The organism is Mycobacterium simiae (genome assembly GCF_010727605.1).
Classification (GTDB): domain Bacteria; phylum Actinomycetota; class Actinomycetes; order Mycobacteriales; family Mycobacteriaceae; genus Mycobacterium; species Mycobacterium simiae.
In genome coordinates this window covers 2,753,936-2,868,294 of the sequence record NZ_AP022568.1, presented here as the reverse complement: position 1 = coordinate 2,868,294, position 114,359 = coordinate 2,753,936, and the positions used below count along the sequence as shown (strand labels likewise).

105 protein-coding genes and 4 tRNA genes (2 of these 109 running past the window's edge) are annotated in these 114,359 nt (G+C 66.7%); 56 read left to right on the top strand and 53 right to left on the bottom strand.

The annotated features are described in order from the left end of the window. Positions 1 to 160, bottom strand: partial view of a CDGP domain-containing protein gene (locus tag G6N33_RS13345; RefSeq protein WP_408632778.1) — the 5' portion only. It extends 140 nt beyond the left edge of the window; 160 of the gene's 300 nt are visible here — the first part of the coding sequence; it begins with the start codon at positions 158 to 160; the stop codon falls past the left edge of the window. Positions 161 to 348: 188 nt separating this feature from the next. On the opposite strand from G6N33_RS13345, the gene G6N33_RS13340 reads away from it, so the two are divergent. Beyond that, positions 349 to 681 (top strand): DUF732 domain-containing protein, encoded by a 333-nt coding sequence (locus G6N33_RS13340; RefSeq protein ID WP_044508931.1) that lies wholly within the window; start codon positions 349 to 351, stop codon positions 679 to 681. Positions 682 to 706: 25 nt separating this feature from the next. On the opposite strand, the gene G6N33_RS13335 is transcribed toward G6N33_RS13340, so the two are convergent. Further along, positions 707 to 1,987: a cytochrome P450 gene (locus G6N33_RS13335; RefSeq protein WP_101528127.1), complete on the bottom strand. Its 1,281-nt coding sequence runs from the start codon at positions 1,985 to 1,987 to the stop codon at positions 707 to 709. Between the two features lie 80 nt (positions 1,988 to 2,067). On the opposite strand from G6N33_RS13335, the gene G6N33_RS13330 reads away from it, so the two are divergent. Continuing rightward, entirely contained in the window at positions 2,068 to 3,126 is a 1,059-nt protein-coding gene (locus G6N33_RS13330) for a DUF2330 domain-containing protein (protein WP_044508933.1), read from the top strand. On the opposite strand, the gene G6N33_RS13325 is transcribed toward G6N33_RS13330, so the two are convergent. The 4 genes from G6N33_RS13325 to G6N33_RS13310 form a co-directional block, all read right to left on the bottom strand. Further along, the gene (locus G6N33_RS13325; RefSeq protein WP_044508934.1) at positions 3,123 to 4,028 is read right to left on the bottom strand and encodes a haloalkane dehalogenase; all 906 of its coding nucleotides are present in this window, start codon (positions 4,026 to 4,028) and stop codon (positions 3,123 to 3,125) included. The two genes, G6N33_RS13330 and G6N33_RS13325, sit on opposite strands and share 4 nt — an antisense overlap. A 21-nt stretch (positions 4,029 to 4,049) precedes the next feature. Then, positions 4,050 to 4,535, bottom strand: coding sequence for an NUDIX domain-containing protein (locus tag G6N33_RS13320; RefSeq protein WP_044508935.1), 486 nt, complete (start codon positions 4,533 to 4,535; stop codon positions 4,050 to 4,052). A 5-nt stretch (positions 4,536 to 4,540) separates the two neighbouring features. Next, complete coding sequence (locus G6N33_RS13315; protein WP_044508936.1) at positions 4,541 to 5,902, bottom strand: WS/DGAT/MGAT family O-acyltransferase; 1,362 nt, start codon at positions 5,900 to 5,902, stop codon at positions 4,541 to 4,543. A 209-nt stretch (positions 5,903 to 6,111) separates the two neighbouring features. Then, positions 6,112 to 6,969, bottom strand: a complete 858-nt coding sequence (locus G6N33_RS13310; RefSeq protein ID WP_044508937.1) for an SDR family NAD(P)-dependent oxidoreductase — start codon at positions 6,967 to 6,969, stop codon at positions 6,112 to 6,114. 108 nt (positions 6,970 to 7,077) lie between these two features. Between G6N33_RS13310 and G6N33_RS13305 the strand changes: the two genes are divergently transcribed. From G6N33_RS13305 to G6N33_RS13290, 4 genes are read left to right on the top strand one after another with little or no spacing between them, the layout of a single operon-like run. Then, positions 7,078 to 8,160: an NAD(P)H-dependent amine dehydrogenase family protein gene (locus tag G6N33_RS13305; RefSeq protein WP_044508938.1), complete on the top strand. Its 1,083-nt coding sequence runs from the start codon at positions 7,078 to 7,080 to the stop codon at positions 8,158 to 8,160. Positions 8,161 to 8,219: 59 nt separating this feature from the next. Further along, the gene (locus G6N33_RS13300) at positions 8,220 to 8,663 is read left to right on the top strand and encodes a VOC family protein (RefSeq protein WP_044512535.1); all 444 of its coding nucleotides are present in this window, start codon (positions 8,220 to 8,222) and stop codon (positions 8,661 to 8,663) included. After that, the gene (locus G6N33_RS13295; protein ID WP_044508939.1) at positions 8,660 to 9,433 is read left to right on the top strand and encodes an SDR family NAD(P)-dependent oxidoreductase; all 774 of its coding nucleotides are present in this window, start codon (positions 8,660 to 8,662) and stop codon (positions 9,431 to 9,433) included. The genes G6N33_RS13300 and G6N33_RS13295 overlap by 4 nt, the downstream gene beginning before the upstream one ends. Beyond that, positions 9,430 to 10,020 carry a TetR family transcriptional regulator gene (locus G6N33_RS13290; protein WP_101528129.1) on the top strand — a complete coding sequence of 197 codons (591 nt, stop codon included), beginning with the start codon at positions 9,430 to 9,432 and terminating at the stop codon, positions 10,018 to 10,020. The genes G6N33_RS13295 and G6N33_RS13290 overlap by 4 nt, the downstream gene beginning before the upstream one ends. A gap of 127 nt (positions 10,021 to 10,147) precedes the next feature. Here G6N33_RS13290 and G6N33_RS13285 read toward each other — a convergent pair whose 3' ends face one another. Beyond that, positions 10,148 to 11,056 carry a quinone oxidoreductase family protein gene (locus G6N33_RS13285; RefSeq protein ID WP_044508942.1) on the bottom strand — a complete coding sequence of 303 codons (909 nt, stop codon included), beginning with the start codon at positions 11,054 to 11,056 and terminating at the stop codon, positions 10,148 to 10,150. A 172-nt stretch (positions 11,057 to 11,228) separates the two neighbouring features. On the opposite strand from G6N33_RS13285, the gene G6N33_RS13280 reads away from it, so the two are divergent. Next, the gene (locus G6N33_RS13280; RefSeq protein ID WP_044508943.1) at positions 11,229 to 12,107 is read left to right on the top strand and encodes a PfkB family carbohydrate kinase; all 879 of its coding nucleotides are present in this window, start codon (positions 11,229 to 11,231) and stop codon (positions 12,105 to 12,107) included. Between the two features lie 33 nt (positions 12,108 to 12,140). Here the strand turns inward: G6N33_RS13280 and G6N33_RS13275 are convergent, their stop codons facing one another. The 5 genes from G6N33_RS13275 to G6N33_RS13260 form a co-directional block, all read right to left on the bottom strand. Further along, positions 12,141 to 12,833: a type 1 glutamine amidotransferase domain-containing protein gene (locus G6N33_RS13275; protein WP_179962688.1), complete on the bottom strand. Its 693-nt coding sequence runs from the start codon at positions 12,831 to 12,833 to the stop codon at positions 12,141 to 12,143. A gap of 142 nt (positions 12,834 to 12,975) precedes the next feature. Continuing rightward, the gene (locus tag G6N33_RS27080; RefSeq protein WP_101528130.1) at positions 12,976 to 13,131 is read right to left on the bottom strand and encodes a hypothetical protein; all 156 of its coding nucleotides are present in this window, start codon (positions 13,129 to 13,131) and stop codon (positions 12,976 to 12,978) included. An 83-nt stretch (positions 13,132 to 13,214) separates the two neighbouring features. After that, a complete protein-coding gene (locus tag G6N33_RS13270; protein WP_044508945.1) occupies positions 13,215 to 14,123 on the bottom strand; it encodes an HpcH/HpaI aldolase/citrate lyase family protein in 909 nt (302 codons plus the stop codon). Positions 14,124 to 14,136: 13 nt separating this feature from the next. Then, entirely contained in the window at positions 14,137 to 15,321 is a 1,185-nt protein-coding gene (locus G6N33_RS13265) for a CaiB/BaiF CoA transferase family protein (RefSeq protein WP_044512537.1), read from the bottom strand. Then, positions 15,314 to 16,699 (bottom strand): LLM class flavin-dependent oxidoreductase, encoded by a 1,386-nt coding sequence (locus G6N33_RS13260; protein ID WP_044508946.1) that lies wholly within the window; start codon positions 16,697 to 16,699, stop codon positions 15,314 to 15,316. The genes G6N33_RS13265 and G6N33_RS13260 overlap by 8 nt, the downstream gene beginning before the upstream one ends. A 67-nt stretch (positions 16,700 to 16,766) precedes the next feature. Between G6N33_RS13260 and G6N33_RS13255 the strand changes: the two genes are divergently transcribed. The 3 genes from G6N33_RS13255 (at position 16,767) to G6N33_RS13245 (ending at position 22,865) form a co-directional block, all read left to right on the top strand. Beyond that, positions 16,767 to 17,420: a GntR family transcriptional regulator gene (locus G6N33_RS13255; RefSeq protein WP_044508947.1), complete on the top strand. Its 654-nt coding sequence runs from the start codon at positions 16,767 to 16,769 to the stop codon at positions 17,418 to 17,420. 184 nt (positions 17,421 to 17,604) lie between these two features. Continuing rightward, positions 17,605 to 21,546, top strand: a complete 3,942-nt coding sequence (locus G6N33_RS13250; protein ID WP_101528131.1) for a Pls/PosA family non-ribosomal peptide synthetase — start codon at positions 17,605 to 17,607, stop codon at positions 21,544 to 21,546. Continuing rightward, a complete protein-coding gene (locus tag G6N33_RS13245) occupies positions 21,543 to 22,865 on the top strand; it encodes a M1 family metallopeptidase (RefSeq protein WP_044512541.1) in 1,323 nt (440 codons plus the stop codon). Before G6N33_RS13250 ends, G6N33_RS13245 begins: the two co-directional genes overlap by 4 nt. A 2-nt stretch (positions 22,866 to 22,867) precedes the next feature. On the opposite strand, the gene G6N33_RS13240 is transcribed toward G6N33_RS13245, so the two are convergent. The 6 genes from G6N33_RS13240 to G6N33_RS13215 form a co-directional block, all read right to left on the bottom strand. Continuing rightward, positions 22,868 to 23,095: a hypothetical protein gene (locus G6N33_RS13240; RefSeq protein ID WP_163771525.1), complete on the bottom strand. Its 228-nt coding sequence runs from the start codon at positions 23,093 to 23,095 to the stop codon at positions 22,868 to 22,870. 93 nt (positions 23,096 to 23,188) lie between these two features. After that, positions 23,189 to 24,172, bottom strand: a complete 984-nt coding sequence (locus tag G6N33_RS13235) for an LLM class flavin-dependent oxidoreductase (protein WP_231382509.1) — start codon at positions 24,170 to 24,172, stop codon at positions 23,189 to 23,191. Further along, on the bottom strand, positions 24,156 to 24,635 hold the full coding sequence (locus G6N33_RS13230; protein WP_044508948.1) for a VOC family protein: 480 nt from the start codon (positions 24,633 to 24,635) through the stop codon (positions 24,156 to 24,158). Before G6N33_RS13230 ends, G6N33_RS13235 begins: the two co-directional genes overlap by 17 nt. Beyond that, the gene (locus G6N33_RS13225; protein ID WP_044508949.1) at positions 24,632 to 25,891 is read right to left on the bottom strand and encodes an MBL fold metallo-hydrolase; all 1,260 of its coding nucleotides are present in this window, start codon (positions 25,889 to 25,891) and stop codon (positions 24,632 to 24,634) included. Before G6N33_RS13225 ends, G6N33_RS13230 begins: the two co-directional genes overlap by 4 nt. 14 nt (positions 25,892 to 25,905) lie before the next feature. Further along, positions 25,906 to 27,174, bottom strand: a complete 1,269-nt coding sequence (locus tag G6N33_RS13220; RefSeq protein WP_044508950.1) for a sulfotransferase family protein — start codon at positions 27,172 to 27,174, stop codon at positions 25,906 to 25,908. A 51-nt stretch (positions 27,175 to 27,225) separates the two neighbouring features. After that, the gene (locus G6N33_RS13215; protein ID WP_044508951.1) at positions 27,226 to 27,612 is read right to left on the bottom strand and encodes a DUF2237 family protein; all 387 of its coding nucleotides are present in this window, start codon (positions 27,610 to 27,612) and stop codon (positions 27,226 to 27,228) included. A 144-nt stretch (positions 27,613 to 27,756) separates the two neighbouring features. Here G6N33_RS13215 and G6N33_RS13210 point away from each other — a divergent pair, with 144 nt between their 5' ends. Together G6N33_RS13210 and G6N33_RS13205 are read left to right on the top strand one after the other, a co-directional pair. Continuing rightward, positions 27,757 to 28,242, top strand: coding sequence for a TM2 domain-containing protein (locus tag G6N33_RS13210; RefSeq protein ID WP_044508952.1), 486 nt, complete (start codon positions 27,757 to 27,759; stop codon positions 28,240 to 28,242). A 95-nt stretch (positions 28,243 to 28,337) separates the two neighbouring features. Continuing rightward, the gene (locus G6N33_RS13205) at positions 28,338 to 29,468 is read left to right on the top strand and encodes a cellulase family glycosylhydrolase (protein ID WP_044508953.1); all 1,131 of its coding nucleotides are present in this window, start codon (positions 28,338 to 28,340) and stop codon (positions 29,466 to 29,468) included. 89 nt (positions 29,469 to 29,557) lie between these two features. Here the strand turns inward: G6N33_RS13205 and G6N33_RS13200 are convergent, their stop codons facing one another. Then, entirely contained in the window at positions 29,558 to 30,631 is a 1,074-nt protein-coding gene (locus G6N33_RS13200; protein WP_044508954.1) for a GGDEF domain-containing protein, read from the bottom strand. Positions 30,632 to 30,802: 171 nt separating this feature from the next. Next, a complete protein-coding gene (locus tag G6N33_RS13195) occupies positions 30,803 to 31,405 on the bottom strand; it encodes a DUF2255 family protein (RefSeq protein ID WP_049919059.1) in 603 nt (200 codons plus the stop codon). A gap of 381 nt (positions 31,406 to 31,786) precedes the next feature. Between G6N33_RS13195 and G6N33_RS13190 the strand changes: the two genes are divergently transcribed. Continuing rightward, positions 31,787 to 32,146, top strand: coding sequence for a TetR/AcrR family transcriptional regulator (locus G6N33_RS13190; protein WP_231382510.1), 360 nt, complete (start codon positions 31,787 to 31,789; stop codon positions 32,144 to 32,146). A gap of 16 nt (positions 32,147 to 32,162) precedes the next feature. Here G6N33_RS13190 and G6N33_RS13185 read toward each other — a convergent pair. The 3 genes from G6N33_RS13185 to G6N33_RS13175 form a co-directional block, all read right to left on the bottom strand. Beyond that, positions 32,163 to 32,252: transfer RNA gene (locus G6N33_RS13185), tRNA-Ser, on the bottom strand. 29 nt (positions 32,253 to 32,281) lie between these two features. Next, entirely contained in the window at positions 32,282 to 32,740 is a 459-nt protein-coding gene (locus tag G6N33_RS13180) for a nucleoside deaminase (protein WP_044508956.1), read from the bottom strand. After that, on the bottom strand, positions 32,737 to 33,258 hold the full coding sequence (locus tag G6N33_RS13175) for a tRNA adenosine deaminase-associated protein (RefSeq protein ID WP_044508957.1): 522 nt from the start codon (positions 33,256 to 33,258) through the stop codon (positions 32,737 to 32,739). Before G6N33_RS13175 ends, G6N33_RS13180 begins: the two co-directional genes overlap by 4 nt. Positions 33,259 to 33,359: 101 nt before the next feature. On the opposite strand from G6N33_RS13175, the gene G6N33_RS13170 reads away from it, so the two are divergent. Continuing rightward, positions 33,360 to 34,346 (top strand): prephenate dehydrogenase, encoded by a 987-nt coding sequence (locus tag G6N33_RS13170; protein WP_101528132.1) that lies wholly within the window; start codon positions 33,360 to 33,362, stop codon positions 34,344 to 34,346. On the opposite strand, the gene G6N33_RS13165 is transcribed toward G6N33_RS13170, so the two are convergent. The 5 genes from G6N33_RS13165 to G6N33_RS13145 are packed head-to-tail and all read right to left on the bottom strand — an operon-like array spanning position 34,309 to position 38,407. After that, positions 34,309 to 34,863, bottom strand: a complete 555-nt coding sequence (locus G6N33_RS13165; RefSeq protein WP_081662116.1) for a putative glycolipid-binding domain-containing protein — start codon at positions 34,861 to 34,863, stop codon at positions 34,309 to 34,311. The two genes, G6N33_RS13170 and G6N33_RS13165, sit on opposite strands and share 38 nt — an antisense overlap. A gap of 47 nt (positions 34,864 to 34,910) precedes the next feature. Further along, positions 34,911 to 35,654, bottom strand: a complete 744-nt coding sequence (locus G6N33_RS13160; RefSeq protein ID WP_101528133.1) for an ABC transporter permease — start codon at positions 35,652 to 35,654, stop codon at positions 34,911 to 34,913. After that, entirely contained in the window at positions 35,651 to 36,337 is a 687-nt protein-coding gene (locus tag G6N33_RS13155) for an ABC transporter permease (RefSeq protein ID WP_044508960.1), read from the bottom strand. Before G6N33_RS13155 ends, G6N33_RS13160 begins: the two co-directional genes overlap by 4 nt. Before the next feature lie 2 nt (positions 36,338 to 36,339). Beyond that, positions 36,340 to 37,437 carry an ABC transporter ATP-binding protein gene (locus tag G6N33_RS13150; protein ID WP_044508961.1) on the bottom strand — a complete coding sequence of 366 codons (1,098 nt, stop codon included), beginning with the start codon at positions 37,435 to 37,437 and terminating at the stop codon, positions 36,340 to 36,342. Between the two features lie 22 nt (positions 37,438 to 37,459). Next, positions 37,460 to 38,407 (bottom strand): ABC transporter substrate-binding protein, encoded by a 948-nt coding sequence (locus G6N33_RS13145; protein WP_044508962.1) that lies wholly within the window; start codon positions 38,405 to 38,407, stop codon positions 37,460 to 37,462. A gap of 103 nt (positions 38,408 to 38,510) precedes the next feature. On the opposite strand from G6N33_RS13145, the gene G6N33_RS13140 reads away from it, so the two are divergent. Further along, the gene (locus G6N33_RS13140; RefSeq protein WP_101528134.1) at positions 38,511 to 38,885 is read left to right on the top strand and encodes a LapA family protein; all 375 of its coding nucleotides are present in this window, start codon (positions 38,511 to 38,513) and stop codon (positions 38,883 to 38,885) included. On the opposite strand, the gene G6N33_RS13135 is transcribed toward G6N33_RS13140, so the two are convergent. Both G6N33_RS13135 and G6N33_RS13130 read right to left on the bottom strand, forming a co-directional pair. After that, on the bottom strand, positions 38,882 to 39,928 hold the full coding sequence (locus G6N33_RS13135) for a phosphotransferase family protein (RefSeq protein WP_044508964.1): 1,047 nt from the start codon (positions 39,926 to 39,928) through the stop codon (positions 38,882 to 38,884). The genes G6N33_RS13140 and G6N33_RS13135 overlap by 4 nt on opposite strands. Positions 39,929 to 39,937: 9 nt before the next feature. Then, positions 39,938 to 40,546 (bottom strand): histidine phosphatase family protein, encoded by a 609-nt coding sequence (locus tag G6N33_RS13130; RefSeq protein WP_044508965.1) that lies wholly within the window; start codon positions 40,544 to 40,546, stop codon positions 39,938 to 39,940. A gap of 116 nt (positions 40,547 to 40,662) precedes the next feature. On the opposite strand from G6N33_RS13130, the gene G6N33_RS13125 reads away from it, so the two are divergent. The 6 genes from G6N33_RS13125 to G6N33_RS13100 are packed head-to-tail and all read left to right on the top strand — an operon-like array spanning position 40,663 to position 46,101. Next, positions 40,663 to 41,334 (top strand): class I SAM-dependent methyltransferase, encoded by a 672-nt coding sequence (locus G6N33_RS13125; protein WP_044508966.1) that lies wholly within the window; start codon positions 40,663 to 40,665, stop codon positions 41,332 to 41,334. A 52-nt stretch (positions 41,335 to 41,386) separates the two neighbouring features. Beyond that, positions 41,387 to 42,430 carry a phosphotransferase family protein gene (locus G6N33_RS13120; protein ID WP_101528136.1) on the top strand — a complete coding sequence of 348 codons (1,044 nt, stop codon included), beginning with the start codon at positions 41,387 to 41,389 and terminating at the stop codon, positions 42,428 to 42,430. A gap of 5 nt (positions 42,431 to 42,435) precedes the next feature. Beyond that, positions 42,436 to 43,200 (top strand): SDR family NAD(P)-dependent oxidoreductase, encoded by a 765-nt coding sequence (locus G6N33_RS13115; protein WP_044508967.1) that lies wholly within the window; start codon positions 42,436 to 42,438, stop codon positions 43,198 to 43,200. Positions 43,201 to 43,217: 17 nt separating this feature from the next. Continuing rightward, a complete protein-coding gene (locus tag G6N33_RS13110) occupies positions 43,218 to 44,525 on the top strand; it encodes an acyl-CoA dehydrogenase family protein (RefSeq protein WP_044508968.1) in 1,308 nt (435 codons plus the stop codon). Then, on the top strand, positions 44,522 to 45,133 hold the full coding sequence (locus G6N33_RS13105; protein ID WP_044508969.1) for a TetR/AcrR family transcriptional regulator: 612 nt from the start codon (positions 44,522 to 44,524) through the stop codon (positions 45,131 to 45,133). The genes G6N33_RS13110 and G6N33_RS13105 overlap by 4 nt, the downstream gene beginning before the upstream one ends. Then, positions 45,133 to 46,101 (top strand): NADPH:quinone oxidoreductase family protein, encoded by a 969-nt coding sequence (locus G6N33_RS13100; RefSeq protein WP_044508970.1) that lies wholly within the window; start codon positions 45,133 to 45,135, stop codon positions 46,099 to 46,101. The genes G6N33_RS13105 and G6N33_RS13100 overlap by 1 nt, the downstream gene beginning before the upstream one ends. 57 nt (positions 46,102 to 46,158) lie before the next feature. Here G6N33_RS13100 and G6N33_RS13095 read toward each other — a convergent pair whose 3' ends face one another. Then, a complete protein-coding gene (locus G6N33_RS13095; RefSeq protein WP_163771787.1) occupies positions 46,159 to 48,039 on the bottom strand; it encodes an alkyl/aryl-sulfatase in 1,881 nt (626 codons plus the stop codon). A gap of 165 nt (positions 48,040 to 48,204) precedes the next feature. Here G6N33_RS13095 and G6N33_RS13090 point away from each other — a divergent pair, with 165 nt between their 5' ends. Further along, a complete protein-coding gene (locus G6N33_RS13090) occupies positions 48,205 to 48,678 on the top strand; it encodes a lipoprotein LpqH (RefSeq protein WP_101528138.1) in 474 nt (157 codons plus the stop codon). Here the strand turns inward: G6N33_RS13090 and G6N33_RS13085 are convergent. The 5 genes from G6N33_RS13085 to G6N33_RS13070 all read right to left on the bottom strand — a co-directional run bounded on the left by G6N33_RS13085 (position 48,671) and on the right by G6N33_RS13070 (position 52,624). Then, entirely contained in the window at positions 48,671 to 50,194 is a 1,524-nt protein-coding gene (locus tag G6N33_RS13085) for a sensor histidine kinase (protein WP_044512545.1), read from the bottom strand. The two genes, G6N33_RS13090 and G6N33_RS13085, sit on opposite strands and share 8 nt — an antisense overlap. Next, a complete protein-coding gene (locus G6N33_RS13080) occupies positions 50,172 to 50,876 on the bottom strand; it encodes a response regulator transcription factor (RefSeq protein ID WP_044508974.1) in 705 nt (234 codons plus the stop codon). Before G6N33_RS13080 ends, G6N33_RS13085 begins: the two co-directional genes overlap by 23 nt. A gap of 121 nt (positions 50,877 to 50,997) precedes the next feature. Further along, positions 50,998 to 51,153 (bottom strand): DUF6131 family protein, encoded by a 156-nt coding sequence (locus tag G6N33_RS27075; protein WP_169717127.1) that lies wholly within the window; start codon positions 51,151 to 51,153, stop codon positions 50,998 to 51,000. 11 nt (positions 51,154 to 51,164) lie between these two features. Then, positions 51,165 to 51,401: a hypothetical protein gene (locus G6N33_RS27465; protein WP_231382511.1), complete on the bottom strand. Its 237-nt coding sequence runs from the start codon at positions 51,399 to 51,401 to the stop codon at positions 51,165 to 51,167. A gap of 281 nt (positions 51,402 to 51,682) precedes the next feature. Further along, complete coding sequence (locus tag G6N33_RS13070) at positions 51,683 to 52,624, bottom strand: class I SAM-dependent methyltransferase (RefSeq protein WP_044508975.1); 942 nt, start codon at positions 52,622 to 52,624, stop codon at positions 51,683 to 51,685. A 292-nt stretch (positions 52,625 to 52,916) separates the two neighbouring features. Here G6N33_RS13070 and G6N33_RS13065 point away from each other — a divergent pair, with 292 nt between their 5' ends. The 3 genes from G6N33_RS13065 to G6N33_RS13055 all read left to right on the top strand — a co-directional run bounded on the left by G6N33_RS13065 (position 52,917) and on the right by G6N33_RS13055 (position 54,898). Further along, on the top strand, positions 52,917 to 53,912 hold the full coding sequence (locus tag G6N33_RS13065; protein ID WP_232069480.1) for a phosphotransferase family protein: 996 nt from the start codon (positions 52,917 to 52,919) through the stop codon (positions 53,910 to 53,912). A gap of 86 nt (positions 53,913 to 53,998) precedes the next feature. Continuing rightward, positions 53,999 to 54,229, top strand: coding sequence for a hypothetical protein (locus tag G6N33_RS13060; RefSeq protein WP_044508978.1), 231 nt, complete (start codon positions 53,999 to 54,001; stop codon positions 54,227 to 54,229). Between the two features lie 153 nt (positions 54,230 to 54,382). Further along, positions 54,383 to 54,898, top strand: coding sequence for a DUF732 domain-containing protein (locus G6N33_RS13055; RefSeq protein ID WP_044508979.1), 516 nt, complete (start codon positions 54,383 to 54,385; stop codon positions 54,896 to 54,898). 23 nt (positions 54,899 to 54,921) lie between these two features. Here G6N33_RS13055 and G6N33_RS13050 read toward each other — a convergent pair. Further along, positions 54,922 to 54,994: transfer RNA gene (locus G6N33_RS13050), tRNA-Arg, on the bottom strand. Positions 54,995 to 55,028: 34 nt separating this feature from the next. Continuing rightward, positions 55,029 to 55,117: transfer RNA gene (locus tag G6N33_RS13045), tRNA-Ser, on the bottom strand. Between the two features lie 89 nt (positions 55,118 to 55,206). Between G6N33_RS13045 and G6N33_RS13040 the strand changes: the two genes are divergently transcribed. Together G6N33_RS13040 and G6N33_RS13035 are read left to right on the top strand one after the other, a co-directional pair. Then, entirely contained in the window at positions 55,207 to 56,274 is a 1,068-nt protein-coding gene (locus tag G6N33_RS13040; protein ID WP_044508980.1) for a pyridoxal phosphate-dependent aminotransferase, read from the top strand. Beyond that, entirely contained in the window at positions 56,271 to 56,732 is a 462-nt protein-coding gene (locus G6N33_RS13035) for a DUF4334 domain-containing protein (protein ID WP_044508981.1), read from the top strand. The genes G6N33_RS13040 and G6N33_RS13035 overlap by 4 nt, the downstream gene beginning before the upstream one ends. Positions 56,733 to 56,745: 13 nt before the next feature. On the opposite strand, the gene G6N33_RS13030 is transcribed toward G6N33_RS13035, so the two are convergent. Then, the gene (locus G6N33_RS13030; RefSeq protein ID WP_179962687.1) at positions 56,746 to 57,330 is read right to left on the bottom strand and encodes a TIGR03086 family metal-binding protein; all 585 of its coding nucleotides are present in this window, start codon (positions 57,328 to 57,330) and stop codon (positions 56,746 to 56,748) included. Positions 57,331 to 57,353: 23 nt separating this feature from the next. Here G6N33_RS13030 and G6N33_RS13025 point away from each other — a divergent pair, with 23 nt between their 5' ends. The 4 genes from G6N33_RS13025 to G6N33_RS13010 are packed head-to-tail and all read left to right on the top strand — an operon-like array spanning position 57,354 to position 60,812. Then, on the top strand, positions 57,354 to 58,178 hold the full coding sequence (locus tag G6N33_RS13025) for a crotonase/enoyl-CoA hydratase family protein (protein WP_044508983.1): 825 nt from the start codon (positions 57,354 to 57,356) through the stop codon (positions 58,176 to 58,178). Between the two features lie 25 nt (positions 58,179 to 58,203). Further along, the gene (gene lipE / locus G6N33_RS13020) at positions 58,204 to 59,448 is read left to right on the top strand and encodes a lipase LipE (protein ID WP_044508984.1); all 1,245 of its coding nucleotides are present in this window, start codon (positions 58,204 to 58,206) and stop codon (positions 59,446 to 59,448) included. A gap of 28 nt (positions 59,449 to 59,476) precedes the next feature. Next, complete coding sequence (locus tag G6N33_RS13015; RefSeq protein WP_044508985.1) at positions 59,477 to 59,665, top strand: hypothetical protein; 189 nt, start codon at positions 59,477 to 59,479, stop codon at positions 59,663 to 59,665. 40 nt (positions 59,666 to 59,705) lie between these two features. Further along, positions 59,706 to 60,812, top strand: a complete 1,107-nt coding sequence (locus G6N33_RS13010; protein ID WP_044508986.1) for an Rv2629 family ribosome hibernation factor — start codon at positions 59,706 to 59,708, stop codon at positions 60,810 to 60,812. A gap of 47 nt (positions 60,813 to 60,859) precedes the next feature. Here G6N33_RS13010 and G6N33_RS13005 read toward each other — a convergent pair. Next, positions 60,860 to 60,946, bottom strand: a tRNA-Ser gene (locus tag G6N33_RS13005). Positions 60,947 to 60,982: 36 nt separating this feature from the next. Between G6N33_RS13005 and G6N33_RS13000 the strand changes: the two genes are divergently transcribed. Next, complete coding sequence (locus G6N33_RS13000; RefSeq protein WP_044508987.1) at positions 60,983 to 61,954, top strand: NAD(P)H-quinone oxidoreductase; 972 nt, start codon at positions 60,983 to 60,985, stop codon at positions 61,952 to 61,954. A 109-nt stretch (positions 61,955 to 62,063) separates the two neighbouring features. Here the strand turns inward: G6N33_RS13000 and G6N33_RS12995 are convergent, their stop codons facing one another. Next, entirely contained in the window at positions 62,064 to 63,260 is a 1,197-nt protein-coding gene (locus tag G6N33_RS12995; protein ID WP_044512547.1) for a cysteine desulfurase-like protein, read from the bottom strand. 118 nt (positions 63,261 to 63,378) lie between these two features. Between G6N33_RS12995 and G6N33_RS12990 the strand changes: the two genes are divergently transcribed. From G6N33_RS12990 to G6N33_RS12930, 13 genes are all read left to right on the top strand, one after another. Next, entirely contained in the window at positions 63,379 to 65,370 is a 1,992-nt protein-coding gene (locus tag G6N33_RS12990; protein ID WP_044508988.1) for a DUF6541 family protein, read from the top strand. 12 nt (positions 65,371 to 65,382) lie between these two features. Next, complete coding sequence (locus G6N33_RS12985) at positions 65,383 to 65,940, top strand: bacterial proteasome activator family protein (protein WP_044508989.1); 558 nt, start codon at positions 65,383 to 65,385, stop codon at positions 65,938 to 65,940. A 12-nt stretch (positions 65,941 to 65,952) separates the two neighbouring features. Continuing rightward, positions 65,953 to 66,801, top strand: coding sequence for a galactan export ABC transporter ATP-binding subunit Wzt/RfbE (gene wzt, locus G6N33_RS12980; protein WP_081662118.1), 849 nt, complete (start codon positions 65,953 to 65,955; stop codon positions 66,799 to 66,801). Then, positions 66,794 to 67,705 carry a galactofuranosyltransferase GlfT1 gene (gene glfT1, locus G6N33_RS12975; protein WP_044508991.1) on the top strand — a complete coding sequence of 304 codons (912 nt, stop codon included), beginning with the start codon at positions 66,794 to 66,796 and terminating at the stop codon, positions 67,703 to 67,705. The genes wzt and glfT1 overlap by 8 nt, the downstream gene beginning before the upstream one ends. After that, entirely contained in the window at positions 67,702 to 68,532 is an 831-nt protein-coding gene (gene wzm, locus G6N33_RS12970) for a galactan export ABC transporter permease subunit Wzm/RfbD (protein WP_044508992.1), read from the top strand. The genes glfT1 and wzm overlap by 4 nt, the downstream gene beginning before the upstream one ends. A gap of 99 nt (positions 68,533 to 68,631) precedes the next feature. After that, positions 68,632 to 68,982, top strand: coding sequence for an NfeD family protein (locus G6N33_RS12965; RefSeq protein ID WP_231382512.1), 351 nt, complete (start codon positions 68,632 to 68,634; stop codon positions 68,980 to 68,982). Between the two features lie 40 nt (positions 68,983 to 69,022). Further along, positions 69,023 to 70,153 carry an SPFH domain-containing protein gene (locus G6N33_RS12960; protein ID WP_044508993.1) on the top strand — a complete coding sequence of 377 codons (1,131 nt, stop codon included), beginning with the start codon at positions 69,023 to 69,025 and terminating at the stop codon, positions 70,151 to 70,153. Positions 70,154 to 70,400: 247 nt separating this feature from the next. Then, entirely contained in the window at positions 70,401 to 70,880 is a 480-nt protein-coding gene (locus tag G6N33_RS12955) for a GreA/GreB family elongation factor (protein ID WP_044508994.1), read from the top strand. A 43-nt stretch (positions 70,881 to 70,923) separates the two neighbouring features. Continuing rightward, positions 70,924 to 71,346 carry a GtrA family protein gene (locus G6N33_RS12950; protein ID WP_044508995.1) on the top strand — a complete coding sequence of 141 codons (423 nt, stop codon included), beginning with the start codon at positions 70,924 to 70,926 and terminating at the stop codon, positions 71,344 to 71,346. 299 nt (positions 71,347 to 71,645) lie between these two features. Next, positions 71,646 to 73,037, top strand: coding sequence for an FAD-binding oxidoreductase (locus tag G6N33_RS12945; RefSeq protein WP_044508996.1), 1,392 nt, complete (start codon positions 71,646 to 71,648; stop codon positions 73,035 to 73,037). Then, a complete protein-coding gene (locus G6N33_RS12940; protein WP_044508997.1) occupies positions 73,038 to 73,802 on the top strand; it encodes a decaprenylphospho-beta-D-erythro-pentofuranosid-2-ulose 2-reductase in 765 nt (254 codons plus the stop codon). 2 nt (positions 73,803 to 73,804) lie between these two features. Beyond that, positions 73,805 to 75,874, top strand: coding sequence for a galactan 5-O-arabinofuranosyltransferase (locus G6N33_RS12935; RefSeq protein WP_044508998.1), 2,070 nt, complete (start codon positions 73,805 to 73,807; stop codon positions 75,872 to 75,874). Further along, entirely contained in the window at positions 75,874 to 79,149 is a 3,276-nt protein-coding gene (locus G6N33_RS12930) for an arabinosyltransferase domain-containing protein (RefSeq protein ID WP_044508999.1), read from the top strand. The genes G6N33_RS12935 and G6N33_RS12930 overlap by 1 nt, the downstream gene beginning before the upstream one ends. A 3-nt stretch (positions 79,150 to 79,152) precedes the next feature. Here the strand turns inward: G6N33_RS12930 and G6N33_RS12925 are convergent, their stop codons facing one another. After that, positions 79,153 to 79,503, bottom strand: a complete 351-nt coding sequence (locus G6N33_RS12925; protein WP_163771523.1) for a hypothetical protein — start codon at positions 79,501 to 79,503, stop codon at positions 79,153 to 79,155. A gap of 86 nt (positions 79,504 to 79,589) precedes the next feature. Here G6N33_RS12925 and G6N33_RS12920 point away from each other — a divergent pair, with 86 nt between their 5' ends. From G6N33_RS12920 to G6N33_RS12885, 8 genes are all read left to right on the top strand, one after another. Beyond that, positions 79,590 to 79,916, top strand: a complete 327-nt coding sequence (locus tag G6N33_RS12920) for an ArsR/SmtB family transcription factor (RefSeq protein ID WP_044509000.1) — start codon at positions 79,590 to 79,592, stop codon at positions 79,914 to 79,916. Next, entirely contained in the window at positions 79,913 to 80,401 is a 489-nt protein-coding gene (locus G6N33_RS12915) for an SRPBCC family protein (RefSeq protein WP_044509001.1), read from the top strand. The genes G6N33_RS12920 and G6N33_RS12915 overlap by 4 nt, the downstream gene beginning before the upstream one ends. Next, positions 80,398 to 81,024, top strand: a complete 627-nt coding sequence (locus G6N33_RS12910) for a maleylpyruvate isomerase family mycothiol-dependent enzyme (RefSeq protein ID WP_044509002.1) — start codon at positions 80,398 to 80,400, stop codon at positions 81,022 to 81,024. The genes G6N33_RS12915 and G6N33_RS12910 overlap by 4 nt, the downstream gene beginning before the upstream one ends. A 73-nt stretch (positions 81,025 to 81,097) precedes the next feature. Beyond that, entirely contained in the window at positions 81,098 to 84,421 is a 3,324-nt protein-coding gene (locus tag G6N33_RS12905) for an arabinosyltransferase domain-containing protein (RefSeq protein WP_101528141.1), read from the top strand. Then, positions 84,418 to 87,660 carry an arabinosyltransferase domain-containing protein gene (locus G6N33_RS12900; RefSeq protein ID WP_044509005.1) on the top strand — a complete coding sequence of 1,081 codons (3,243 nt, stop codon included), beginning with the start codon at positions 84,418 to 84,420 and terminating at the stop codon, positions 87,658 to 87,660. Before G6N33_RS12905 ends, G6N33_RS12900 begins: the two co-directional genes overlap by 4 nt. A gap of 235 nt (positions 87,661 to 87,895) precedes the next feature. Continuing rightward, the gene (locus tag G6N33_RS12895; protein WP_408632794.1) at positions 87,896 to 88,342 is read left to right on the top strand and encodes a hypothetical protein; all 447 of its coding nucleotides are present in this window, start codon (positions 87,896 to 87,898) and stop codon (positions 88,340 to 88,342) included. 48 nt (positions 88,343 to 88,390) lie between these two features. Beyond that, positions 88,391 to 90,190, top strand: coding sequence for an acyl-CoA dehydrogenase family protein (locus G6N33_RS12890; RefSeq protein WP_044509007.1), 1,800 nt, complete (start codon positions 88,391 to 88,393; stop codon positions 90,188 to 90,190). A gap of 59 nt (positions 90,191 to 90,249) precedes the next feature. Then, positions 90,250 to 91,116, top strand: a complete 867-nt coding sequence (locus G6N33_RS12885; protein ID WP_101528142.1) for a cyclopropane mycolic acid synthase family methyltransferase — start codon at positions 90,250 to 90,252, stop codon at positions 91,114 to 91,116. A gap of 32 nt (positions 91,117 to 91,148) precedes the next feature. Here the strand turns inward: G6N33_RS12885 and G6N33_RS12880 are convergent, their stop codons facing one another. The 11 genes from G6N33_RS12880 to glf form a co-directional block, all read right to left on the bottom strand. Beyond that, positions 91,149 to 92,729: an acyl-CoA carboxylase subunit beta gene (locus G6N33_RS12880; protein WP_044509009.1), complete on the bottom strand. Its 1,581-nt coding sequence runs from the start codon at positions 92,727 to 92,729 to the stop codon at positions 91,149 to 91,151. Next, a complete protein-coding gene (pks13, locus tag G6N33_RS12875; protein ID WP_408632793.1) occupies positions 92,729 to 98,050 on the bottom strand; it encodes a polyketide synthase Pks13 in 5,322 nt (1,773 codons plus the stop codon). The genes G6N33_RS12880 and pks13 overlap by 1 nt, the downstream gene beginning before the upstream one ends. A 125-nt stretch (positions 98,051 to 98,175) precedes the next feature. Beyond that, positions 98,176 to 100,074, bottom strand: coding sequence for a long-chain-fatty-acid--AMP ligase FadD32 (gene fadD32, locus G6N33_RS12870; protein ID WP_044509013.1), 1,899 nt, complete (start codon positions 100,072 to 100,074; stop codon positions 98,176 to 98,178). Positions 100,075 to 100,349: 275 nt separating this feature from the next. After that, entirely contained in the window at positions 100,350 to 101,363 is a 1,014-nt protein-coding gene (culp6, locus tag G6N33_RS12865) for a carboxylesterase Culp6 (protein ID WP_044509014.1), read from the bottom strand. A 132-nt stretch (positions 101,364 to 101,495) separates the two neighbouring features. Then, on the bottom strand, positions 101,496 to 102,407 hold the full coding sequence (locus tag G6N33_RS12860) for an esterase family protein (RefSeq protein ID WP_408632777.1): 912 nt from the start codon (positions 102,405 to 102,407) through the stop codon (positions 101,496 to 101,498). 151 nt (positions 102,408 to 102,558) lie between these two features. Further along, the gene (gene ag85A, locus G6N33_RS12855; protein WP_044509015.1) at positions 102,559 to 103,599 is read right to left on the bottom strand and encodes a diacylglycerol acyltransferase/mycolyltransferase Ag85A; all 1,041 of its coding nucleotides are present in this window, start codon (positions 103,597 to 103,599) and stop codon (positions 102,559 to 102,561) included. A gap of 336 nt (positions 103,600 to 103,935) precedes the next feature. Further along, positions 103,936 to 105,906, bottom strand: coding sequence for a terminal beta-(1->2)-arabinofuranosyltransferase (aftB, locus tag G6N33_RS12850; protein ID WP_269473954.1), 1,971 nt, complete (start codon positions 105,904 to 105,906; stop codon positions 103,936 to 103,938). Beyond that, the gene (locus G6N33_RS12845) at positions 105,893 to 106,804 is read right to left on the bottom strand and encodes a decaprenyl-phosphate phosphoribosyltransferase (RefSeq protein WP_044512553.1); all 912 of its coding nucleotides are present in this window, start codon (positions 106,802 to 106,804) and stop codon (positions 105,893 to 105,895) included. Before G6N33_RS12845 ends, aftB begins: the two co-directional genes overlap by 14 nt. A gap of 11 nt (positions 106,805 to 106,815) precedes the next feature. After that, on the bottom strand, positions 106,816 to 107,352 hold the full coding sequence (locus G6N33_RS12840; protein WP_044509018.1) for a phosphatase PAP2 family protein: 537 nt from the start codon (positions 107,350 to 107,352) through the stop codon (positions 106,816 to 106,818). Continuing rightward, the gene (locus tag G6N33_RS12835; RefSeq protein ID WP_044509019.1) at positions 107,345 to 109,231 is read right to left on the bottom strand and encodes a glycosyltransferase; all 1,887 of its coding nucleotides are present in this window, start codon (positions 109,229 to 109,231) and stop codon (positions 107,345 to 107,347) included. Before G6N33_RS12835 ends, G6N33_RS12840 begins: the two co-directional genes overlap by 8 nt. A 49-nt stretch (positions 109,232 to 109,280) precedes the next feature. Beyond that, positions 109,281 to 110,501, bottom strand: coding sequence for a UDP-galactopyranose mutase (glf, locus tag G6N33_RS12830; protein ID WP_044509020.1), 1,221 nt, complete (start codon positions 110,499 to 110,501; stop codon positions 109,281 to 109,283). Positions 110,502 to 110,751: 250 nt separating this feature from the next. On the opposite strand from glf, the gene G6N33_RS12825 reads away from it, so the two are divergent. From G6N33_RS12825 to G6N33_RS27745, 3 genes are all read left to right on the top strand, one after another. Further along, positions 110,752 to 111,777: a PirG gene (locus G6N33_RS12825; RefSeq protein ID WP_179962686.1), complete on the top strand. Its 1,026-nt coding sequence runs from the start codon at positions 110,752 to 110,754 to the stop codon at positions 111,775 to 111,777. Positions 111,778 to 111,918: 141 nt separating this feature from the next. Continuing rightward, positions 111,919 to 113,571 (top strand): LGFP repeat-containing protein, encoded by a 1,653-nt coding sequence (locus tag G6N33_RS12820; RefSeq protein WP_044509022.1) that lies wholly within the window; start codon positions 111,919 to 111,921, stop codon positions 113,569 to 113,571. Positions 113,572 to 113,614: 43 nt separating this feature from the next. Further along, a protein-coding gene (locus G6N33_RS27745; protein ID WP_269210871.1) for a spermine/spermidine synthase domain-containing protein crosses the window boundary here: on the top strand, positions 113,615 to 114,359 show its 5' portion. It continues 1,178 nt past the right edge of the window; the window shows 745 of its 1,923 coding nt (coding positions 1-745); the start codon lies at positions 113,615 to 113,617; its stop codon lies beyond the right edge, outside the window.

The window sequence follows — 114,359 nt, the reverse complement described above, 5'->3', positions numbered from 1 at the left end:
CAGGCTGAACTGGCCCGTCGCACTTGCTGATTACGGGTCCGCCGTACTGACAGCCGGCGGCGGCGGGCGGTGCCACGGCGATCATCGCCACCGCCGTCAGGGTGGCCATCACGGTGGCCGTCAGCGCGGTGGCGAGTCCTCCCTCGATACAGTTCTTCATGACTTCTCCCGTCAGATCGCCTGCCCGTTTTGAGCACTCGGCGGCAAATGCCGTCGCAGACCGTCCGTTATCGACGACGCTACCGCTCGGGCTGCCAGTGATGGGCCTGCGCATCAGCCTCGACAACCCACTTGCGGTACCGCGGCAAAGCGGATTCGATGTGTACAAACTCCGAAGGAAGTGACCGAATGAACGTTGCTGCGGGGCGCCTGAAGAAGCTCGCGGAAATCTCGGCTGCTACCACGCTACTGGTGGCCGGCGCGACGCCCATCGCGCACGCGACTCCGACGGACGATTTCGTGCGACAGGTGCGGGCAAACGGAATCGGACTCAACGTCGCTGATGCCGCCTTGGTCCAGGACGCCCAGGAGGTGTGCGACATGCTCGACTATCAGGAGTCGGCCTACCAATACCTCGATCAGCATTCCGGCCTGAACCGCAACCAGTCCGCCTTCTTCGTCGCCGCATCGGTCACCTACTTCTGTCCGCAGTTCGCACCCAAGCTGGGTCCGGGCCACTGAGCTGCGTTGCGGCGAAGCCAGGCAATCACACCGCGACCGTCAACTCTGAAAGTCCCCGCAGCGTGACGTTGGCCTTATACCGTGGCTCGCTGTCCAGCCGCGCGGTCGGAAAGCGGGCCGCCAGCTCCGACAGGGCGATGCTGGCTTCCAGCCGGGCCAGCGGTGCGCCCAGGCAATAATGGATCCCGCGTCCAAACCCCAAGTGCCGCAACGGCGCTCGGTCGGGATCAAAAACATCGGGTCGTTCGAATTCGGCAGGATCGCGGTGTGCCGCGGCCAGCAGCAGCATCATCACATCGCCCTCTGGCACCTCGACGTCCCCGATGCGCATGTCGCTCAACGCGATTCGACCGACCATCTGCACCGGAGGGTCATACCTCAACGTCTCTTCGATCACCGCCGAGACCCGGCCGGGATCGGCGGCCAGCGCCGCCCACTGCGAGGGCTGGCGCAGCATCGCCAGAATCGCATTGCCGATCAGGTTGACCGTGGTCTCGTGCCCCGCGACCAGTAACAGCAGGCAGGTGGAGACGATCTCCTCTTCGGTCAACTGGTCACCGGATTCCTCGACCGCGATCAGCCCCGACATCAAGTCGTCGCCGGGCCGCGCGCGGCGTCGGTCGATCAAGCCGTGCAGGTACTGCCGCAACCACGCTCCGGCGTCGAGCCGTTCCTGCAGACCGTCGGGCGCCGAGCCGGTGAAGGTGATGAACGGGTCCAGCGCCTGGGCGAGTAGTCCGGACGCGTCGCTGAATTGCGGCTCATCATCCAGCGGCACTCCCAGCAGCCGGCAGATCACCGCCACCGGCAGCGGATAGGCATAGTCGTCGACTACGTCGAAACGTCCGTTCACGGCGATCCGGTCGAGCAAGCCGTGTACCAGCACGCTGATGTCGGGCCGCAGCGCGTTGACCACTTTCGGCACGAACGCCTTGCTGACCAGTTTGCGCAGCCGGGTGTGATCGGGCGGGTCGAGGAACAAAAATCCCGGGGGTACTTGCGCGGGCACCGGTAACCCGGCGTCGGTGAGTTCCTTGAGCTGCGCTGCGACCTGCTCTTGGGCGCGGGTGGACTTCATCCGGTCGCTGCTCGACGACGGATGCCGCAGCACGTCGTCGCAGTCCCGGTAGCTGGAGAAGACCGCGAGATGCGCATCGGGGAGCACTAGCGGCCCGCGGTAACGGAATTGCGCACACAGCCCATAGGGGTCGGCCCGGTGGGCCGGGTCGAGCAATTGGATGAGTAACGCTTGCGATTCGGCTGGGTCGGCGGAACCGGAGGCCGGGTGACTCGGCGCAGTCGTCATGCACACATTCTGCCTGCCGCCGCGGAAGGCGCCGGCGAAAGTTACTGATTGTCACCCGTTCAGCAACTACGATGTGGGCCATGAGGATGCCTCGCACATGCGGGTTCGGGCTCGTCGCTGTCGTCTTGGCAACGCTGGCCAACGTGGCGGTGGCCGCCCCCGGGTATGCCTGCGCCTGCGGTGCGGTGGTCCCGCCCGTCGGTGGGCAGGCCACCATGAACCACGAAGTGGCGCTGGCACATTGGAACGGGTCCAGCGAAACCGTCGTCATGCAGCTCGCCCTGGATGCCGACACGGACAACGTTGCGCTGGTGGTGCCCACCCCGGCGCCGGCGACGGTCACGGAGGCCGACAAGGCGACGTTCACGGAGTTGGAGGCGTTGACCGCGCCCCGGGTGCAGCAGCGTCGGCATTGGGTCCTGGGCACTTCCGCGCCGAGCGCCCGCACGGAGCTCGAGGCGGCCGCGCCCCGCGGCCCCACCGTGGTCAATCAGGTCCGCCTCGGACCGCTGGAGGCCACCACGCTGGCGGGCGGCGACCTGAGCGGGTTGCGGAAATGGTTGGACGACAACGGTTATGCTATTCGGCCAGCGGTGTCGGACGCGCTGGGACCGTATGTCCGGGACGGCTGGTCTTTTGTCGCGATCCGCCTGGTCGGTTCGGAGCCGCTCGTCGGTGGACTCAATCCGGTGCGGATGAGATTCTCGTCGTCGCAATTCGTCTATCCCATGCGGCTCTCCGTCGCGGCCCAGGGTCCGCAGCAGGTCACCATCTTCACCCTGTCCGACCACCGCCAGCAGCGCACCGACGCAGATGCCCGGGCCGGGCAGTCCGTGCAGGTGCAATTCGCCGGCAACGTCTCGGCCGACGTGCGCGAGCCGCTGCTGCGCGAGTTGACCGCGGATCACGGCGCTTACCTGACCAAGGTACAGGTGAATATCCCTCAGCCGCAACAGATTTCATCTGACTTCAGGTTCGGCAACGCTGCCCGCGACGACCCGTATCGCCAGGTGATCTACGTGGACCGCGACGTCGTCATTCCGGTCGAGCTGATCGGCTTGGCCGTCGCTGTGGTCACGGTGATCGCGGTGACGGTGCTGGTGGTCGTTGTCGCAGTCCGCAGGCACCGGCGCGCTTAGCGGCGTAGAAACTCCACGATGTGAGCCGCCAGCTCCTCGCCGGCGTCCTCCTGCAGAAAGTGCCCGGCGTCGCGGATGACGGGGTGGTCGACGCCTTGTGCCCCACGCATTTCGCGCTGGAAGATCGCGGCCATTGGACCCGTGATGGGGTCGCTGTCGCTGAATGCGACCAGCATGGGCGTCGGGCTCGCCGATAGGGTGGTCCACGCGGCCTTGTTCGCCGGCGCCGCGGGATCGTCCGGTGCGGTCGGCACCAGGCCAGGCATGGCGCGCGGCCCGGCGCAGTACCGGTCGTCGGGGAAGGGCGCGTCGTACGCGGCGCGCGCCCGCGCGCTCAGCGGCCGACGACACCCCGACTGCACAAACGCGCCGATGTCCAGTTTCGGTGCCGTCGTGATGGCGTCCCGAAATTGCCACCAGACCTCCGCCATCGGCTGCTCACCGTTGGGCAGCCCGGTGTTCGCGACGACGATCCTGACGAAGTGCTCGGGATGCTCTGCGGCTAAACGCAATCCGATCAGCCCGCCCCAATCCTGACCGACCAGGGTCACGTCATGAAGACCCAGGATGTCGAAGGCCAACGCGCGCATCCATTCGACATGGCGCGCGTAGCTGTGGTCCTCGCGACGGGTCGGCTTGTCGGATCGGCCGAACCCCACCAGATCAGGACACACGACCCGATGTCCCGCTGCGACCAGCACCGGAATCACCTTGCGGTACAGATACGACCAGGACGGCTCGCCATGGAGCAGCAGAATGGGATCGGCGGTCTCGGGCCCGTCCTGCACCCACGCGATCCGCAGTGTCCCGCCCTCCCCGTCGGCGACCTCGGAATACCTTGGCTTATAAGGGAAATCCGCTAGGCCGTCGAATCGCGCGTCGGGCGTGCGTAACGTCTGCATGCCTGCAACATACGCCGCCGGTCAATTCCCTTCGGTACACCCCGCCAACCCCGGTTGCGCCATCAGCACGTCAAGGTAGGCGCGCTGGCCCTTGAGGAGTTTGCTGCGTGCCCGCGCCACCGGATACCACTCGACCCGGTCCACTTCGGGAAATTCCCGCATCCGACCCGACCCTTTCGGCCACTCCAACTCGAAGGTGTTGCTGCGCGTTTCGGTGACGTCAAGGTCGCCGCGCACGGCGAAGGCGGTGACGACCTTGCCGCCGGGTTGTTTCAGCACACCCAGGTCGACGCGCGGCCCGGCCGGCGTCGGCAAACCCAGTTCCTCCGCGAATTCGCGCTGCGCGGCGGCCCAGGGATCCTCGTCATCGGTGTACTCACCCTTCGGGATCGACCAGGCCCCGTCGTCTTTACGTGCCCAGAACGGGCCGCCCGGATGCGCGATCAGGACTTCGACAATGCCGTCGCGGACGCGATACAGCAACACGCCAGCACTGAGTTTGGGCACCGAGGTCAGACTCCGACGGCGCGCTCGAGATCCTTCAGGGACGACTCCAGGTGTGCCAGCAGCCGCTGCAGGTGCGGCACGCTACGCCGGCAGCCGACGAGACCGAAGTCGAGGGTGTCGGCATTGCTGACCAGCGTGATGTTCAGCGCCTGCCCGTCCAGAATCGCCGACAGCGGATAGCTGCCGTCCAGGCGGGCGCCGCCGTAATACATCTGCTCTCGCGGTCCTGGGACATTGGAGATGATGAGGTTGAACGGCGGTGCCGTGGACGTCACCCAGCCGGGGACGGTAGCCAGCGCCAGCGAGCTCATGTTCACCGCGGACAGCGCCAACGCTTGCACCCGCGGCAGCTGTGAGAACACCGTCTTGTTCTTGTACATCGACTCACTGACCGTCTCCAGCCGTTTGGCGGGATCCTCGACGTCGGTGGCCAGGTTGCACAGGATGGCGCCGACCAGGTTACCGCCGGCGTCGGCCTCGTCCTCCCGGCGCAGACTGACGGGCACCATCGCCAGCAGCGGTGTGTCCGGCAATGCGTTCTGCTCCTGCAGGTAATAACGCAACGCACCCGAACACATCGCCAGGACGACGTCGTTGAGCGTGACTCCGGCCGCATTCTTGACGCTTTTGATTCGGTCCACCGACCAGGACTGCGCGGCACACCGGCGGGCGCCGCCGATCTTGACATTGAGCATGGTTCGGGGAGCACCGAATGGCAGCGTCAGCTGCTGCTCGAACAGCGCGGAGCGGGCCAGTGACACAGTCGAAGGAGCAAGTGCCGCAAGGGATTTTGTCGCATGCAGCAGTGCGCTCAGTCGCGACGACGATGACGACGTGCTGGCGCGCTTGGGTTTGCGCAGGCTCCACGGCGCCCGGATCTCGGTGTCGTCCGGGTCGGAAGACAGTGCGCGCTGCATCAGCTTCAAGGCCGAGACGCCGTCGATGAGCGAGTGGTGCATCTTGGTGTAGATCGCGAAGCGGCCGTCCTTGAGCCCCTCGATCACGTACGCCTCCCACAACGGACGATGCCGGTCGAGCAGGCTGCTGTGCAACAGCGAGGTCAGCTCGAGCAGATCGCGGACCCGTCCCGGGGACGGTAGCGCGGAGCGCCGGACGTGATAGTCGATATCAAGGTCCTTGTCGTAGGTCCAGCCGAGGTCCGCGATGCCGCCCAGAAACGTCGCCGGACGCTTGAGGAAGGTGGGCTGGAAATCGCGCTGGGCCACCAACGCGTCGTAGAACTCCCGCACGAATTCTCGGCCGGTGCCTTGCGGGGGCTCGTAGAGCTGCAAGCCGCCGACGTGCATCGGGTGCTCACGGGATTCGCCGAGCAAAAAGATCCCGTCGGTCGGGCTCATCAGTTCCATCCACCAATTAGACCCCTACCGGAAAGCACCCGCCAGCATCTGCGGCGGCCGGGTTGGAGTGCGCGTTGACTGTGCTGCGCCGGCGGCGTTGACCGTGCGCCCGCGGTGTTGACTGTGCTGCGGCGCCGTTGACTGTGCGCCGGCGATGGGCGCGATCGGCGTGTCGACACCCTGGGCGCACGGTCAACGCCGACGATGCACGGCCGGCGCTACAGCAGATCGGTGATCGTCTTCAGGCCCGCGTCGTAGAGCACCCCGGGCAGCATGCCGCCATCGCATTCGATGGTGGTGCCGTTGACGAAATCGGCCTGCCCGCTGGCGAGAAACACACAGACCCGGCCAACCTCGGCGGGTTCACCGGCGCGGCGCAGCGGAACGGCGGCGAAATAATTCGCCCCGGTTGGGTCGTCCTTCGGCAGCACGAACGATCGGAAATTCTCGGTCATCGTCGGGCCCAGGGCCACGCAATTGACCCGCACCTTCGGGCCCCACTCCTGCGCCAGTGAGCGGGTGAGATGGTTGAGCCCGCTCTTGGCCGCCCCGTAGGAGACCAACGTCGGCGATCCGGCGGGGTGCCCGGCACCGCTGGAGATGTTGACAATGCAGCCGACGCCATCCTGAAGCGACATCTGCCGATAGACGCGGATGGCGAACCACAGCGGGCTGATCAGATTCATCTGCACCGCGAACGCGTGAAACAGCGCGGTGCGCTCGAAGTCGTCGTCGCCGGGTGGTGCGCCCTGAATGCGTTGCACCAGTTCGGGAATGCTGTCCACATGCGGTGCCGGGACGGTGCCGCCGGCGTTGTTGACGAGGATGTCGACCCGACCGTGGGTGGCGACAACGTCGGCGATGAAGTTGTCGATCGACCGGTAGTCGCCCTGATCGCAGACCCGCTGCGAGGCACGCGCCGCCCAGTCGGGCTCGATGCCGGGGATAGTGTCCAGCTGCGAGCGCGAACAGCCGACGACGGTAGCGCCGGCCCGCAGCAGTTCATGGGCGATCCCGACGCCCACGCCGCGGCTGGTCCCGGTGACGATCGCGATCTTGCCGTCAAGGACACCCATGAACAGGCCTTCCTAACTTGAGAGCCAATGTTGACAGTGACTGCCAGTGAGTCATACTGTGCCAGTTCGGTCGTTGACGTGTAAAGACGCGCAACCGGAAGGACACCGATGAGTAGTTCGTCGAAGCTTCGCGTAATCCAATGGGCGACCGGAGGTGTCGGGAAGGCGGCCATCGCCTGCGTGCGCAATCATCCGCAGCTTGAGCTCACCGGCTGCTGGGTGCACAGCGCAGAGAAAAACGGTCTCGACGTCGGGCGCATCATCGGCACCGAGGACCTAGGCGTCACCGCCACGTCGAGCATCGACGAGATTTTGGCTCTGGACGCGGACTGCGTCATGTACAGCCCCCTGGTGCCCAACGATGACGAGGTGATCGCGATCCTGCGCTCGGGCAAGAACGTGGTCACCCCGGTCGGCTGGGTCTACCCCGACCCGGCCAACAAGCGGCATCAGGCCGTCGCCACCGCCGCACTGGAAAGTGGTGTGACGCTGCATGGTTCGGGCATCCACCCGGGCGGTATCACCGAGCGCTTCCCGCTGATGATCTCCTCGCTGTCCTCGGCAATCACTCATGTCCGCGCCGAGGAGTTCTCCGACATCCGCACCTACAACGCCCCCGACGTGGTACGCCACATCATGGGGTTCGGTGGCACACCCGAAGAAGCCACCCAGGGCCCGATGGCCGGACTGCTCGAAGCCGGATTCAAGCAGTCCGTCCGGATGATCGCCGACCACATGGGATTTCGCATCGATCCCAATATCAGGACCATTCAGGATGTGGCAGTGGCGACGGCCCAGATCGACTACGACCCCTTCCCGATCACCGCGGGCACCGTGGCCGCCCGCCGGTTCCGCTGGCAGGCTCTCGTCGATGGCGAGCCGGTGATCACCGCGGCGGTGAACTGGCTGATGGGCGAGGAAAACCTGGATCCGGCCTGGAATTTCGGCGGACGTGGCGAACGCTTCGAGGTCGAGATCACCGGCGACCCGGACGTGAGCCTCACCTTCAAGGGTCTACAACCGGAGACGATCGCCGAGGGACTGGTGAAGAACCCGGGTGTCGTGGTCACCGCCAACCACTGCATCAACGCGATCCCCGACGTGTGTGCCGCGAAGCCCGGCATCAAAACCTACCTCGATCTACCGCTGTTCGCCGGGCGCCCGGCCCCCAATCTCGCCACATCGTCGTGACCGGCAAGAGCATCCTCGACGATGTATCGTTCTGTCATCTCGTCATCGGTGTCACCGACATGGACCGCGCGCTGCGGTTCTACCGGGATCTGCTCGGCATGGAGGTTGTCTTCGAATCCCTCATCTCTGGCCAGCCTTTCGACGCCGTACTGCACGCCAGCCGCAAGCAAGAGGGCCGGGTGGTCGGCGGGCTGCTGGGCGGGTTGATGATCGAGTTGCTCTCGCTCGTCGCGGCCCCACCGCAGCAGCAGCCCGCCCGCCCGAGCATCACCGGCATCCACAACGTGTCGCTGTCGGTGACCGATCTCGACGCCACCCACCGCCGCATCATCCAGGCCGGTTACACCCCCGACCAGGATCCCTTCGAGATCGGCGGTGTCCGAATGTTTTTCGTCAAGGATCCGGACGGGACGCCGGTGGAGTTCATCGAGCTCCCCGACGGAGCGCGCAGCACTTACGAGATGCATCGGGGTGTGCCGCTGCGGATCGGGCCGGACAGATGAGTTACTGGCACGCCGATTCGATGCGCGGACACGTCGCGATCGTGACCGGCGCCGCGCAGGGCGTCGGCAAAGGCGTGGCGGCCGCGCTACTCGAACGCGGTGCGGGCGTGCTGCTGGTCGACATCCAGCAGCAGGTTCTTGACGCCACCGCCGCCGAGCTCGCGGCGATCGGCCCGGTGGAAAAGCTCGTCGCCGATCTCCGCGATCCGGACAGCGCCCCGCGCATCGCCGCCGCCGCGGTCGACGCCTTCGGCACCGTGCATGGCCTGGTCAACAATGCCATTGCCACCAACGAACCCAAGGCGTTCGTCGACATCACCGTCGAGGATCTGGCCCTCGGTTACGACGTGGGTCCGCGGGCCACCTTCTTGCTGATGCAAGCCGTGTACCCGCACCTGGTCGAGGCCGGCGGCGGATCGATCGTGAATCTTGGCTCGGGGACGGGCACCGGCGGCGAGCCGAAATGGGGTGGGTATGCCGCCGCCAAGGAAGGCATTCGCGGGCTGTCGAAAGTGGCCGCGCTGGAATGGGGCCGCGACAACATCCGCGTCAACGTCATCTGCCCGTTCGCCGAATCGGATGGTGTCAAGTTCTGGAAGTCGTTCGCACCCAAGGAGTATGACAAGGCGGTAGGCCGGGTCCCGATGAAGCGCATCGGCGACGTCCGCGCCGATGTGGGGGCGTTGGTGGCGTTCCTGCTCGGTAGTGACGCGACATTCATCACCGGCCAGACCATCCACGTCGACGGTGGGATCGGCTGCTTCCGGTGACCGAGGGCTCGTTGCGGGATCGGCAGCGCGCGCAGGTCCGCGCCGACATCCGCCGCGCGGCGTTCCGGTTATTCGTCGAACGTGGCTACGACACCGTGACCACGGAGGAGATCGCCACGGCTGCAGGAGTTTCCGCGCGCACGTTCTTCCGATACGTGCCGACGAAGGAGGAGTTGCTGCTGGGCCCAGTGCGCCACGGTGGCGCCGCGATCGTCAACCTGCTGGAGAAGCGTCCCGCCACCGAGTCGCCCGACATTGCGCTGATCAACGCGATCATCACGCGGATCCGGTCTTTCGACCGCGCCGACTGCGAGGAGTGGCGGGCCGCCCTGCTCGTCGCACCCGACCTGCTGGACAAGGCAACCATCCACACAACCGCGGACAAGGAACGGGCGATCAAGTTGGTCGCCCAACGGATGCGCACCAATGCCGACAGCGACATGCGTCCCGGCCTGCTGATCCACCTTGCCTTCGGCGCCGCGGACTTCGCGTTCCAGCAGTGGGTACGGCGCTCGGCGCACCGACGGCCCCTGGACCGTTATGTCACCGAAGCCCTGGAAGCGATCAAGAGCCCGTACTGGGAGTAGCGAGATAGATTACTGTGCTTCGTCCTCAACACCGAATGTGTTGACCGCCATGGCTAGTAGCAGCCCGTCGGTACGGCGCGCCCGCGACACCCGAAAGGCATCGTGTGGTGGTGTCGGTCGCGGTCGGTCACGGCGCCACCGCGAGTTTGATGTGCGGCCCCGATGCCTGTTCACGCCAAGCCTGCGGTGCCTGCTCGAGAGAGTAGTGACGGGTTTGGACCCGGATCCGGCCGTCGGCCGCGTGGCCGGTGATCTCGTCGTACGCCGCGCGCATGACGTCGGCCGGCATAGCGTCGTTCAGATGGCCGACGTGGGTGCGACCAGTCAGCGACTGAAACGGCACCTCTGCCGTGGAGCCCGCGCCCGCACCGATGGTGATCAGCGTCGCTCCATTCGCGGTGGCGTCCAGTGCGGCGAGAAAGGGCTTGCCGTAGACCAAGTCGATCACGACGTCATACCCCGCGCCGGCTTCGGCACGAAGCGCTCCGGCGTCGTCGTCACCACCGAGTTGCACTGTCGCGTCGGCACCCAGTTCGCCGGCCCGTTGCAACGCCTCGCGGTTGCGCCCGGCCCCGACGACGCGACCGGCGCCCAGAAGTTTGGCCGCCTGCACGGCAATGTGTCCCACCACGCCGGTCGCCCCGAGGATCAGAACCGTCTGGCCATGCGACACGTCGGCATGCCGGGTCAGCGGCAACCACGCGGCAAGGCCGGCGATGCCACAGGCGACCGCGGTGTCGTCGTCGAGCCCGTCGGGCACGGGAAAGGTCTTGGCTGGGTCGATGCGACATCGCTGCGCCCATGAGCCGAACGGGTCCGGCGGCGCATTGAAATACACACGTTTTCCGTTCGAGGTGCCAACGCCCTCCCTGCCGACCACCGAAGGCGTTGCCGGCTGCCCCATTTCGCCCGAGGCCAAGATCAGGTCGACCGGATTGCAACCGGCGAGAGTGACCTCGACGACATCACCGTCGGGCTCGTCGAAGTCCCTAACCGTGGGTACCTTCCCCACTGCTTCCAGCACCGCCGCGCGCATCGGCACCTCCTCGTTGTTTTGCCGCGTCGACTGTCGTCGGAAGTGTTACCGCTGAGGTGATGTCGAAACAGCGGCTGGCACAGGTTCATGCAGCACTATCCAGCAAACGAAAAGCATTCTCGCTCAGGCAATATCACGCGTACCCTGCGCTGCGGACGGGCACAGTAGTGCCATGAGCGTTGTGGTGATCGGTCAGGTGGGGCGTGACCTGGTACTGCGTACCGACGGTCCGCCGTCGCTGGGCGACTCCACCGAGATCCTGCGACGCGAGGAGTTGCTCGGCGGTAAAGGCGCCAACCAGGCCGTCGGTCTGGCCCAGCTCGGTGTACCGGTCGCGCTCGTCGGTGTGGTGGGCGAGGATGCGGCGGGCACAGCGGTACTGCACCAAGCCGAGCGCGACGGCATCGACGTCAGCGGTGTGGTACGCCGGGGCATCACCGCGTTGTTGATCGACATCGTCGGGCAACCCGCGAAGCGGATGCTGCTCGAACACGTACCGCAGGAGTCGCTGGTGCGAAGCGAGGACCTAAACCGGGCCGCGCCGGTGCTGGACGTCGCCGACATTGTTTCCATCCAGTTGCAGCAGCCGGCCCAGACCGCATTGGCGGCCGCCCGGCGAGCGCGGCAGCGAGGTGCGCGGGTGGTCGCCGATGGCGCGCCGCCGCGCCGTATTCAGGCCGATCTGCTCGCCGCGGTCGACGTACTCCGTGCCGACGCCACCGAGGCCGCGCTGCTTGCGGATGAGGCAGTCACCACGGTGCGGCAGGCTAGGACGTTGGCCGAGCAGTTGTTGAGGTGTGGCCCGGATCTGGTGGCGCTGGCGGTTCCCGAGGTCGGGGATCTCGTGGCGTGGCAGGGCGGTCGTGAGCTATTCGAGTTCGCCGACGTCGAGGTCGTGGACCCGACCGGCGCCGGCGATGCGTTCGTCGCTGGGCTCATTTCGGCATTGCGAGAAGGAGCCGAGCCGGTGCAGGCGGGTCGACGCGCTGCTGCGGCCGCACGTTGCACAGTTACCCGACTTGGTGGCCGGCCTGATTTGACTGGACTGTGAATTCGCCTGACCGAATGCGACTGCGCCGCAGGGCTAGTCGAGCACTGTGAGCAACTTTTCGGCCAGCGGACCGGCCGATGCGGGGTTCTGCCCGGTGTACAGGTTGCGGTCGACGACCGTGAACGGCTTCCATACTTCGCCCTTGACGAAGTCGACACCCAGCGTGACCAACGCGTCCTCGGCGGTCCACGGTGCCTTCTCGCGGAGTCCCACACCGTCCTCTTCGTCGTTGGTGAAGGCAGTGACCCGGTAGCCGGCGAACGGAGATTTACCGTCGCGGCGGGTGGCCAGGATCGCGGCCGGCGCGTGGCAGACGATCGCCAACGGCTTGCCCGAGGCCAGGGCGGCGATCAGCAAGCGACCCGAGTCGGCGTCGCGCCACAGGTCTTCCATCGGCCCGTGACCGCCGGGGTAGTACACCGCGTCGTAGTCGTCCAGGCGCGCGGCGGCGAGCTGGATCGGCCGTCGGAGTTCCTCAGCGGAGCGAAGAATCGTTTCGAGCTGTTCGGCGATCTCGGCACTGCCTGCCATTGACGGACGCAGGCTCATCACGTCGACGTAGGGCACCGTGCCGCCGGGAGTGGCCACCACGATCTCGTGGCCAGCTTTGCTGAACGCGTCGTAGGGAGCCGCGAATTCCTCGGCCCAGTAACCAGTTGGGTGACGGGTGCCGTCCTTGAGCGTCCAGTAGCTCGTGCCGGTGACGACGAACAGGATCTTGGCCATCACACGAACCTACGTCGGGCACCGCATGATCAGCAACGCCCGGTGGCGCCGAGTGGGCGTGCCGGGTCGGTGGTGTGCGACCAGGGCGTGCTGGCCGTACACCCAACTCCGTCACAGCACACCCGGCGCGGCGACGCGGACCCTAAAACCAGACTTTGCGGCCGGCGACCGGACGTCCGACGGCTCCAAGGATCCACAGGATCACGCCGACGAGCACCAGGATGCCGCCGATCGTTTCCAGAATCGCGATGCCGGCGACATAGCCGATGATCGCGAGGATGATGCCGAGGATAATCATGCCGAGTCCCTTTCTATTGGGCGTCAGTCGAATTGATCATTCATCGGACTACCCCGGCACGGACGGCTTCAATCAGAAGCGCGCTAAGTCCCGTTGATCAGCGCGGCACGGGCCAAGGTTTGCTGCGCCTGCTTGACGTGGGCGGCGTCCACCAGCACACCGTTCACCCCCACCGCGCCGCGGCCCTGCGCCTCGGCCGCCCGATAGGCGGCGACATTGGCTTCGGCGCGGGCGATCTCGTCGGCCGTCGGCGCGTAGACCCGGTTGGCCACCGGGACCTGGTCGGGGTGAATCGCCCACTTTCCGGTGTAGCCCAGCAGCGAGGCCCGCCGCGCGTCACGCTCGTAGCCAGCAAGGTCCCGGTAGTCGGGATAGGGAGCATCGACCGCATCGATACCCGCGATGCGTGCCGCAACGATCACCTTGTTGCGGGCGTAAGCCCAAATGTCGCCGGGATATTCGCCCAGTGGCATGAAGTTTGTATCCACCCGCGCCCCCTGCGACAGCGAGAAGTCGCCCACCCCGAAGATCAAGGCATCCAGTCGCGAGCTGGCCACCGCGATCTCCTCCGCGTTGGCCAGGCCCTCCACTTCCTCGATGAGCACTTCGAGCCGAATCCGGTTGGACAGACCAAGTTTCGACTCCAGTTGAGTCAGCAGTACATCCACCCACCACACGTCACGCGCTCGCCTCGCTTTCGGGACGATGATCGTGTCCAGGTTCGCACCGGCCTTGGTCACGACATCGACGACATCGTCGTGGCACCACTGAGTGTCCAGGCCGTTAATGCGTATGGCGCGGGCGGTGCGGCCCCAGTCGATGTCGTTGAGCGCGGCGATGGCCTTCACCCGCGCTTCCTGTTTGAACGCCGGAGCGACCGCGTCCTCGAGGTCCAGGAAAACCAGGTCGGCGCCGCACCGGGCGCCCTTTTCGAACATGTTGTCGTTGCTCGCGGGCACCGCGAGTTCGGAACGGCGGAGCAGACCGGTCATGAAATGCTTTCTGTCACAACACGCCGCGGGCGTGCAGATCGTCAATCTCGTCGGTTGTCAGGCCAAGTAGCCCGCCGTACACCTCGGCATTGTGCTCGCCGAGGCCCGGGCCGAGGTGATCGACCGCGCCGGGCGTGGCAGAGAAGCGCGGCACCGGAGCCTGCACGGTCATGTGCCCCAGCTGGTCGTCCGCGACCGAGATGAACACCTGACGATGCTGCAGCTGTTCGTCGGCGACCAGATGGCGGATGTCGTAGACCGGTGCCGCGGCCACCTCGTGGGCCTCAAACGTCGCCATGGCCTCCGAAAGTGTCTTGCCAGCAACCCATTCCGCCACGACGTCGTCGACCTCGCGGGCGCGTGCCAACCGCCGCTGGGGGTCGGCGAAGTCGGGATCGGAGAGCATGTCGTCGCGGCCGATGGCGCGAAACACCCGCAGCGCCAGTGCCGGTGAGCTGCCCGACATCGCTAGCCACCGCCCGTCCGCGGTGCGGTAGGTGTTGCGCGGAGCCGAGATGTCCCACCGGTTTCCGGCACGCTCAGGCACCAAGCCCAGTTGGTCGTAGCCCAGCAGCGTCTGCTCCAGCAGCCGGGCCAGCGGGTCGATCAGGTTGACGTCAATCAGCTGACCCGGGGCACCGTGGACGTCACGGTGGTAGAGCGCCATGAGCACCGCATAGGTGGCGTTCAACGACGCGACGCCGTCGGCCAACATGAACGGCGGCAAGGTGGGCGGCCCGCCGGCCTGCCCGGTGATGTGGGCGAATCCGCTCATCGCCTCGCCCAGGGTGCCGAAACCGGGGCGTTCGCTTTTCGGGCCAGTCCGCCCGTAGCCCGTGATGTGCAGCATCACGATCCGGTCGTTGACCGCACGCAGGTTTTCGTAGTCCAGCCCCCACTTGCGCAACGTCTGCGGTCGGGTGTTGACGATGACGACGTCGGCGTGCTCGACCAGCCGTCGCACCAACGCCTGCCCCTCAGCGCAGCGTAAGTCGAGGGTGATGGCCCGCTTGTTGCGGGACAAGGATTTCCACATCAGTCCGACGTCCTCGCGCTGATTGCCCCAGCCGCGGATCGGATCACCGTGTCGGGGGTCCTCAACCTTGATCACGTCGGCGCCGAACTCGCCGAGGTAGGTCGCAACCAGCGGGGCGGCCGCCAAGGTGGCGAGGTCGAGCACCCGCACGCCGTCAAGCATGTGCACCGGCGCCAACCCGAGTATTCGCGGGGCGTTGCAGCCCAAGGTGTCCCCGCAGCGTCGAAGATTCGTATTCGGTGCGGAACAGACTGCGCCGTTGCAGCTGCGGAACCACCATCCGGACCACGTCTTCGAAGGCGCCGGGTAGATGCGTCGCCGCCAGGACGAAGCCGTCGCAGGCTCCGCTTTCGAACCAGTCCGCCATTTCATCAGCGACCTGCTCGCCGGTGCCGACGAAGCGGGGACCCTGCAGCAACGTCGCGCGGTGGCCGGCCAGATCGCGCACGGTCACAGGGCGGCCCCCGCTCCCAGAAGAAATGTGGGCCCGCAGGCTCTGCACCAGACCCCGGATTCCGGACACCGAGTCGATCAACTCGTCGGTGACGGGTTCATCCAGATCATGTTGTGCGAAGTCGTAATTCATCAACTCCGACAGCAGTGTCAGTGATGCCATGGGGTGAACCAGATCGTTGAGGAACAGTGCTTCGCGGTCCTTGGCGTGGGCCTCGGATTCGCCCACCACAGCGTAGGCCATCGGGCAAATCCGCACCGCGCCCGCATCACGCCCGGCTTCGGCGATGCGTTGCTTCTGGTCGGCATAATGGTTGCGGGCGACTTCGATGCCCGGATCGCCAGTGAAAATCAATTCCGCCCAGCGCGAGGCGAATTCGCGTCCGCGGCCCGACGACCCGGCCTGGATGATGACCGGGCGGCCCTGTGGGGTGCGCGGCACGGTCAGCGGGCCGCGCGCGGAGAAGTAGTGCCCGACGTGTCCGAGCTCGTGCACCTTGTTCGGGTCGGCGTAGTGGCCCGTCGTACGGTCGTGCAGGATCGCGTCGTCCTCCCAGCTGTCCCAGAGGCCGGTCACGACGTCCAGGAATTCGTCGGCGCGGTCGTATCGCTCGTCGTGACCCAGATGCGTGTCGACGCCGAAGTTCTGCGCCTCGCTGTCGTTGACGGAGGTGACCACGTTCCAGGCGGCCCGACCGCCGGAGAGGTGGTCGAGGGTGGCGAAGGTCCGGGCGACATGGAACGGCGCGTAGTAGGTCGTCGAGTAGGTCGCACCGAGGCCGATATGCGAAGTGGCCTGCGCGAGCACGCCGAGCACCAGCCCGAGGTCTAGCTTGACCGGGCGGGCACCGTAGGACACGGCCTCGGCGACCGACCCGCCGTACACACCGGGCATGGCGAGCCGGTCGTCGAAGAACATCAGGTCGAAACAGCCCTCTTCTAGCTGGCGACCGATCTTGGCGTAGTAGGAAGCGTCGAGGTAGCCGTGCTCGGCCGCGGGGTGGCGCCACGAGCCGGCATACACCGAGGTGCTGCCCGCCTGCATGAACGCAACAAGGGACATCTTGTCGTGCCGTCGATCAACCATGTTCGAAATCTAACATCTGATATTTCAGATATCAAACCTTACATCTTTCATTTGGTATTATCCGCGGATGACCTCGACCCCCGACATCTCCGGCACTGTGCGCGAGCGCGCCGCCCGCGAACTGCGGGATCGCATCCTGACCGGCGCGCTGCCTGCCGGTGCCCGGGTCGACCTCGACGCCATTACCGCGGAGTTCGCCACCAGCCGCACCCCGGTCCGGGAGGCGCTGTTGGAACTGTCGTTCGAAGGCTTGGTCCGGGTCGCGCCCCGCAGCGGCGTCACCGTGCTCGGCATCAGCCCCACCGATGTGATGGACAGTTTCACCATCCTCGGCGTGCTGACCGGACAGGCCGCCGCCTGGGCCGCCGAACGCATCGAGCCCGGCGAGCTGGACATGCTGCGGGAATTGGCCGCCGACGTAGCGGCACGCTCCGGCGACGACAGCATCGGCGAAGCCAACTGGCACTTCCATCAGAAGATCCACCGTGCGGCGCACTCGCCGCGGCTGATGACCCAGATCAGGCAGGCCGCCCGGGTGGTGCCGAGCAATTTCCTCACGCTGTTTCCCGACCACGAGAAGCATTCGCTCGACGAACACCAGGATCTGCTCGACGCACTCGGCGCCAAGGACGCCGAGCGGGCCCGCGCGATCGCCGAGCGCCATGTGCTGGACGCGGGGCGCTCGCTCGCCGACTGGCTCGAGCAACGCCGCACCGCCTGAGCCCGGCCTCGCTCCGCGAGTGTGGGGCCTAAGGACGAAACCGTGGGGAAATGAGTGCATATCCCCCACACTCGACACACCCACGGCGGGACTCGGCCGCGCGGCACCGCCTCGGACACGGCCCGGCCTCCACACGCCGCGCACGATCGCCGGCGTGGCGCCGGATGGTGAGTATTTTCGTGGGGTGGCTTTACCCCCTGGGCCTCCCATCCCCGCACGAGTGCCGGCGCAGTACACGCTGTCCGCCGCCGCGCCGAGCCCGCGCACCCTGATCGACATCCTTTACGAGACCGCGGCGCGTTACCCGGATGCCACCGCCATCGACGATGGCACCGTCCAGCTCACCTACAGCGAACTGATCGGCGACATCGAGGCGAGCGTGGAATGGCTGGCCGCCCGCGGCATCGGCCGGGGTGACCGGATCGGCATCCGGATGCCGTCAGGCAGCTACGCCCTATACGTGGCGATCTTGTCGACGCTGGCCACCGGCGCGGCTTACGTCCCGGTCGACGCCGACGACCCCGACGAACGCGCCGAGTTGGTGTTCGGCGAGGCTGGCGTCGTGGGCGTCATCACCGAAGCGGGCCTGCTGCGCGGTGTCGGCTCGTCACGCGGCTGGCGGGCCACCGCGCCTCTGGCGCGCGACGACGCCTGGATCATCTTCACGTCCGGGTCGACCGGCACACCGAAGGGCGTGGCCGTCACGCACCGCAGCGCCGCGGCGTTCGTCGATGCAGAGGCACGAATATTCCTGCAAGACAACCCCATTGGTCCCGGAGATCGAGTCCTCGCCGGGCTTTCGGTGGCGTTCGACGCCTCCTGTGAGGAAATGTGGCTGGCGTGGCGGCACGGCGCGTGCCTGGTCCCCGCCCCGCGCTCGCTGGTGCGCAGCGGGATGGACCTGGGTCCCTGGCTAGTCACTCGCGACGTGACCGTCGTGTCGACCGTGCCGGCACTGGCGGCATTGTGGCCCAGCGAGGCGCTGGAAGCCGTGCGGCTGTTGATCTTCGGCGGTGAGGCCTGCCCCCCGGAGCTGGTCGAGCGGCTTGCGGTCGACGGCCGGGAGGTATGGAACACCTACGGCCCGACCGAGGCCACCGTGGTCGCGTGCGCGGCAAAGCTCGGTGGCAGCGGGCCGATCAGCATCGGGCTGCCGCTGCCGGGCTGGGATCTGGCGGTCGTCGACCCCGACACACTGCCGGTCGCCTACGGCGATGTCGGCGAGCTGGTGATCGGGGGTGTCGGCCTGGCCCGATACCTGGATAAGGATCGCGACGCCGAGAAGTACGCGCCGATGCCGTCGCTGGGATGGTCGCGCGCTTACCGCAGTGGCGATTTGGTTCGGCTGGAGCGCGACGGGCTGTATTTCTGTGGCCGCAGCGACGACCAGGTCAAGGTCGGGGGTCGACGGATCGAATTGGGTGAGATCGACACGGCCCTGGTGCATCTGCCCGGTGTCAGTGGCGGAGCCGCCGCGGTGCGGCACACCACAGCCGGCGCGCCGCTGCTGGTCGGCTACGTCGTGAGCCCCGACCCGTCGTTCGATCTCCACGAGGCGCGGGTCCGGCTCGCCACGCAACTGCCGGCCGCCCTGGTACCGCGGCTGGTACGGGTCCCGGAACTGCCGACCCGCACCTCGGGCAAGGTCGACCGCGACGCGCTGCCCTGGCCGCCGCCGGTCGATCAATCCGAGGATTCGGCCGATTTGAGCGGCACCGCCGGATGGCTCGCCGGGCTGTGGCGGGACTTGCTCGGGGCCTTCGAAACCGGGCAAGTCGACACTCCGGAGGCCGACTTCTTCGCGCTTGGTGGTGGATCGCTGACCGCGGCGCAGCTCGTCGCCGCGCTGCGCCGGCAGTACCCGGAGGTGACCGTCGCTGATCTCTACGACCATCCGCGGCTGGGCTCGCTCGCTGGATTTCTCGACGAGCTCGAGCCGCCACCGCCGGTGGCCGAGCGTGCGGTGCGGCCGACCCCGGTGGTGACCCAACTCGCGCAGGCCGCGCTGGCCCTGCCGCTGGCGACGTTGTCGGCGCTGCCCTGGCTGACGTGGCTCGCATTGGGCAACAACGTCGCCCGCGCACTGCACGTGGTGCCCTGGACCGTCGCGGTGAACTGGTGGCTGATCGCGGCGGCGTTCGCGGTCTTCGTCACGCCGGTGGGCCGGATGGCGATCACGGCGCTGTGCGCGCGGTTGTTGTTGTGGAAGCTGCGGCCGGGCACCTACCGCCGCGGCGGGTCGGTGCATCTGCGGATCTGGTTCGCCGAACGGCTCGCCGAGGCCACCGGGGCCCACAACCTGTCGGGTGCACCGTGGCTGGTGTACTACGCCCGCGCGCTCGGCGCCCGCATCGGCAAGGGAGTCGATCTGCATTCCCCGCCGCCCGTGACGGGTCTGCTCACCATGGGCCATCGCAGCGCGGTCGAACCCGAGGTCGACCTGTGCGGTCATTGGATCGACGGGGACGCCTTTCACCTCGGTGAGATCACCATCGGCAACGACGCGACGATCGGCGCACGATCGACGCTGCTGCCGGGCGCGGTCGTCGGCAAGAATGCCGATGTGGCCCCGGGCGCGGGCGTGCTGGACAAGATCAAGAACGGCCAGTACTGGAAGGGTTCGCCCGCGGTGAAGGCCGGGCGGGTCAACCATCCGTGGCCGGATGAGCGGCCGCCGCGCGGCACATCCTGGGCCGCCGTGTACGGACTGACGTCACTGGTGTTAGCAGCCCTGCCGCTGCTGGCGATCGGGTCCGGCATCGCGGTCATCGGGTTCGGCGTCCGGCATACCCACCGGTTGTCACAAGCCGTGGCTCCGGCACTGGCCTGGACGCCGTTGGCGGCGTTGAGCGCGCTGCTGGTCTACGCCTTGCTGACGATGCTGGGGGTGCGGACGCTGTCGCTTGGACTGCGCGAGGGCTATCACCCGGTGCGCAGCCGCCCCGGGTGGCAGCTATGGGCCACCGAGCGGCTGATGGATGCCGCGCGAACCTACCTATTCCCGCTATACGCCAGCCTGCTGACCCCAGTGTGGCTGCGGCTCTTAGGCGCCAAAGTTGGTCGGGGCACCGAGATTTCGACCGTGTTGGCCACGCCGAAGTTCACCACGATCGAGGACGGCGCCTTCTTGGCCGACGACACCATGGTCGCGTCCTACGAGCTCGGAGGTGGCTGGATCCATGCGGCGCCGACGACGGTCGGCCGGCGCGCGTTCCTCGGCAACTCCGGCATCACCCAGCCGGGCCGTCGGGTCCCCGACGACGGATTGGTCGCGGTGCTGTCGGCGGCGCCGCCGAAAGCCAAGCGTGGGTCGTCCTGGCTGGGCAGCCCGCCGATGCGGCTGCGCCGGCGCCCCGCCGATACCGATGAGGTGACCACCTACGATCCGCCGCAACGGCTTAAGACGATGCGGGCGCTGGTGGAAACGCTGCGGTTGGTACCGGTGATCGTGTCCGCCGGGATCGGGCTTGCGGTGCTGGGCGGATTGCAGGCGCTGGCAAGGATATTCGGCATCTGGTGGGCCGCACTGGGTGGTGGGCTGGTGATGCTGGCGGCGGGCGTGATCGCCGGAGTGATCACGGTCGCCGCGAAGTGGCTTCTCGTCGGCCGGATCCGGGCCGGCGAATTCCCGCTGTGGTCGTCGTTCGTATGGCGCAACGAGGTCGCCGACACGTTCGTAGAAACCGTGGCCGCCCCGTGGTTCGCGCGGGCAGCCAGCGCAACGCCGATGCTGAACGTGTGGTTACGCGCCCTGGGGGCCCACATCGGCCGCGGCGTGTGGTGTGAAACCTATTGGCTCCCCGAGGCGGACCTCGTCACCCTGGGTACGGGGGCCACCATCGGCCGCGGCTGCGTCGTGCAGACTCACCTGTTCCACGACCGCATCATGCGGATGGACACCGTGGTGCTCGAATCCGGCGCTACGCTGGGCCCGCACGGCGTGGCGCTGCCGGCCGCCCGGATCGGCGCCGGTGCGACCGTCGGACCGGCCTCGCTCGTCGTGCGCGGTGACGAGGTCCCGGGATCGACGCGCTGGCAAGGTAATCCGATCAAGCCATGGACTCCTCGCCGCAAGAAGGCCCGCAAGAACGCCGCCCGGGGTGGCGTGCAGGACACCGCGGCGTGAAGGCCTCGGCCAAGAAGGCGGCGCCGCCCGAGGTGCTCGACGAGTACCTGCCGAAGAACGGCAACTCCGGTTACCAGGTGTCACGCTACGAGCTTGACCTGGACTACCGGGTCGCCGTGAACCGGCTGTCCGGGGTAGCCACGATTACCGCCGTCGCGCTGACCGAACTGCAGCAGCTTACCCTCGACCTGTCCAACGCGTTGACGGTGTCCAAGGTGTCGGTGAACGGCAGACGGATCGACCACTTCTCCTGCCGGGCAGCGAAATTGCGTATCCGCCTTGATTCGACGGTGCCCATCGGCGCCGCCCTGTCGATCGTGGTGCGCTACGGCGGTTCACCTCGTCCGATCCGGTCCCTGTGGGGCAACGTCGGTTTCGAGGAGCTGACGGAGGGCGCACTGGTGGCCGGACAGCCCAACGGCGCCGCGTCCTGGTTTCCCTGCAACGACCATCCCAGCGCCAAAGCCGCGTTTAACATCCAGGTCAGCACCGAAAGTCGGTATCGGGTCATCGCCAACGGGCAACTACTATCCCGGCGGGCCCGCTCGTCGCGAACCGTGTGGACCTACGAACAGCGCGAGCCCACGTCGACCTACCTGATCACGTTGCAAATCGGCAGCTACGACGTGCACCGGCTGGCGCGTACCCCGGTGCCGATCGACGCCGCGCTGCCCGCCCGCCTGCGGGAAAACTTCGACCACGACTTCGCCCGTCAGCCGGAGATGATGCGGTTGTTCATCGACCTGTTTGGCCCGTATCCGCTGGGCAGCGGCTACACGGTCGTCGTCACCGACGACGCGCTGGAGATACCCGTTGAAGCGCAAGGTATTTCAATCTTCGGCGCAAATCATTGCGACGGCACTCGGGCCAGCGAGCGGCTGATCGCCCACGAACTGGCGCACCAGTGGTTCGGCAACTCGGTGACCGCCGGACAATGGCGCGACATCTGGCTGCACGAAGGGTTCGCCTGCTACGCGGAGTGGCTGTGGTCGGAGCACAGCGGCGGACCCAGCGCCCACGAACTCGCCGAGTGGCACCACGCACAGTTGCGCACCCAGCCCCAGGACCTGTTGCTGACCGACCCCGGAGCCCGGGATATGTTCGACGATCGGGTCTACAAGCGCGGCGCCCTGACCCTGCACGCACTGCGCAACCGGCTCGGCAGCGACAACTTCGTTGCGTTACTGAAGGATTGGACCACGCGGCACCGCCACGGCACCGCCGTCACCGACGACTTCACCGGCCTGGCGGCGAACTACTCGGACGAATCGCTACGCCCGCTGTGGGACCAGTGGTTGTACGCGACAGCAGTGCCCTGAACTCAGCCCCCGGCGGCACCGCCGCCCGCTGTACCGCCACCGGTTCCCGACCCGTCCGTCGGGTATTGGCCGGGTGCCGGCACCACCGACGTGACCGGCCCGGGTGTGCCAGGCGAAGTCGGCGTCGATGAGGTCGGTGGGGGCGCTCCCAGCGACGAGCCACCGCTACCGCAGGCGACCGCCAGACTCAGCACCACCGTGCCGCCGAGAACGGCGCTTGCCCTCTTCACCGCATCAGATCTCATTGGATTCCCTCATTCCCGTCAGATCTCGTTGCGGTACCCGATCACCGCGGGCTCAACCGGACGATTGGGAGCCAGCCGTCACCGCAGCGCGGGCAGAACGGCGTCGGTCAGCAGCTGCACCGATTTCCAGGCCTCGTCGACGGGCATACCGCCGACCAGGGGATGCAGCACGAGCGGTCCGTACTCGTCGCTGTCTCGGATTTCGCTGATGAGCTGGTCCGGCGTGAGGAACCGGTAGCGTCCGGACCCTCGGACCTCGTCCAGCGTGTGCACCCCGGGCAGGTGCATCAGCGAACGCTGATCCGACGACCACTGCCCGTAAGTAACTGCCTCCCACAGGATGTGCTCCCCCAGCTCGGCCCAGGCCCGGTCGGGGTCTTCGTGCAAATAGATCATTCCGCGATTGAGCGGTCCCGGCATCAGCACCAGGGGTTTGATACCGGCAGCTGAACACAGCTCACGGTAGTAGTCGGCGATGTCGGGCAAATGGTCGGCCAGGCTGAGCGGCAATCCGAACCGGGCGGCGCGTCGCGCCGTGGCCCGCACCCCGCCACCGACATATAGCGGCGGGTGCGGCCGGCTCCAGGTGCCGGGACAGATCGCCGTGTCCGACTCGCCCGACCAGACGGACAGCATCCGCTCGAGCAGACTGTCCATCAGCTCGCCGCGGCTGCCGAAATCCATTCCCAAGGCGTCATACTCGACAGTTCGGTAGCCAAGCCCGACTGTCGTGTGCAGCCGGCCGCGGCTCATGTTGTCGACCAGCGCGATATCTTCGGCGAGCCGGACCGGATTCCACAACGGCCCCAGCGCGCAATCCACGCTCGCAATCATGGTGGACGTGCGCGCCAAAAACATTGCCGCCGCCATGATCGGGTTGCAGCTCCAGCCATGGCCGGTGGCGTGGTGCTCGTCCACGCTCACCGACGTGATGCCGTGCGACTCGCCCCATTGCGCCAACTCGAGGGCAGCGGACAGCAGCGTGCTCTGGGTGCGCGGATCCCCGTGCGGCGAAGCGAAGTTGAAGCGCAGCACCGTCAGCACGTCAGGTCCCGCCCGCACCGGGTGCCGTCATGGATGCGACGAAGGCGGCGAAGTCGGGAAACAGCGCGCGGTCGACGATCTCGATGCGGGTGCCCACCGGGTCGAGGTAGTAGGCAAACATCCCGAATTCGGCTCCAGGTACCTCGCCGGTCATTTCGAAGGTAAAGCCGTTGGTTTCCAACTGGCGTGCGGTGTCGGCCAGGTCGTCGGTGAAGTAGCCGACATGGTGCACGGCATTGCCCGGTACCGCCGCCCACGGCGTACCTGGTACCTCCTGAACCAATTCCAAGTGCGGACTTTGGACCGAGTAGACGATCGTCGAGGTCAGGTCGCGAACGCCCGCCGTGGTGCGGAAGGGCAACGTGTAGCTGAGCGGGGTGATCCACTGGTAGCCGGCCAACGCGGTCAGCCTCGCCATCGCGGCGCCGAGGTCGGGGACGACGATGCCGGTATGGTAGAGGTCTTCGGCTCGAAGGGTCATGCGGTCCTCGCTGTCTGCTGATCCAGATAGCTACGTAGCCAAGCGGTTTCCCAAAAGTTAGTGCTGCCGGCCAGCAGGTCCTGGTGGGCTGCCCGCAACACTTCGCGCGCGCCCGGATGGTCGGCCTGCACGCTGGCCACGAGTTCGGCAAGGTGGATGGCATGCAGCGGTCGATGCTCGCCGAGGTGCGTCCGCGCCCGATCCACCAAGGCATCCGCACCGGCGAGCTGCACCACGTCGGCCCCAACGGCGTCGAAACCGACCGGATAGAGCTCGGTGGTCGACCGATGGTGGAACCAGCCCGAGTAGTTCTCCCAGATGGCCCGCACATCCCAGGAGACCTTGCCATACCCCTGGCCCACTTCGTATTCCGCGGGCAGAGCGATCTCGCGCATCAGGGTCTGCACGTCTTTGCCGGCGTTCATCCCGGCCACCGTCTGGTCGTGTATGTATTCGATAGCGTCGCGTAACCGGGTCAGTTCGGCGTGGATGCGGTCGGCGCCGGCGATCGGCGCGAAGTGGCCGGTCACCAGTAGTTCTGGCCGCAGGTCGCGCACCCGTTCCACCGATGTGATCGCGGTCAGGGCGTCGCGGTAGCGGTCGCCGCGGATTGTGACCAAATTGGGAATGTGCCCGAATATTGGACCGAAAGTGTTTCCACATAGGCAGATTCGCTCCTCGGGCAGCCAGACGACCAGCGAGTCGGTGGTCTCGCCGCCGGGGACCGAAAGCAGCTCCAGTCGTCGGCCGCCGACCTCGAGGACGAGGGCGTCGTCGAAGGCGAGATCGACGCTCGGAACGCTTTGGGCAGCAAGCATTCTGGTGCCTAGACGGCGCTGAATTGCTTGAATTCCGGTCGCCAGTTTGTCTTTGAACGCGAACGCGCTGCGGTTCGCCCGGTAGGGGATGAGGCGTTCGTTGTCGTCGCGCCATGTCGTCCAATTGGCCTGGGCGACAACAATGGTGTCCGGGTCGCGGATGCTGTCTACCCCGCCGACGTGATCAACGTGGCCCTGAGTGAAGATGATGTAGCGCACCGGCGAGGAGTCGACGGCATCGAAGTTGGCCCGGTGCACCGGCCCCTCGAAACCCATCCCCGTGTTGACGATGACGCGGCCGTCGCCGGTGGTCAGCAGGTACGAATTGGACAGTCCCGGTGAGCACCACAGTCCCGGGGCGATCTGCGCGGCCCGTTCGGCGGCCGCGGGTTGCAGCGCGTCGGCGCCCGGCCTGCTGCGGTATACCGGCTCGAACATCGCTGTTGTCTCCTTCATTCGGGGTGGACGTCGAACCGGTCGAAATAAAACCCGAACCGAGCGCGCAGTTCACCGGCCGACACGCCGAAATGCCGCTGCAGGTCGTAGCGGACCCGCCCGTGCTTACCGCGCGGATTGCCGTCCAAATACTGCTGAAATCGGCTTCGCACCTTAGGCGTCAGCTCAACCCCGCCGCGCCGGTAGAGCTCGTCGAGCACCGGCATTGCGTTGCCGTTGAGTTGCTGGAAGTTGATATCGATGCTGCGCTCGGGACCGATTAGGTCGCGGTCGCGGACACACGCGCGCAGCAGCCGGTGCACCCGGTCGGTCCAGTAGTCGAGCAGCCACTGCGGGTCGATGCTGGTGCGGCGCAATCGATCGGAGTAGGCCATCATCGTGATCGCCGACTGCACGACCGCGACCGGATCGCGGTGGGTGAAGGCGACGGTGGCGTCGGGGAAGGTCGCCATCAGCGCACCCAGTTGCTCGCAGTGCTGGGGACTCTTGAGGATCCACGTTTGCGGTCCGCGGAGAAAGGTGAGGGCCTGCAGCACCTTCTTCAGGTAGCCGTAGTGCCGGGTCTGGTCGAGTGCCAGATAGTAGTCGCGCCAATCCGGCACGCGCGCATGCCATTCCAAGACGTAGCCGGCCAGGTCGAGGTCGAGAAGTTCGACCTCTTCCTCGATGGCCTCGGGGAAGCGATCGTGCATCGCGGCCACGACCGGGGCGCTGACCATCAGCGCATCATGCTCGGCCTTGGCGCGGGCATATCGCGGGTCGATGCCGTCGATGTCCGGGCCTTCGCCGGGCGCCGGTATGGGCTCCTGACTCTCCCAGTACGGCAGCGCGCGGCGGCGCGGGTCGGCGGCGATGAGATTCACCAGATGGGTGGTGCCCGACCGTGGCATGCCGACCACGATGAACGGGTTCTCGATCGTGATCGACTCGATCTCGGGGTAGCGCTTGATCAGCTCGGTCAGCGACAACCGATTTCGGAGCAGGCGGACCACCCGTTGCCGCAAGGTCGACCGCGTGAGCTGGCGCAGCCCGTCGTCGGCTTCGATCGCGGCGACGTGCGCTCGCAAGCGGTCCCCGAAGCCGTCGGTGTCGTCCAGGTCTTCGGCACCGGCCTGCTCGACGGCCTGCGCGAGCATCCGGTCGATATCGAAGTACACCGGCCTGGCCTCGGTGAATTCCAGGATCTGGCGCTGGATGTCGGTCAGCCGCGGCGAGGTCAGGTCGTCGAAATCCAGGTCTGCGATGTCGGAACCCGCAGCGCTCATGTGACCGCCTCCTCGACGGGTGTCGAATGGTCGAATCGCAGATCGCAAGCCTTACAAGTTGGCTAGATCGTCGGGAACGTCAACCTCGTGCTCCCGCAACACCTCCAGCGGCACCACCTCGAGGGTGCGTTCATGGGTGGAGGCCAACACCACCGGGGCCGCACAACCATCCTGGTGGGCCCGAAGCCAGTTCAGGGCGGTGACGCACCAACGGTCACCGGGCAGCAGACCCGGAAATCGATACTCCGGCACGGGCGTCAATAGGTCGTTGCCGATGGAACGCTGATGCTCCAAGAATTCCGTCGTCATCACCGCACAGATGGTGTGGCGGCCGACATCCTCGGCCCCACTCGAGCAACAACCGTCTCGGTAATAGCCGGTGAGGGGCTCGCTCCCGCATGGTTGCAGCGGGCCGCCCAGCACGTTGCGATCGGACACCTCGTTAGTATTGCCCCGTCGGGGCGGAAGTTAGAAGAGACTTCGCCGACCGCGGCACGCAAATTTGTGCCAGAGTATTGCTGGCGACAGGGACAGCAACGTCCAGTAATTCGCTGCATCCGCGATGGGAGAGTCACTCAGCCAATGTCGACGCCGAACCCACCCGGACCGCCTCCCGAGGGTTGGCAGCCGCCCGGCTACCAACCGCCCCAGCACCCGCCGCCAGCACCGCCCTCGGGATATCCGGGGTACCCGGGGTATCCGCCGCCGCCCGGATACCCTCCGTCACAGCCCTATCCCGGATATGCCGGCTACCCGGGCTACCCCGCCGCTCCGCATGCACCGTTCGGGCGTGATCCCGCCACGGGCGTCCCGCTGTCGGACAAATCGAGCACCACGGCAGGGCTCTTGCAACTGTTCTTCGGCGTGTTCGGCATCGGTCGGTTCTACATCGACTCGACACAGATCGCGGTGGCGCAACTGTTGCTGGGCCTGGTTGGACTGGTCTTCAGTTTGTTCTGCTTCCTCGGATTTCCCGTTTTGCTCGGCAGCGCCGTGTGGGCCGTCGTGGACGCGATCATGATGTTCACCGGCAGCGTGAAGGACAACCAGGGCCGCAGACTGCGCTAGCCCCGGGTCACGGGAAGATAACGATTCCCAACCTCGCGTCATTGCCAACGGCGTGGCAAACCGGTTGCAGGAACAGCGAAAATTAGTGTCACGTCGTGAACCGCCGCACGGCCATGAAGTTGCCGCTGATGCTCGCAGCGGGTGCGGCCTTGGCCCACGCACCCCGCGCTGTCGCACAAGCGGGACGGTGGTCGCCGGACCGCGCCAAGACCTGGTATCAGGCGCAGGGCTGGCTGGTCGGCGCAAACTACGTCCCGTCGACCGCCATCAACCAGCTGGAGATGTTTCAGGCGGGAACGTTTGACGCCCAACGCATCGACAGTGAATTGAATGTCGCCCGCACCATGGGTTTCAACACCATGCGGGTTTTCCTCCACGATCAACTGTGGGCCCAGGATCGCCAGGGCTTTCAGAGCCGTCTCGCCCAGTTCGTCGGCATCGCCTCCCGGCACAACATCAAGCCGCTGTTCGTACTGTTCGATTCGTGTTGGGATCCGCTGCCCAAGTCCGGTCCGCAGCACCCGCCGGTGCGCGGGGTGCACAACTCCGGATGGGTGCAAAGCCCGGGTGCCGAGCGGCTAGGCGACCCGCGCTACATCCCGGTGATGCAGGACTACGTCACGGGAGTATTGCGGCAGTTCCGCAATGACGACCGAGTGCTGGGATGGGATCTGTGGAACGAACCCGACAATCCCGCCAAGGAGTACCGCAAGGTCGAGCGCAACGACAAGCTGCAACTCGTCACCGACTTGCTGCCGCAAGTGTTTCGCTGGGCCCGTGCGGTCGATCCCGCGCAGCCGTTGACAAGTGGCGTCTGGCAAGGCTCTTGGGGAGACCCCGGCACCCGTAGCACCATCAGCGGGATTCAGCTCGACAACGCCGACGTGATCACGTTCCACAACTACGGCAAACCGGCCGAGTTCGAGTCGAAGATCAACGAGCTGGCGCCGCTGGGACGGCCGATCATCTGCACCGAATACATGGCCCGGTCCCAGGGCAGCACCATCGAGACGATTCTGCCGATCGCCAAGCGACACAACGTCGGTGCGTTCAATTGGGGGCTCGTCGCCGGGAAGACCCAGACCTATTTTCCCTGGGATTCGTGGGACCACCCATACACGGCGCCACCGAAGCTGTGGTTTCACGATCTGCTGCTACCCGACGGGCGGCCGTATCGTGCGGGTGAAATGCAGACCGTTCGTGGGTTGACCGGCGGGATCGGATGACCCGCACCCTGTGCCACGACGAACGCCCACAACCCCTGTGAGGCAAGCTATTTCATCAGGCGTGGCTCGGCGGTCGATACAGCCGAAGTTCAGGCCACGGACTGATGGTGGCGGATCTGGTTGCCCCCGCATCGCTTGGCTTCATACATCGCGTTGTCGGCGTCGGCGACCAACTGCCGGAAGACCCGGTGGGCGTGATCGGCCACCACGTCGCGCAACGCCAGGGAAGCGATCCCGACGCTCGCGGTGACCGGCGCGTTGATTGCGGCCACGGCGTCGCAGAGCTGTCGGCCCCAGCCGGGCTTCTGCTCGGCCGTCACGACGTCGGCGATCAGGAATTCCTCGCCACCGACGCGCCCAACGACGGCGGTGTCGCTGCAGGCGGCGGTCAGCGCACCGGCCACCGCGACCAACGCCTCATCGCCGGCGGCATGACCGCGAGAGTCGTTCAGGTTTTTGAAACGGTCCAGATCAATCATGGCAACCATCAAAAATGTGTGGTTGGCGCCGACAAGCATTCGCCCCACGATGGCCCGGTCGCAGGCGCGCCGATTCAACAGCCCGGTCAGCGGATCGCGGTTGGCGCGCAGAAGATCAACTCCGAGAGCACGCACGACGATCTGAATCGCCAATGGGACAACCACATTCAGCTCCAGGACCAGGAAATAGCCGGAGAACGCCAGCACCGGTTGCCCCGCCGCACAAAGACGAGCCGCCTGCACGGCCGCGATTGCGCTGGCGAGCAAGAAGTTCAACGTCATGTACTTGGCGGTGTGGAAGAACGCGATGTAACCGCCCGGAACGGCCAGCGCCGAGCACGCCATGAGGGCCACCAACGGGACCGGTTGCCATAGACAACCGACGCCGATAAGCACGCTGCCGGTCAAGATGAAAAACAGCGACTGCTGCCGGGTGGGCCAGCCGCGCAACCAGAGCGTGGCCATGCCCAGCCCGATCACGGCGGCGACCACGGAGTACACCAACGCCGCGGGGCGATACACCTGCGCTGGGCCTAACCAGACGTTCGCGGGCACCAACACCAGCGACGCGGCCACGGCGGCCAGCAGCCTGCGGGCGTTCGAACTCAATCCGTGCGCCTGCAAATAACCAGTCAGCCAATCGAAATGGTCGGCCTGGCTCCACCACGCCGCCAGCCACTTCATTGGGTCGTCCTCCCGAACTCTGTTCCGTCTGACACCCCGGCTATCGAGTGAGTTGGGTCACACTAAATCGGATCAGAGCCGTCCGCGCCCGAATCGGCGAGAAAGTCGTGTTCACACCTGATCCATAACTATCTTCGGGAACGGTCAGCCAAATAACGAAGCTTGCTGGAGCTACGTCGACCGGCGTTGCGGGGTGATTTTCAGGACGTAAATTCGCGTCCACCACAACAACGGCCGCAACAGCAGTGAATGCAGTACGCCGCCGTACTTGCGGTAAGTTGCCCGGTCCACGCGGCGAATCGTGTCGGCATCCGTCACAGGGCCGAAGGTGACCGGGAAACGAATAGCATCGTGACGGACGAACCCGTGTGGCATTCGCGTCGCGCGCCGGTACCACTTGCCCTTGGAGCCCCGTCGGCTGCGCAGGTAGCCGGCGTCGTCGACGACGACCACACCGACCGGTGTGTCGATCACCCGCCCGGACGGGGTGGTGCTGCCGGTGGTGACCACTTTTGAGGACGCGAGAACGTCGAGCAATGTGGGGGCGCCGAACACTCCGGGCGAGCGGGTGAATCGATCCGCCGCGGCGTCGACCGCAGCGCTCACCGCGCCGGGTTGGTCGTAGAAATCGAATTGGCTTACGCCGTCCAGCCATAACCGGTCGACCGGAGCCGATACCTTGGACAGGAACCCACGCACGCTGCCGGGGTTGACGGCAGCATCACTGTGCACGACGAGCGTCGGCTGGGTGAGCTCGTCGGCAAGGGAATGCACGTCGAAGGGAATCCAGCACGCCCACGACGCCGGGTTGAAAGTGTTGTCCCACTGGGGAATCCGTCCGCGTCGGGGTCGGCAGGTACATGTCTGCGGTTAGGACCTCCCCGGACGATCCGAACGTTACGTGCTCGACGCGCACGGCCTCGGTAACCTGCGGGTGCATCTCGTCCCCCCTAAATGGGGGTAACACATCCACTTCGCTCTGTATGCACGAAGCGGATGTACGGCTACCACTTAGCTGGCGATCTGGTCTAGCGCTGCGCTTTTCGCATTCGGTCGTCAATTCGTGTGTTGGACTACCGGTTCAACCTGGCGGCCCCTACCATGGGGTTTGCGCTACCGGTATAAGGCGGTCAGATCCGGGCGCCCCGCAAGGACGTGCAGCGCAATCGACACAAGTTGGTTACCGCGGCCCGCGAGGCGTTCAACGAGCAGGGACCCCAGACGAGCCTGGAGGAGATCGCCCGCCGGGCCGGCGTCGGCGCCACCACGCTCTACCGCCACTTCGCCGACAAGGACGACTTGGTTCGTCGAACCGTTCACCACTCGACTCCGGCAAGCCGGGGGCCTGCACCCCGGCATCACCGCCGACGACATCGCGATGTTCATCCGGATGACCGTCGCCGCCGACGACCATGCCGGTCGGGCGAAGGCCGTACAGGTCCTGCTCGCCGGATTGACCCATCCCACGATGGGTCGTCACCGGCCCGCCGCAAGAAAGTGCGGGCCGGATCATGACGCAACGCGCAAGTTTTGGCGGTGGCGGAGGGATTTGAACCCTCGGACGGTTTTAGCCGTCACACGCTTTCGAGGCGTGCTCCTTAGGCCGCTCGGACACGCCACCGCCGAGCAGCTTACCCAACGACCGGCCGCTCACCCCAATCGCTGGCGGGCGAAGAAGTCTTCCAGGGGTGCGGCGCACTCGTGTGCAAGCACCCCGCCCCGCACCTGCGGACGATGATTGAGCCGGCGGTCGCGCACCACATCCCACAGCGACCCGACCGCACCGGTCTTGGGTTCCCACGCACCGAACACCAGTCGCGCGACGCGCGCCAGGATCAGCGCGCCGGCGCACATCGTGCACGGTTCGACGGTGACCGCCAGCGTGGCTCCCTCCAGCCGCCACCCGTCCCCCAGCGCCACGGCCGCCGCGCGCAGCGCCAAGACTTCCGCGTGCGCGGTCGGATCACCAAGGGCCTCACGAGCATTCACCGCCCGGGCGAGCTCGGTTCCGTCAGCGGCGACGACCACCGCTCCGATCGGCACATCGCGAGGGCCCGCGCTGCCGGCGACCTCCAGCGCGGCCCGGATCAGCTGCTCGTCAGTCCTCACCGACCAAGGCGGTCGATCACCGCTGACAGTTGGTCGGCGAACCCCATCTCGCGGGCAATGCGGCCCAACTGCTCGTCGGCGTACAGGTCCGACTCGTCGAGGATGACGCCGAGCACCGCCTCGGGCAGCCCGATGTCGGACAGCAGCCCAAGGTCGCCCTCCTCGAACGGCTCCGAGTCCTCCAGATCTTCGGGATCGATGTCGGCGTCCAAGCTGTCCAGCACTTCGGCGGCGATGTCGTAGTCGAGCGCCGCGGTGGCATCCGAGAGCAACAGCCGGGTCCGCGACGGCGCGGGTCGCACGATGACAAAGAACTCGTCGTCGATGTCGAGCAGGCCAAAGACCGCGCCCGCACTACGCAGTTCGCGCAGTTCCGTCTCAGCGGCAGCCAGACTCGTCAGCGCTTTGGGTGACATCACAGAACAACGCCATTGGCCCTCTTCGCGTACGACGGCGACGCCAAAGCCGTCCGGCGTGTCCACGGACGCCCCTTGCGTTGCAGCCCGCTCTCGTCCCATGGCCGCCTAGGCTAGTCGCTGACCAGGCTGCTTGACCAGACAGCGCGCCCCAGCACGGGGACCTGCAAGCGCCGTCATCCGCCCAACTGTGCCAACCTTGGATGGTGTCTTTGACTTCGACCGGGGCGGCGAGCAAAACCCCGGTATGCGTGCTTGGGCTGGGACTGATCGGCGGTTCGATCATGCGGGCCGCCGCGGCCGCCGGCCGCGACGTGTTCGGTTACAACCGCTCGGTGGAGGGCGCGCACGGAGCCCTGGCCGAGGGTTTCGCCGCGAGTACCGACCTCCATGAGACCCTCACCCGCGCTGCCGACACCAGCGCGCTGATCGTGCTGGCTGTGCCGATGCCGGCCCTGCCGTCGATGCTTGCGCACGTCAGCGAGTTGGCGCCGCAATGCCCGCTCACCGACGTGACCAGTGTCAAATCGGCGGTCCTCGACGAGGTCATCGCGGCCGGCCTGCAGGAACGCTTCGTGGGCGGTCACCCGATGACCGGGACCGAAAGCTCGGGCTGGTCGGCCGGGCACGTCGGATTGTTCACCGCGGCCCCGTGGGTGGTTAGTGTCGACGACCACGTCGACCCGGTGGTGTGGTCGATGGTGATGCACTTGGCGCTGGAATGCGGCGCGGTGGTGGTCCCGGCCAGATCGGACGAACACGATGCCGCGGCGGCGGCGATCTCGCATCTGCCGCACCTGCTGGCCGAAGCGCTGGCGGTGACGGCGGCCGAGGTACCCCTGGCCTTCGCGCTGGCCGCCGGATCATTTCGGGACGGCACCCGGGTGGCCGGCAGCTCCCCCGACCTGGTGCGCGCGATGTGCGAAGGCAACTGCAGCCATCTGCTGACGGCCCTCGACCGGGTGCTGGACCTGCTCAGCCGCGCGCGCGACTCGCTGGACTGGGACCACTCGGTGGCCGAGCTCGTCGAGGCGGGTCACGCCGCGCGGACGCGCTATGACCGATTCCCGCGCTCGGACATCTTCACCGTGGTGATCGGCGCGGAGAACTGGCGCGAAGAGCTGGCGGCCGCCGGCCGGGCCGGCGGCGTGATCAGATCCGCTCTGCCAATCCGGGATAGTCCAGGATGAACCCGTCGGCGTCGACGCTGACGGTGGTGTCGGCAACCGGCGAACGTAGCTTGATGCCGTCCAATCTGCCCTCGCTGGCGTAACTCACTGTCGCCGGAGTAACTGACATTTCCGGCACATTGACGTAGACCATCGGCAGTGTGGTGGTGTCCGCGTGCTCGTGCAGCCCGAGCCGGCGGATGGGCAGCGCGTTGAAGAACGGGCTGAAGACCACATCGACGTCGAGCGCCCCCTGGTACCCCTCCCGCCGCTCCCCCTGGTGGTCGGTGATCATCCACATGTTCTCTTCGTCACGGGCGATCGCCAGCTGACGCTCGCGCTCCGCGAGGGTGATCGTCAGCCCAAAGCGCTTGGTGGCCCCGCTGTCGTCGGTCTGCAACTCGTAGAAGGCGCCGAAGGCCGGGTTGGTGTCGGTGGCCGCTGCGACGATGCGGCCGGTGGCCTTGATTCGCTTGCCGGACACCTGAACTCGCACCGATTCCATGCGCGAGATGTCGGGCGCGCGCCAGGTCAGCATCGCGGGCCAGACGCGTTGAGTCGGGTCAGAGGGGCTGTTCACACTTCCTACCGTAAAACTTGGCCACGGGCCGCGGCAGGCTGGTCACCAACTGCGGTCATCGTCACATTGTCGCGCCGGTGAACCCGGCGTAACCGTCCGGTGCCCGGCATCGCTACCCACACCGCCATCGCCAATAGCCCGTCAAGGATCAGCGCCAGCGCCGCCACCATCAGCGCGCCGACCAAAGCGAGCTGGAATTCCCGCTCCTTGATCCCGTCGATCAGGTAGCGGCCCAGGCCGCCGAGACTGGCGTAGGCGGCCACCGTCGCGGTCGCGACCACCTGCAACGTCGCGTTACGCAGCCCGCCCAGGATCAACGGCATCGCATTCGGCACCTCCACGCGCCGCAGCACCTGCGCCTCCGTCATGCCCATCGCGCGGGCAGCATCGACCACCACGGGGTCGACGTTGGCGATGCCCGCGTAGGCGCCGGCCAGTAGCGACGGCACCCCGAGCAGCGTCAGGGCGACCAGCGGCGGCCCCAGCCCCAGCCCAAAGAGCAGCACTCCCAGCAGCAGCACCCCGAGGGTCGGCAGCGAGCGCAGCCCGTTGACGGCGCCCACCACCAGCAGGGTGCCCCGACCGGTGTGTCCGATGACCAGGCCGATCGGTATTGCGATCAAGGCGGACGCGCCCACCGCGACGGCCGTGTACTCGAGGTGCTCCAAGATCCGCGCCGCAAGTCCGACCGGGCCGGTCCAGTTGTCGACGGTCAACAGGTAGGAGACGGCCTGCTGGACGAAGTTCATCGGGCACCACCGACCACCGGGGCGACCACCGCTCGGCGCCGCGGGCTCTTGCCGGCGCGCGTCCACGGCGTGGTGAACCGGCCGGCCGCGACGATCAGCAAATCGATGGTGACCGCCAACACGAACAGCGCGATGATGCCGGCCAGAATCTGGTCACTCTTGTCGGTCTGGTAGCCAATCGTGAACCAGGTACCCAGCCCGCCGATGCCGATCACCGAGCCCACCGACACCATCGCGATATTGGTCACCACCACCACACGCACCCCGGCCACCATCACCGGAATCGACAGCGGCAGTTCAACCTTCAAGATCCGATTGAACGGCGAATATCCGACGGCGGTGGCGGCGTCGCGCACCTGCGCCGGCACCGCGTCCAGCGCTTCGAGTACGGCACGCACCATCAGCGCGGTGGTGTAGGCGGTCAGCGCAACCAGGACGTTGGCCTCGTCGAGAATGCGGGTCCCGATGATCACCGGCAGCACCACGAACAGGGCCAGCGACGGGACGGTGAACACGACGCTGGCGGTCGCCGTCGTCAACCACCGCGCGATTGCATTGCGCCGCACCAATACACCGAGTGGGACCGCGATCGCCAGCCCGATCAGGACCGGCAACAACGACAACCGCAGATGGATCACCGCCAGCGTCCAGGCATCGTCCAGGTGGTTGAGCAGATAGTGCATGGTCAGGCCCGCCGCTGGGCATCGGCGACAGCGAGAACGTCGGCGGCCAGGACTCCGCCGATGACCATGCCGCCCCGGTCGACGGCGACGCCGATGTTCGACGGTGACGACAGCGCGGCGTCCAGCGCCTGGCTCAGGTTGTCGCCGGGGCGAAACAACGAGCCGACGGCCGTCATGGCGTCGGCCAGCGGCGCCCCGTCGCGATGCCGGCGCAGGCCGTCGTCGTCGATCCAACCCAGCGGCAGACCCTGGCCGTCGACCACCAGGACCCAGCCGGCCGGTGCGCCGGCGCTGTCGGTGACACTGCCGACCGAAATCTTGTCGACCGGGTGCAGTGGCAGGCCGTCCGCGTCGATCAGCTGCAGCCATCGGTAGCCGCGGCCCAGGCCGATGAAGTTCGACACGAAACCGTTGGCCGGGCGGGAAAGCAACTCGGCGGGCTCGGCATACTGCTGCAGGACACCGCCGGGCCCGAAGATCGCGACCCGGTCGGCCAGTTTGAGCGCCTCGTCGATGTCATGGGTGACGAACACGATGGTCTTGTGCAATTCGTTTTGCAGACGCAAGATTTCGTTTTGCAGGTCGACACGAACGACGGGGTCGACGGCCGAGAAGGGCTCGTCCATCAACAAGATCGGCGGATCGGCGGCCAGTGCCCGGGCCACGCCGATGCGTTGCTGTTCGCCGCCGGACAGCTGCGCCGGGTAACGGTTGGCGAGTCTGGCGTCCAGTCCGACACGTTCGAGCACCTGGTAAGCGGCCTCGCGAGCGTCCCGGCGCGACTGTCCGCGCAGCACCGGGACCGTCGCGACGTTGTCGATGACCCGCTGATGCGGCATCAGCCCGGCGTTTTGAATTACGTAGCCGATGCCGAGCCGCAAGGTCACCGGATTGACGGTCGAAACATCCTTGCCGTCAACGGTGACACGGCCCGAGGTCGGCTCGATCATCCGGTTGATCATCCGCAGCGCAGTCGTCTTACCGCTGCCGGAGGAGCCCACGAACACCGTCAGTTTGCCGTTGGCGGCCACCAGGTTCAGGTGATCCACCGCGGTGGTCCCGTCGGCAAATGTCTTGCAGACGTCGTCAAAGACGATCACTTCACCACTCTCCAGCCGCCCATCACTGTCCAATCGGATGGTTGAAACCGTTTTCCCGCACCCAGTTTCGCGCCGCCTGGTCCGGATCGATACCCGAATTGCCGGTCACCGACGCGTTCAGCGCGGCCATGCCCGTCGTCGTCAACTTTGCCGAGACCGCGTCCAGCACACGCTTGAGCCGATCGGACTTCTTTTGCGAATTCACCAGCGGGACAATGTTACCCGCCAAGAAGTTGTGTTCAGGATCGTCGAGCGCGACCAGATTGTTCTGCTGTATCGCCGGTGAGGTGGTGAAGATGTTGGCGGCGGTCACTCGCCCCTGCACCAAAGCCCGCACCGTGACGGCGCCGCCGCTGTCGTTGATCGCCACGAAGTTGCCGGGACTGATGTTCAGCCCGTACTTCTGCCGTAACCCTGGCAGGCCGAAGGGACGGGTCTCGAAGGCCGACGGAGCGCCGAATTTCACTTCCGGCGAATGCCGGGCCAAATCGCCGATCGTCTTGAGTTTCCACATCGCGGCGGTCGCACCGGTGACGCTGACCGTGTCGGTGTCGGTGGCCGGTGACGGCGTCAGCAGCGACAGGTCACCGGGCAATTTCTGATAGAGCTCCAACTCAACGGGGGCGAGCATGGTCGCGGTCGACTCCGGGGCGAAGTAGCGCAGTAGATTGCCGACGTATTCCGGCACCAGGTCGATCGAATGGTCTTTGAGCGCCGGGATGTACGTCTCGCGGCTGCCGATGCCCATCCGCCGACCCACGTCGAAACCGTTGGCCTGCAACGCCTGTGCATAGATCTCGCCCACAATCTGGGACTCTGGGAAATCGGCCGAGCCGACCACGATGGAGTTCATGCTGCGGACCTGCGGTCCCAGCGGGTCGGAGTTGATGCAGGACACCATCAGGCACATGGCCGCAATGCCGACCGCCGCGAAAATGATCGGGCGCCGCACGCGCCGCAACATCCGCATAACGCTGACCATAACGGCAGAATCGGCGCGCCGTGTGGCGCCGGAATCAGGTGGTTTGACGGGTGTGGTTTCAATCTGTCCCGGATGGGACAAAGATGGATCTATGAGCAGCAACACACCTGGTTCGCCGGGTAACCCGCCGCCTGAACCGCCTCCGGCACCGCCCCCACCCCCCGCCTCAGGACGCCGTGGTGGCGCCAAACCCGCCGATCCCGCGATCGGGTTCACCCGCGCCGGGGCACTGTGGACGGCCCTGATCGCGGGTTTCCTGATTTTGATCCTGCTGCTGATCTTCATTACCCAGAACACGACGTCGACGCCGTTCCAGTTCTTGGGCTGGCACTGGAGCCTGCCGCTGGGTGTCGCTATCTTGCTCGCGGCCGTCGTTGGCGGGCTGATCACCGTCGCCGTCGGGACCGCGCGGATCCTGCAGTTGCGCCGCGCCGCCAAGAAGCAGCGCACCGCTCCGCGCGGCTAGCCCGGCAGCTTGGCCAACTCCGCCAGACCGCGGGAGATCAACGGCGCGACGACTTCGGGCGTGTGCTCGGACTCCCGACCGCTGGCCTGATCGGACATGCGCCGGCGAAAATCGATTCCCGCGGCGATGATGGCCAGCTTGAAGTAGGCCAACGCCATGTAAAACTCCCAATGCGCCAGCGGCAGCCCGGCAACGAGTGAATAACGGTCGGCCAGCTCGTCGGCCGTCGGCAACAGCGGCGAAGTCCAGGCGGCTTGCGCATTGACGATCAGATCCAGTGCCGGGTCGCGGTACACGCACATCAAGGCGGCGTCCGAGAGCGGGTCGCCCAGCGTCGAGAGTTCCCAGTCCACCACGGCGCGCACCCGCGTCGGGTCGTCGGCATCCAGAATGGTGTTGTCGATCCGGTAGTCGCCGTGCACGATCGACGTGCGGCTTTGCTGCGGAATGGCTTGCTGCAGACCGGAATGCAGTCGCTCGACGTCGGCGTCGCGCTGGTCGTCGGGCAGCCGCACCAATTCCCATTGCGAGCCCCACCGCCGGACTTGGCGCTCCAGGTATCCGCTGGGCCTACCAAAATCGGCCAGCCCCACGGCATCCGGGTCGACGGTGTGCAAATCGACGAGCACCCGGATCAAGCTGTCCACGCATCGGTCGATCACGGTGTGGCTGAGGGCTTCGAGCTGAGCGCGGCGGCGCACCACCTGCCCCGCGACGAACTCGACGATCTGAAACGGCGCACCCAGCACCGACTCGTCCGCGCACAGCGCGATCGCGCGCGCCACCGGTACGGGCGTGTCCTGCAGAGCGGCCACGACTTTGTACTCGCGGGCCATGTCGTGCGCCGACGGGGTGAGGCCGTGCAACGGTGGCCGGCGCACCAGCCAGTTCGTCTTGTCGTCGTAGACGCGGAACGTCAGATTGGAGCGGCCGCCGGAAATGAACTCACCACGCAATTCGCCGTCCCGCTCAATGCCGAGCGAATGCAGGTACCGGTCCAAGGCGGGCAGGTCGAGCCCGTCGAGTCGATCAGCCGAAGTCACCGAACTTGTTTACCATCGCTGATTACGCGGCAACAGGTCCCACACGTGTTCGACGCCGTTGACTCCCGCCACCGTTGCTGAACCGGTGCGCGAGTACAACAGACGCGTGACCGACGCATAGTCGACGGGAAACGACAACAGCCGCTTCGTGCCCAAAATCTCGTGCAGCACCAGGTTGATCACCCCACCGTGACTGAAGACCGCGACGGTGTCCTCGGGATCGGACGATGCGACCAGATCGTTCACCCCCGCACTCACCCGCGCCCGGAACGCCTCCTCGTCGACCGCACTGGGCAGCTGGCCTTGGGCCAGTCGCTGCCACTCCTTGGGATTCTCCGCGCGGATCTGCTCGACCGGGATGTAGACGGGCAGGTCGCGATCGTACTCGGCGAACCGCTCGTCCACCTCGACGGCGAGATTCCGGGCCGCGGCGACCGGTTCGGCGGTCTGGATGGCGCGCCGCTGCGGGCTGCTGACCACCCGGGCGATCGGGAACCTCGCGAGTGCCTGCGGCAGGCGCGCGATCTGCGCAATGCCCTCGTCCGACAAGTCCGGGTCGGATCCCTGGCCGTGTTCGCTGCGCAGCGGCAGCGCATGTCGGACCAGAAGCACTTGCATATCTCTCCCTGTCGGTCGGGTGGTGAGTGGCCGGTTCGCAGTTTCTCATCGCGGTCTGCCACGGCGCGTGGCCGTCTCCTAATCTGCACAGGGAGAGCCGACTGCGAGGAGAACAGATGACCGAGCCGAGCATCGACTGGGACGCCGCCTACCGACAGGCCTCACCCCCGCCGTGGAGCATCGGACGGCCGCAGCCGGAGCTGGCTGCGCTCATCGATCAAGGCAAGATCCGCGGCGAGGTGCTGGACTCGGGCTGCGGCCATGCCGCCCTGTCGCTGGTGCTCGCGGCGCGCGGGTACACCGTAGTGGGCCTGGACACCAGCGCTACTGCGATCGCCGCCGCGGCCGCGATGGCTGCCGAGCAAGGACTGCACACGGCGTCTTTCGCGCAGGCCGACGTCACCGACTTCGGCGAATACCCACCGGGTTCCGAAGGCCGCTTCGCCACGATCGTGGACAGCGGGTTGTTCCACTCACTGCCACCCCAGCGCCGTCAGGGTTATCTGCGGTCCATCGCCCGGGCCGCCGCACCCGGGGCAACGCTTTACCTTCTGGCGTTCGCCGCCGGGGCACTGGGCGAGCAAGAGGGGGTGCCCGGTCCGCGTGGGTTCACCGAAAACGAATTGCGGGAGGCCGTCTCGACGCTCTGGCAGGTCGACGACATTCGCCCCGCCAAGGTGTACGGCAACGCCGCCTCGCTCGACACCGAGTTGCCGAACGCCGAGCACGATGGTGAGGGGCACTTTATGGTGCCGGGGCTACTGCTCAGCGCACACCAGCCGGGCTAGCGCCAAGCCCGGAGAATGCTATTCTCCACGCAGAGAGTGGGGTGTGCGGACAATGCCGACTGCCGGTGAAACCCAGCTTGACCCGCGTGCGCTCAGCCAGTGGTTGGACGCCAACGACGCCCCTGGAAACGGCGAAGAGCCCGTCCTGCAACGGCTGAAGGGCGGTTCGCAGAACACGCTGTATCTGATTACCCGCGGCGGCGAACGCCTGGTGCTGCGGATGCCGGGACCGCGCGCGGACGACGCCCGCGTCGACGGCCTGCTGCGGGAGATCCGGCTGGTGCGGGCGCTGTCGGGCACCGATGTGCCGCACGCCGAGCTGATCGCCGCCGACGACAGCGGCACCGTGCTGGGCATGCCGTTTTACGTGATGCGGGCGATCGACGGCTGGAGCCCGATGGATGGTGGATGGCAGCCGCCGTTCGACACCGACCTGGCGGCGCGACGCGGCCTGGCATTCCAACTGGTCGAGGGAGCCGCCAAGCTCGGTCGCGTCGATTGGCGCCGGCAAGGACTCGAGGGCTTCGGCCGCCCGGACGGATTCCACGACCGCCAGGTGGATCGCTGGCTGGCGTTCCTCGAGTCATACCGGGTGCGCGAGTTGCCCGGCCTGCACGAAGCCGCCGACTGGCTGCGGCGCCACCGGCCCACCTCATACCGGCCCGGGATCATGCACGGTGACTACCAGTTCGCCAACGTGATGTTCGCGCACGGCGGCCAGCCTCGACTCGCCGCGATCGTGGACTGGGAGATGACCACCGTCGGAGACCCGTTACTTGATCTGGCCTGGGCGCTGTTGGGCTACGACGGCGAAACCCCCAAGGCCGAGGGGTTTTATCTGGACATGCGCGGCATGCCGACTCGCAGCGAGCTGCTCGCCCACTACGAGAGCGTCAGCGGCTTGTCCACCGAGCACATCGACTACTACCTGGTGCTGGCCAACTGGAAACTGGGCATCGTGCTGGAGAAGACCTACGCTGCCGGAGTACGCACCGGCAAGGTCGACCCGAAAATCACCGACGCGTTCGGGCCGATGATTCTGCAGCTCATCGCGACCGCTGCCGAGCTGTCCCGGTCGCTGGAGACGAAGGGTTAGCCGAAATGGGTTATGCCGACCAGCTTTTCGACCTCACCGGCCGGGTCGTGCTGATCACCGGAGGCAGCCGTGGGCTGGGCCGGGAGATGGCGTTCGGGGCCGCGCGCTGCGGCGCCGACGTCGTGATCGCCAGCCGGAAGATGGACAACTGCGTGGCGACGGCCAGGGAAATCGAGGCCGAGACTGGACGCACCGCCCTGCCCTATCAGGTGCACGTCGGCCGCTGGGAGCAACTCGACGGCCTGGTTGACGCGGCCTACGAAAAATTCGGCAAGATCGACACCTTGATCAACAACGCCGGCATGCAACCGCTGTACGACAAGCTGAGCAACGTCACCGAGAAGCTGTTCGACGCGGTGGTCAACCTCAACATGAAAGGCCCCTTTCGCCTTTCGGCGTTGCTGGGCGAACGGATGGTGGCCGCCGGCACCGGTTCCATTATCAACGTGAGCTCCACGGGATCGCTGCGCCCCGGCGCCGACATCGTTCCCTACGCGGCAGCCAAGGCGGGCCTCAACGCGATGACCGAAGGGCTGGCGCGGGCGTTCGCACCTTCGGTGCGGGTCAACACGTTGATGGCCGGCCCTTTCCTGACCGACGTAAGCAAGGCCTGGAACCTCGAACAGGACAAGATCAACAGATTCGCGCACCTCTCGCTGCAACGCCCCGGCAACCCGTCCGAAATCGTCGGTGCCGCATTGTTCTTGGCGTCCGATGCGTCCAGCTTCACCACCGGCTCCATCGTGCGGGCCGACGGCGGAATTCCGTAACGACAGGAGTTTTCGATATGCCTTGGGACTTTTCCACCGAACCGGAGTTCGAGAAGAAGCTCGCCTGGGTTCGCGAGTTCGTGCGAGCAGAAGTCGAACCGCTGGAGGTGCTGTTCCCTGGCTGCGAATTCCTGCCGCTCAACGACGAACGGCGGCGCATCATCGACCCGCTCAAACAGCAGGTCCGCGAGAATGGCTTGTGGGCACCACATCTGAGCCCGGAGCTGGGCGGGCAGGGGTTCGGGGCCGTCAAGCTGACGCTGATCAACGAGATCCTGGGCCGCAGCCCGTGGGCGCCGATCGTGTTCGGCACCCAAGCGCCCGACACCGGCAATGCGGAGATCATCGCGCGCTTCGGCACCCAAGCCCAAAAGGATCGCTATCTGGCCGGCCTGCTGTCCGGGGAGATCTTCTCCTGCTTTTCGATGACGGAACCCCAGGGCGGCGCCGACCCCCGCGTGTTCACCACGCGCGCCGTCCGCGACGGTGACGACTGGGTGATCACCGGGCGAAAGTACTTCTCCTCCAACGCCTCCGTCGCGTCGTTCTTCATCGTCGTCGCGATCACCGATCCGGACGTACCCGTCCACCGCGGCGCCTCGACTTTCCTGATCCCCGCGGGAACCGAAGGGCTGACGGTGGAAGCCAACCACCATCTGGTGGGAGCCGACCCGCACGAGCCGGGTCACTCGCTCGTCCATTACGACGGGGTTCGGGTGCCGGCCGATGCGCTGCTGGGCGAGACGGGACACGGTTTCATGATCCTGCAGACCCGCTTGGCCGGCGGCCGGCTGCATCACGCGATGCGCTCGATCGGGATGGCCCAGCGCGCCGTCGAGATGATGTCACGACGGGCGAAAAGCCGTTTCACGCAGGGTAGTCCGCTGGCCGACAAACAACTGGTGCAGGAGTTCGTCGCCGACTCCTACACCGAGCTGACCCCGTTCCGGTTGACCGTGCTGCACGCGGCCTGGCTGATCGACAACGGCGACGAGCGCGCCGCGCGCGCCGAGATCGCCGCCTGTAAAATTCTGGCGTCTCAAGTGTTGAAATCAATTGCGCTGCGGGCGATCCAAGTGCACGGCGCGCTCGGCCTGACCGACCAGCTGCCGTTGGTGAACGTGCTGCTCGGCGGGATCGCGTTGGGTCTGGCCGACGGGCCTACCGAGGCGCACAAGGTCAACCTGGCTCGGATGCTGCTTAAAGGCTACGACGCCGAAGACGGCGACTGGCCCAGCGAGATGCTCGACATTCGCCGTGCGGCGGCCCGCGAGAAGTACGGCGCCCTGGTCGGTAGCGTTCCGGCACACCCACATTCGCCGTGACCAACAGAGTGGCTGCGGCCGTCGAGCGCGCCCTGGATGACCGCCAGCGGGAGGCGACCGAGGAGGTCGAACGCATCCTGGCCGCCGCGGTGCGCGTCATGGAGCGTGTCGCTCCCGATGCGCCCCGGGTGAGTGACATCGTGGCGGAAGCCGGGTCTTCGAACAAGGCGTTCTACCGGTACTTTGCCGGAAAGGACGAGCTGATCCTGGCCGTCATGGAGCGTGGCGTCGCGATCGTCGTGTCGTATCTCGAGCATCAGATGGCGAAGGAGTCGGCACCCAGGGACAAGATCGAGCGGTGGATCGAGGGCACGCTGGCCCAGGTTGCCGCGCCCGACCTGATCAGAAAGAGTCGAGCCGCGGCCGGACAGCTGTCGCCGGCCGCCGACTGGCGTACGGTCGACCAGGAAATGATGCGCCCGCTGCGTGATCTTCTCGTCGAACCAGTTGCGGCCCTGGGCAGTAGCGATGTGCACCGCGATGTCGATGCCGTGTTCTGCTGCACGGCAGCGACGATGCGCCGCTACCTGGGCTCCGCCGCGCGGCCCGGACCCGAGGACATCACGCATCTGGTGCGGTTCTGTCTCAACGGCCTGGGGGTCGCGTGATGCGCGCTGTTGTCTGTCGCTCGTACGGTCCGCCGGAGAATCTAGAACTCGATGACGTGCCCGAGCCCGTGCCCGGACCCGGCCAGCTGCTGGTGCGGGTGCACGCCGCGGCGGTCAACTTTCCCGATGTGTTGTTCATCGCCGGCAAGTACCAGGTCAAAATTCCGCCGCCGTTCATCCCGGGTAATGAGATTGCCGGGAAGGTGCTCGCTGCCGGGCCGGGCGCACCGTTCAGCCCGGGCCAGCGGGTGGCCGGCACCACCTTTGGGGCGTTCGCCGAGCAGGCGCTGCTCGACGCGACGCAGGCGACGGTCGTGCCCGATGATGCGGACTTCGCCGCGGCCGCCGCGTTCGGGGTGACTTATCGCACCGCGTATCACGCGTTGCGCTCGACTGCGGCTGTCGCAGCCGGTGATTGGGTCGTGGTGCTCGGCGCCGCAGGCGGAGTTGGTCTGGCGGCGGTTGATCTGGCGGTGGCGATGGGGGCGCGGGTGCTGGCGGCGGCGTCGAGCCCGGAGAAGCTCGAGCTGTGCCGGCAGCGCGGCGCCGAAGCCCTGGTGGACTACGACCGCGAGGATCTCAAGTCGCGGATCCGTGAACTCACCGGCGACGCCGCACGCGTTGTCCTGGATCCGGTCGGGGGTGCCTATGCCGAGCCGGCGCTGCGCGGCCTGGCACGCGGCGGCACGTTTGTCACGCTGGGGTATGCCGCAGGCAGCATCCCGGCTATCCCGCTCAATCTCATTCTGCTCAAAGACATTTGCGTGCGAGGCATGGAAATCCGCACCTTCATGACCGATTACCCCGATGAGGCTGTCCGGGACATCGAGGAGCTGACGCAAATGTTCGCCGCCGGGACCGTGCGCCCCTATATCGGTGCGCGGTTCCCGCTGTCAGAGGCCGCCGCGGCATTGCGTCATGTCGCCGACCGCAAAGTCCTCGGCAAGGTCGTCATCGACGTCGCGTGAGGTCACATCCGCCGCACTGGTTGCTCGCCACGGTGGTAGCCGATTTTTCTGCCTCCGCTAGGGCGTGACGATGTTGAAATTCGGGTTCGGCCGTTCGAGTGCACCCAGGAAAGCCTGCAGTGCGGCGCGGTCGCCGGAGATGTGCAGACCGGGCGAGTCGAAGTCGCCCATGGCGGTCGCCAACAAGCGAGACTTGTCATCCAGCCGGATCGACACCGTCGCGGTCGCGGGGTCGGCGGCGACCTTGCGATGAACAAGCACGCCGTTGCGAAGCGTGAGCCGGTAGTTGACACCCAGGTCCGCGAACGTGACGTCGGTGGTGATATCGAGGTCCCAGCTGTCCGGTCCGTTGACCCGAATGGCGAGACCATCGAAGATCTGCTCCGGCGTCAGCTGGGAAAGCATGGTCTGTGACGTGACCTGGCCGGCCGTGCCGAAGTTTCCGGCACGCAATTCTGTTGCCCCGCTGAGGAAGAAGTTGCGCCAGGTGGCGTTCTCGGCGCCGTAGCCGAGTTGCTCCAAGGTGTCCGCATACAGGGCCCGCGCTGCGGCATGCTCGCTGTCGGTAAAGATCGCGTGGTCAAGAAGCGTTGCTGCCCAACGGAAGTCACCGGATTCGACGGCGGTTCGAGCCAGTTCTACGACACGTTCGATCCCGCCCATCGCCGCCACGTACCGGGGTGCGAGAGCCTCGGGCGGGTGCGGCCATAGCCGACCCGGGTTCCCGTCGAACCAGCCCATGTAACGCTGGTAGACGGCCTTGACGTTGTGGCTCACCGACCCGTAATAGCCGCGAGTGTGCCAGGCGCGGTCTAAAGCCGGTGGCAGCTGGAACATTTCGGCGATCTCCACCCCGGTGTAGCCCTGGTTGAGCAGGCGCAGCGTTTGGTCGTGCAGATAGGCGTACAGGTCGCGCTGCAGCCCCAAAAACTCGACGATGTTTTCCCGGCCCCACGTCGGCCAGTGATGCGACGCGAACACCACATCGGTACGCGCGGCGAAGGTGTCGATGGCCTCGGTGAGATAGCCGGCCCACGCGTGCGGGTCGCGGACCAGGGCGCCGCGCAGCGTCAGCAGGTTGTGCAGATTGTGCGTGGCGTTCTCGGCCATGCACAATGCGCGGAAACGCGGGAAGTAGAAATGCATTTCGGCCGGCGCCTCGGTACCAGGCGCCATCTGGAACTCGATCTCGACACCGTCGATAGTGTGCGTCTGCCCCGTCGTGCGGATGTCGATGGTCGGCACGATGATGGCGACCTCACCCGACGACGGTATCTGGCCGAGGCCGCAACCCACCTGGTCTTGCGGCCCGCGCGCCAGCAGACTGCCGTACATGTATGTCGCGCGACGGAGCATGGCCGGACCCGCATAGACGTTCTCCTGCACCGCATGTGCGGTGAACCCCTCCGGTGCCAGCACGGCCACCGCGCCGGCGTCGACGTCGGCCTGCGACGTGACGCCCAGCACGCCACCGAAATGGTCGACGTGGCTATGGGTGTAGATCACCGCGACGACCGGGCGATGCCCACCGCGGTGGGTGCGGTACAGGTCGAGCGCCGCGGCCGCGACCTCGGTGGAAACCAAGGGATCGATGACGATGATTCCGGTGTCGCCCTCGATGAAGCTGATGTTGGAGATATCGAAGCCCCGGACCTGATAGATGCCCGGCACCACCTCGTAGAGGCCCTGTTTGGCGTTGAGGATCGATTGCCGCCACAGACTCGGATGCACCGACGCCGGCGCGGGCCCGTCCAGAAAGGCATAGGCGTCGTTGTCCCACACCACACGCCCGTCCGCCGCTTTGATCACGCACGGCGACAGGGCCGCGATGAACCCGCGGTCGGCGTTGTCGAAATCTGTTGTGTCCTGCCAGGGCAGGGAATTGTTCCGATGTGCCGATTCGATGGGCGCGCTAGGCGGTTTGTGGTCCACGGCAATACAGTGCCATCAACGCCCCCTCGCCCGGAAGAACTTGCTGGGCGTGGTTAATTAACCGAAATGAAACAATTTGCGCGAACCTCTTTTGCGGGGCCCGGCAAACCCGCATACTGCCTGAACGGCCCTCGACGTGGTGGGCCGCAACGATCGGGCAAAGGAGAACAGGTGAAGCGTGAACTGACGGTCGCGGTTGCCGGAGCAGCGATTCTGGTTGCCGGTCTATCCGGCTGTTCGAGCGACAAGAAGAGCACGAGCGGGTCGTCGTCGGCGAGCTCGTCGGCTTCCGCCAGCGGTGGCGGCGGCACCAAGGTCGTCATCGATGGCAAAGACCAGAACGTGACCGGCTCAGTTGTGTGCACGACGGCCGGCGGCAACGTCAACATCGCAATCGGCGGGGCCGCAACGGGCATCGCCGCGGTGCTGACCGACGCGAACCCACCCCAGGTGACCTCCGTTGGGCTGGGCAACGTGAATGGCGTGACTCTCGCGTACTCCTCGGCAGGTGGTGGCGGCAACGCCTCGGCCACCAAAGACGGCAACAAGTACAAGATCACCGGAACTGCGACCGGCATCGACGCGGCCAACCCGATGCAGCCGGTGAACAAGCCCTTCGAGATCGACGTAACCTGCTCTAGCTAACCGAGGCGGCGGGCGGTTGCCACCCATCCAGTGGCAACCGCACCGTGAACTCGGTCCGCCCGGGCGAGCTGTCGACCGCGATGGTTCCGTTGTGCGCCTTGACAACTGCGGACACGATCGCCAGACCCAGCCCGGTGCTTCCGCCCTTACGGGAGCGTGAGGTATCGCCGCGCGCGAACCGCTCAAAAATCTCCGACTGCAACGCTTTCGGAATACCGGGGCCATTGTCGATCACCTGCAGCACGCTGTGGGTTGCGTCGGTGCTCAACCGCGTCGTCACGACGGTCCCGGCCCCGGTGTGAATGCGGGCATTGGCGAGCAGATTTGTCAGCACCTGGTGTAGACGGGCCGCATCCCCGACGACGACCACCGGCTCCTCGGGCAGGTCCAGCTCCCACTGGTGATCCGGTCCCGCGACGTGTGCGTCGCTGACCGCGTCGACCGCGAGCCTGGACAGGTCTACCTGGTCGCGTTCCAGTGGCCGGCCAGAGTCCAACCGGGCCAGCAACAACAAGTCCTCGACGAGACGCGTTATCCGCTCCGTCTCCGACGCGACCCGGCTCATCGCGTGCGCGACCGCCTCGCGGTCGTCGCCCATGCGTTGCGTGAGCTCGGTGTAGCCGCGGATCGCGGCCAGCGGAGTCCGCAGTTCATGACTGGCGTCGGCGACGAACTGACGCACCCGGGTCTCGCTGGCCTGCCGCGCCGACAGCGCCGCAGCGATGTGGTCGAGCATGCGGTTGAGCGCCGAGGCGAGCTGACCGACCTCCGTGGCCGGGTTGGCGTCGGATTCGGGCACCCGCACCGGCAGCTCCACCTCGCCGCGATCCAGCGGCAGGTTCGAAACGCGGCGCGCGGTTTGCACGACCCGGCGTAGCGGGGCCAGCGCGCGCCGGATGATCACCATTCCGGCGATCGTTGCCGCGGCGATGGCGATGACGGTGACCACTCCGAAGATCACGAGCATCTGCAGCAGCGTGGCATCGACATCGGACATCGACAGCCCGGTAACGATCAGGTCGCCACCCCGCCGGCTCGGGGCCGCCACCACGCGGTAGCGGCCGAGGCCGTCGAGGTCCAGCGTCACCGGTGCCCGGCTGCCGGCAATCGCCGCGAGTTGCTCCTGGGCCTTGTCGCTCAGCGCGGCCCGGGAACCGATGCTGGTCAGATAGCCGGCGTCGACCGTCTTGCCGTTGCTGACCACCGCGGCGACCATGCCCGCGGGCTGGCCGGGCGCGTCGAGGAAGCGCGGACCAGGGCCCGGCCGGGGGTAGTAGACGCGGTCACGGTCGCGGTGCCGGCCGGGGCGGCTCGGTTCCGGGTACAGCAGCGCTGAGCGGTGCGAGGTCCCGTCGAGCTGCGCGTCGAGCTGGCGCATCAAGTGGTGGTTGAGCGAAAGTTCGGTCGCTGCGGTGATTCCGACACAGACCAGGGCGAGCACCACGACCTGGCCCACCAGGAGCCGCAGCCGAAGCGACCAGACTCGCCGTGACCTAACGGGCTGGTTTGAGGACATAACCCGCACCCCGCAGCGTGTGGATCATCGGGTCACGGCCACTGTCGATCTTCTTGCGCAGATACGAGATATACAGCTCGACGATGTTCGATCGGCCGCCGAAATCGTAGCTCCACACCCGGTCGAGAATCTGCGCCTTACTGAGCACCCGCTTGGAATTACGCATCATGAAGCGCAGCAGCTCGAATTCGGTGGAAGTCAACGAGATCGGCTCACCGCCGCGGGTCACCTCGTGGCTGTCCTCGTCGAGCACCAAGTCGCCCACGACGAGCTGTGCGCCGCTGTCCACAGTGGTTACGCCGGTGCGCCGCAACAACGCTCGCAACCGCAGCACCACCTCTTCGATGCTGAACGGTTTGGTGACGTAATCGTCGCCACCGGCGGTCAGCCCGGCGATCCGGTCTTCTACCGCATCCTTGGCCGTCAACAACAGCACCGGAAGTTGCGGGTTTTCCTCGCGGAGTTTGTGCAAGACCTCGAGCCCGCTCATGTCGGGCAACATCACGTCCAGTACGACCACGTCGGGGCGCTGGGCACGTGCCGAGGCTATTGCCGACGCGCCGTCCCCGGCCGTCGCAATGTTCCAGCCTTCGTATCGCAATGCCATCGACACCATTTCGGCCAAGACCGATTCGTCGTCGACGACCAACACGTTGATCGGATTGCCGTCGGCGCGACACATGACAACGCGCTCTACGGAGGATCGAGACTGCGTCACAAGTTCCAGTATCCGCGGCCTACTGAGCCACCGCTATGACATCCCTATGCGTGTCCTGTGAAGCGGCGTATCCGTGCCGCGGGCACTAATACCAGTACCGCCGACCGGCAACCGGCCGGCCCACCGCGCCGAGCACCCACATCACCGCGCCGATAACGATCAGAATAATGCCGATCGTCCACAGCAAAGGAATGGTGAACACATATCCAAGAATGAGCAGAACCACACCCAAGACAATCATGACAGCTTCCTTTACGTGAGTGACACTAGTTGACTTGGCATTGAACTGGGTTGCGGCACACGGCAATCCTTGACTTTTGGATTGACGCCGGCGTAATTCAGCGGCCCCGCCACCACAGTTAGAGCGATGTTTCCTGCTGTGACACAGTTCGTTTGCTCATTTTGGAAGTAACCGCGTTGCCAAGCTGCGAAGACCCCAATGAGCAGCCACACCAGAACGACCGCGCCGATTATCCCGCGACCACGCATCGTGACCTCCGTTCGAGAAAGACATTCCCGTGGCGTAGCGATACCCATTGGACTTATGTCTAAACATCGGCGCGGCAAACTTTCGGAAAGCGAAATTGCCATTCGCGACAGTCCGGATGCGCGCGAGCCGCTGATGTTGATTTAGCCTGAGTAATCCGGCCAGATTACTGATAATACTGGCCGAAATACGCAGTCGCCGTGCCGAAGTCGGAGTTCGTGCAATGCCGCCGGCCGGCGTCGAAGCCACTCCGATCGACGCCGGCCACGACCAGCCGGTGGTGTTACGCCGTGAGGCGCGCCGAGATGAACTGCGTCGGCGACATCGAGTCCTCGTGCCCCGCCGGAATGCTGCGCCCGTAGCGGGCCATTAGCTCCGGAAAGCTCAACGACAGTACGTCCCAACCACGCTCACGCAGCCAGCTGTCGACGGGCGTGCGCTCTTCCGGATACCACAGCTCGTCGAAATCGGTGACTTCCGCGTCGATGACCTTGGCGGCCGCGGCGCGCACCCGCGCCATGTCTTCGCGGTGCCGACGCACCTTCTCGGGATCGGCGAATCCCTCCCCCGGAACGTTGGACGCCAACCAGCTACCCGGCGCGCTCAGGGAAAGGATCCGTTCGAACAACAAGTCCTGAGCCTGCGCCGGCAGGTACCGAATCAACCCCTCGGCCGACCATGCGCTCGGCTGCGAAGGGTCAAAACCGGCGTCCTGCAATGCCTTCGGCCAATCCTGCCGCAGGTCCACGGCGATGTTCACCAGCCGCGCGGTCGGGTGCGCACCGTGTTCGCGCAACGTCTCGTTTTTGAACTGAAGAACCTTGGGTTGGTCCAGCTCGTAGACGACGGTGCCGTCCGGCCAGGGCAGCCGCCAGCTTCGGGCGTCCAAGCCGGACGCCAGGATCACCACCTGCCGAACGCCGGATTCGGCCGCACCGAGAAAGAACTCGTCGAAAAACGCCGTGCGGGTCGCCATGAAGTCGACCATCAGCTGCAGCCGATGTTGCACGTCCGGCTCGATCGCGACGGCCTTCGCCAACAGCGCGGGATCGGCGTAGATGCTCCACACACCCTCCCCCGCGGCGTCGACGAAGACGCGTGCGAACGGGTCGCGGATGAGGGGATCGTCGCTCTCGGTCTCCGCGGCACGGGCCGCCGCGACGCCGAGCGCGGTAGCCCCCACACTCTGCGTGATGTCCCAAGAATCGTTATCGGTCCGCGGCATGCCGTTCCTCCACCCTGATAGTCGGTTGCGTTCACTATTCTTCCAGGCTTCGTGAGTGCCTGGCGCATCGGCGATGGTCACCAGTCTGATTCCCAGACGGTCCACAGCTTCGGCGAGCGGCGCCATACACGTACGTCGCGCCGACGACGGCGTCGACACCCTCGTGTTCCGCGACGCCCTCATCCTGGCGCAGGCTTTGCCTATACCCTTCCACCCATAGGCTGACGCGCGCCTGGGCAGAGTAGGTTCACACGACGTGGAGCACGTCGACTTAACAGCCGTCGCGGAATGGATGTCTCAGCAGGGGCTGGGCGAAGGACCGCTGGACAACGTCTCCCCCGTGACCGGCGGAACCCAGAATGTGATGCTGCGGTTCGAAAGATCCGGCCGACCTTATGTGCTGCGCCGCGGCCCGCGGCACCTGCGTCCGCGTAGCAACAACGTGATCTTGCGGGAAACGAAAGTCCTTGCGGCGCTGGCTGGTTCCGACGTGCCGCATCCCCATCTGATCGCCGTCTGCGAGGACCCGAGCGTGCTGGGCGACGCGGTGTTCTACCTGATGGACCCGATCGACGGGTTCAACGCCGGCGAGGGCTTGCCGCCGCTGCATGCTGGCAACCCCGACATTCGGCACGGCATGGGCCTATCCATGGCCGACGCGCTGGCCAAGCTGGGTGCCATCGACCACGTCGCGGTGGGTCTCGCCGATTTCGGCAAGCCGGCGGGCTTTCTGGAACGCCAGGTGCCGCGCTGGCTCGCCGAACTGGACTCTTACAGCGAGTACGACGGCTACCCCGGCCCCGACATCCCGGGGATCGATGAGGTATCCGCCTGGCTCGAACGTCATCGCCCGGCGACCTGGATACCGGGCATCATGCACGGCGACTACCACGCCGCCAACGTTATGTTCTCCCGCACCGGGCCGGACGTCGTCGCGATAGTCGACTGGGAGATGTGCACGATCGGGGATCCGCTGCTGGACCTGGGCTGGCTGCTGGCCACCTGGCGGCAGTCGGACGGATCCAGCGTATTCAGCCACGCTCTCGGCGGGCAGGACGGGTTGGCCAGCACCGACGAGCTCCTCGAGCGTTACGCCGCCAACACCACCCGCGACCTGTCCCAAATCACCTGGTACACCGTGCTGGCGTGTTTCAAGCTGGGCATCGTCATCGAGGGGACCTTGGCACGCGCGTGCGCGGGCAAGGCCGAGAAGCAGGTCGGCGATCAACTGCACGCGGGCACGGTTCACCTGTTCGAGCGGGCACTGGCCCACATCAACAACGGCTAGGCAACGGGTAGGCAACGGGTAACAGCGCTGCGGCTACGACCAGCACCCATGGCGCGCCCGGAACGCGAGCAACTAGGGTCGACGCCATGAGTCGGCTCGAACGCGGCCTGGCGCGGTTGCGGGACATGCGCTTTGACCTCTACGCCCAGCCGATGCGGCAGGTGAGCCTGGAGCTCAAGATCGTCTTCTTCTCGATCCACCTGCCGATCGCCGGCGGTAAGACGCTGCGCGTGCCGATGATCGCCACGATTGGGCCGATGCCGGACGCTGCCGGCGAGCCGAACACCGATGGCGGCGATACCCAGCCGGCGCAGTAAGCACGCCGGTCAAGCCCGCCACGAGTCGCCCGGACCGGTTTCGCAGCGAACGTCGGCGAATTACACTTCAACCTTGTTCAAGACCTTGTTCAACCGCGCGCTATCGGGCTGGCCACGGCTGAAAGTCGATCTAGTCGGCGGGGGATTTCGACCATGCGTTTCGCGCGTCAAACCAGGCCCGCGGCAAACGAAAACGCCGAGACGCGTGCTCCGGACGCGCAGCCCGAGGCCAGCGCAGGGGGATACCGGAGTGGGTACCGGAGCCCGCGCCACAAAGTCACCACTGAGGGCTTCTCCGGTGTGGTGATCGCGGGCGCCTTTCTGGTGATCGCATTCGTGGGCGTGTTGCTGGTCGCAACCAAGCCGACGGTGATCTTGTCGCCGTACAGCTCGGCCGGCAATCCACCGACCACCCGGTCGCAAGGTCCGACACCCAAGAGCGCCGACGAGCGGTTGATCGCGGTCATGACCACCCTGCACGGCAGCGCGCCCGCGGACGGCGGGACCGCGCTGATCAAGGCCGCCCACGAGACATGCGCCCGCGCGGCCGCCGGCCGGCCCCTGACCGAGCTGGCCAACCGCTTCACTCGGGAGGGCATGACGTTCACGGAATCGGTGGTGTTCGTCAACACCGCGGTGGCCATCTACTGTCCGGCCAAGCCGGGATAGACGAGATATTCGCTGGTAGAAAGCGCGCCCGAAGGGATTCGAACCCCTAACCTTCTGATCCGTAGTCAGATGCTCTATCCGTTGAGCTACGGGCGCCGGTGTTCAGTTATGCGTCCTCGCAAGGACTCAGCGGAGGCGAGAGGATTTGAACCTCCGGTCCCCTTTGAGGGGGACAACTCATTAGCAGTGAGCCCCATTCGGCCGCTCTGGCACGCCTCCCTTGGACTTTCTGAGGGTACCGGACGCATGGCGGGCGTCCCGGAACCGCCGGAGGCATAGCGTACACAGCCGCGACATATGCTGTCGAAGTGACTGCCCGCCTACGGCCTGAGCTGGCCGGGCTGCCGGTTTACGTGCCTGGTAAGACCGTGCCGGGTTCGATCAAACTTGCCAGCAACGAAACCGTGTTCGGCCCGCTGCCTAGCGTTCGCGCCGCGATCGAGCAAGCGACCGACATCGTCAACCGCTACCCCGACAACGGCTGCGTCCACCTCAAAGCCACGCTCGCCAAACACCTCGGCCCCGGCTTCGAACCCGAGCATGTCGCCCTCGGCGCGGGCTCCGTCAGCCTGTGCCAGCAACTGATCCAGATCACCGCCTCGGCGGGCGACGACGTGATCTTCGGCTGGCGCAGCTTTGAGCTGTATCCGCCGCTGGTCCAGGTTGCCGGCGCCGTCGCGGTCAGGGTGCCGCTGACCGACCACACCTTCGACCTCTCCGCGATGCTGGCCGCGATCACCGAACGCACCCGGCTGATCTTCGTCTGCAACCCCAACAACCCGACATCCACGGTCGTCGACCCGGACGCATTGACCCGGTTCGTCGAGGCGGTCCCGCCGCACATCGTGGTGGCCCTCGACGAGGCCTACGTCGAGTACATTCGCGACGACATGGCGCCCGACAGCCTCGGCCTGGTCCGAGCACATCCCAACGTTGTTGTGCTGCGTACCTTTTCGAAGGCCTACGGACTGGCGGGCCTGCGCGTTGGCTACGCCGTCGGGCACCGCGACGTGATCACCGCGCTGGACCAGGTTTACGTCCCGTTCTCCGTCACGAGCGTCTCACAGGCCGCGGCCATCGCCTCGCTGGACGCCGCCGACGAATTGCTGACCCGCACCGACGCGTTGGTGGCCGACCGGGCTCGGGTGAGCGCGCGGCTGCGCGAGGTCGGGTTCACGTTGCCGCCGTCGCAGGCCAACTTCGTCTGGCTGCCGTTGGGACCCAGGACGCAGAACTTCGTCACGCGGGCCGCCGACGCGGGAATCGTGGTCCGTCCATACGGTGACGACGGGGTCCGCGTCTCGATCGGCGCCCCGGAGGAGAACGACGTCCTGCTGGAATTTGCCGGCAACTGGATGACCGAGAGAAATCAATGAGCTTGGCGCGCAAGAAGTTTACCGAACTCAAGGAACGCCGCAGTCGGATCGACGACGCCGAACTCGACGACTTCTGGGCGAGCCTGGAACCGGCCACGATCGACGGCATGATCGGTGAGTGGAAGGGCGGCGAGTTCGCGACCGGCCACAAGATGAACGGCCAGCTGGAGAAGGCCCGCTGGTTCGGCAAGAACTTCACGTCCGCGCGCGATGTGCAGCCCCTGGTGTGCCTGGACGCCGACGGCAACAAATTCTCCAACACCGAGATGGGTAACGGCGAGGCCAGCCTGTGGCTGGAGGAGTTCCGCGGCGAGATCACCGCGACAATGGTTTACGACGGACAGCCAGTGCACGACCACTTCAAGAAGATCGATGACGACGCCGTGATGGGGATTATGAACGGCAAGCGCGTGCGCGATAAGGGCCGCTACTTCTACTTCTACCTCGAACGGGTGTAACGCCCACGACGCGCTAGGCGGCCGGGTTGCGGCCGGTGAACGCGACCAGCTTCTCCAATGCCCCGGCCTCGTCGGGCACCTCGACCGGATCGGCGAAGCCCGCGGTGCCGCGAAATTCCGGCCGGATCGTCTGGTGCGCGAGATCGAGCACGTACTCGGCCAACGGTTGCGGGGCGTTGAGCTCATGGCCGACCGCCACCGCGTAATCCCAAGCGTGGACCAGGAATTCGATCGAGAAGATGCCGCACGCCGCCCGGGCCGGCATCTCCTTGTCGCCGAAGCCGACGGTGCCGTCCAGACCGCGGCGATGCCAGGCGTCCAAGGCCGGCCGGGCCGCGGCGATGATTTGCCGCTCGACGGAATCCTGCCCGTCGCGGGCCGGCAGCTCGGCGCCGACCATGCCGCCGATGCCGCCGATCGACTTGAGCAGATGCTCGGTCAATTTGGCCACGTCGAACTCCGTGCACGGCGTCTGCTTGGCCAGATCGTCGGTGGCGATGGGATGGAGCACGCGCTGCAAGATGCCCAACGTGTCCTCCGCGCTGTGCAGCTCGTCCGTGGGCGGGGAATGAGGGCCGGGTCGCAAATCACGAGGCATATTTGCCACGCTACGGTCTGCACATGGGCGAAACATACGAATCCGTCACCGTCGAGATCAAAGACCTGGTCGCGCAGGTGACACTGATCGGACCGGGCAAGGGCAATGCGATGGGACCCGCGTTCTGGTCGGAGTTGCCTGAGCTGTTCGCCACCCTGGACGCCGACCCCGAGGTGCGCGCGATCGTGCTGACCGGATCCGGCAAGAACTTCAGCTACGGCCTGGACGTGCCGGCCATGGGCGACTCGTTCACGCCCGTGCTCTCCGGCGACGCCCTGGCCGGGCCCCGCACGGTGTTCCATCGCGAAATCAAGCGGATGCAGGCCGCGATCACCGCGGTCGCCGACTGCCGCACCCCCACCATCGCGTCGGTGCACGGCTGGTGCATCGGCGGGGGCGTCGACCTGATCTCCGCGGTCGACATCCGCTACGCCAGCGCCGACGCCAAGTTCTCGGTGCGGGAAGTCAAACTGGCCATTGTCGCCGACGTCGGCAGCCTCGCCCGGCTGCCGCAGATCCTCAGCGACGGCCACCTGCGCGAGCTCGCGCTGACCGGCAAGGACATTGACGCCGCCCGCGCGGAGAAGATCGGCCTGGTCAACGACGTGTACGAGGACGCCGAGGCGACGCTGGCCGCCGCCCACGCCACCGCCGCGGAGATCGCCGCCAACCCGCCGCTGACCGTGCACGGCATCAAAGACGTGCTGGACCAGCAACGCACCGCCGCCGTCGCGGAGAGCCTGCGCTACGTCGCGGCGTGGAACGCGGCGTTCCTGCCGTCCAAGGACCTGACCGAAGGCATCTCGGCGACGTTTGCCAAGCGCACACCGCAGTTCACCGGGGAATGATTCGGCGCCACGTACCCTCGCGGGGGTGGCGACTACGACTCCAGACGGAAAGATCAGCGTCCCGGCCGACGTAGATGCGGTCACCGACGTCGGCGCGGAAGACCACTCCGGTATCGACCCTGCCGCCATCGAACGCATCTGGCAGGCCGCCCGCCACTGGTATCGGGCGGGCATGCATCCGGCCATCCAGCTATGCATCCGGCACCACGGGCGCGTCGTGCTCAACCGCGCAATCGGTCATGGCTGGGGCAATGCACCCACCGATGCACCCGACGCCGACAAGATCCCCGTCACAACCGACACACCGTTCTGCGTCTACTCGGCGGCCAAGGGCATCACCGCGACCGTGGTGCACATGCTCGTCGAACGCGGCGTCTTCTCGCTCGACGATCGGGTGTGCAAGTACCTGCCCACCTTCACCAGCCACGGCAAGGACCGCATCACGATCCGCCACGTGATGACCCACAGCGCCGGGTTGCCCTTCCCCACCGGACCGATGCCGGACCTCAAGCGGACCGACGACCACGAGTACGCGCAGGAAATGCTCGGCAAGCTGCGGCCCCTCTACCGCCCCGGTCTGGTGCACGTGTACCACGCGCTGACGTGGGGGCCGCTGATGCGCGAGATCGTCTACGCGGCCACCGGCAAGGACATTCGCGAAATACTGGCCACCGAAATCCTCGACCCGCTCGGGTTTCGCTGGACCAACTTCGGTGTCGACAAAAAGGACCTCTCGCTGGTTGCGCCGAGCCACGCGACCGGCCGGCCGTTGACTCCCGTCATCGCGCAGATATTCCGCAAAGCCATCGGCGGAACCATGCACGAAATGATCCCGGTGACCAACACCCCGTTCTTCCTGACCACCGTGATCCCGTCCTCGAACACCGTCTCGACCGCCAACGAGATGTCCCGTTTCGCCGAAATATGGCGCCGCGGAGGCGAACTCGACGGCGTGCAGGTGATGCGGCCGGACACGCTGCGCGCCGCGACGGCCGAATGCCGGCGGTTACGGCCGGACTTCGCGGTCGGCTTGATGCCGGCGCGTTGGGCCACCGGATTCATCCTGGGCACCACTAGGTTCGGCCCATTCGGACGTAACGCACCGGCCGCATTTGGTCATCTCGGCCTGGTCAACGTCGCGATCTGGGCCGACCCGCAACGCAGCCTGGCCGCCGGCCTGATCAGCAGCGGCAAACCCGGCCGCGATCCGGAAGGCCGCCGGCACGTCGCATTGATGAACACCATCGCCGCGGAAATCCCGACGGGTTGACAGCCCACGCGGTGGGAACACTGTGGCAATGGCCAACTATCGAGTGATCAACCCGCACGGTGAAGTCGTCGCCACCAAGGAAATCGAAAGCGCCGACGACGCGCACGCCTGGTTCGTCGACAACAAGGCCGACAACAGCGAACTCGGTTGGCGCATGGAAGTCGAGCATGACGGCGAGTGGTCGTTTTTCGACGACACCGAGGGCGACCGGGCCTGACCGTGGTTAGTCTCCGGTCCCAGCGGGCACCCTAAGCGCTATGGATACTGGGCGCTTCCGTTCCCTGCTGGACAACCCGGGGCCTTTCGCCTCGGTCTACTTCGACGACTCCCACGACACCCACGACGCCGAAGCGCAACTTGACCTGAAGTGGCGGGCACTGCGCGAACAGCTCGAACAACAGGGTGCCGACAAGTCCGTGACCGACGAGATCGAGCATGCCGTAAAAGACCTGCGCGCCCCGGTCGGACGTAGCGGACGCGCGGTCGTGGCCAGCGCCAGCGGCGTCGTCCTCAACGAGCACCTGCTGCGGCCGACCGCCGGCACCGTGGTGCGGGTGTCCGACCTGCCCTACCTGGTCCCGCTCGTCGAGCTTGGCTTCGACGGTGGGGATTACCTACTGGTCGAGGTCGACCATGCCGGCGCCGACATCAGCAACCGCGTCGGCGGTGCCGCGCGTTCGGAGACCGTCGACGGCAGCGGCTACCCCGTGCACAAGGCCTCCGGCGCCGAGACCGCCGGATACGGGGACCCGCAACTGCGCACCGACGAGGCGGCCCGCAAGAACATCCGCGCCGTCGCCGACCGCGTCGAGCAGCTCGTCGACGAGACCGCGGAGGAAACCGTTTTCGTGGTCGGCGAGGTGCGATCGCGATCCGATCTGCTGGCGGCGCTGCCGGAGCGAGTCCGCGACCGCACGGTCACGCTTGGGGTGGGCGCGCGACGCAGCGGACACAGCGCCGATGAAGTCCAGCGGGCGATCCAAGCCGAATTCCTCAAAAAGCGACTCAGCGTGATTGATGACGCCGCGGAGCGCTTCACCGCTGAGATTGGGCGCAACTCCGGGCTGGCCGCCGAGGGGCTCGGTGCGGTCTGCTCGGCACTGCGTCAGGGCGCCGTCGACACCATGATCATCGGCGAGATCGACGACGCGACCGTGGTCGCCGACGAGGGCCTGACCACAGTCGCGCCCAATGCCGACGTGCTTTCCGAGCAGGGGGCCGCACCCGCCAAGACGCTGCGGGCCGACGAAGCGTTGCCGTTATTGGCCATCTCAGTGGGGGCATCGCTGGTCCGCACCGACGAGCGCATCGCGCCCGCAGACGGGATCGGCGCCGTCCTGCGGTACGCGCCGACGCTGCACTAGTCGTTCGCTGTTCACCGGCGCGGCCGCAGCCTCGCCGCTGCACACTGCGGTGGCGGAGGGATTTGAACCCCCGGACGGTTTTTGCCGTCTCTCGCTTTCAAGGCGAGTGCATTAGGCCGCTCTGCCACGCCACCGCTGACAAGGGTAACGGGGCTAGTACCGTGGCTCGCATGCGCGCTATCGTCGCCGAATCCTCCGACCAACTCGTCTGGCAAGAGATCCCTGATGTCACTGCGGGTCCCGGCGAGGTATTGATCAAAGTCGCCGCGGCCGGGGTCAACCGAGCCGACGTGCTGCAAGCCGCCGGGAAGTACCCGCCGCCGCCGGGCGCCAGCGACATCATCGGCATGGAGGTGTCCGGTGTAGTCGCTGAAGTAGGTCCCGGCGCCACGGAATGGGCTGTGGGACAAGAGGTTTGCGCGTTGCTGGCCGGCGGCGGATACGCCGAGTACGTCGCGGTTCCTGCAGTGCAGGTGTTGCCGATACCCGACGGGGTCACGCTCGAGGACGCCGCGGGGCTGCCCGAGGTGGCCTGCACGGTGTGGTCGAATCTGGTGCTGACCGCCAATCTGAGCAAGGGCCAGCTGCTGCTGATGCACGGCGGCGCCAGCGGCATCGGCACCCACGCGATCCAGGTCGCCAGGGCGTTGGGTGCGCGGGTGGCGGTCACCGCCGGCTCGGCGGCCAAGCTCGACATCTGTCGCGACCTGGGCGCCGAAATCACCATCAACTATCGCGACGAGGACTTCGTCGCGCGGTTGCGCGAGGAGACCGACGGCGCCGACGTGATCTTCGACATCATGGGCGCCTCCTACCTGGACCGCAATCTCGACGCGCTGGCCCCCGACGGTCAACTGGTCATCATCGGCATGCAGGGCGGACTGAAGGCCGAGTTGAACATCGGCAAACTGCTGCCGAAGCGGTTGCGGGTGATCGGCACCACGTTGCGGGCCCGGCCGGTGAGCGGTCCGCACAGCAAGGGCGAAATCGTTGCGGCGGTGACGGACTCAGTCTGGCCGATGATTGCCGACGGTCGGGTGCGGCCGATCATCGGGGCGCGGATGCCGATTCACAAGGCCAGCGAGGCGCACCGGAGCCTGGTCGCCGGCGAGGTGCACGGAAAGATCGTGCTGACCGTCTAACGACCGCACGTCCGTTGTGCTGCAGCGGTTTTCGGTGTGCGCCTGAGGCGTCAGCCGTCGGCGTGTCACCGCCGTGGGAACACACTCAACGCCATGGGTGCACGGTCGGTCAGCCGAACGACGCCAATGCGCGCACCAGCTGGTCGACCTCGGCCATCGTCGAGTAGTGCGCCAGCCCCACGGTCACCGCGCCGCCCACCTCGTTGGCGCCCAGCGCATCGAGCACGCGTGAGCTTTCGTTCGAGACGGCCAGAATTCCGTTGTCGGCCAAGCGGTGGACGACCCGCTCAGCCGGCACGCCGTGCAGCGCGAAGCTGACCACCGGGATGCGCACCTCCGGGCGACCGATCAGCATCATCAACGGCAACGACCGCAACGAGGTCATCAGGTAGTCGAAGATGCGGGTCATGTACGCGGCGGCGGATTGCATCGACACCGACAGCCGCTCACGCCGGGTACCGCGCGCCGATTCATCCAGCGCGGCAAGGTATTCGATGCTGGCCACCACGCCGGCCAGCAGACCATACTGATGCGCGCCGACTTCCAAGCGCGCCGGGCCGCTGGCGTTGGGATCGGTGGACACCGCGCTGAACGTGTTGATCAGCGCCGGATCCCGAAACACGATCGCCCCGATCGGCGGGCCGCCCCAGGCAAGCGCGTTCACCGCCACCACATCGATGTCGGTCTCTTTGACGTCGAGCAGTCGATACGGCGCGGCCGCCGAATGGTCCACGATCACCATGCCGCCGACGTCGTGCACCAGCTTGGTCATCGCCCGCAGCTCGGTGACGGTGCCCAGCGTCCCCGACGCCGAGGTGACCGCGATCAGCTTGGTGGATTTGCCGACCAGGCCTTCCCATTGCCATGTCGGCAGCTCACCGGTCTCGATATCGACCTCGGCCCACTTCACCTTGGCGCCGTAGCGGTGCGCCGCCCGCAGCCAGGGCGCGATGTTCGCCTCGTCGTCCAGCCGGCTGACGACCACCTCGTACCCCAAACCGGCCCGCGAGGACGACGCCTCGGCCAGCGAGGACAGCAGGATCGCGCGATCGGCTCCCAGCACCACGCCCGCCGGGTCCGCGTTGAACAGGTCGGCCACCGCGGCCCGCGCCGCTTCCAGCACCGCCGCGCTCCGCTGCGCTGACGGGTGCGCCCCCACGGTGGTGGCAGCGGACCGGCGGAAAGCCGTGGAAACGGTGGTCGCCACCGAATCCGGAATCAGCATCCCGGCCGGGGCGTCGAAATGAACCCACCCGTCACCCAGCGATGGATGCAGTCCGCGCACCCGGGCGACGTCGTAAGCCATGCCAGCCACCTTAGAGCTTGCGTAATCCCGCGGAACTGTGACGGTTGCGGGTGCCGCGACGGTTCAAGCCAGACGGTGGCTTCCCGAGCCAGGTCACCCGGGCAGCCATACTAGTCGAGTGGGGCTCTGGATCGGAACGCTGATCGCGCTGTTCTTGCTGATCGCCCCGGGAACCATCGTCGCGCGAATAGCCCAGCAGACGTGGCCGATCGCGATCGCCGTGGGCCCCGCGCTGACCTACGGCGTGATCGCACTGGCGATCATCCCTTTCGGTGCAGTCGGAATCCCGTGGAACGGTTGGACCGCGCTCGCCGCGCTGGCCGTCGTGTGCATCGTGATGACGGCATTGCAGCTGGTACTCACCCGCTACCGCGACACCGCCGCCGAGGCACGTGGGATCGGGGGCTGGCCGGCGCTGGCGGTGGCGACCGGCGTCCTGTTGGGTGTGCTGCTGGTCATGTGGGCGGCCTACCGCGGACTGGCGGCACATTGGCAGACGATTCCCAGCACCTGGGACGCGGTCTGGCACGCCAACGAGGTCCGGTTCATCCTCGACACCGGCCAGGCTTCGTCCACCCACATGGGCGAGCTGCGCAACGTCGAAACCCACCACCTGCTTTACTACCCCTCGGTGTTTCACGCGCTGACCGCCGTGTTCTGCCAGCTCACCGGTGCGGCGCCGACCACGGCGTACACGCTGAACTCCGTGGCCGCGTCCGTGTGGCTGTTCCCGACCAGCGCCGCGATGCTGACCTGGCGGCTGCTCCGGCCGCGCACCACCGAGTGGCGCACCGCGGGAGCGTCCGCCACGGCGGCCGCGTTGTCCGCGTCGTTCACCGCGCTGCCCTACGTGGAGTTCGGCGTCGCGGCGATGCCCAACCTGGCGGCCTACGGCGTCGCCGTGCCGACCTTTGTATTGATCACCTCGACACTGCGGCATCGCGACCGCATCCCGGTCGCCGTGCTGGCGCTGGTGGGCGTCATGTCAGTGCACATCACCGGCGGATTCATCGTCCTACTGTTCCTGCTGGCGTGGTGGGCACTGGACGCGTGGTGGCATCCGGTGCGGGGCAGACTCGCCGATGCCCTGGCATTGGCCAGTGTCGTGGTGGCAGCGGGGCTGATCCTGTTACCGCAGTTCATCAGCGTCCAGCAGCAGGAAGACATCATCGCCGGGCATTCGTTTCTGACCTACCTGAGCACCAAGCGCGGCATCTTCGACATGGTCTTCCAGCACTCGCGCCACCTCAACGATTTTCCCGTCCAGTACGGCCTGGCCGCCCTGACAGCGATCGGAGGTCTCATCTTTGCCGTAAAAAAAGTCTGGTGGCCGCTGGTGGTGTGGCTGCTGCTCGTTGTCGTCGGCGTCGACGCCGGCACACCGGTCCGCAATGTGATCGGCACGCTGGCCGGTGGGATCGGAGAGTTCTTCTACAAGGACCCGCGGCGCATCTCCGCCGCGATCACCCTGCTGCTGGAACCGTTGGCTGGGGTGGGGCTATTCACGATCGTCGTCGTGCTGGTGGCCGGAGCCCGGCGCGTCACCGACCGGCTCGGACGATCCTGCACCAGCGAAAAGCGTCCCGAGCGGATCTGGGTGGCAACGACCGCGGTGCTGCTAGTCCTGTCCACCGTGTTCATCGCTCGGCATTACTTCTACCGGCACCTGTGGCTGATGGGGGACAAATACGACTCGGTGATGATCGACCAGCGCGACCTGTTGGCGATGGCCTATCTGTCCAGGTTGCCCGGCGCGCGCACCACGCTGATCGGAAACGCCAACACCGACGGCACCGCCTGGATGTATGCCGTGGCCGACCTGCACCCGCTCTGGACCCACTATGACTATCCGCAACAAATGGGGCCGGGGCCGCAGCGCTATAACTTCTGGGCGTTCGCCGGCCGCGGCATTTCCGATCCCAGGGCGGTCGAGGCGATTAAAGCCCTCAATATTCGGTACATCCTCACCAGCACACCGACGGTTCGCGGGTTCGCCGTACCGGACGGACTAGTGTCGCTGGAAAAATCGAAGTCGTGGGCGCTGATCTACGACAACGGCGGGGCCAAGATCTACGAATGGCGTGGAGACGCCGACCAGCCCCGCCGCTAGGACCACACGAGGATGGTGACCGGATTGAGTAACGGCTCAAGTAGCCCTGATGGCCCAGACGCTGACGGTGTCGAAATCATCGGTGGCGTCGATCCGCGCGTCATGGCGATACGCGCGGACGCCGACGGTGACGACTCCGACGAGCGCTCCCTGACCGACCTGGTCGAACAGCCGGCCAAGGTGATGCGCATCGGGACCATGATCAAACAGCTGCTCGAAGAGGTGCGCGCGGCACCGCTCGACGAAGCCAGCCGCAAACGGCTGCGCGACATCCACGCCACCAGCATCCGCGAGCTCGAAGACGGATTGGCGCCCGAGCTTCGTGAGGAGCTCGACCGCCTGACGCTGCCATTCAGCGAGGACTCCGAACCGTCGGACGCCGAATTGCGCATCGCGCAGGCGCAGCTCGTCGGCTGGCTCGAGGGACTGTTCCACGGCATCCAGACCGCACTATTCGCCCAGCAGATGGCCGCGCGTGCACAGCTCGAGCAGATGCGTCAAGGCGCGCTGCCGCCCGGCATCGGGCGCTCGGGCCACGGACCCGGCTCGGGCACCGGGCAGTACCTGTAAGAGCAGGCGTCCGTGTCCGGTCCTGGCGGTCCGCATATCGAGACCAGCAACGCGTGGGTGGAATTTCCCATCTTCGACGCCAAGTCGCGCTCGCTGAAGAAAGCCTTCCTGGGTAAGGCGGGCGGGACGATCGGGCGAAACAACTCCAACGTCGTCGTCGTCGAGGCGTTGCGCGACATCACGATGTCGCTCGAGCTGGGTGACCGAGTCGGCCTGGTCGGCCACAACGGGGCCGGGAAATCGACACTGTTACGGCTACTTTCGGGCATCTACGAACCCACCCGGGGCTGGGCCAAGGTGACCGGTCGGGTCGCGCCGGTCTTCGACCTCGGGGTGGGGATGGACCCGGAGATCTCCGGTTACGAGAACATCATCATCCGCGGTCTGTTTTTGGGGCAGACCCGAAAACAGATGCTGACCAAGGTCGACGAGATCGCCGAGTTCACCGAACTAGGGGATTATCTGTCGATGCCGCTGCGCACCTACTCCACCGGTATGCGGGTCCGGCTGGCGATGGGCGTGGTCACCAGCATCGATCCGGAGATCTTGCTGCTCGACGAGGGCATCGGCGCGGTGGACGCCGACTTCCTGAAGAAGGCCCAGTCGCGGTTGCAGAAGCTGGTGGAGCGTTCCGGAATCCTGGTTTTTGCCAGCCATTCCAACGAATTCCTGGCCCGGCTGTGCAAGACGGCGATGTGGATCGATCACGGCAGCATCCGCCAATCGGGCAGCATCGAAGATGTGGTGCGCGCTTACGAGGGTGAGGACGCCGCACGCCACGTCCGCGAGGTGTTGGAAGAGACCCGCCTGCAGAACCAAGCCGAACGACCGCTGGCGCAAAGCGCTTCCGGGGATGAGTGAAACCATCTTCGCCGTCGTGGTCACCCACCGGCGTCCCGACGAACTCGCCAAGTCGCTGGACATGCTCAGCACCCAGACCCGGCTGCCCGATCACCTGATCGTCGTCGACAACGACGGCGCCGCGGACAGTCGGGTAGCCGAACTGGTTGCCGCCCAACCTATCTCGACGACATATCTGCCCTCACGCCGAAATCTCGGCGGTGCGGGCGGTTTCGCACTGGGCATCCTGCACGCGCTGGCGCAGGGCGCGGACTGGGTGTGGCTGGCCGACGACGACGGCCGCCCGCAGGACTCCCGGGTGCTGGCCACGCTGTTGGCCTGCGCCGAGAAACACGGCCTGGCCGAGGTGTCACCGATGGTGTGCAACCTCGACGACCCGGAGCGGCTGGCGTTCCCCTTGCGCCGCGGCCTGGTATGGCGCAGGCGCGCAAGCGAATTGCGCACCGAATCGGAACAGGACCTGCTGCCCGGCATAGCATCGCTGTTCAACGGCGCGTTATTCAAGGCCTCGACGCTCGACGCGGTCGGCGTCCCAGATATGCGGCTGTTTATTCGCGGCGACGAGGTGGAGCTGCACCGGCGACTGGTCCGGTCGGGCCTGCCGTTCGGTACGTGCCTGAACACCATCTATCTGCATCCGTGCGGCTCGGACGAGTTCCGACCGATTCTGGGCGGCCGCATGCACACCCAGTACCCCGACAACCCGACGAAGCGGTTCTACACCTACCGCAACCGCGGCTATCTGCTGGCCCAGCCGGGCCTGCGCAAACTGATCGCCCAGGAGTGGCTGCGGTTCGGCTGGTTCTTTCTGATATCACGGCGCGACCCGAAGGGCCTGCTGGAATGGATTCGGTTGCGCCGCATGGGCCGTCGCGAACAATTCGGCAAGCCGGGAGAATCATGACATTCATCGACGCCGCCGCGCAGTCACGGACGTTCGGCCGAGCATGGGGTGACCTGGTCTCCGGCTTTCGCCGGCACGAGCTGTGGTTGCATCTGGGTTGGCAGGACATCAAGCAGCGCTATCGCCGGTCGGTGCTGGGCCCGTTCTGGATCACCATCGCGACCGGCACCACCGCCGTCGCGATGGGTGGGCTCTACTCGAAGCTGTTTCACCTCGACCTGTCGGTGCACCTGCCCTACGTCACCCTCGGGCTGATCATCTGGAATCTGATCAACGCGGCCATCCTGGAAGGCGCCGACGTCTTCGTCGCCAACGAGGGGCTGATCAAGCAGTTACCGACCCCGTTGAGTGTGCACGTCTACCGGCTGGTGTGGCGACAGATGATTCTGTTCGCTCACAACATCGTCATCTACTTCGTCGTCGCGATGATCTTCCCCAAACCGTGGTCGTGGGCCGATCTTTCGGTGATCCCGGCGCTCGGGTTGATCGTGCTCAACTGCATCTGGGTGTCGTTGTGCTTCGGCATTCTGGCGACCCGCTACCGCGACATCGGGCCGCTGCTGTTTTCGGTCGTGCAGCTGTTGTTCTTCATGACGCCGATCATCTGGAACGACGACACGCTGCGGCAGCAGGGCGCCGGACGCTGGTCGAGCATTATCGAACTCAACCCGCTGCTGCACTATCTCGATATCGTGCGCGCGCCGCTGCTCGGTGCCGACCAACAGCTGCGGCACTGGGCGGTGGTGCTGGTGCTGACCGGCGTCGGCTGGCTGCTGGCAGCGTTCGCGATGCGGCAATACCGCGCCCGAGTCCCGTACTGGGTCTAGCCGCATTCGCCCTGGCGCCAAGAATCCCTTGAGGATCCGCCAAGGCGCCGCCCTGACGCTGTGCTGACCAGCCACCGGCAAGCGGCGAAGGGGTCGACGATGCGCAACCTGTTCGACAGCGGACAGACCGCGTCACCGGCGTTCATCCTGACGGGTAAAGATGCCGAAACTCGACGCTGGAACCCGTCGATGGGGGACTATGCGATCGTGAGCGACGCCGCGGCAATCGGTTGTGTGGGGACGCTCGTCGTGGCGACCCGCGGTGACCGCGGTCCCGGCGAGGTGCTGGTGACCGTGCGGGGTGCCAAGGAAACGTTCCTGGCCTGGTCCGACGACCCACTGCCCAAAAACAGCCACGTCCTGGTGGTCGAAATTCGTGGCGCGCGGACCGTCGTCGTCGAGCCATGGCACAGCCCGACCCACCCCTGCGCCGGGCCAGACGACGTGTGAAACCCGCTGCTGCACAACACCAACCGAAAGGAACCCAAGAATGCTCGGTTACAAGGTGCCCGCCCCCGACGAGGCGCTGCTGATCTCCGGCGGCCGGGCCAAGGGCAACGCCCCGTTCCGGGTCGTCACCGGACACGGTGCGTTCGTCATCCCGTTCTTCCGTAAAGCTCGCTTCCTCACCCTCGCCATGTGCGAGTCCGAAGTGGCCGAAAAGTGCGTCACCCAACAGGGAATCACCCTCAACGTGCGGGCCGTGATCGCGTTCAAGGTCGGCAACGACACCGAGAGCATCATCAGCGCCGCGCAGCGCTTCTTGTCCGAACAAGACCAGATGTCGGTCCTGACCGGCCGCATCTTCGCCGGGCACCTGCGCTCGATCATCGGCTCGATGACGGTCGAACAGATCATCCGGGAGCGCCAGAAACTGGCCACCGAAGTACTCGACGGATCCAAGGAGGAGATGGCGCGCATCGGACTGGCCGTCGACGCCCTCCAAATCCAGTCCATCGACGACGACGGCCTCGGCTACATCAACGCGATGTCGGCGCCGCACAACGCTGCCATCCAGCAGCAGGCGCAGATCGCTCAGGCCCAGGCGAACCAGGCCGCCGCCGAGGCCGAGCAGGAGTCGCAGCGCAAGCAGGCGGAGTTTGCCCGCGAAACGGCTATCGTCAAGGCCCAGTACAAAGCCGAGGTCGACAAGGCGCAGGCCGAGGCAGCCCAGGCCGGCCCGCTGGCCGAAGCCCAGGCCCAGCGCGAGGTGCTGGAGATGAAGACCGAGCTCGCCCAGCGGGCCGCCGAGCTGCGCCAGCAGGAACTGGTCGCCGAGGTGGTCAAGCCCGCCGAGGCCGAGGCCGAACGCGTCCGGATCATGGCCGTCGCCGACGCCGAGAAGATGAAGATCCAGGCCGAAGCGGCGGCGTCGCACAACCGCGTCGCACTCGACAAGGCGCTGATCGACCAGCTGCCACAGATCGTGGAAAAGGCCGCCCTGGGCCTGTCGAGCTCCAACCTCACGGTGCTCAACGGCGCCGAGGGCCTCGGCCAAGTGGCCGCCGGGCTGGTGTCGCAGGGTCTGGCGATCTACGAGGCGCTGCGCGGCGACATCGTCGAATACGACGACGCTCCGCCGGTCCCGACGAACAACGACGCGGGGCATGTCAGCCTCTGATTGCCCGACCAGGTGCGGGGTTGACGCTGAATTCCGTTGCGATAGGCAATTTGGAATGCCACCCGGCGGACGGCGAAGCCCGTGACGGAGCTGCTGGCCCGCGACCGCCATCCCAGCTCGCAGATCGGCGCGCGGATACCGGTTCGGAAACGGCTGTAAGCGCGTGCCGAATAATGGTGGCGGCTACTCCGTCGTGGTGCGAGACTGATACGCCACCCCAAGCAAACTGGGCGAAAGGTTCACCGACGTGGGCAAGAAGGTCCAATCAGCGGCCGACGCGGCGCGGGAGAACCTCGCCGCGGAGGTGGACCGGCTGCGACAGCGGCGCGATCTTCTCGAGGCCGAGGTCAAAAACGATCGCGGCATGATCGGCGACCACGGCGACGCGGCCGAGGCAATTCAGCGGGCCGAGGAGCTAGTAGTGCTCGGCGATCGCATCAACGAACTGGACCGCAGGCTGCGGGCCGGGCCGTCGCACTCCGACGAAGACGAGACGCTGCCCGGCGGCACCGAGGTGACCTTGCGGTTCGCCGACGGGGAAGTCGTCACCATGCACGTCATCTCCATCGTCGAGGAGACGCCGGCCGGGCGCGAGGCGGAGACGCTGACCGCGCACAGCCCGCTCGGGCAGGCGCTGGCCGGTCACAAGGCCGGCGACACCATCACCTACTCGACGCCGCAGGGCGAAAGCCGGGTCGAACTGATCTCGGTGAAGCTGCCCCGTTAGCTGCTGCCCCGGGGAATGCGCACGCCCCCGATAAACTCCCCCAATGCCGCCCCCCGAGTCCGGAACCGCGCCGGTGCGCCTGAGCCTGACCACGCAGATCACCCGTTTCGTGGTGACCGGCGGGCTGGCCGCCATCGTCGATTTCGGCCTCTACATGGTGCTCTGGAAGGTGCTGGGCGTCCAGGTCGACGTGTCCAAGGCGACCAGTTTCGTCGTCGGCACCGTCACCGCCTACCTGATCAACCGCCGATGGACCTTCCAGGCCGAGCCCAGCACGGCCCGGTTTGTCGCGGTCATGGTGCTCTACGGCCTCACCTTCGCGGTCCAGGTCGGGCTCAACCACCTGTGTTTGGTGCTGCTGCACTATCGCGGCTGGGCACCCATCGTCGCGTTCGTGATCGCGCAGGGCACCGCGACGGTGATCAACTTCGTCGTGCAGCGGCTCGTCATCTTCCGGATCCACTAACGCCTCCTCCTCAACCGGACGCACACGTCCCGCATCGTCGGTCGGCATCGGCCCAATCGGCCTCCTCCTCAACCGGACGCACACGTCCCGCATCGTCGGTCGGCATCGGCCCAATCGGCCTCCTCCTCAACGGGACGCACGCGTCCCGCATCGTCGGTCGGCATCGGCCCAATCGGCCTCCTCCTCAACGGGACGCACGCGTCCCGCATCGTCGGTCGGCATCGGCCCAATCGGCCTCCTCCTCAACCGGACGCACACGTCCCGCATCGTCGGTCGGCCAGGCGGTAGCCTCTTTGACGATGTTGAGCGCCGACTTTCCGACCAGGCCCACCCGGCTGATGGGCTTTGGCCGCACCGCACCGTCGGTGGCCCAGGTGCTGTCGACCCGCGATCCCGAAGTGATCGCCAAGGCGGTCGCCCGGGTCGCTGACTCCGGCGGTAGAGGCGTCATCGCGCGCGGCCTGGGTCGCTCCTACGGGGACAACGCGCAAAACGGCGGCGGCCTGGTGATCGACATGACGGTGCTGAATCGCATCCACTCGATCAGCGCCGACACCCGGCTTGTCGATGTCGACGCTGGCGTCAGCCTGGACCAGTTGATGAAGGCGGCGCTCCCGTTCGGGCTGTGGGTCCCGGTGCTACCGGGCACCCGCCAGGTCACCGTCGGCGGCGCCATCGCCTGCGACATCCACGGTAAGAACCATCACAGTGCGGGCAGCTTCGGCAACCACGTGCGGTCGATGGATCTGCTGCTGGCCGACGGCACCATCCGCACCATCACCCCGGACGGCCCGGACGCCGCAGACGCCGAATTGTTCTGGGCGACCGTCGGAGGCAACGGGCTGACCGGGATCGTGCTGCGCGCCACCATCGCGATGACGCCGACCGAGACCGCGTACTTCATCGCCGACGGCGTGGCCACCAAGGACCTGGACGAAACCGTCGCGGTGCATCTGGACGGCAGCGAAGCCAACTACACCTATTCCAGCGCCTGGTTCGACCTGATCAGCCCGCCGCCGAAACTCGGTCGGGCCGCCGTGAGCCGGGGCAGCCTGGCCACGCTGGATCAACTGCCGAAGAAGCTGGCCAAGAATCCGCTGAAATTTGATGCGCCACAGTTGTTGACGGTGCCGGACGTCTTCCCGGTCAGCGCGATGAACAAGCTGTCGTTCATGGCGATCGGCGAAGTGTATTACCGGCTGGGCGGCACCTACACCGGCAAGATCATGAATCTGTCCCAGTTCTACCACATGCTCGACCTGGTCAGCGGTTGGAATAATGCCTATGGCCCAAGGGGTTTCGCTCAGCACCAATTCTTGGTCCCACCGGATGCGATGGACGAATTCAAGGCCATCATTCGCTGGATCCAAACTTCCGGCCATTATTCGGCGCTTAATGTGTTCAAGCTATTCGGACCGGGCAATCGCGCCCCGTTGAGTTTCCCGATGGCCGGTTGGAATGTCGCGATGGACTTTCCGAACAAGCCAGGCATCAACGAATTCCTGAACGAACTCGACCGGCGTGCACTGGAATTCGGTGGTCGGGTCTACACGGCCAAGGATTCGCGGGTAAGCGCCGAAACCTTCCACGCCATGTATCCGCGCATTGATGAATGGATCGCGGTGCGCCGCAAAGTTGACCCGATGCGGGTCTTCGCCTCCGACATGGCCCGACGTTTGGAGCTGCTTTAAATGGTGCTAGACGCGGTGGGGAACCCCCAGACGATCCTGCTGCTAGGTGGCACCTCGGAGATCGGCCTGGCAATCTGCGAGCGTTATCTGCAGAACGCCCGCGCCCGAATCGTGTTGGCCGCCATGCCCGACGACCCCGGTCGTGCGGCCGCCGTGGCACAGATGCAAGCCGCGGGTGCGCGGTCGGTCGAGCTGATCGACTTCGAGGCCACCACACCGGACAGTCACCCCAAGATGATTGAGGCAGCCTTTGCCAACGGCGATGTCGACGTGGCCATCGTGGCGTTCGGCATCCTCGGGGACGCCGAGGAGCTGTGGCAAAACCAGCACAAGGCTGTGCTTGCCGCCGAGATCAATTACACCGCAGCAGTTTCGGTGGGTGTCCTACTCGGCGAGAAGATGCGCGCCCAGGGTTTCGGCCAGATCATCGCGATGAGTTCGGCGGCGGGCGAACGAGTGCGGCGCTCCAACTTCGTCTACGGCTCCACCAAGGCCGGGCTGGACGGCTTCTACCTGGGATTGGGCGAGGCGTTGCGCGAGTACGGGGTGCGCGTCCTGGTGATCCGCCCGGGCCAGGTGCGTACCCGGATGAGCGCGCACGTCAAGGAAGCGCCGTTGACCGTCGACAAGGAATACGTCGCCGACCTCGCGGTGACCGCTGCCGCAAAAGGTAAGGAATTGGTTTGGGCGCCAGCTGCATTCAGGTACGTGATGATGGTGTTGCGACACATTCCACGGCCCATCTTCCGCAAGCTGCCCATCTGATCATGCGCAACGCGCTGGCCACTCTCGGCCAGATGATGGTGGCGGTCGCGGTGGCCGCCGTGGTGTCGGTCGTATCGCTGATCGCCATCGCGCGGGTCCAGTGGCCGGCCTTTCCGTCGTCGAATCAACTGCACGCCCTCACTACCGTCGGCCAGGTTGGTTGTCTGCTGGGGCTGGTGGCCGTCGGCTGGCTGTGGCGGCGATCCGACCGGTGGCGGGTGGCCGCTCAGACGGGTGGCCTGGTGTTCGTCTCCGCGTTCAGCGTGGTGACACTGGGCATGCCGCTGGGGGCGACCAAGCTTTATTTGTTCGGCATCTCGGTCGATCAGCAGTTCCGCACTGAGTACCTGACGCGGCTTGCCGACAGCCCCGCCCTGCACGACATGACCTATCTCGGGCTGCCGTCCTTTTATCCACCGGGCTGGTTCTGGATCGGCGGGCGCGCCGCCGCGCTGACCGGGACGCCCGCCTGGGAGATGTTCAAACCGTGGGCGATCACCTCGATCACCATCGCGGTGGCCGTCGCGCTGGTGCTGTGGTGGCGGCTGATCCGCTTCGAGTACGCCCTGATCGTCACGACCGCGACGGCGGCGGTAACGCTGGCCTACAGCTCACCGGAGCCGTACTCCGCGATGATCACGGTCCTGTTGCCGCCGGTGCTGGTGCTGACCTGGTCGGGTCTGCGCGCCGGCGAACGGGAATGCCCGGCTAGCCGGGCGCTGGAGCCCACCCCAAGTGTCGAACGTGAAGCTAACTTCACGCTCGAGCCCGAGAGTGAAACCAACTTCACGCTCGCGGCGGATGAGTCGGCGGTGGCGGCGGAGGAGCTCGCCGCGGAGGAGTCAGCGGTGGCTGCGGACAAGCCACGGGCCCGAGGCTGGGCCGCGGTGCTGGGCGCCGGGTTGTTCCTGGGCTTCACGGCCACCTGGTACACGCTGCTGTTCGGCTACACCGCATTCACGATGGCGCTGATGGCGCTGGTGCTGGTGGTGTCACGCTGCAGACGTGCGGGGTGGCGGGCCGCACTGGACCCGCTGCGACGGATCGCTGCCATCGCCGTCATCGCGGCCGCGATCGCCAGCATCACCTGGCTGCCGTTCCTGCTGCGCGCGGCTACCAGCCCAATCAGTAACAGCGGCAGCGCCTTTCACTACCTACCGGCCGACGGTGCAGAGCTGACCTTCCCGATGCTGCAGTTCTCGCTGCTGGGCGCGATCTGCCTGATCGGCACCCTGTGGCTGATCATGCGCACCCGCACGTCGGTCCGCGCCGGCGCCCTGACCGTCGGGGTGCTGGCCATCTACCTGTGGTCCCTGCTGTCGATGCTGACCACGCTGGCGCGCACCACGCTGCTGTCGTTCCGGCTGCAGCCGACCCTGTCGGTGCTGCTGGTCGCCGCGGGGGTGTTCGGTTTCCTCGAGGTCACCTTTTCCGGGGCCACGCTGCGACACCGCAGCCCCGCTCTGAAAACGGTGGCCGGCGCGATCGGGCTGACCGCCGCGATCGCCTTCAGCCAGGACATCCCCGACGTGCTACGGCCCGATCTGACCATCGCCTACACCGACACCGATGGTCTGGGGCAGCGTGGGGATCGACGGCCGCCGAGCTCAGAGAAGTTCTACCCCGCCGTCGACGCCGCGATCCGCCAGGTCACCGGCAAACCCCAAGACCAGACGGTGGTGCTCACCGCCGACTACAGCTTCCTGTCCTACTACCCGTACTGGGGCTTCCAGGGGTTGACGTCGCACTACGCGAACCCCCTGGCGCAGTTCGACCTCCGGGCGGCGCAGATCAAGAAGTGGTCTACCCTCAAGTCCCCCGACGAGTTCATCCACGCGCTGGACACCTCGCCCTGGCCCCCGCCGACGGTGTTCCTGATGCGCCGCGGCGGAAACAACAACTACACGCTGCGGCTGGCCGAGGACGTCTATCCCAATCAGCCCAACGTTCGCCGCTACAGCGTCGAGCTGCGGGCGGCGCTCTTCGACGACCCGCGGTTTGCCGTGCAAAGCATCGGCCCGTTTGTGCTGGCAATCCGCAAGCCGCCGGCCCAACCGGCGACAACCCGCTGATGGCGACCGACACCTCGCGCGACTTGGTCGAAGAACTACCATCTAGGTCCGTGAAGAGCGCGGGCGCACGCTATCGGGTTGCTCGTGTCGTGGCCGTCGTGGCCGGTCTGCTCGGAGCGCTGCTGGCGATTCTCACGCCGGTGCTGCCCGTCAGCCAGACCACCGCCCAGCTCAACTGGCCGCAGAACGGCACCTTCGAGAGCATCGAAGCGCCGCTGATCGGCTATGTGGCCCCGGAGCTGACCATCTCCGTGCCGTGTCAAGCAGCCGCCGGTCTGACCGGGCGGCAGAACGCCGGCAAGACGGTGCTGCTGTCGACGGTGCCTAAGCAAGCGCCGAAGGCCGTCGACCGCGGACTGCTGATCCTGCGCGCCAACGACGAACTGGTGCTGGTGGTGCGCAACGTCCCGGTGGTCACCGCGCCGTTGAACGAGGTGCTCAGCCCGGCCTGCCAGCGATTGACGTTCACCGCGCACGCCGACAGGGTCACCGCCGAATTCGTCGGGCTGACGCAGGGGCCCAACGCCGAACACCCCGGCGCGCCGCTGCGCGGCGAGAAGAGCGGGTACGACTTCCGGCCGCAGATCGTCGGCGTGTTCACCGATCTGTCCGGGCCGGCGCCCGCCGGCCTGAGCTTCTCGGCGACCGTCGACACCCGGTACAGCAGCAGCCCCACGCCGCTGAAGATGGCCGCGATGATCCTCGGCGTGCTGCTGACGGCCGTCGCCCTGATCGCCCTGCACATCCTCGACTCCGCCGACGGCACCCGGCACCGCCGCTTCTTGCCCGCCCGGTGGTGGTCGATCGGCGGCCTCGACGCCCTCGTCATCGGCGTGCTGGTGTGGTGGCATTTCGTCGGGGCGAACACCTCCGACGACGGTTACATCCTGACGATGGCGCGGGTGTCCGAGCATGCCGGCTACATGGCGAACTACTACCGCTGGTTGGGCACCCCCGAGGCGCCGTTCGGCTGGTATTACGACCTGCTCGCGTTATGGGCGCACGTCAGCACCAACAGCGTCTGGATGCGGCTGCCCACCTTGGCCATGGCCTTGACCTGTTGGTGGGCCATCAGCCGCGAGGTGATGCCGCGCCTGGGTCACGCCGTGAAGATCAGCCGCGCGGCGGCATGGACTGCCGCCGGGCTGTTCCTGGCGACCTGGCTGCCGCTCGACAATGGGCTGCGCCCCGAACCGATCATCGCGCTGGGCATCCTGCTCACCTGGTGTTCGGTCGAGCGGGCGGTGGCCACCAACCGGCTGCTGCCGGTCGCGATCGCGTGCATCGTCGGCGCGCTGACCCTGTTCTCCGGGCCGACCGGCATCGCGTCCATTGGCGCCCTGCTGGTCGCGATTGGACCGCTGCGCACGATTATTCACCGCCGCTCCCGGCAGTTCGGGGTGCTGCCGCTGCTGGCACCGATCCTGGCCGCGGCCACCGTCACGGTGATCCTGATCTTCCGCGACCAGACGTTGGCCGGCGAGCTGCAGGCGACCGCGCTCAAGCGTGCGCTCGGGCCCAGCCTGAGCTGGTTCGACGAACACATCCGCTACGAGCGGCTGTTCATGGCCAGCCCCGACGGATCCATTGCCCGGCGCTTCGCGGTGCTGGCGGTGCTGCTTGCGCTCGGTATCACGGTGGCGATGTCGTTGCGCAAGGGGCGAATCCCGGGCACCGCGGCCGGCCCGAGCCGTCGCATCGTCGGAATCACCATCATCTCCTTCCTGGCGATGATGTTCACCCCAACCAAGTGGACGCATCACTTCGGGGTGTTCGCCGGGCTGGCCGGTTCGCTGGGCGCACTGGCCGCGGTCGCGGTGACCAGTGTTGCGATGCGTTCGCGCCGCAACCGCACCGTGTTCGCTGCCGCCGTGCTGTTCTTGGCCGCCTTATCGTTCGCCAGTGTCAACGGCTGGTGGTACGTCTCCAATTTCGGTGTGCCGTGGTCGAATTCGTTCCCGGCATGGCACTATGCGTTTGCCACCGTCCTGCTCGGGCTGACGGTCGTGGTGCTGTTGGTATCGGCATGGTTCCATTTCACGGCTCCCGACGGCGGCTCCGGTGGTCCTCGGAATACCCGCCTCGGGCCGCGGATGACCGGAATCATCCAGTCGCCGTTGGCGATTACGGCGTGGCTGCTGGTGACCTTCGAGGTGGCGTCGTTGACGCTGGCGATGGTGGGCCAATACCCGGCGTGGTCGGTCGGCCGGTCCAATCTGGAGGCCCTAGCCGGAAAGTCGTGCGGCCTGGCCGAGGACGTCATGGTGGAACAGGAACCCAACGCCGGGATGCTGGCGCCGGTGACCGGTTCGGTGCGCGATGCCTTGGGGGCCGGCTTGTCGGAAGCCTTCACCGCCAACGGTATTCCGGCCGACGTCTCGGCCGATCCGGTGATGGAGCGCCCGGGTGACCGCAGCTTCGTCAACGACGACAGCAAGACCACCACCAGCGAGGCCGGCACCGAAGGCGGCACCAGCGCCGCGCCGGGGATCAACGGCTCACGCGCCCAGTTGCCCTACAACCTCGACCCGACCCAGACGCCCGTACTGGGCAGCTGGCGATCCGGCATCCAGGTACCTGCCCTGCTGCGGTCGGGTTGGTACCGACTGCCGCCGCGTGACCAGGCCGGGCCGCTGCTGGTGGTATCGGCGGCCGGCCGATTCGATCCCCGCGAGGTGCAGGTGCAGTGGGCCACCGACGCGGAAGCGGCGGCCGGGCACCCGGGCGGGTCGTTTCAGTTCTTCGACGTCGGCGCCTCACCGGCCTGGCGCAACCTGCGGATGCCGATGAATTGGATCCCCGACACCGCGACCCAGGTTCGGTTGGTCGCCAACGACGAGGACTTGGCGCCGCAGCACTGGATCGCGGTCACGCCGCCGCGGATCCCGCACCTGCGCACGCTGCAGCAGGTGGTCGGCTCTCGCGACCCGGTCTTCCTGGATTGGCTGGTGGGCCTGGCCTTTCCGTGCCAGCGGCCGTTCGCCCACCAGAACGGCGTCGACGAAACGCCGAAATGGCGGATCCTGCCCGACAGGTTCGGGGCCGAGGCGAACTCGCCGGTGATGGACAACAACGGTGGTGGCCCACTGGGGGTCACCGACTTGCTGGTGAAGGCGACCACAATGGCCACCTACCTCAAGGACGACTGGTCTCGCGACTGGGGTTCGCTGCAACGGCTGACGCCGTACTACCCCAACGCCCAGCCCGCGGATCTGCAGTTGGGCAAGGCGACGCGCAGCGGCCTGTGGGATCCAGCCCCGCTGCGCCGGGGCTAGGCGTCACAGCCCCGGCAGGCAGTTGATGAACGGTATGCACGGCGGCGACGGAGGTCGCGGCGGTGGGAAACCCTCGATGATGGTCGAGTTGGTCGGCGGGCTGTTCTGATCGAAGTACCACGGATGGCAGACGCTTCGGTCCCAGTTCGGCATGTTCTTCATCTCCGGGGAGCCCGGGCACCACTGATACGTGCAGCTGTTGGTCGGGGTGGGGACGGTACCCCCGTCCTGGCACACCATCGGGGCCGGCTGAGCGTGCCCGGTGCCCACCGCCAACCCCAGCCCAACGGCGGCAACGCCGCCCGAAAGCAGAGCTCCGGCGAGGAGCCGCGTCATGCTGTGAGAAATGTTCATGGCGACAGTGCACACCGTCGTGTCCGCTACCGATCCCAAATTGAGGATCTTGCCGATGAGCATTGGTAAGCATAGACTTACGGTTCGTGGTCACTTACCAAGCGGATGGTGACGCCTGGATCGCCCTTGCGGACCCAACACGCCGGGCCATCCTGAATCGGCTCGCGCACGGGCCGGCAGCTGTCGGTGAGCTGGCCCGGCAGCTGCCCGTCAGCAGGCCGGCCGTGTCTCAGCACCTCAGGGTGCTCAAATGTGCAGGGCTGGTGCGCGATCGCGCGGCGGGAACCCGGCGCGTCTACCAACTCGACCCCACGGGTTTGGCAGCGCTGCGCACCGAGCTGGACCGGTTCTGGACGCAGGCACTGACCGGCTACGCCGCCAAGTTCAACGAGACCGAAGGACACTCGTCATGACTCAGCCGCGCATTCCGACCGTTCGCCATCAAGTGATCGTCAACGCCCCGATCGATCGTGCGTTCGCCGTCTTCACCGAACAATTCGGCGACTTCAAGCCGCGTGAACACAACCTGCTGGCGGTGCCGATCGCCCAGACGGTGTTCGAACCCCACGCGGGAGGCCACATTTATGACCGCGGTGTCGACGGCAGTGTGTGTCGTTGGGCGCGGGTGCTGGTCTACGAGCCGCCCCGGCGGCTGGTCTTCACCTGGGACATCAGCCCGTCGTGGCAACTGGAACCCGACCTGTCGCGGACCAGCGAGGTCGAGGTGCGCTTCACCGCGGAGTCGGAAACCCGCACGCGCGTCGACCTGGAGCACCGTCACCTGGACCGGCACGGCCCGGGATGGCGGTCAGTTGCCGACGGCGTCGACGGCGAGGCCGGATGGCCGTTGTATCTGCACCGCTACGCCGGGCTCCGCTCGGTAGGAGCACAGCCATGACAGCGCCTTCCCTGATGACCATGGCCCACACCGAACGGTCCGACCTGGCGGATTTTCTGGCCACACTGGCGCCCCAGGATTGGCAGGCGCCCAGCCTTTGTTCCAGGTGGACGGTCAAAGATGTTGTCGCACACATTGTTAGCTACGAGGAGCTCGGCCCACTTGGGCTAGTGAAGCGTTTCGCGAAGGGCTGGGTAGTCCGGGCGAACCAGGTGGGTGTCGACGAGTACAGCGCGCTGAGCGCGCCACAACTGCTGGCATTCCTGCGTGACCACCTCCAACCGCGGGGGTTGACGGCAGGTTTTGGTGGCATGATCGCGCTGGTCGACGGCACGATCCATCACCAGGACATCCGCCGACCGCTTGGTCGCCCGCGCAGCATCCCGCACGACCGGCTCCAACGTGTGCTTCAACTGGTGCCAGGCAACCCGCGGCTCGGTGCCGGCCGCCGAATCAGGGGCCTTCGGCTGCGCGCCACCGATGTCGACTGGGTACACGGCGACGGGCCCGAGGTGAGCGGGCCGGGCGAAGCGTTACTGATGACGATGAGCGGCCGTCGCGCCGCCCTGGCCGACCTCACGGGCCCCGGTCACGCCACGCTGGCCGCACGGCTGCCCGACTAGCGGTCGCCAAAAGCATCGTCGCGCGGCCCCGCATCCTCAACCGACAAAGCGGCGTCCCCTACCATCGAACCCCGTGCCCCACGACGGTAATGAGCGATCGCAGCGAATCGTCCGCGTGGTCGCCGTCGTCGCCGGGCTCGCGGGTCTGCTGCTGTGCCTCACCGTGCCGCTGCTGCCGGTCAAGCAGACGACCGCCACCATCGCCTGGCCGCAGGGCGACGTGGACGGGCACGTCGCCCAGGTCACCGCCCCCCTGGTGTCCGGCGCGCCGCGCGCGCTCGACATCTCCATCCCGTGCGCGGCGATCGCCACCCTGCCGGCCAACGGCGGACTGGTGATCTCGACCCTGCCGACCGGCGGTGTGGACCCCGGTAAGAACGGGTTGTTCGTCCGCGCCGACAAGGACGTCGTCGTGGTCGCATTCCGGGACACCGTGGCGGCGGTGGCCAAGCGCGCGGCCGTCGCCACGGGCGCCTGCAGCGTGCTGCACGTGTGGGCCGACACCGGGGCGGCGGGCGCCGATTTCGTCGGCATACCGGGCGCGGCCGGAACACTGTCCGCCGAGAAGAAGCCCCAGATCGGCGGCATCTTCACCGATCTGAAAGTGCCAGCCCAGCCGGGGTTATCCGCCCGGGTCGACATCGACACCCGATTCATCGCCGCGCCCACCGCCGTCAAGAAGCTGGTGCTAGCGGGTGGTGCGCTGGCGGTTCTGGTGGCCATCCTCGCTCTCGTCGTGCTAGATCGGCACAGCCGCGGCGCCACGCTGACCAGCTGGCGATCCCCGCTCCGTCGGTTGTCCCGCGACCGTACGGGCGCCCGGTGGGCGGCGCGATGGCGAACCGGTTGGGCAACGGTGCTGGCCGACGTGGGTGTGGTCGCGACGCTGCTGGTCTGGCACGTCATCGGGGCCACCTCCTCCGACGACGGCTACAACCTGACCATCGCACGGGTGGCCCCGAAGGCCGGTTACGTCGCCAATTACTACCGCTACTTCGGGACCACCGAGGCGCCGTTTGACTGGTATCTGTCGGTGCTGTCCAAGTTGGCGTCGGTGAGCACGGCCGGCGTGTGGATGCGGCTACCGGCCACGCTTGCCGGGATCGCCTGTTGGCTGATCATCAGTCATTGGGGGCTGCGCCGGTTGGGGCCGGGGCGGGGCGGCCTGGGCTCGAACACGGTGGCGGTGTTGACCGGGGGCATGGTGTTCGTCGCCGCGTGGTTGCCGTTCAACAACGGCCTGCGCCCCGAGCCACTGATCGCCCTGGGCGTGATCGTCACCTGGATGCTGGTCGAGCGGGCGATCGCGCTGCAGCGGTTGGCGCCCGCCGCCGTGGCCATCGTGGTCGCGGTGCTGACCGTGACCCTCGCCCCGCAGGGGCTGATCGCCGTCGCCGCGCTACTGACCGGAGCGCGCGCCATCGCGACGATCATCCGGCGCCGCCGCGGTCGCGACGGCCTGCTAGCGCCGCTGGCAGTACTGGCGGCGTCGCTGTCGCTGATTCTGATCGTGGTGTTCCGCAGTCAGACGCTGGCCACAGTCGCCGAATCGGCCCGCATCAAATACAAGGTCGGCCCGACGATCGCGTGGTACCAGGACTGGCTGCGCTACTACTTCCTCACCGTGGAGTCCAACCCGGACGGGTCGATGGCGCGACGCTTCGCCGTGTTGGTGCTGTTCCTCTGCCTGTTCGGCATGTTGATGGTGCTGCTGCGCCGGGGCCGGGTCCCGGGCGTGGCCAGCGGCCCGGCGTGGCGGCTGATCGGCACCACGGCAATCGGTCTGCTGGTGCTGACGTTCACGCCGACGAAGTGGGCCGTGCAATTCGGTGCGTTCGCCGGTCTGGCCGGCGCCCTCGGCGCGGTCACCGCGTTCGCTTTCGCGCGTATCGGTCTGCACAGCCGGCGCAACCTGACGCTGTACGTGACGGCGCTGTTGTTCGTGCTGGCGGTGGCCACCTCCGGCGTCAACGGTTGGTTCTACGTCGGCAACTACGGCGTGCCGTGGTACGACATCCAGCCGGTCATCGCCAGCCACCCGGTGACGTCGATGTTCTTGGCGTTGTCGATCGCGACCGGCTTGCTGGCCGCCTGGCTGCACTTCCGGATGGATTACGCGGGGCACACCGAGATCAAGGAAAGCCGGCGCAACCGGATCCTGGCGTCCACCCCGCTGCTGGTGGTGGCGACGATCATGGTGCTGGGCGAAGTCGGTTCCCTGGCCAAGGGCGCGGTGTTCCGCTACCCGCTCTACACCACCGGCAAGGCCAACCTCGCCGCGATCACTTCCGGGTTGTCGAACACCAGCTGCGCGATGGCCGACGATGTGCTGACCGAGCCAGACCCCAATCTGGGCCTGCTGCAACCGGTTCCGGGGCAGACGTTTGGACCGGACGGTCCGCTCGGCGGCGTCAATCCCGTCGGCTTCAAACCCGACGGGGTGGGCGACGACCTGAGGTCCTACCCGGTGGTGACCAAGCCGGGCGTGGTGAATTCGGACGCCTCACCGAACAAACCCAACGCCACCATGACCGACTCCGCGGGCACCGCCGGCGGGCGCGGCCCGGTGGGGGTGAACAACTCGAACGTGGCGCTGCCGTTCGGCCTCGACCCGGCGCGCACACCGGTGATGGGCAGTTACGGCGAGAATTCACTGGCGGCCACCGCCACCTCGGCGTGGTATCAACTGCCACCCCGCACCGCCGAACGCCCGCTGGTGGTGGTGTCGGCGTCCGGGGCCATCTGGTCGTACAAGGAGGACGGCACCTTCACCTACGGGCAGTCACTGAAACTGCAGTGGGGCGTCACCCGGCCCGACGGCACCACCCAGCCGCTCACCGAGGTGCAGCCCATCGACATTGGACCGGAGCCGGCGTGGCGCAATCTGCGCTTCCCGCTGACCTGGGCGCCGCCGGAGGCCAACGTGGCCCGCATCGTGGCCTACGACCCGAACCTCAGTTCGGATCAGTGGTTCGCGTTCACCCCGCCGCGGGTCCCGGTGCTGCAGACCCTGCAGCAGCTGATGGGCTCGCAAACTCCGGTGCTGATGGACATCGCGACCGCCGCGAACTTCCCGTGCCAGCGGCCGTTCTCCGAGCACCTTGGCGTAGCCGAACTTCCGGCCTACCGGATTCTGCCGGACCACAAGCAGACGGCATCGTCGTCGAACGGATGGGAGGCCGGCGAGGCGGGCGGCCCGTTCCTGTTCACCCAGACATTGTTACGCACCTCGACCATCGCGACCTACTTGCGCGGCGACTGGTATCGCGACTGGGGATCGGTCGAGCAATATCACCAGTTGGTGCCCAGTGATGAGGCGCCGAACGCCGTCGTTGAACAGGGTGTGATGACCGTGAACGGCTGGAGCCGGCAGGGACCGATTCGAGCACTGCCATGAGCGTTGTCCACCACGATGAGCAGACCACCGCCGACACCGGTACCCGCGACACCGTACGGGTGACGCGCTGGGTGGCGACCGTCGCCGGGCTGATCGGATTTTTGTTGTCCGTCGCGACACCGCTATTGCCGGTCGTGCAGACGACGGCGCAGCTCAACTGGCCGCAGAACGGCCAGCTCAATAGCGTGACGGCACCGCTGATCTCGCTGTCTCCCGTGGATGTGACGGTCACCGTGCCGTGCGCGGTGGTGCGCGACTTACCGCCCGACGGTGGTGTCGTACTGAGCACCGCGCCCAAGAAGGGCAAGGACGCCGCGCTCAACGCGCTGTTCGTCGTTGTGAACAGCAAACGCGTCGACGTCACCGACCGCAACGTGGTGATCGCCAGCGCCGCGCGCGAGCAGGCCGCATCCCCGCAATGTCAGCGCATCGAGATAACCTCCACGCGCGCTGGCACTTTCGCGACCTTCGTCGGGCTCACCGATCGGGCGGCCAAGCCACTATCCGGCGGTTTCGCCGATCCCAACCTGCGCCCCCAAATCGTCGGGGTGTTCACCGACCTCAGCGGTCCCGCGCCGCCGGGGCTGAACTTCTCGGCGACCATCGACACCCGCTTCTCCACCACGCCAACGACTTTGAAGCTGCTGGCGATGGTGGGCGCCATCCTGGCCACCATCGTCTCGCTGATCGCGCTGTGGCGGCTCGACCAGTTGGACGGCCGGCGCATGCATCGGCTGATCCCGACGCGGTGGAAAAAGTTCACCCTCACCGACGCCACGGTCATCTTCGGGTTCGTGCTGTGGCATGTGATCGGAGCGAACTCCTCCGACGACGGCTACATCCTCGGCATGGCCCGGGTCGCCGACCACGCGGGCTACATGTCCAACTACTTCCGCTGGTTCGGCAGCCCGGAGGACCCGTTCGGGTGGTACTACAACCTGCTGGCCCTGATGACCCACGTCAGCGACGACAGCCTGTGGATGCGGCTGCCCGACCTGGTCGCCGGGCTGGTGTGCTGGCTGCTGCTGTCGCGTGAGGTGCTGCCCCGGCTGGGGCCCGCGGTGACCTCGAGCAAGGCCGCGAACTGGGCGGCGGCCCTGGTGCTGCTGACCGCCTGGATGCCGTTCGACAACGGCCTGCGCCCCGAGCCCATCATCGCGCTCGGCTCGCTAATCACCTACGTACTGATCGAGCGTTCGATGTGCGCATCCCGGCTGACGCCGGCGGCGCTGGCCGTCATCACCGCGGCGTTCACCCTGGGCGTGCAGCCGACCGGGCTGATCGCCGTGGCCGCACTGGTTGCCGGTGGCCGCCCCATCCTGCGCATCCTGGTCAAACGGCATCGACTGGTGGGGACCTGGCCGCTGGTGGCGCCGATGCTGGCCGCCGGGTTCGTCATCCTCACCGTGGTGTTCGCCGACCAGACACTGTCAACGGTGTTGGAAGCCACCAGGATTCGCACCGCGATCGGGCCCAGCCAGGCCTGGTACACCGAGAACCTGCGCTACTACTACCTGATCCTGCCCACCGTCGACGGGTCGCTGTCCCGCCGATTCGGGTTCCTGCTGTCCGCGCTGTGCTTGTTCACGGCGGTGTTCATCATGTTGCGCCGCAAGCGAGTTCCCGGCGTAGCCCGCGGCCCGGCGTGGCGGCTGATGGGTGTCATCTTCGGCACCATGTTCTTCCTAATGTTCACCCCCACCAAGTGGGTGCACCATTTCGGCCTGTTCGCCGCGGTGGGCGCCGCGATGGCCGCGCTGACGACGGTGCTGGTGTCGCCGAAAGTGCTGCGTTGGTCGCGTAACCGGATGGCGTTCCTGTCGGCAGTGATGTTCGTGTTGGCGCTGTGTTTTGCCACCACCAACGGCTGGTGGTATGTCTCCAGCTATGGCGTGCCGTTCAACAACAGCATGCCGAGAATCAGCGGAATATCGATTAGCACAATCTTTTTCGCGCTGTTCGCGATCACGGCGGTGTATGCCGCCTGGTTGCATTTCGCGGACCCCAGCCACGGCGAAGGCCGGTTGGCGCGGGCGCTGACGGCGGCACCCGTCCCGTTGGCCGCCGGGTTCATGGCGCTGGTATTCGTGGGGTCGATGGCGGCCGGCATCGTGCGCCAGTACCCCACCTATTCCAATGCCTGGGACAACCTGCGGGAGTTCAGCGGCGGCTGCGGTCTGGCCGACGACGTGCTCGTCGAACCGGACAGCAACGCCGGGTTCATGGCGCCGGTGAAAACCGGCGAGCCGGAGAATTACGGCCCGTTGGGGCCGCTGGGTGGGGTGAACCCGACCGGGTTCACCCCCAACGGGGTGCCGGACCGCACCCTGGCCGAGTCGGTCAAGGAAACCGCGGTGCCGCAGCCCGGGACCGACTACGACTGGGATGCGCCTCTCAAGCTGACGAAGCCGGGCATCAACGGCTCGACGGTGCCGCTGCCCTACGGGCTCGACCCCGATCAGGTTCCGGTCGCGGGCAGCTACACCACCGGCGCCCAACAGCAGAGCAGGCTGACCTCGGCGTGGTACCAGCTGCCCAAGCCCGACGATGGACACCCGCTCATCGTGGTGACCGCCGCGGGCACGATCTCCGGCAACAGCATCCTGCACCATCACACCAACGGGCAGACCGTGGAACTGGAATTGGGCAGACCCGGTCCCGACGGCTCGGTGCTGCCGGCCGGCCGGCTGGTGCCCTATGACCTGTACGGCGAACAGCCGAAGGTCTGGCGGAACCTGCGCTTCGCCCGCTCCCAGATGCCCGCCGACACGGTCGCGGTGCGGGTGGTCGCCGACGATCTATCCCTGACGCCGGACGACTGGATCGCCGTCACGCCGCCGCGGGTCCCGGAGTTGCGCTCGTTGCAGGAGTACGTGGGCTCGTCGCAACCCGTGTTGATGGACTGGGCGGTCGGATTGGCGTTCCCGTGCCAGCACCCGATGCTGCATTCCTACGGCGTCACCGAAATTCCGAAGTTTCGCATCACCCCGGACTACAACGCGAAGAAACAGGACACCGACACCTGGCAGGACGGCGTCAACGGTGGTTTGCTGGGGATTACCGATTTATTATTGCGGGCGCACGTCATGTCGACATATCTGTCCCAGGACTGGGGCCGTGACTGGGGTTCGCTGCGGAAGTTCGACACCATTGCTGATGCTCAACCGGCACAGATCGACCTCGGGAAGGCCACCCGCACCGGATGGTGGTCGCCCGGCCAAATCCGCATCAAGCCGTAGAAACTCTCCGGAAAACGGAGTCGGGGTGTTCGCGACGCGTAATTAGGCGCCGGTAAAACAATGGTTGCTTATTGACGTTCGAGTAAGTCTTGTTATTCGGTTTGATTCCCGCGCTAAAAGGTCATATCTACTCCACTGTGATTGGGGTAACACAGCGGGGAGGACCGGTCGGCCGATGAGAACTTGGACATGCGCGGGTGCGCTCGGGGTGATTTTCACCGCGGTGCTGTCCCCGATGGCGACCGCGGGCATCGCCACCGCCGGGGCGGAAAACGGAACGATCGTCGTTCTAGACGCCAAGCTGCGTCGCTGTGATTTCAGCCTGATCAGCACCGTGCCCATGGTGCCGCAGAACGCGCTGGGCACCGGCTCGGTCGTCATCCGCAAAGTCGGCGGGCAGGCAGTGGCCGAGGTGCGTCTGTCGGACGCCCCGCAGCCGGGAACGCATTTCGACGTCGGCCTGATACAGACGCCCCGGCCGGCCGCGGCCACCTGTGGTCCTGGCGCGCCGGGCACCGCCTTCGCCGGGCTGGACACCGACGGCGCCGGCAACGGAACGGTAACCGTGTCGGACACCCTGCAACCGGGCACGACCGGCGTCTGGGTGATCGTCCAGCGCCCGAACCCCAACTCCCAGAATCCGGCCGAGTACTACACGTCGGAGTTCGTCGCGCCGGTGTAAGCCGCGCCGCACCTTCACCCAACGCCCCGGCTGTAATACCGTCGCGGGATGAGCGACGACCCTCGCTACGACCTTGAGGCAGTGGACCGGCTGCCCTTCTCGACGCCGGAGAAATCGCGGCGCTACCAGACGGACCACTACCGCGGCGCCATCGGGCTCAACTGGTATCGCACCGACCCCACCCTGCAGTTCGCCATGGCGTACTACCTGAAATCCGACGAATTGTCAGTACTGGAACCACATTTGGACAGCATCGGCGAGTTGATGGGCGGGCCGGTGGCACGCTGGGCCGAGCAGACCGACCGCAACCCACCGCGGCTCGAGCGCTATGACCGGTGGGGACACGATGTCAGCCAGGTCGTCATGCCGGAGTCGTTTACCCGGGCCAAGCGCGCGGTCCTGGACGCTCAACAGGCGCTGCGCGCCGACGCACGGGCGGCCAAAGTGAGCTCCGGGTTGGCGTTGTTCGCGTCCAACTATCTGCTCAATCAGGCCGACATCGGGATGGGCTGCGCGCTGGGCACCGGCGGCGGCATGGTCCAGTCGCTGGTGTCCGCGTATGCACCCGCTGATGTGGCCGAGTACGTGCTGGGCAAGTTCGCCTCCGGGGAGTGGGCCGGCGAGACCGCCCAGCTGCTCACCGAGCGCACCGGTGGCTCCGATCTCGGCGCGCTGGAGACGACGGCTCGTCGCAGCGGCGACGCCTGGTTGTTGAACGGGTTTAAATGGTTTGCCTCGAACTGCGCGGGGCAGGCGTTCGTCGTGCTGGCCAAACCCGAAGGGGCTCCGGATAATTCGCGAGGCGTCGCCAACTTCCTGGTGCTACGCACCCGCCGCGACGGCTCCCGCAATGGTGTGCGGGTGCGGCGATTGAAGGACAAACTCGGCACCCGCTCGGTCGCCTCCGGCGAGGTGGAGTTCGTCGACGCCGAGGCGTTCCTGTTGTCGGAGAAGCCAAGCGACCCAGCAAGTCCGGCGGGCCCGTCCGACGGCAAGGGTCTGGGCCGAATGATGGAGCTGACCAACGCCGCCCGCCTGGGCATCGCGTTGTTCGGCTTGGCCAACGCGCGCCGGGCCCTGATCGAGTCGCTGTGTTATGCGCGCCAACGGGAAGCGTTCGGCAGTGCCCTGATCGACAAACCCCTGATGCGACGCAAGCTGGCCGAGCTGATCGTCGACGTCGAAGCCGCCCAGGCGATGGTGTTCGACGGCACCGGCGCCGCCAACCATCGCCAACCCAGAAGCATCCGGCAGCGCATCGCCGTGCCCGTCACCAAGCTCAGGGTGTGCCGGCTGGGTATCACCGCCGCCTCGGACGCCGTCGAAATCCACGGCGGCAATGGCTACATCGAAACATGGCCGGTAGCAAGGATTTTGCGTGACGCGCAGGTCAACACAATTTGGGAGGGGCCGGACAACATCCTGTGCCTGGACGTGCGCCGCGGTATCGAGCAGAGCCAAGCGCACGAGCCGCTGCTGGCGCGAATGCGCGACGCCGTGTCGGTGGCCGACGACGACAAGACCACGGCCCTGGTCGCCCGCCGCATCGAGGACCTCGACGCCGCGATCGCGGCCTGGACGAAACTCGATGGCGCGGTGGCGGAGGCGCGGCTGTTTCCGCTGGCGCAATTCATGGGAGACGTGTACGCGGCGGCGCTGCTGATCGAGCAGGCCGCCTGGGAGCGGGAAACCCGGGCCGGTGAGCGCAAAGCATTGGTGGCCGCTCTGTACGCGCGCCGCTACCTCGCCGACCACGGACCGCTGCGCGGCATCGACGTCGACACCGACGCGGCGTTGGAGCGCTTCGACGAGCTGGCCGACGGTGCGCTGCGGCTACAACAGCAATAGTCAGCAACGCCCTCGGCCGCTGCGACGCGGCGCGACAGTGTTCGTTTTAGAGTGATGCCATGGCTGAGGAGCTGACGCCACATTTCGAAGATGTGCAGGCGCACTACGACCTCTCGGACGACTTCTTCCGCTTATTCCTTGACCGCACCCAGATGTATACGTGCGCATACTGGCTCGGCGGTGAGGACATGACACTGGAACAGGCGCAGATCGCCAAGATCGACCTCTCGCTCGGCAAGCTCGACTTGCGGCCCGGCATGACGCTGCTGGACCTCGGCTGCGGGTGGGGCGCCGCCATGAAGCGGGCAATCGAGCGCTACGACGTCAACGTCATCGGCTTGACGCTGTCGAAGAACCAAGCCACGCATGCCCAACAGATGCTCGACGAACTGGACAGCCCGCGCTCCAAGCGGGTGCTGCTGGAGGGCTGGGAGCGGTTTCACGAGCCGGTGGACCGCATCGTGGCGATCGGGCCGCTCGAGCATGTCGGCTACGACCGCTACACCGCGTTCTTCGAGAGGGCATACGAGCTGTTGCCCGCCGGTGGCACATTCTTACTGCACACGATCACGGTCCTGTCCGAAAAAGAGATCATCGCTTCGGGCTTGCCGCTGACACCGGCGATCGTCGAGTTCAGCGACTTCATGAAGACCGAGATCTTCCCCGGCGGCTACCTGCCAACCATCGATATGGTCAAGGAGTTCTCGGCCAAGGCCGGCTTCAAGCTGAAGCGCCGCCAATCGCTGCAGCGACACTACGCAAAGACGTTGGACGTCTGGGCCGAGGGCCTCGCGGCGCACAAGGACGAGGCCATCGCGATTCAATCCGAAGAGGTTTACCAGCGGTACATGAAGTACCTCACCGGTTGTGCGAATCTGTTCCGTAAGGGCTACACCGACCTCAACCAGTTCACCCTGCGCAAGTAGCTCAGCCGCAACCGCGTTGCGTGAAACGCCCGTCAGAGCGGCAGCAGGCTGTGCTTGCGGCCGACGCGGAACCAAATCTGCTTGTCGCGCAACAGATGTAGCGACTGGCGGATCAGCAGCCGGGTCTGGTGCGGATCGATGACCGCATCGATGAAACCACGTTCGGCGGCCGTCCACGGGATCGCCATGTTGAGGTTGTAGCCCTCGATGAAGTCCTTCTTGATCTGCTGCGCCTCGGGCGTCGTCGGGTCGGGAAACCGCTTCATCAGGAGCTGGGCCGCCCCCTCGGCCCCGATCACCGCGATGCGGGCGGTCGGCCAGGCGAAGTTGAAGTCGGCGGTCAACTGGCGGGACCCCATCACGGCGTAGGCACCGCCGTAGGACTTGCGAACGGTGATCGTCACTTTCGGCACGTCGGCCTCCACGACGGCGGACAGGAACCGGCCGCCGCGCTTGATGATGCCGTTCTTTTCCTGCTCGGCACCCGGCAGGAAGCCGGGCGTGTCGACGACGAAGATCAGCGGGAGCTCGAAGATGTCGCAGAACCGAATGAATCGGGTGGCCTTGTCGGACGCCTCGTTATCGATCGATCCGGCAAGGTGCATCGGCTGATTGGCGATTACGCCGACCGGATGACCGTCCACCCGGGCAAACCCGGTGATGATCGCCGGCCCCTGCTGTGCGGCGACCTCGAGGAAGTCGCCGTCGTCGAAGATCCGCAGCAGGATCTCGTGCATGTCGTAGGCGGCGTTGTCGTTGTCCGGGATGATCGTGTCGAGTTCCAGGTCGGTCGGGGTGATCTCGGGCTCCAGCCCGGGATTGACGATCGGCGGTTTGTCGAACACGTTGGACGGCAGGAACGACAGAAAGTCGCGGACGTATTGGAACGCCTCGGCCTCGGTGTCGACGACGTGGTGAATGTTGCCGTAGCGAGCCTGGATGTCGGCGCCACCCAGCTCGTCGAGCGTGATCTCTTCGCCGGTGACCTCCTTGATCACGTCGGGCCCGGTGACGAAGAAATAGCCCTGGTCGCGCACCGCGACCAACAGGTCGTCCTGGATCGGCGAATAGACCGCTCCCCCAGCACATTTCCCGAAGATCAAGGAAATCTGCGGTACCACCCCGGACAACGCTTCGTGGCGGCGGCCCAGCTCGGCGTACCAGGCCAGCGAAGTGACCGCGTCCTGGATGCGGGCGCCGCCGGAATCCTGGATGCCGATGATCGGGCAGCCGACCATCGCGCACCACTCCATCAGGCGGGCCACCTTACGCCCGAACATCTCCCCGACGGTGCCCTGGAACACGGTTTGGTCGTGGGAGAACACCCCGACCGGCCGGCCGTCGATCATGGCGTGGCCGGTGACGCACCCGTCGCCGTAGAGCGCGTTGGGGTCGTTCGGCGTCTTGGCCAGCGCCCCGACCTCCAAGAAGGTGCCCGGGTCGACCAGCGCGTGGATCCGGGCGCGAGCACTCGGGATGCCCTTGGCGTCGCGCTTGGCGGCGGCCTTCTCGCCGCCGGGCTCCTTGGCCAGCTCGAGTCGAGCGTTGAGCTCGGCCAGCTTTTCGGCCGTGCTGTGGACGACAGGAGCCGGTCCAGGCGCTACATCCGTCACTACTTGCCTACCTCACTTGTCCGGCGGTGCACGATCTCGTTCAGCGCCTGGGTCATGTGCGCGCCGACCTTGGCGATGATCGGCTCGTCGATGGCCTGAATGTGTTCACCACCGATCGGCACGACCTCGAGGTCGGACACGTACTCGCCCCAACCGCCGTCCGGTTTGCGCACGGCGTAGCGCGGCTCGAACATGATCGCGTCGTCATGGTAGCGATCGGCCATGTAGAGGGTGACGTGCCCGTCGTACGGCTGGATCTCCGCGGTGTCGATCGCGCGATTGTCCAGGTATGACGTGCGCTGGTGCTCGATGATGCCGGCCGGGATCTGCACCCCGCTTTGTTTGACCGCCTCCAGCACGAACCGGATCTGGCCCTCGTCGTCGAGCTCCTCGAGCTGCTCGTAGGGGATCTCCGGGATGGTGACTTGGAAGGTCTTCTCGGCGAACCGGGCGTAGCGGTCCCAGCGCTTGCGGATCTCCTCCTTGGTCTGCGGGACCTCCTCACCGGCGCGCACGGCGTCGATCAGGCCTACCCATGCGACGTCCTTGCCCAGCCGCTTCAGGCCGATCGCGCACGCGTAGGCCAACACCCCGCCCAGCGACCAGCCGGCCAGGATGTAGGGCCCGTCGCCCTGCATCTCGATCAGCTTCGGGACGTATTGGGCCGCACGCTCTTCGATGGTGCCCTCGACCCGCTCAAAGCCGTACATCGGCGTGTCCGCCGGCAGCCGGTTGAGCAGCGGCTCGTACACCACCGTCGAGCCGCCGGCGGGATGGAACACGAACACCGGCACCTTGGTGGGATCGTCCTCGGGGCGCGCCCGCAGCGTGCGGACAAAGCCGTCGATCGTCCCCGCCTCCAGGTACTGGCGCACCTTGTCGGCCAGCGCCTGGATGTTCTCCGAGGTGAGCACATCCTCGGCGGTGATCGGTCCCTCCGCGCGCTCGGAAAGCCGTTGCGCCATCTTGGCGGCGGTGTCCTCGTCCAGCTTGGGCAGCAGGTTGAAGATTCCGCCAGGGGACTTACCCGTCACGATCGCCCAAGTGGCGAACGTGACCCGTTCGGCGGCGTCGCGCGGGGGCACGTCGGAGTTCAGCGCCTGCGCGACAGTCTCCTGGCTGAGAGCCTCTGCCGCCCCGGTCAGGTTCGGCTTGGCACCATTGGCTGAATTGTTGCCCGAGCCATTGCCTGACGGGCCCGCCGGGCCGGACGGATCCGTCGGCGGCGGCGGAATCGGCGCATCCGAGGCCGGCGCCGGCGCGGCCGGCTGCGTCTGTGGCTCGGCCTGCGGGTCCGGTGCGGGCACCACCGACGACGGCGTTGCGCCACTGAGCATTTCGGCCTGCGCCCGGGCGATCTCCTCGGCCGTCTGCGTCTTCTGGTACTCGTGCAGCTGCTCCACTTCGTCGCGATGCTCGATCGCGTACTCGATCAGTTTCTCGACGTTGTAGAGGTTGGCATCGCGTACCGCCGCCAACTGGATCGGAGGCAGGTCGAAGTCGTACTCGACCCGATTCTTGATCCGCACCGCCATCAGCGAGTCCAGACCCAGCTCGATCAGCGGCACCTCCCAGGGCAGGTCCTCGGGCTCGTAGCCCATGGCCGCCGACACGATCGCGCCGAGCCGCTCGGCAATGGTCTCCCCAGACTCCGGCGACCATTTGGTGAACCCGCTCGGCATGTACCGGTTGGTCAGACTGTCCGACAGGGTTTCGGCGTCGCCGGGCTCAGCATCCGCCGGCGCCGCGGCCGGCGTTTCCGCCAATCCTGCTGCGGGCGTAGGCGCGAGGGCCGCGCCCGCACCGACCGCGGTGGGCAGTGCGCCGACGGTTTGGCCCCCCCGGGCCACCAGCGCGTCGTAGACCAGCGTGAACGACTCGTCGATGCGGGCGTGCACCTGAATCGCGGCGCCACCGGGGTGCCGGGTCAGTGTCGTCACCAACCGGGCGCCGTCGCCGGGCACCGCACGCTGCTCGGCCGCCGTCAACTGTGCATCCGGAAGGACGTGCTCCGCGGCGGCCCGCACCAGCGCCGCCAGGTCGACCGCCGCCTCGCGCGGCGCGAACTCCCAGACGTGCCGGCCGTCCGGCAGCGCGACGTGGGCGCCCGGCATGACGACCGAGCCGTCACCGGTGAAGTGGGCGTCGAGCCAGTGCTCTTTGCGCTTGAAGCGGGTCGGCGGGATGTTCGCAAAGTCTTCTGGGCCTGCCGGCCCAGATGCGCGGGTGAACAACGTGCGGATGTCCAGATCGTGACCGTAGACGTAGAGCTGCGCCATCGCCGAGACCATCGACTCGACCTCGTCTTGCTTGCGGGCCAGCGTCGGGATCAGTTGCGCGTCATGCAGTCCCGCCGCCGCGGTGGTCAGCCCCACCTGCATCAGCGCCACCGGGTTCGGCGCCAGTTCCACGAAGGTGGTGTGCCCGCTGTCCACGGCGTTGCGAATCCCGTGGGTGAAGTACACGCTGTGGCGCAAGCCCTTCTTCCAGTACTCCACGTCGTGGATCGGGTCGCTGCCCGGCTTGATGTAGGTGCCCTCGTGCACCGTCGAGAAGATGCCGGCGGTGGGGCTCATCGGCTTGATGCCCTGCAGCTCCGCGCTCAGCTCACCCAGCAGCGGGTCCATCTGCGAGGTGTGGCTGGCACCCTTCGTCTGGAACTTGCGGGCGAACTTGCCCTCCGACTCGGCGCGCGCGATGATCGCGTCCACCTGCTCGGGCGGGCCGCCGATGACGGTCTGGGTGGGTGCGGCGTAGACGCACACCTCGAGATCGGGGAAGTCGGAGAACACCGTCTTGATCTCGTCGGCGGAGTACTCCACCAGCGCCATCAGCCGGATGTACTCACCGAACAGCATCGCCTCACCCTCACCCATCAGGTGCGAGCGCGAGCAGATCGCCCGGGTGGCGTCGCGCAGCGACAAACCGCCGGCGAAATAGGCCGACGCGGCCTCACCCAACGACTGACCCACCACCGCAGCGGGTTTGGCGCCGTGATGCTTGAGCAGCTCACCCAGCGCGATCTGGATCGCGAAGATGGTGACCTGCGTGGTCTCGATGCCGTAGTCCTGGGAGTCGTCCAGGATCAACTCGAGCACCGAATAGCCCAGCTCGTCCTGCACCAGGGCATCGACCTTCTCGATCCACTCGGCGAAAACCGCGTTGCGCAGATACAGGTTCTTGCCCATCTTGCGGTGCTGGGCACCGAATCCGGCGAGCACCCACACCGGGCCGTTGGCCACTGGCCCGTCGACGCTGAACACGTTGGGCCGCTGTTTGCCCTCGGCCACCGCGCGCAGACCCTTGATGGCCTCCTCGTGGTCGTGGGCCAACACCACCGAGCGCGACCGGCCGTGGTTGCGCCGCGACAGCGACCGCCCGATCGACTCCAGCGACGACGCCTGGCCCTCCGGGCTCTCCATCCAGTCCGCCAGCTCGGCGGCGGCGGCCTTCTTACGCGAGGTCAAGAACGCCGATACGGCGAGCGGAATGAGCGGCTTGGTCGGCTCGGCTTCCTCTTGGGCCGCAAGCTCTTCCAATGCGGCCGCCTTGAGGCTCAGCGCCTCCTCGGTGAGACCGGGCAGCTCCGGCTCGACCTCGTCGATCGCGAAATCGTCGGTGATGATGTTGCCGAAGTCATCGAACCGCAGCGAATGACTCTCGAACGTGGGCGCTTCGGTCTGCTCGGGTTGCGCGGCCGCCCCGGCGTCGGGCGCCGGCTTCGGCGCGCGCTCGACGACGTCACTGGGCAACACCTCGCGCACCACCAGGTGCGCGTTGGCGCCACCGAAGCCGAAGCTGGACACGCCGGCCAGCGCGTAGCCACCGTAGCGAGGCCAATCGGTCGCGGTCTCAACGACTTTCAGGTGCATGCCGTCGAAGTCGATGTAGGGGCTGGGTCCGGAGAAGTTGAGCGACGGGGGCAGCTTGTCGTGTTGCAGGGACAGCACCACCTTGGCCAGGCTGGCCGCGCCGGCGGCCGACTCCAGATGGCCCACATTGGTTTTCACCGCACCCAGCAGCACCGGCCGGTCGGCGGGACGGCCGCGACCGACGACGCGGCCCAGCGCCTCGGCCTCGATCGGGTCGCCGAGCACGGTTCCGGTGCCGTGCGCCTCGACGTAGTCGACGTTGCGCGGATCGATGCCGGCGTCCTTGTAGGCGCGGCGCAGCACCTCGGCCTGAGCGTCTTGGTTGGGGGCGATCAGGCCGTTGGAGCGGCCGTCGTGGTTGACCGCGCTGCCCGCGATGACGGCCAGGATCTGGTCGCCGTCCCGGCGGGCGTCGGCGACCCGTTTGAGCACGAACATGCCGCCGCCCTCGGAGCGGGTGTAGCCGTCGGCATCCTTCGAGAACGACTTGATCCGGCCGTCGGGCGCCAGCACGGCGCCGATCTCGTCGAATCCGAGCGTCGCCAGCGGGGTGAGGAGCGCGTTGACGCCGCCGGCGAGGGCCACGTCGCATTCGCCGTTGCGCAGCGCCTGCACCGCCTGGTGCGTCGCCACCAGGGAGCTGGAGCACGCGGTGTCCAGCGCCACCGAGGGGCCGCGGAAGTCGTAAAAGTAGGACACCCGGTTGGCGATGATCGAGTTCGCGGTGCCGGTGATGGCGTACGGGTGCGCGACGGTCGGGTCGGCCACCGCCAGGAATTGATAGTCGTGGTTGGAGAATCCGACGTACACACCGACGGCCTCACCGCGCAGGCTCGACGCGGGGATGCGGGCGTGTTCGAGCGCCTCCCAGGTCAGCTCGAGGGCCATCCGCTGCTGCGGGTCGATGTTGTCGGCTTCGGTCTTAGCGATCGCGAAGAACTCCGAGTCGAAGCCCTTGACGTCTTTCAGGTAGCCACCGCGGGTGCGGGCCTTGGCAACCAGCTGGGCGATCCGCGGCTCTTCGAGGAATTCCGACCAGCGGCCTTCGGGCAGGTCGGTGATGGCGTCGCGGCCCTCCATCAGCGCTTGCCAGGTTTCGCCCGGGCTGTTCATGTCCCCGGGCAGCCGGGTGGCCAACCCGACGATCGCGATGTCGACGCGCTCGGCCGGGCCGGTGCGGGTCCAGTCGATGCCGTCGAGGCCGCCGGAATCCCAGTCGGGGCGTTCGGGTTCGCCCTCGATAATGCGGGTCGCCAGCGACTCGATGGTCGGGTGCTGGAACGCCACGGCAACCGACAGCGTGACGCCGGTCAGGTCCTCGATGTCGGCGGCCATGGCCACCGCGTCGCGCGACGACAAGCCCAGCTCGACCATGGGAACGGACTCGTCGATCGTGTCGGGGGACTGGCCGACGGCCCGGCCCACCCAGTTGCGCAACCATGCCCGCATCTCGGCGACGGTGGTGATGCTTGGCTTCTCGGCAGGCACCTCGCCGGCCTCCCCGTTGGAAGCCGAGGCGGCGTTGACGGAGTTTTCGGGCAGGTCAGATTCTGTGTCAGCCATGGTTCCTGGATTCAGTCTGTTGCGTTGGCAAAAGCGGTCGGGGATCCCACGCCGCTGCGCAGGCTGCCGTCAAGGTAGGCAGCGCGGCAGGCGCGGTGGCCGATCTTGCCGCTGGACGTCCGGGGAATCGACCCCGACTGAACCAGCAGCAGATCACGAACGGTGACGCCATGACGCACGGCGATGGCCGCGCGGATCTCGTCGGCAATGGGCTGGTACTCGAGCTTGTGCGTGCCCGCGGCGCGCTCGGCGACGATCACCAACTGCTCGGAGGTGTCGTCGGGGTCGAACGTGAGCCCGGTGTGTGGGTTGTCGAACACCGCCTGCGGAAGCTGGTTGGCCGGCACCGAGAACGCGGCCACGTATCCGGTGCGCAGCGCCTTGCTGGCCTCCTGGGCCGTGTACTCGAGGTCCTGCGGGTAGTGGTTGCGGCCGTCGATGATCACCAGGTCCTTGATCCGGCCGGCAATATAGAGGTGGCCCTCGAAGTAGGTGCCGTAGTCGCCGGTGCGCACCCACAGCCCGTCATCGGCCGCACCCTCCGCGTGCGACTCGGGGATGCGCGACTTGAGGATATTGCGGAAGACGGAGTTGGTCTCTTCCTCCTTGCCCCAGTAGCCGGTGCCAAGGTTCTTGCCGTGCAGCCAGATCTCCCCGATCTGGCCGTCGGGCAGCTCGCTGGCCGTATCCGGGTCGACGATGACCGCCCACTCGTCGACGCCGACAACACCGGCGGACACCTGCGCGACCGCGTTCGGTGAATCCGCGGGCACCTTGACGAAGCGCTGGTTGTTCAGCTCGTCGCGGTCGACGTGGATGATGGTCGGCTCCTCGTCCATCGGCGTGGTGGAGACGAACAGTGTCGCCTCGGCCAGGCCGTAGGACGGCTTGATGGCCGTGTCACGCAGGCCGTACGGCGCGAAGGCCTCGTAGAACTTGCGCATCGACGCCGGCGACACCGGCTCGCTGCCGTTGAGGATCGCCTTGACGTTGCTCAGGTCCAGCGGCGGTTCGCCGTCTTTCGGGACGCCGCGCACGGCGGCGTGCTCGAACGCGAAGTTCGGTGCGACGGTGAAGACCTCGCAGTCCGGGGCGTCGTCGGGTTTGCGGGCCATCTCGCGGATCCAGCGGCCGGGGCGGCGCACGAACGCGGCCGGCGTCATGAAGGTGAAGTTGTGCCCGAGCACCGGCGACAGCAGCGCGGTGATCAGGCCCATGTCGTGGAAGAACGGCAGCCAGGACAGGCCGCGGTCACCTTCCTTGCCTTCCAGGCCGACCAGCACCTGCAGCACGTTGGTGGGCAGGTTGAGGTGGGTGATCTGCACACCGGTCGGGGTGCGCGTGGAACCGGAGGTGTACTGCAGGTAGGCGATGGTTTCCTCGGTGGCCTCCGGCTCGACCCACGTGGCGGCGACCTCGTTGGGCACCGCGTCGACGGCGATGACGCGCGGCCGCTCCTTGGCCGCCCGGGCCCGGATGAATTTACGGACGCCTTCGGCCGCCTCGGTGGTGGTCAGGATCGTCGAGGGGTGGCAGTCGTCGAGCACGGCATGTAGGCGGCCGACGTGGCCCGGCTCGCTGGGGTCGAACAGCGGCACCGCGATGCGGCCGGCGTACAGGGCGCCGAAGAAGGCGATCAGGTAGTGCAGGTTCTGCGGGCACAGGATGGCGATTCGGTCGCCCGGCGCAGTGACCTGCTGCAGGCGGGCACCCACGGCGCGGTTGCGGGCGCTGAAATCGCGCCAGACAATGTCCCGGTATACCCCGTCGCGTTCGGTCGAGAAGTCCACGAACCGGTAGGCCAGCCGGTCGCCGCGAACCTTCGCCCACTTCTCCACGTGCCGAACCAGGTTCGTATTATCTGGGAACTTGATTCGTCCGTTCACGATGAACGGGTTGTGGTACGCCATGCCGCTCTCTCCTGTCACCCTCGCCGGTCACCTGCTCCGGCGGTTCTGGTGTCGGCTTCGCCGACAGTTCGTCTGCGCGGGCCAGCTTCGCAGCCTCGTCCGGGGCGCCATCTGCGCCAGTCCGTGCGAGCTACGACCCCGGTAGAAAATCCACCAAACTCTAAATAGCTCTTAGTTTTCTCTTAATGTTAGGTGGCCGCGCGCAGTAGACCAAATCTCAAGGTACCGCCGATTGCCGCCGGCACCGGCCACCTACTCGCTGTGTCCCCAACCAGTCATCCGTGCTTGGGGTGCGGCGCGTTTTCGATGAGATTACGCGCCCAATTCAGCGTCCAATCCGTCGCCGCGGCGCCATCGAGGTTCCAGAACTGCGTCGTTGCGTACATGGCGTGAATCGGCTGACCCGCACCGCCGGCCAGGGTGTTGAGTGTATTCGGTAAGTTCGCGATGCTGAACGCCTCGTTCGGGGCGGCGCAGATCAGGTCACCCGGCGCGCAAATCTCGTTGGTTTTGCTGTTGAGATCGCCGAACCCGCCCGGCCGCGCCCCGGTCATCGTCAGCCCCATTCCGGACAGCACCGGCACCTCGTGCAGCGTGACTTCGGCACCCTCGCCGGGCGGGTTGGGCCCGATGTCGTTGCCGACGCCCTGCTGGCGCCGGCCGTCAGCGATCAGCGTCACCCCGAGCACCAGGTCATCGTCGACCGGGCCGCGACCGTTCCCGATATCGCTGGCGATATCGCCGGCGATCACCGCGCCCTGGGAAAAGCCCATCAACACGTAGCTGGTCAGCGGGCACTTGTTGGTCATGTCGGTCAGCGCCTGGATCGCCGCGCGGGTGCCTTCGGCGCGGCTCTCGTTATAGGACATCTGGGTGTCGCCGCTCAGCGGATTACGGAATTGCGCCGTGTAAGGGACGGTGTAGGTCAACACCCGGGAGGAGGGAAACTGCTCGGCGATCGCCCCGGTGACTTTGTGCAGCAACGCGTTCGGGAACTGCACGGGGTTGAGCGGATCGTCCTGCGGGGACGATTCCCAGGTTCCAGGAATGACCATCATTTCGACATCGGGACACGAGGCGTCCTGCGCGGCGGGCCGCGGCTTGTGCGGGTGAGTGCTGGTAGACGACGGCGGTAGCACACCCGGGGGCACCGCGCTGGGTGGAGTTTCGGAGCTACGCAGCATGGTCACCACGGCGACGATGACCAGCAGGACGACTCCGGCCATGCTGAGCGCGGCGGCCCAAGCGAGGATGCGGCGGCGCTTGTTGCGCCGGGAGTTCGTGGTCATGGTCTCCTGCTAGCAGAGTCGGTTGGTCGCAGCTCGAACACGGTCAAGCGGCCGTCCCGCCCTCTGCTGCTTCCAATACACCGTACCGGCTCGGCGCGCGGCGCCGTCCGTCCTGGCAAACCGGTCCCGGGGTTAGCGGATGGCGCCCACGATGTCGCCGGACATGGCGCCCAGCTGTCCCGACCAAGAGCCCCAACTGTTGTCGCCGCCGGCCGGGAAGTCGAAGTGCCCGTTGTGCCCGCCGACGCTGCGGTATTGCTGGTAGAACTCGCGCGAACTGCCCATCGCGGCGCCCGCCTGGCCGATCATGGCGGCGTCGTCACCGGCCTGGGTGGTCGGGCTGTAGATCCAGACCCGGGTGTTGTTCTGGGCCAACAACGCGGCATGCACGTAGGGGTCGTGCCACTTCCAGCGGCCCAGTTGCGGTGCGCCCCACATGCCGTTGCCGTCGACGCCGCCGAATTGCTGCAGCCCGGCCAGGATCGCGCCGTTGTAGTTGGTGCTCGAGGGGTAGACGAACCCGGACAGCGAACCGGCGAATCCGAAGCGGTCGGGGTGGAAGGCCGCCAGCGCCAGCGCGCCGTAGCCGCCCTGCGAGGCGCCGACGGCGCCGTGACCGCCGGGCGCCAGGCCCTTGTTGGCCGCCAGCCAGTCGGGCAGTTCGCTGGACAGGAAGGTGTCCCACTGCTTGCTACCGTCCTGCTCCCAGTTGGTATACATGCTCCACGCACCGCCGGCGGGGGCCACCACCGAGATGCCCTTGCCGGCCAAGGTGTTCATCGCGTTCCCGGCAGTCACCCAGTTGCTGACGTCGGGTGCCGCGTTGAAGGCGTCCAGCAGGTACACGGCGTGCGGCCCGCCGCCCAAGAAAGCCACCGGGATGTCGCGGCCCATGGCCGCCGAGGGCACCATCAGGCTTTCGTATCCCGCCGCCCTGACTTTGCCGACGATTCCGGTCGGCTGCATCACCAAGGCCAGCCCGGCCGCCAGTACTGCCACGCAGAGCACCCGGAGAACCGCTGGCAAACCCCGCACGACCGTCATGTCCACCCTCCATCGTGTAGTCGCTGTGTTTGCACAGTAACCAGCGCCGCAGTACGGCCGACCCGCAGGGTAGTGAAACACGTCACACTGCCGGAAAAGAACAGCGGCGGGAACCCCTAAGAGTCCCCGCCGCTGTTGCCGTGCTGCGTGTTTAGGTGCCCTGGGTGGAACCAGCGGCGGCTGCCGCGGTGGCCGGCCCAGCACCCGGGGTCGCGCCGAGCGCCGACTGCAGGTCGGGCAGCATGGCGTGCAGCTGCGCGCCCCAGTACGGCCAGTCGTGCGTGCCGTTGGCATCGAAGTTCCACACCGCGTTGTGGCCGCCGGCCTGGTTGTAGGCGTCCTGGAACTTCAAGTTGCTGGTCCGCACGAAGCCCTCGAGGAACTTGGCGGGCAGGTTGTCGCCACCGAGGTCTGACGGCTTGCCGTTACCGCAGTACACCCAGATGCGGGTGTTGTTCGCGACCAGCTTGCCGACCTGCAACGACGGGTCGTTGCGCTGCCACGCCGGGTCGCTGGACGGGCCCCACATGTCGGCGGCCTTGTAGCCACCGGCGTCACCCATAGCCAGGCCGATCAGCGACGGCCCCATCCCCTGCGACGGGTCCAGCAGCGCCGACAGCGAGCCGGCGTACGGGAACTGCTCGGGGTGGTAGGCGGCCAGGATCAACGCCGACGAGCCCGCCATCGACAGACCGACAGCCGCGCTGCCGGTCGGCTTGACCTGCTTCTGCGCCGACAGGTACTGCGGCAGCTCGCTGGTCAGGAAGGTTTCCCACTTGTAGGTGGTGCAGCCGGCCTTACCGCAGGCGGGCTTGTACCAGTCGGAGTAGAAACTCGACTGGCCGCCGACGGGCATGACCACCGAGATGCCCGACTGGTTGTACCACTCGAACGCCGGGGTGTTGATGTCCCAGCCGTTGAAGTCGTCCTGCGCACGCATGCCGTCGAGCAGGTACAGCGCCGGCGAGTTAGCGCCACCGCTCTGGAATTGGATCTTGATGTCCCGGCCCATGGCCGCCGACGGAACTTGCAGGTACTCCACCGGCAGACCGGGGCGCGAGAACGCCCCAGCGGTTGCCGAGCCCCCCACAACGCCGATCAGACCCGACAGCAGGGCCGCGCCTGCGGCACCCACCACGAGTCGGCGTGGCATACGTGCCACGGCGTCGCGAAACCTGTCAACAAGCGTCATCCTTGCTTCCTCATCTTTTCGGCGCGGCCTTCAGCAGAACGCGTCGTCGATTGGTTCGGACTGCATGCGCAATGGGCGCGGCAGTACTGAAGTAGTGAACCACACGATCCGGCGGGGGCTCTCATCGAGGAGACTCCGCAAACCGTCTGCCGGCGGAGTTTTCGTCGGCTTTTACCGGCCCACGGACCGAGAAAAACGGACGTTTACGCATGTGCCGGGCGGTGTTCGCGCACAGGTCGGCGCCCAGATGTGAATTTGCTGTCAGCGTGGGTCACACGAAAAATTGAGATTGGTTCGTGATCTGTGAGATTTATCCCCGCAATATCACTGTCGCGATCACTGTCGCGGTGGCGGGGGAATCGCTTCGGGCACCGGCAGGCCACACCGAGCGAGTTCATAGCGCGGCACCCGATCGATCCGATAGGCGGTGAATTCGAAGGAGTGCAAGAAGTTTGAGACGAACCGATGCAACGTCATCGGAGCGCGCACCGCGGCCAGCACGGCCTTGGTCTCCGGGCACTGCAGAGCCGCCACCGCCTGAGCAACCCAATTCACGTCCAGATAGCCCGGCACACCCGGGTACACCTTCACCCATGGTCCGTCGGCGATCACCCAGTCGGGGAACAGGTTCTTGTCGTGCCCGATCCGCCCGTGCTCCAGACGCTGGGTGTGCTGAGCGAGCGGGTTGGCCAAGCCGATCTGGTCGATCACCCGGACGTCGAGCCCGACGTTCATGCCCAGCATGCCCAAGTTCGTGAAAAACACTGCGTGCTGCGGCTTTTGCGGTGGTTTGCCATCCGGGGACGGCAGCATGGGAACCAGATCCCACTGCGTGTAGTTGCCGGATGGCAACAGCAGCGCCCCGTCCGGCGTGTTGTCCAGCGCGGTCAGCACGGCGGCCATCCGCGGGTAGTCCAGGTAGTCCTCGGCGGTCAACGGGTGGGCGTGCCCGGTCGCTTGGGCGTAGAAACGCCGCTCGTCGACGATGCCGGTGTAGGTGACGTGGGTGGCGTCGTAGCCCATCCCCGGCGAGTTTGCTGCCCACAGCGACCAGCCCGCCAGACCCAGCCACAGTAGGCCGGCCGCACCGGCCACCCAGTACCCCGTCTCGCGCGAGTAATCCTGTCCGTCGGGAACCAGCACCGGCACCACGGCGACCGGTGCCAGCAAACAAAACAGCGGCGCCAACAGCACGCGTGCATGCATGAAATCGCCGCCCTGTCGCGTCCAGTACAGCGCCTGCAGTAGGCCACTCACCAAGACGAAGGCGACCACGGCCGGCGGGCTCTGGACGCGGCGGGCCAGCCGGCCGTAATTGGGCGCCAGCATCGGGCGCAGAAACGAGGGCCGGCGCCGCGCTGCCATCACGATCAATCCCAGCGGCACCAGCAGCAGCACCGGTAGCCACACGACGTAGGGATGAACGAAGTTGGACAGATAGATCATGCCCTGCGACCACTTGTCACCTGCGGCGTCCTTGGCCAGCGCGGTGCCGGGCACGAGCAGCCCGTAGTAGCCCATCCGGAAGATCTGGTACCCCACCGGAAGCAGTCCGCCGGCCACCACGATCAGCAGCCGGCGGCGCCAGGTTCGGGCCGCCGTCAGCATCATGATCAGCGCCAGGCCACCCATCAGCGCCAGCTCGGGACGCACCAGCACACTGAACCCGGCGACGAAGGCCAGCGCCCCGACGAACAGGTCGCTGTCGGGCCGGTTGCGCACCGGCTGGGACCAGCACACCATCATCCACCACAGCAACCCCAAATACGCTAGCGTCAGGCCGTTTTCCAGGCCGGAGGTGGCAAAGTCACGCGCCGGCGGCAGGGCGATGTACACCAACGCCCCGGCGGGCAACATGATCGCGCGGCGACCCCGCAGGCTGGGGGCGTAAAGTCGGCCGGCGCCCAGCATCAGCAGCACCACACCGGCGACCGACAGCGCCAGGGCCAATGCCAGTGCGACGTATTCCAGCCGCAGCGGGCCGCCGACCCAGCCCCCCGCGTACATCAGGTACGTCCAGGCCGTCGAGGTGTTCGCCTCCACCCGCTCACCCTGGTTGAACACCGGCCCATTACCGGCCAACAAGTTGCGCACGGTGCGCAGCACGATCAGTCCGTCGTCGGCGATCCAGCGCCGCTGCCACGCACCCCACCCGAACAGCGCGGCGACCACCGCCACGCTGATCCACAGGCTGGCCCGAACCACGGTGTCGTACGGGAACGGCGACCGGCCACGCCGCCTGCCCCCCGCCCGGCGGCGCATCACCTCACGCTTGATGGCCTCCAGGCCGGGACTAGCCGAAGGCAACCGCGGCACCAACCGTTGCGATCCACGCCAGGAACAGCAGCTGCAACACCCGGTCGCGCAGCGCGATGTCTTCGGGCTCGCCGGCCAGTCCGCCGTCGACGTCGACGGCGTAGCGCAGGATCGCGATCGTGAACGGGACCATCGACACGGCAAACCAGGAACCCGAATAGCGGTCCCGCTCGAAGGCCCACAGGCCGTAACACATCACCACCGCGGTTGCCGACAGGGTCCAGACGAACCGTAAATAGGTGCTGGTGTAGCTCTCAAGCGATTTGCGAATGGCCGCTCCGGTCCGCTCGGCCAGCTGCAATTCGGCATAGCGTTTACCGGCCACCATGAACAGCGACGCGAACGCCGCGGTCAGCAGAAACCACTGGGACAGCGGGATATCGGTGGCCGCGCCACCGGCGATGGCCCGCAGCAAATACGCCGACGACACGATGCAAATGTCCATCACCGCTTGGTGTTTCAGCCCGAAGCAGTAGCCCAGTTGCATCGCGATGTAGACGGCCATCACCACGGCGAGGTTGGGGGTGAGCCACCACGACAGTGCCAGCGACGCCGTTCCCAGCACCGCCGCCAACACATAGGCCAGCCATTCCGGCACCACACCGGCCGCGATCGGCCGGAACCGCTTGATCGGATGCTCGCGGTCGGCCTCGACGTCGCGGACGTCGTTGATCAGATAGATCGCCGACGCGGCCAGGCTGAACACGACGAACGCCACGCCCACCTTGGTCGCCACTTCGGCGTAGTCGTAGCGGACGCCGCGGCCGGCCGCGGCCACCGGTGCGGCCACCACCAACACGTTCTTGACCCACTGGCGCGGGCGCATCGCCTTGATCACTCCGGTGATCAGGTTCGCCGGCGGCCGTGCGGTCACCACCTCTTCGCTCATCTCGGACACACCTATCTCGACTTCCTATCGAGCCAGAGTGCAAGGCGTGCGACGGCGGCGCCGAGCGCCACGCCGAAAGCGACATCGCTGGGATAGTGCACGCCCAGCAGTATCCGCGACAGCGCCATCGGCGGCACCAGTACCGCCGCGCTCAGTCCCCGCGGCAGTCCGGCGGCCCGTCCCATCAGCAGCGCCGCGGCCGTGGTCGAGGTGGCATGCGCGGACGGGAAGCTCAGTTGGCTGGGGGTGCCGACGTTGACCTGGACGGCCGGGTGATGCGGGCGCCTGCGGCGCACCGCCCGCTTGATCAGCACCGCGGCCGCGTGCGCGGTGAATGCGCCGCCCCCGGCGATCAGCCAGTCGCGGCGCCGCACCGGCGCCACTACCGCGCCGAACACCGCGAGGATCAGCCAGCCGAGGCTGTGCTCGCCGAAGTGCGACATCGAGCGGGCCACGGCCAGCGCGCCGGGCCGGTCGGCCAACGCCGATTGCACGGCCACCAGCACGGCCACCTCGCCGGTCGGCGCCTGGACTGCGGGTTCACCCATGCTGTGCTGCGGGCAGCAACGCCGTCTCCCACTTCTGCTTGCTGGACAGCACCGGCAGTGCCCCGCGGTAAATCCGGCGCATCTCGTCGAACCGGCGCAGCAGCTGACGTTGGCGGCGCAGCGACTGCAACAGCAAGGTGAACATCTTGCGGCGATCGCGCTGCCGGTAGACCACCCCGCATCCGTCGGCCGTGGTGACGGTGACGCCGTCGACCGTGCACAGCCGGAACCAACGCGCGTCCTGGGTCGGCACGTTGTACTCCGGACGCCGGTGGCTCTCGGGGTCGGCGGCCGTGAGGTTGTGCAGGATTCCCCGGGCCAGCCGGTAGCCGATCGACACGGGATTCACCGGCGGCTTCATCGCCCTGGTTTTGTCCCGCGGCGGCGGCAGCTCGCTGGCCGCCGGCAGCACGACGGCGTCCGGGTACTCCTTACGCAACCGGTGCACTTCCGGCAGCGCTGATTCCAGGATCGAGAAGATGTGCTCCGGGCCGGCCAGAAAGTCGTCGATGGCCCGGTTCTGGATAGCTACGGTCGAATATTCAAGGCAAGCAAGGTGTTTGAGTGTGGCCTTGAGATGGCTGCGGACCAGTCCGGTGATGTCGCCGTCCCAGTGCAGGGCCGCGACCACCAGCCGGTTGCGCAGGTGGTAGTAGGCCTGCCAGTCGATCGCGTCGTCTTTGTCACTCCACGCCATGTGCCAGATCGCCGCACCGGGCAGGGTCACGGTTGGGTAGCCGTGTTCGCCGGCGCGCAGACCGTACTCGGCGTCGTCCCATTTGATGAACAGCGGCAGCGGCTGGCCGAGCTCCTCGGCGACCTGTCGCGGGATCATGCACGTCCACCAACCGTTGAAGTCGACGTCGATGCGCCGGTGCAGCAGGGCGCTGCGTTCGTTCTTGTCCCCCAACGGGAATTCGGCGAAGTTGTGGTCGTATTCGGCGTGCGGCGCGGCGGTCCACATGAAGTTCGACTGGTCGACGACCTCGCCCATGATGTGCAGGTGCGAGGGCTCCTGCAGGTTGAGCATCTGGCCACCGATCAGCATCGGCGACTTGGCGAAGCGGCTCAGGGCCAGCACCCGCAAGATCGAGTCCGGCTCGATGCGGATGTCATCGTCCATGAACAGAATCTGGTCGCAGTCAGTATTTTTCAGCGCCTCGTACATCACCCTGCTGTAGCCGCCGGACCCACCGAGGTTGGGCTGGTCGTGAATGGAGAGCCGGTTACCCAGGCCCGCGGCCGCCGCCGCGAAATCGGGGTGATCGCGCACCTTGCGGACCCCTTGGTCCGGCACGATCACCGCGCCGATTACCGCGTCCACCAAGGGGTCTGCGGTGAGATCGGCCAGCGCGTTGACGCAGTCGGCGGGACGATTGAAGGTGGGGATGCCGACGGCGACGTTGGCCGTGCCGGGGGCGGGCTCGCTCGCATACCAACCCCCGCTGCGCAGGGTGACCTCGGTGTCGGTGGTGATGTCGAACCAGATCCAACCGCCGTCCTCGAATGGCTTGAGCGGCACCTCGATTTCGACGACGGCGGGCTGTTCGTCGGTGCCGACGAACTGGCGGCCTTCCACCGATATCCGCACCCCGGTGGCTTTGGTGCGATACACGTCCAGGCGCCCAGTTCCGGTCACCTCGACCCGCAACACCACCGATGCGCAAATCGACCAGCGCCGCCAGTAACTGGCCGGAAAAGCGTTGAAGTAGGTGGCGAACGACACCTCGGATTCCTTGCCGATCTCCAGCGAGGTGCGGCTAGTCGCGTGCGCGCGCCGCGCGTTGGTGGTCGACTCCTCCAGGTACAGCTTGCGGACGTCGAGCGGTTCACCCGGTCGCGGCAAGATGATGCGAGACAGCAAGCTCACGGCAGTCATTGGGCGCCACTCCTCATCGTGCGTCGCTGTGCAGCGTCGTGGGCGCACATCAACGCGCGCCTTCGTCTTTGGTCCCGGCGGAGTCCTCGTCCTGGGTCAACGATGCGCCGTCACCCAGGTGCGGCGCCAGGACGTTGTCGTACATGTTCAGTGCGCTGGCGATCGCCATGTGCATGTCCAAGTATTGATAAGTCCCTAGGCGACCGCCGAAAAGCACCTTGGCAGAAGCGGTTTCGGACTTCGCCCGGGCTCGGTAGGCGGCCAGCAGGGCCCGGTCGGCCTCGGTGTTGATCGGGTAGTAGGGCTCGTCGTCGTCGGCGGCGAACCGCGAGTACTCCCGCATGATCACCGTCTTGTCGGTCGGGTAGTCGCGCTCGACGTGGAAGTGCCGGAACTCGTGGATGCGCGTGTAGGGCACGTCGAGGTCGTTGTAGTTCATCACCGGGGTGCCCTGGAAGTCCCCGGTCGGCAGCACTTCCAGCTCGAAGTCCAGGGTGCGCCAGCCCAGGCGCCCCTCGGCGTAGTCGAAGTAGCGGTCCAGCGGGCCGGTGTAGACCACCGGGGCGTCGGGGCTGTCGGCGCGAAGCTGGTCGCGGACGTCGAACCAGTCGGTGTTCAGCCGGACCTCGATGCGCTCGTCGGCGGCCATGTTTTCCAGCCACGCCGTGTACCCGTTGACCGGAAGGCCCTCGTAGGTGTCGTTGAAATATCGGTTGTCGAAGGTGTACCGCACCGGCAGCCGGGTGATGTTGGCCGCGGGCAGCTCCCGCGGATCGGTCTGCCACTGCTTGGCGGTGTAACCCTTGACGAACGCTTCGTAGAGCGGCCGACCGATCAGCGAGATGGCCTTCTCTTCGAGGTTCTGCGCGTCGGCGGTGTCGATCTCGGCAGCCTGCTCCGCGATCAACTGCCGGGCCTGGTCGGGGGTGAAGTATTTGCCGAAGAATTGCGACACCAGGCCCAGGCCCATCGGGAATTGGTAGGCCTGCCCGTTGTGCATCGCGTACACCCGGTGCTGGTAGTTGGTGAAGTCGGTGAACTGGCGCACGTAGTCCCAGACCCTCTTGTTGGAGGTGTGGAACAGGTGCGCGCCGTACTTGTGGACCTCGATGCCAGTCTGCGGCTCGGCTTCGGAGTAGGCGTTGCCACCAATGTGTGGGCGCCGCTCCACGACGAGCACGCGCTTCCCGAGTTGGCTTGCCACGCGCTCGGCGATGGTGAGGCCGAAGAAACCGGAGCCGACGACGAGGAGGTCAAAACGAGCGGTCATCGGTTGCTTAGGGTATCGGACCCCGCGGGGCTACCCCATCCGGCGAGCCGGAAGGACCGGGGTTAGAGCACGTAAAAAGTGGTTTGCAGTGATTCGAATCGCACGTAACGCGCAGGGTCGCAAAAACCTCACGATTCAATATCGCCACTCTAGTAACAGCCTTCTCACTCGTACCATCAATTCTGTGTGGTTCCCACCGGAACGGACCGGCCGGGCGCCCCAACACAACCGATAGATTGAGGAGACTTCCGTGCCGAATCGACGCCGTCGCAAGCTCTCGACAGCCATGAGCGCGGTCGCCGCCCTGGCAGTGGCGAGTCCTTGCGCGTACTTCCTGGTTTACGAATCGACCGCCGCCAGCAAGCCGGTGGAGCATCACGAGTTCAAGCAGGCCGCAGTCATGACCGACCTGCCGGGTGAGCTCATGGGAGCGCTCACCCAGGGTCTGTCCTCGTTCGGGATCAACCTCCCGCCGGTGCCCGCCTTGGGTGGTGCCGGGACCACCGGCCTCACCAGCCCTGGGCTGGGTTCTCCCGGCTTGGGGACCACCGGTTTGACCAGCCCGGGCTTGACCAGTCCCGGCCTGACCAGCCCCGGGCTGGGAACGCCTGGCTTGGGCACCCCCGGGGTGGCGAATCCGGGCCTGACCAGTCCCGGCCTCACCAGTCCTGGCTTGACGAGCCCCGGTCTGACGCCGGGTGCCACGGGCCTGACCAGCCCGGGCGCGCTGCCGCAGCCCGGTGTGCCGACCCCTGGCTTGCCGACGACGCCCGCAGCAGGACTGAACCCGGCGCTGACCAGCCCGGCCGGACTGACCCCCGGCGTGGGTACCCCCGGCGAAGTGCCGATCAGTGCTCCGCTGGACCCGGGTGTCGACGGTACCTATCCGATCCTGGGTGACCCGTCGACGCTGGGCGGCACCTCACCGATCGGCGGTGCGGGCAGTGGCAGCGGCGGTGGTGGCGGACTCGTCAACGACGTGATGCAGGCCGCCAACCAGCTGGGTGCGGGGCAGGCCATCGACCTGCTCAAGGGCCTGGTGATGCCGGCCATCGCGCAGGCCCAGCAAGGTGGTGCGGCCCTGCCCGGTGCCGCGGGCGCCCTGCCGGGTGCCGCGGGCGCGTTGCCGGGTGCCGCTGGTGCGCTGCCGGGCGCGGCGGCCGCGCTGCCGCATGCGGCCGGTGCCCTCCCGGCGGCCGGTGCTGCCCTGCCCGCCGCGGGCGCTGCCCTGCCGGCGGCCGGTGCTGCGCTCCCGCCGGCGCTGCCTCCCGTCTAGAACCTTTGGGGGTTTTGTCACCTGACGGCACCGCAGAGTCACCACACTCTGCGGTGCCGTCGAACGTTCGGGCCAAGTCAGGGACACACCGACGACGTGTCGTCACATAAATAACACCAGAAACACAAGTAACATCAGCTGGTGTCGTCTCGTCGCCGCGCGCCCACGACGTTCCTCACTGCCGTCGCGGCCACGGTTGTGCTCGTGTCGACGGTGGCGGATCTGACCCGCGAGCACGGCAGGCTCACTACGGCGGTACCGACCCGCGACACCCAACTCGCCGAACAGCCACTGGTCGGGCTCACCGGCGGCGTCACGGTCCGCGAGCTCACCCAACCGACGCCGTTCTCCCTGGTCGCGTTGACCGGCGACCTGGCGGGCACGTCGACCCGGGTGCGCGCCAAGCACGCCGACGGCTCGTGGGGACCGTGGTATCAGACCGAGTACGAAACCGCGGCACCGGACAAGGCGTCCGCGGGCGACTCGCCCCAGCCCGGTCCCACCGAAGGACCCCGCAGCACCGACCCGCTGTTCGTCGGGACCACGACCACGGTGCAGATCGCGGTCACCCGCCCGCTCGACGCCGCGCCCACGCTGCCGCCCGTGCTCCCGAAACCGGACATCGACCTGGGCTACCGCCCCGCCTCCCGCGAACAGCCGTTCGGGCAGAACATCTCCGCCATCCTGATCTCCCCGCCCCAGGCCCCGGTCGACACGCAGTGGACGCCGCCATCCGGAGTCGTGATGCCCGGCCAGGCGCCCCCCATCATCAGCCGCGCGCAATGGGGCGCCGACGAGTCGCTGCGCTGCGGGGCCCCGCAATACGACAACGGGGTTCGCGCCGCCGTGATCCACCACACCGCCGGCAGCAACGACTATTCGCCGCTGGAATCGGCGGGCATCGTCAAGGCGATTTACACCTACCACAGCAAGACGCTGGGCTGGTGCGACATCGCCTACAACGCGCTGGTCGACAAGTACGGCCAGGTGTTCGAGGGCAGCGCCGGCGGGCTGACCAAGGCCGTCGAGGGCTTCCACACCGGCGGGTTCAACCGCAACACCTGGGGCGTGGCGATGATCGGCAACTTCGACGACGTACCGCCGACGCCGCTGCAGCTGCGCGCCGTCGGCCGGCTACTGGGCTGGCGCCTGGGCCTGGACGGCGTGGATCCCAAAGGCACGGTGACGCTGGAGTCCGCGGGCAGCCACTACACCACCTTCCCGGCGGGCGCCTTCGCCACGCTGCCCACCATCTTCACCCACCGCGACGTCGGCAACACCGATTGCCCCGGCAACGCCGCATATGCGTTGATGGACGAAATCCGGGATATCGCAGCCCATTTCAACGACCCACCGGAGGAACTGCTCCAGGCGTTGGCCGGTGGCGCGATTTATCAACGCTGGCAAGAACTCGGCGGGATGAACAGCGTGCTGGGTGCACCGACCTCGCCCGAGGACAACGCCGAAGGCGGTGCCCGCTACTCCACCTTCGCCAGGGGCGCCATGTACTGGTCGCCGGCCACCGGCGCACAGCCAGTCACCGGTGCGATCTATGACGCCTGGGCCGCCCAGAGCTACGAGCGCGGCCCGCTCGGCTTGCCGACCAGCGCCGAAATTCAAGAGCCGCTGCAGATCACCCAGAACTTCCAGCACGGAACGTTGAACTACATCCGTCTCACCGGCAGTGTCAACCAGGTGCTCGACGGCATCACGACACAACTCTCCGCGCAAGAACCGAGCGCCCCGGAAGTCCCGCCCGAACACTTCTCGTTGCCTACCCACCCCGACAGCTGACGCCTGACCGCAGCCGGCGCGGGTGCGTACTACTGTGCGATCTGTGCCCGAGACCCCGTACCTGAGCCTGGATCTCGCCCGGGTGCGGCAGAACTACCGGGCGCTGCGCGCCGCGTTGCCGGGAGCGCAAATCCGCTATGCGGTCAAGGCGAATCCGGCCGAACCGATCCTGCGGCTGCTGGCCGGCGAGGGCTGCGCTTTCGATGTCGCCTCAATCGGTGAGATCGAGACGTGCAGCGCGGCGGACATCAACGGCGCGAGGCTGACGTTCGGCAACACCATCAAGAAAGCGATCGACATGGCCCGGGCGCACGCACGCGGGGTTCGGCGATTCGCCTTCGATACCGAGCAGGGCTTGATCGACATTGCTGAACACGCCCCGGGCGCGGCGGTGGAATGCCGTATCGCAGCGAACTTCCCGGCGTCGGTGACGCCGTTCGGGCATAAGTTCGGCTGCGCGCCGCAAGCCGCGGCCCAGCTGTTGACACGTGCGGTTGCGCTGGGACTGCGCCCGGAGGGCATCTGCTTTCACGTCGGCTCGCAGCAATTGGATCCCGGCGCGTGGGCTCTCGGAATACAAAGTGCCGCATCCATATTCGACACCGTCGGGGAACTCACGACGCTCAACATCGGCGGCGGTTTCCCGGTCCGCTACGCGCTCGATGCGCCGCATCTCGACACCATCGCCGCGGCCATCACCGCCGCGCTGACACGGCATTTCGGCAGCCGACCACCCCAGCTCGCGGTGGAGCCCGGCCGGCTGCTGGTCGCCGCGGCGGGCACCATCA

Bases quoted from the DNA above. Each gene is read 5' to 3' on its own strand.
- G6N33_RS13000 (WP_044508987.1), top strand. From the start codon at position 60,983: ATGCGCGCTATCGTCGCCGAATCCTCCGACCAACTCGTCTGGCAAGAG.
- G6N33_RS12940 (WP_044508997.1), top strand. From the start codon at position 73,038: ATGGTGCTAGACGCGGTGGGGAACCCCCAGACGATCCTGCTGCTAGGT.
- G6N33_RS12935 (WP_044508998.1), top strand. From the start codon at position 73,805: ATGCGCAACGCGCTGGCCACTCTCGGCCAGATGATGGTGGCGGTCGCG.
- culp6 (WP_044509014.1), bottom strand. From the start codon at position 101,363: ATGACCACGAACTCCCGGCGCAACAAGCGCCGCCGCATCCTCGCTTGG.
- G6N33_RS12985 (WP_044508989.1), top strand. From the start codon at position 65,383: ATGGTGACCGGATTGAGTAACGGCTCAAGTAGCCCTGATGGCCCAGAC.
- G6N33_RS13155 (WP_044508960.1), bottom strand. From the start codon at position 36,337: ATGCACTATCTGCTCAACCACCTGGACGATGCCTGGACGCTGGCGGTG.
- G6N33_RS13060 (WP_044508978.1), top strand. From the start codon at position 53,999: ATGAGTCGGCTCGAACGCGGCCTGGCGCGGTTGCGGGACATGCGCTTT.
- G6N33_RS13030 (WP_179962687.1), bottom strand. From the start codon at position 57,330: ATGCCTCGTGATTTGCGACCCGGCCCTCATTCCCCGCCCACGGACGAG.
- G6N33_RS27465 (WP_231382511.1), bottom strand. From the start codon at position 51,401: ATGCGTGGTCGCGGGATAATCGGCGCGGTCGTTCTGGTGTGGCTGCTC.
- G6N33_RS13255 (WP_044508947.1), top strand. From the start codon at position 16,767: ATGACCTCGACCCCCGACATCTCCGGCACTGTGCGCGAGCGCGCCGCC.
- G6N33_RS13080 (WP_044508974.1), bottom strand. From the start codon at position 50,876: ATGTGTCGCGCCGACGGCAATCCGATCAACGTGTTGGTCGTCGACGAC.
- G6N33_RS13300 (WP_044512535.1), top strand. From the start codon at position 8,220: ATGGACCGCGCGCTGCGGTTCTACCGGGATCTGCTCGGCATGGAGGTT.
- G6N33_RS13115 (WP_044508967.1), top strand. From the start codon at position 42,436: ATGGGTTATGCCGACCAGCTTTTCGACCTCACCGGCCGGGTCGTGCTG.
- G6N33_RS13120 (WP_101528136.1), top strand. From the start codon at position 41,387: ATGCCGACTGCCGGTGAAACCCAGCTTGACCCGCGTGCGCTCAGCCAG.
- G6N33_RS12995 (WP_044512547.1), bottom strand. From the start codon at position 63,260: ATGGCTTACGACGTCGCCCGGGTGCGCGGACTGCATCCATCGCTGGGT.
- G6N33_RS13295 (WP_044508939.1), top strand. From the start codon at position 8,660: ATGAGTTACTGGCACGCCGATTCGATGCGCGGACACGTCGCGATCGTG.
- G6N33_RS27080 (WP_101528130.1), bottom strand. From the start codon at position 13,131: ATGATTATCCTCGGCATCATCCTCGCGATCATCGGCTATGTCGCCGGC.
- G6N33_RS12930 (WP_044508999.1), top strand. From the start codon at position 75,874: ATGGCGACCGACACCTCGCGCGACTTGGTCGAAGAACTACCATCTAGG.
- G6N33_RS13325 (WP_044508934.1), bottom strand. From the start codon at position 4,028: ATGCAGACGTTACGCACGCCCGACGCGCGATTCGACGGCCTAGCGGAT.
- G6N33_RS13130 (WP_044508965.1), bottom strand. From the start codon at position 40,546: ATGCAAGTGCTTCTGGTCCGACATGCGCTGCCGCTGCGCAGCGAACAC.
- G6N33_RS13140 (WP_101528134.1), top strand. From the start codon at position 38,511: ATGAGCAGCAACACACCTGGTTCGCCGGGTAACCCGCCGCCTGAACCG.
- G6N33_RS13145 (WP_044508962.1), bottom strand. From the start codon at position 38,407: ATGCGGATGTTGCGGCGCGTGCGGCGCCCGATCATTTTCGCGGCGGTC.
- G6N33_RS13210 (WP_044508952.1), top strand. From the start codon at position 27,757: ATGTCGACGCCGAACCCACCCGGACCGCCTCCCGAGGGTTGGCAGCCG.
- G6N33_RS13170 (WP_101528132.1), top strand. From the start codon at position 33,360: ATGGTGTCTTTGACTTCGACCGGGGCGGCGAGCAAAACCCCGGTATGC.
- G6N33_RS12910 (WP_044509002.1), top strand. From the start codon at position 80,398: ATGACAGCGCCTTCCCTGATGACCATGGCCCACACCGAACGGTCCGAC.
- G6N33_RS12885 (WP_101528142.1), top strand. From the start codon at position 90,250: ATGGCTGAGGAGCTGACGCCACATTTCGAAGATGTGCAGGCGCACTAC.
- ag85A (WP_044509015.1), bottom strand. From the start codon at position 103,599: ATGACGCTTGTTGACAGGTTTCGCGACGCCGTGGCACGTATGCCACGC.
- G6N33_RS13265 (WP_044512537.1), bottom strand. From the start codon at position 15,321: ATGCTTGACGGCGTGCGGGTGCTCGACCTCGCCACCTTGGCGGCCGCC.
- G6N33_RS12950 (WP_044508995.1), top strand. From the start codon at position 70,924: ATGCCGCCCCCCGAGTCCGGAACCGCGCCGGTGCGCCTGAGCCTGACC.
- G6N33_RS13035 (WP_044508981.1), top strand. From the start codon at position 56,271: ATGAGCTTGGCGCGCAAGAAGTTTACCGAACTCAAGGAACGCCGCAGT.
- G6N33_RS12945 (WP_044508996.1), top strand. From the start codon at position 71,646: ATGTTGAGCGCCGACTTTCCGACCAGGCCCACCCGGCTGATGGGCTTT.
- G6N33_RS13280 (WP_044508943.1), top strand. From the start codon at position 11,229: ATGAGCGTTGTGGTGATCGGTCAGGTGGGGCGTGACCTGGTACTGCGT.
- G6N33_RS13085 (WP_044512545.1), bottom strand. From the start codon at position 50,194: ATGTCCTCAAACCAGCCCGTTAGGTCACGGCGAGTCTGGTCGCTTCGG.
- G6N33_RS13315 (WP_044508936.1), bottom strand. From the start codon at position 5,902: ATGGAACTGATGAGCCCGACCGACGGGATCTTTTTGCTCGGCGAATCC.
- G6N33_RS12835 (WP_044509019.1), bottom strand. From the start codon at position 109,231: ATGACTGCCGTGAGCTTGCTGTCTCGCATCATCTTGCCGCGACCGGGT.
- G6N33_RS13305 (WP_044508938.1), top strand. From the start codon at position 7,078: ATGAGTAGTTCGTCGAAGCTTCGCGTAATCCAATGGGCGACCGGAGGT.
- G6N33_RS13225 (WP_044508949.1), bottom strand. From the start codon at position 25,891: ATGTTCGAGCCGGTATACCGCAGCAGGCCGGGCGCCGACGCGCTGCAA.
- G6N33_RS13165 (WP_081662116.1), bottom strand. From the start codon at position 34,863: ATGCTGACCTGGCGCGCGCCCGACATCTCGCGCATGGAATCGGTGCGA.
- fadD32 (WP_044509013.1), bottom strand. From the start codon at position 100,074: ATGGCGTACCACAACCCGTTCATCGTGAACGGACGAATCAAGTTCCCA.
- wzm (WP_044508992.1), top strand. From the start codon at position 67,702: ATGACATTCATCGACGCCGCCGCGCAGTCACGGACGTTCGGCCGAGCA.
- G6N33_RS12845 (WP_044512553.1), bottom strand. From the start codon at position 106,804: ATGAGCGAAGAGGTGGTGACCGCACGGCCGCCGGCGAACCTGATCACC.
- G6N33_RS13330 (WP_044508933.1), top strand. From the start codon at position 2,068: ATGAGGATGCCTCGCACATGCGGGTTCGGGCTCGTCGCTGTCGTCTTG.
- glf (WP_044509020.1), bottom strand. From the start codon at position 110,501: ATGACCGCTCGTTTTGACCTCCTCGTCGTCGGCTCCGGTTTCTTCGGC.
- G6N33_RS13230 (WP_044508948.1), bottom strand. From the start codon at position 24,635: ATGACCCTTCGAGCCGAAGACCTCTACCATACCGGCATCGTCGTCCCC.
- G6N33_RS13335 (WP_101528127.1), bottom strand. From the start codon at position 1,987: ATGACGACTGCGCCGAGTCACCCGGCCTCCGGTTCCGCCGACCCAGCC.
- G6N33_RS13200 (WP_044508954.1), bottom strand. From the start codon at position 30,631: ATGAAGTGGCTGGCGGCGTGGTGGAGCCAGGCCGACCATTTCGATTGG.
- G6N33_RS13055 (WP_044508979.1), top strand. From the start codon at position 54,383: ATGCGTTTCGCGCGTCAAACCAGGCCCGCGGCAAACGAAAACGCCGAG.
- G6N33_RS13015 (WP_044508985.1), top strand. From the start codon at position 59,477: ATGGCCAACTATCGAGTGATCAACCCGCACGGTGAAGTCGTCGCCACC.
- G6N33_RS13160 (WP_101528133.1), bottom strand. From the start codon at position 35,654: ATGAACTTCGTCCAGCAGGCCGTCTCCTACCTGTTGACCGTCGACAAC.
- G6N33_RS12925 (WP_163771523.1), bottom strand. From the start codon at position 79,503: ATGAACATTTCTCACAGCATGACGCGGCTCCTCGCCGGAGCTCTGCTT.
- G6N33_RS13275 (WP_179962688.1), bottom strand. From the start codon at position 12,833: ATGGCCAAGATCCTGTTCGTCGTCACCGGCACGAGCTACTGGACGCTC.
- G6N33_RS13110 (WP_044508968.1), top strand. From the start codon at position 43,218: ATGCCTTGGGACTTTTCCACCGAACCGGAGTTCGAGAAGAAGCTCGCC.
- G6N33_RS12960 (WP_044508993.1), top strand. From the start codon at position 69,023: ATGCTCGGTTACAAGGTGCCCGCCCCCGACGAGGCGCTGCTGATCTCC.
- G6N33_RS13065 (WP_232069480.1), top strand. From the start codon at position 52,917: ATGTCTCAGCAGGGGCTGGGCGAAGGACCGCTGGACAACGTCTCCCCC.
- G6N33_RS13025 (WP_044508983.1), top strand. From the start codon at position 57,354: ATGGGCGAAACATACGAATCCGTCACCGTCGAGATCAAAGACCTGGTC.
- G6N33_RS13070 (WP_044508975.1), bottom strand. From the start codon at position 52,624: ATGCCGCGGACCGATAACGATTCTTGGGACATCACGCAGAGTGTGGGG.
- G6N33_RS13310 (WP_044508937.1), bottom strand. From the start codon at position 6,969: ATGGGTGTCCTTGACGGCAAGATCGCGATCGTCACCGGGACCAGCCGC.
- G6N33_RS12860 (WP_408632777.1), bottom strand. From the start codon at position 102,407: ATGACGGTCGTGCGGGGTTTGCCAGCGGTTCTCCGGGTGCTCTGCGTG.
- G6N33_RS12915 (WP_044509001.1), top strand. From the start codon at position 79,913: ATGACTCAGCCGCGCATTCCGACCGTTCGCCATCAAGTGATCGTCAAC.
- G6N33_RS12890 (WP_044509007.1), top strand. From the start codon at position 88,391: ATGAGCGACGACCCTCGCTACGACCTTGAGGCAGTGGACCGGCTGCCC.
- G6N33_RS13340 (WP_044508931.1), top strand. From the start codon at position 349: ATGAACGTTGCTGCGGGGCGCCTGAAGAAGCTCGCGGAAATCTCGGCT.
- G6N33_RS13010 (WP_044508986.1), top strand. From the start codon at position 59,706: ATGGATACTGGGCGCTTCCGTTCCCTGCTGGACAACCCGGGGCCTTTC.
- G6N33_RS12900 (WP_044509005.1), top strand. From the start codon at position 84,418: ATGAGCGTTGTCCACCACGATGAGCAGACCACCGCCGACACCGGTACC.
- glfT1 (WP_044508991.1), top strand. From the start codon at position 66,794: ATGAGTGAAACCATCTTCGCCGTCGTGGTCACCCACCGGCGTCCCGAC.
- G6N33_RS13285 (WP_044508942.1), bottom strand. From the start codon at position 11,056: ATGCGCGCGGCGGTGCTGGAAGCAGTGGGGAAGGTACCCACGGTTAGG.
- G6N33_RS13270 (WP_044508945.1), bottom strand. From the start codon at position 14,123: ATGACCGGTCTGCTCCGCCGTTCCGAACTCGCGGTGCCCGCGAGCAAC.
- G6N33_RS13100 (WP_044508970.1), top strand. From the start codon at position 45,133: ATGCGCGCTGTTGTCTGTCGCTCGTACGGTCCGCCGGAGAATCTAGAA.
- G6N33_RS12840 (WP_044509018.1), bottom strand. From the start codon at position 107,352: ATGGGTGAACCCGCAGTCCAGGCGCCGACCGGCGAGGTGGCCGTGCTG.
- G6N33_RS13175 (WP_044508957.1), bottom strand. From the start codon at position 33,258: ATGGGACGAGAGCGGGCTGCAACGCAAGGGGCGTCCGTGGACACGCCG.
- pks13 (WP_408632793.1), bottom strand. From the start codon at position 98,050: ATGCGGGCATGGTTGCGCAACTGGGTGGGCCGGGCCGTCGGCCAGTCC.
- G6N33_RS12965 (WP_231382512.1), top strand. From the start codon at position 68,632: ATGCGCAACCTGTTCGACAGCGGACAGACCGCGTCACCGGCGTTCATC.
- G6N33_RS27075 (WP_169717127.1), bottom strand. From the start codon at position 51,153: ATGATTGTCTTGGGTGTGGTTCTGCTCATTCTTGGATATGTGTTCACC.
- G6N33_RS13125 (WP_044508966.1), top strand. From the start codon at position 40,663: ATGACCGAGCCGAGCATCGACTGGGACGCCGCCTACCGACAGGCCTCA.
- G6N33_RS12895 (WP_408632794.1), top strand. From the start codon at position 87,896: ATGGCGACCGCGGGCATCGCCACCGCCGGGGCGGAAAACGGAACGATC.
- G6N33_RS13260 (WP_044508946.1), bottom strand. From the start codon at position 16,699: ATGGTTGATCGACGGCACGACAAGATGTCCCTTGTTGCGTTCATGCAG.
- G6N33_RS13220 (WP_044508950.1), bottom strand. From the start codon at position 27,174: ATGAGCGCTGCGGGTTCCGACATCGCAGACCTGGATTTCGACGACCTG.